At 31.4% G+C, this 115,343-nt stretch carries 102 protein-coding genes and 1 riboswitch (2 of these 103 cut by a window edge); of the genes, 39 read left to right on the top strand and 63 right to left on the bottom strand.

What is annotated here, in order from left to right; translation table 11 throughout:
• Positions 1-1,176, top strand: partial view of a helix-turn-helix domain-containing protein gene (locus ABHQ57_RS08775; RefSeq protein WP_047789559.1) — the 3' portion only. The gene continues 528 nt to the left of window position 1, outside the view; 1,176 of the gene's 1,704 nt are visible here — the last part of the coding sequence; its start codon lies beyond the left edge, outside the window; its stop codon occupies positions 1,174-1,176.
• Between the two features lie 17 nt (positions 1,177-1,193).
• Here the strand turns inward: ABHQ57_RS08775 and ABHQ57_RS08770 are convergent, their stop codons facing one another.
• Positions 1,194-1,403 (bottom strand): hypothetical protein, encoded by a 210-nt coding sequence (locus ABHQ57_RS08770; protein ID WP_073182855.1) that lies wholly within the window; start codon positions 1,401-1,403, stop codon positions 1,194-1,196.
• A gap of 486 nt (positions 1,404-1,889) precedes the next feature.
• Here ABHQ57_RS08770 and ABHQ57_RS08765 point away from each other — a divergent pair, with 486 nt between their 5' ends.
• From ABHQ57_RS08765 to ABHQ57_RS08755, 3 genes are read left to right on the top strand one after another with little or no spacing between them, the layout of a single operon-like run.
• Positions 1,890-2,069, top strand: a complete 180-nt coding sequence (locus ABHQ57_RS08765) for a hypothetical protein (RefSeq protein ID WP_389863340.1) — start codon at positions 1,890-1,892, stop codon at positions 2,067-2,069.
• A 13-nt stretch (positions 2,070-2,082) separates the two neighbouring features.
• A complete protein-coding gene (locus ABHQ57_RS08760) occupies positions 2,083-2,262 on the top strand; it encodes a hypothetical protein (protein ID WP_073182860.1) in 180 nt (59 codons plus the stop codon).
• Between the two features lie 21 nt (positions 2,263-2,283).
• Entirely contained in the window at positions 2,284-2,463 is a 180-nt protein-coding gene (locus ABHQ57_RS08755; protein WP_389863336.1) for a hypothetical protein, read from the top strand.
• A 99-nt stretch (positions 2,464-2,562) separates the two neighbouring features.
• On the opposite strand, the gene lon is transcribed toward ABHQ57_RS08755, so the two are convergent.
• A complete protein-coding gene (lon, locus tag ABHQ57_RS08750) occupies positions 2,563-5,019 on the bottom strand; it encodes an endopeptidase La (RefSeq protein ID WP_047789554.1) in 2,457 nt (818 codons plus the stop codon).
• Between the two features lie 230 nt (positions 5,020-5,249).
• Here lon and ABHQ57_RS08745 point away from each other — a divergent pair, with 230 nt between their 5' ends.
• Positions 5,250-5,936, top strand: coding sequence for a M48 family metallopeptidase (locus ABHQ57_RS08745; protein ID WP_167713916.1), 687 nt, complete (start codon positions 5,250-5,252; stop codon positions 5,934-5,936).
• Positions 5,937-5,953: 17 nt separating this feature from the next.
• On the opposite strand, the gene ABHQ57_RS08740 is transcribed toward ABHQ57_RS08745, so the two are convergent.
• The 4 genes from ABHQ57_RS08740 to pheT form a co-directional block, all read right to left on the bottom strand.
• Complete coding sequence (locus ABHQ57_RS08740; RefSeq protein ID WP_159616714.1) at positions 5,954-6,568, bottom strand: LysE family translocator; 615 nt, start codon at positions 6,566-6,568, stop codon at positions 5,954-5,956.
• 9 nt (positions 6,569-6,577) lie between these two features.
• Positions 6,578-6,883, bottom strand: a complete 306-nt coding sequence (locus tag ABHQ57_RS08735; protein ID WP_167713918.1) for a DUF6984 family protein — start codon at positions 6,881-6,883, stop codon at positions 6,578-6,580.
• A gap of 2 nt (positions 6,884-6,885) precedes the next feature.
• Positions 6,886-7,920 carry a quinone-dependent dihydroorotate dehydrogenase gene (locus tag ABHQ57_RS08730; protein WP_167713919.1) on the bottom strand — a complete coding sequence of 345 codons (1,035 nt, stop codon included), beginning with the start codon at positions 7,918-7,920 and terminating at the stop codon, positions 6,886-6,888.
• A 63-nt stretch (positions 7,921-7,983) separates the two neighbouring features.
• Positions 7,984-10,410 carry a phenylalanine--tRNA ligase subunit beta gene (gene pheT / locus ABHQ57_RS08725; protein ID WP_167713920.1) on the bottom strand — a complete coding sequence of 809 codons (2,427 nt, stop codon included), beginning with the start codon at positions 10,408-10,410 and terminating at the stop codon, positions 7,984-7,986.
• A gap of 174 nt (positions 10,411-10,584) precedes the next feature.
• On the opposite strand from pheT, the gene ABHQ57_RS08720 reads away from it, so the two are divergent.
• Positions 10,585-13,155, top strand: a complete 2,571-nt coding sequence (locus ABHQ57_RS08720; protein ID WP_389863330.1) for an endonuclease — start codon at positions 10,585-10,587, stop codon at positions 13,153-13,155.
• A gap of 72 nt (positions 13,156-13,227) precedes the next feature.
• Here the strand turns inward: ABHQ57_RS08720 and ABHQ57_RS08715 are convergent, their stop codons facing one another.
• A complete protein-coding gene (locus tag ABHQ57_RS08715; RefSeq protein WP_073182871.1) occupies positions 13,228-13,521 on the bottom strand; it encodes a hypothetical protein in 294 nt (97 codons plus the stop codon).
• A gap of 103 nt (positions 13,522-13,624) precedes the next feature.
• Here ABHQ57_RS08715 and ABHQ57_RS08710 point away from each other — a divergent pair, with 103 nt between their 5' ends.
• The 5 genes from ABHQ57_RS08710 to ABHQ57_RS08690 all read left to right on the top strand — a co-directional run bounded on the left by ABHQ57_RS08710 (position 13,625) and on the right by ABHQ57_RS08690 (position 18,545).
• Positions 13,625-14,251, top strand: a complete 627-nt coding sequence (locus ABHQ57_RS08710) for a CoA pyrophosphatase (protein ID WP_167713922.1) — start codon at positions 13,625-13,627, stop codon at positions 14,249-14,251.
• A 60-nt stretch (positions 14,252-14,311) separates the two neighbouring features.
• The gene (locus ABHQ57_RS08705; protein WP_047789545.1) at positions 14,312-15,148 is read left to right on the top strand and encodes a 1-acyl-sn-glycerol-3-phosphate acyltransferase; all 837 of its coding nucleotides are present in this window, start codon (positions 14,312-14,314) and stop codon (positions 15,146-15,148) included.
• Between the two features lie 25 nt (positions 15,149-15,173).
• Complete coding sequence (locus ABHQ57_RS08700; protein ID WP_047789544.1) at positions 15,174-16,262, top strand: M42 family metallopeptidase; 1,089 nt, start codon at positions 15,174-15,176, stop codon at positions 16,260-16,262.
• Positions 16,263-16,319: 57 nt separating this feature from the next.
• Entirely contained in the window at positions 16,320-16,862 is a 543-nt protein-coding gene (locus ABHQ57_RS08695) for an NUDIX domain-containing protein (protein ID WP_073182877.1), read from the top strand.
• Positions 16,863-16,934: 72 nt separating this feature from the next.
• Positions 16,935-18,545 (top strand): class I SAM-dependent methyltransferase, encoded by a 1,611-nt coding sequence (locus ABHQ57_RS08690; protein WP_167713923.1) that lies wholly within the window; start codon positions 16,935-16,937, stop codon positions 18,543-18,545.
• 55 nt (positions 18,546-18,600) lie between these two features.
• On the opposite strand, the gene ABHQ57_RS08685 is transcribed toward ABHQ57_RS08690, so the two are convergent.
• The 5 genes from ABHQ57_RS08685 to ABHQ57_RS08665 form a co-directional block, all read right to left on the bottom strand.
• Positions 18,601-19,278 carry a fibronectin type III domain-containing protein gene (locus ABHQ57_RS08685; RefSeq protein ID WP_073182882.1) on the bottom strand — a complete coding sequence of 226 codons (678 nt, stop codon included), beginning with the start codon at positions 19,276-19,278 and terminating at the stop codon, positions 18,601-18,603.
• Positions 19,275-23,813, bottom strand: coding sequence for an immunoglobulin domain-containing protein (locus ABHQ57_RS08680; protein WP_167713924.1), 4,539 nt, complete (start codon positions 23,811-23,813; stop codon positions 19,275-19,277). Before ABHQ57_RS08680 ends, ABHQ57_RS08685 begins: the two co-directional genes overlap by 4 nt.
• Before the next feature lie 172 nt (positions 23,814-23,985).
• Entirely contained in the window at positions 23,986-26,487 is a 2,502-nt protein-coding gene (locus ABHQ57_RS08675; protein WP_389863322.1) for a PIG-L family deacetylase, read from the bottom strand.
• A gap of 163 nt (positions 26,488-26,650) precedes the next feature.
• Positions 26,651-27,364, bottom strand: a complete 714-nt coding sequence (locus tag ABHQ57_RS08670) for a hypothetical protein (protein WP_073182890.1) — start codon at positions 27,362-27,364, stop codon at positions 26,651-26,653.
• Between the two features lie 35 nt (positions 27,365-27,399).
• Entirely contained in the window at positions 27,400-28,827 is a 1,428-nt protein-coding gene (locus ABHQ57_RS08665) for an ATP-dependent RecD-like DNA helicase (RefSeq protein WP_159495262.1), read from the bottom strand.
• 102 nt (positions 28,828-28,929) lie between these two features.
• On the opposite strand from ABHQ57_RS08665, the gene ABHQ57_RS08660 reads away from it, so the two are divergent.
• From ABHQ57_RS08660 to ABHQ57_RS08645, 4 genes are all read left to right on the top strand, one after another.
• Complete coding sequence (locus tag ABHQ57_RS08660) at positions 28,930-29,664, top strand: hypothetical protein (protein ID WP_073182894.1); 735 nt, start codon at positions 28,930-28,932, stop codon at positions 29,662-29,664.
• Positions 29,639-30,469 (top strand): DUF3822 family protein, encoded by an 831-nt coding sequence (locus ABHQ57_RS08655; protein ID WP_389863318.1) that lies wholly within the window; start codon positions 29,639-29,641, stop codon positions 30,467-30,469. Before ABHQ57_RS08660 ends, ABHQ57_RS08655 begins: the two co-directional genes overlap by 26 nt.
• Positions 30,469-31,023 carry an RsmD family RNA methyltransferase gene (locus ABHQ57_RS08650; RefSeq protein ID WP_073182896.1) on the top strand — a complete coding sequence of 185 codons (555 nt, stop codon included), beginning with the start codon at positions 30,469-30,471 and terminating at the stop codon, positions 31,021-31,023. Before ABHQ57_RS08655 ends, ABHQ57_RS08650 begins: the two co-directional genes overlap by 1 nt.
• 125 nt (positions 31,024-31,148) lie before the next feature.
• Positions 31,149-31,427, top strand: a complete 279-nt coding sequence (locus ABHQ57_RS08645) for an STAS domain-containing protein (protein WP_047789535.1) — start codon at positions 31,149-31,151, stop codon at positions 31,425-31,427.
• A gap of 52 nt (positions 31,428-31,479) precedes the next feature.
• Here ABHQ57_RS08645 and ABHQ57_RS08640 read toward each other — a convergent pair whose 3' ends face one another.
• Complete coding sequence (locus tag ABHQ57_RS08640; protein ID WP_167713928.1) at positions 31,480-33,102, bottom strand: ABC-F family ATP-binding cassette domain-containing protein; 1,623 nt, start codon at positions 33,100-33,102, stop codon at positions 31,480-31,482.
• A 178-nt stretch (positions 33,103-33,280) separates the two neighbouring features.
• Here ABHQ57_RS08640 and ABHQ57_RS08635 point away from each other — a divergent pair, with 178 nt between their 5' ends.
• From ABHQ57_RS08635 to ABHQ57_RS08625, 3 genes are all read left to right on the top strand, one after another.
• Complete coding sequence (locus tag ABHQ57_RS08635) at positions 33,281-34,633, top strand: hypothetical protein (protein WP_167713929.1); 1,353 nt, start codon at positions 33,281-33,283, stop codon at positions 34,631-34,633.
• A 125-nt stretch (positions 34,634-34,758) separates the two neighbouring features.
• Positions 34,759-36,552 (top strand): DEAD/DEAH box helicase, encoded by a 1,794-nt coding sequence (locus ABHQ57_RS08630; RefSeq protein WP_167713930.1) that lies wholly within the window; start codon positions 34,759-34,761, stop codon positions 36,550-36,552.
• Positions 36,553-36,907: 355 nt separating this feature from the next.
• A complete protein-coding gene (locus tag ABHQ57_RS08625; RefSeq protein WP_047789531.1) occupies positions 36,908-37,894 on the top strand; it encodes a hypothetical protein in 987 nt (328 codons plus the stop codon).
• 119 nt (positions 37,895-38,013) lie between these two features.
• Here the strand turns inward: ABHQ57_RS08625 and cysM are convergent, their stop codons facing one another.
• The 20 genes from cysM to guaB form a co-directional block, all read right to left on the bottom strand.
• Positions 38,014-38,901 (bottom strand): cysteine synthase CysM, encoded by an 888-nt coding sequence (gene cysM, locus ABHQ57_RS08620; RefSeq protein WP_047789530.1) that lies wholly within the window; start codon positions 38,899-38,901, stop codon positions 38,014-38,016.
• Between the two features lie 20 nt (positions 38,902-38,921).
• Positions 38,922-39,665, bottom strand: a complete 744-nt coding sequence (gene epsC, locus ABHQ57_RS08615; protein WP_167713931.1) for a serine O-acetyltransferase EpsC — start codon at positions 39,663-39,665, stop codon at positions 38,922-38,924.
• Between the two features lie 23 nt (positions 39,666-39,688).
• Positions 39,689-40,024, bottom strand: a complete 336-nt coding sequence (locus ABHQ57_RS08610; protein WP_073182911.1) for a 2Fe-2S iron-sulfur cluster-binding protein — start codon at positions 40,022-40,024, stop codon at positions 39,689-39,691.
• A gap of 134 nt (positions 40,025-40,158) precedes the next feature.
• Positions 40,159-41,214 carry an NAD(P)/FAD-dependent oxidoreductase gene (locus ABHQ57_RS08605; RefSeq protein ID WP_167713932.1) on the bottom strand — a complete coding sequence of 352 codons (1,056 nt, stop codon included), beginning with the start codon at positions 41,212-41,214 and terminating at the stop codon, positions 40,159-40,161.
• 126 nt (positions 41,215-41,340) lie between these two features.
• On the bottom strand, positions 41,341-41,916 hold the full coding sequence (locus ABHQ57_RS08600) for a bifunctional precorrin-2 dehydrogenase/sirohydrochlorin ferrochelatase (protein WP_159495368.1): 576 nt from the start codon (positions 41,914-41,916) through the stop codon (positions 41,341-41,343).
• Positions 41,916-42,683, bottom strand: coding sequence for a uroporphyrinogen-III C-methyltransferase (gene cobA, locus ABHQ57_RS08595; RefSeq protein ID WP_159495367.1), 768 nt, complete (start codon positions 42,681-42,683; stop codon positions 41,916-41,918). Before cobA ends, ABHQ57_RS08600 begins: the two co-directional genes overlap by 1 nt.
• A gap of 15 nt (positions 42,684-42,698) precedes the next feature.
• Complete coding sequence (locus tag ABHQ57_RS08590) at positions 42,699-44,801, bottom strand: HEPN domain-containing protein (RefSeq protein WP_167713933.1); 2,103 nt, start codon at positions 44,799-44,801, stop codon at positions 42,699-42,701.
• Positions 44,802-44,838: 37 nt separating this feature from the next.
• The gene (locus tag ABHQ57_RS08585; RefSeq protein WP_167713934.1) at positions 44,839-45,189 is read right to left on the bottom strand and encodes a 4Fe-4S dicluster domain-containing protein; all 351 of its coding nucleotides are present in this window, start codon (positions 45,187-45,189) and stop codon (positions 44,839-44,841) included.
• Positions 45,190-45,204: 15 nt separating this feature from the next.
• On the bottom strand, positions 45,205-46,452 hold the full coding sequence (locus ABHQ57_RS08580) for a sulfate adenylyltransferase subunit 1 (protein ID WP_167713935.1): 1,248 nt from the start codon (positions 46,450-46,452) through the stop codon (positions 45,205-45,207).
• Between the two features lie 108 nt (positions 46,453-46,560).
• On the bottom strand, positions 46,561-47,466 hold the full coding sequence (cysD, locus tag ABHQ57_RS08575; RefSeq protein ID WP_196781629.1) for a sulfate adenylyltransferase subunit CysD: 906 nt from the start codon (positions 47,464-47,466) through the stop codon (positions 46,561-46,563).
• An 11-nt stretch (positions 47,467-47,477) separates the two neighbouring features.
• Positions 47,478-48,086 (bottom strand): phosphoadenosine phosphosulfate reductase family protein, encoded by a 609-nt coding sequence (locus ABHQ57_RS08570; RefSeq protein WP_159495372.1) that lies wholly within the window; start codon positions 48,084-48,086, stop codon positions 47,478-47,480.
• Positions 48,087-48,097: 11 nt separating this feature from the next.
• On the bottom strand, positions 48,098-48,352 hold the full coding sequence (locus ABHQ57_RS08565; RefSeq protein WP_073182924.1) for a DUF2061 domain-containing protein: 255 nt from the start codon (positions 48,350-48,352) through the stop codon (positions 48,098-48,100).
• A gap of 117 nt (positions 48,353-48,469) precedes the next feature.
• Positions 48,470-48,877 carry an Rrf2 family transcriptional regulator gene (locus tag ABHQ57_RS08560; RefSeq protein ID WP_047789518.1) on the bottom strand — a complete coding sequence of 136 codons (408 nt, stop codon included), beginning with the start codon at positions 48,875-48,877 and terminating at the stop codon, positions 48,470-48,472.
• 23 nt (positions 48,878-48,900) lie between these two features.
• A complete protein-coding gene (locus ABHQ57_RS08555; RefSeq protein WP_167713937.1) occupies positions 48,901-50,067 on the bottom strand; it encodes an O-succinylhomoserine sulfhydrylase in 1,167 nt (388 codons plus the stop codon).
• 299 nt (positions 50,068-50,366) lie between these two features.
• On the bottom strand, positions 50,367-53,765 hold the full coding sequence (thrA, locus tag ABHQ57_RS08550) for a bifunctional aspartate kinase/homoserine dehydrogenase I (RefSeq protein ID WP_389863302.1): 3,399 nt from the start codon (positions 53,763-53,765) through the stop codon (positions 50,367-50,369).
• 183 nt (positions 53,766-53,948) lie between these two features.
• A complete protein-coding gene (locus ABHQ57_RS08545) occupies positions 53,949-55,241 on the bottom strand; it encodes an O-acetylhomoserine aminocarboxypropyltransferase/cysteine synthase family protein (protein ID WP_389863299.1) in 1,293 nt (430 codons plus the stop codon).
• Between the two features lie 131 nt (positions 55,242-55,372).
• Positions 55,373-55,486: riboswitch (SAM riboswitch) on the bottom strand.
• Positions 55,487-55,670: 184 nt separating this feature from the next.
• Positions 55,671-57,236 (bottom strand): YdiU family protein, encoded by a 1,566-nt coding sequence (locus ABHQ57_RS08540; protein ID WP_389863587.1) that lies wholly within the window; start codon positions 57,234-57,236, stop codon positions 55,671-55,673.
• Between the two features lie 6 nt (positions 57,237-57,242).
• A complete protein-coding gene (msrA, locus tag ABHQ57_RS08535; RefSeq protein WP_167713940.1) occupies positions 57,243-57,788 on the bottom strand; it encodes a peptide-methionine (S)-S-oxide reductase MsrA in 546 nt (181 codons plus the stop codon).
• Positions 57,789-57,802: 14 nt separating this feature from the next.
• The gene (msrB, locus tag ABHQ57_RS08530) at positions 57,803-58,249 is read right to left on the bottom strand and encodes a peptide-methionine (R)-S-oxide reductase MsrB (protein ID WP_349264929.1); all 447 of its coding nucleotides are present in this window, start codon (positions 58,247-58,249) and stop codon (positions 57,803-57,805) included.
• Positions 58,250-58,502: 253 nt separating this feature from the next.
• The gene (gene guaB, locus ABHQ57_RS08525) at positions 58,503-59,978 is read right to left on the bottom strand and encodes an IMP dehydrogenase (protein ID WP_073182936.1); all 1,476 of its coding nucleotides are present in this window, start codon (positions 59,976-59,978) and stop codon (positions 58,503-58,505) included.
• Positions 59,979-60,225: 247 nt separating this feature from the next.
• Here guaB and ABHQ57_RS08520 point away from each other — a divergent pair, with 247 nt between their 5' ends.
• The 3 genes from ABHQ57_RS08520 (at position 60,226) to ABHQ57_RS08510 (ending at position 61,964) form a co-directional block, all read left to right on the top strand.
• On the top strand, positions 60,226-60,981 hold the full coding sequence (locus ABHQ57_RS08520) for a hypothetical protein (protein ID WP_389863295.1): 756 nt from the start codon (positions 60,226-60,228) through the stop codon (positions 60,979-60,981).
• 120 nt (positions 60,982-61,101) lie between these two features.
• The gene (locus ABHQ57_RS08515; protein WP_389863293.1) at positions 61,102-61,689 is read left to right on the top strand and encodes a hypothetical protein; all 588 of its coding nucleotides are present in this window, start codon (positions 61,102-61,104) and stop codon (positions 61,687-61,689) included.
• Between the two features lie 5 nt (positions 61,690-61,694).
• Entirely contained in the window at positions 61,695-61,964 is a 270-nt protein-coding gene (locus ABHQ57_RS08510; RefSeq protein WP_047789511.1) for a hypothetical protein, read from the top strand.
• Here ABHQ57_RS08510 and ABHQ57_RS08505 read toward each other — a convergent pair whose 3' ends face one another.
• From ABHQ57_RS08505 to ABHQ57_RS08460, 10 genes are all read right to left on the bottom strand, one after another.
• Positions 61,965-62,708 carry a LytTR family DNA-binding domain-containing protein gene (locus ABHQ57_RS08505; protein WP_047789510.1) on the bottom strand — a complete coding sequence of 248 codons (744 nt, stop codon included), beginning with the start codon at positions 62,706-62,708 and terminating at the stop codon, positions 61,965-61,967.
• Positions 62,709-62,711: 3 nt separating this feature from the next.
• Entirely contained in the window at positions 62,712-64,217 is a 1,506-nt protein-coding gene (locus ABHQ57_RS08500; RefSeq protein ID WP_125064373.1) for an ATP-binding protein, read from the bottom strand.
• 209 nt (positions 64,218-64,426) lie between these two features.
• Positions 64,427-64,954 carry a hypothetical protein gene (locus tag ABHQ57_RS08495; RefSeq protein WP_073182948.1) on the bottom strand — a complete coding sequence of 176 codons (528 nt, stop codon included), beginning with the start codon at positions 64,952-64,954 and terminating at the stop codon, positions 64,427-64,429.
• A gap of 242 nt (positions 64,955-65,196) precedes the next feature.
• Positions 65,197-67,689, bottom strand: coding sequence for a TonB-dependent receptor domain-containing protein (locus ABHQ57_RS08490; RefSeq protein ID WP_389863288.1), 2,493 nt, complete (start codon positions 67,687-67,689; stop codon positions 65,197-65,199).
• Positions 67,664-69,031 (bottom strand): HTTM domain-containing protein, encoded by a 1,368-nt coding sequence (locus ABHQ57_RS08485; RefSeq protein ID WP_073182952.1) that lies wholly within the window; start codon positions 69,029-69,031, stop codon positions 67,664-67,666. The genes ABHQ57_RS08490 and ABHQ57_RS08485 overlap by 26 nt, the downstream gene beginning before the upstream one ends.
• Entirely contained in the window at positions 69,024-70,124 is a 1,101-nt protein-coding gene (locus ABHQ57_RS08480) for an imelysin family protein (protein WP_073182954.1), read from the bottom strand. Before ABHQ57_RS08480 ends, ABHQ57_RS08485 begins: the two co-directional genes overlap by 8 nt.
• 105 nt (positions 70,125-70,229) lie before the next feature.
• Positions 70,230-71,435 (bottom strand): DUF4856 domain-containing protein, encoded by a 1,206-nt coding sequence (locus ABHQ57_RS08475; RefSeq protein WP_167713945.1) that lies wholly within the window; start codon positions 71,433-71,435, stop codon positions 70,230-70,232.
• 133 nt (positions 71,436-71,568) lie between these two features.
• On the bottom strand, positions 71,569-73,128 hold the full coding sequence (locus ABHQ57_RS08470) for a bifunctional UDP-sugar hydrolase/5'-nucleotidase (RefSeq protein ID WP_167713946.1): 1,560 nt from the start codon (positions 73,126-73,128) through the stop codon (positions 71,569-71,571).
• Positions 73,129-73,165: 37 nt separating this feature from the next.
• On the bottom strand, positions 73,166-73,972 hold the full coding sequence (locus ABHQ57_RS08465; protein WP_047789503.1) for a hypothetical protein: 807 nt from the start codon (positions 73,970-73,972) through the stop codon (positions 73,166-73,168).
• Positions 73,973-73,976: 4 nt separating this feature from the next.
• Positions 73,977-74,834, bottom strand: coding sequence for a hydroxymethylglutaryl-CoA lyase (locus ABHQ57_RS08460; protein WP_047789502.1), 858 nt, complete (start codon positions 74,832-74,834; stop codon positions 73,977-73,979).
• 199 nt (positions 74,835-75,033) lie between these two features.
• Between ABHQ57_RS08460 and ABHQ57_RS08455 the strand changes: the two genes are divergently transcribed.
• From ABHQ57_RS08455 to ABHQ57_RS08440, 4 genes are read left to right on the top strand one after another with little or no spacing between them, the layout of a single operon-like run.
• Entirely contained in the window at positions 75,034-75,600 is a 567-nt protein-coding gene (locus ABHQ57_RS08455) for an RNA polymerase sigma factor (protein WP_231128417.1), read from the top strand.
• Complete coding sequence (locus tag ABHQ57_RS08450; RefSeq protein ID WP_047789500.1) at positions 75,590-76,120, top strand: hypothetical protein; 531 nt, start codon at positions 75,590-75,592, stop codon at positions 76,118-76,120. The genes ABHQ57_RS08455 and ABHQ57_RS08450 overlap by 11 nt, the downstream gene beginning before the upstream one ends.
• Positions 76,107-77,177: a hypothetical protein gene (locus tag ABHQ57_RS08445; RefSeq protein ID WP_167713947.1), complete on the top strand. Its 1,071-nt coding sequence runs from the start codon at positions 76,107-76,109 to the stop codon at positions 77,175-77,177. The genes ABHQ57_RS08450 and ABHQ57_RS08445 overlap by 14 nt, the downstream gene beginning before the upstream one ends.
• Positions 77,178-77,199: 22 nt before the next feature.
• Positions 77,200-77,928, top strand: coding sequence for a head GIN domain-containing protein (locus ABHQ57_RS08440; protein WP_167713948.1), 729 nt, complete (start codon positions 77,200-77,202; stop codon positions 77,926-77,928).
• 75 nt (positions 77,929-78,003) lie between these two features.
• Here the strand turns inward: ABHQ57_RS08440 and ABHQ57_RS08435 are convergent, their stop codons facing one another.
• Together ABHQ57_RS08435 and ABHQ57_RS08430 are read right to left on the bottom strand one after the other, a co-directional pair.
• A complete protein-coding gene (locus ABHQ57_RS08435) occupies positions 78,004-81,768 on the bottom strand; it encodes a transglutaminase domain-containing protein (RefSeq protein WP_167713949.1) in 3,765 nt (1,254 codons plus the stop codon).
• A gap of 161 nt (positions 81,769-81,929) precedes the next feature.
• A complete protein-coding gene (locus ABHQ57_RS08430) occupies positions 81,930-84,569 on the bottom strand; it encodes a valine--tRNA ligase (protein WP_167713950.1) in 2,640 nt (879 codons plus the stop codon).
• Positions 84,570-84,756: 187 nt separating this feature from the next.
• On the opposite strand from ABHQ57_RS08430, the gene ABHQ57_RS08425 reads away from it, so the two are divergent.
• Entirely contained in the window at positions 84,757-85,161 is a 405-nt protein-coding gene (locus tag ABHQ57_RS08425; RefSeq protein ID WP_047789497.1) for a DUF1573 domain-containing protein, read from the top strand.
• Between the two features lie 46 nt (positions 85,162-85,207).
• On the opposite strand, the gene ABHQ57_RS08420 is transcribed toward ABHQ57_RS08425, so the two are convergent.
• On the bottom strand, positions 85,208-86,548 hold the full coding sequence (locus ABHQ57_RS08420) for an aspartyl protease family protein (protein WP_047789496.1): 1,341 nt from the start codon (positions 86,546-86,548) through the stop codon (positions 85,208-85,210).
• 158 nt (positions 86,549-86,706) lie between these two features.
• Between ABHQ57_RS08420 and ABHQ57_RS08415 the strand changes: the two genes are divergently transcribed.
• The 6 genes from ABHQ57_RS08415 to lipA all read left to right on the top strand — a co-directional run bounded on the left by ABHQ57_RS08415 (position 86,707) and on the right by lipA (position 92,335).
• Positions 86,707-87,897, top strand: a complete 1,191-nt coding sequence (locus ABHQ57_RS08415; RefSeq protein WP_167713951.1) for a pyridoxal phosphate-dependent aminotransferase — start codon at positions 86,707-86,709, stop codon at positions 87,895-87,897.
• Entirely contained in the window at positions 87,898-88,908 is a 1,011-nt protein-coding gene (gene murB, locus ABHQ57_RS08410) for a UDP-N-acetylmuramate dehydrogenase (RefSeq protein ID WP_073182968.1), read from the top strand.
• A gap of 114 nt (positions 88,909-89,022) precedes the next feature.
• The gene (locus ABHQ57_RS08405) at positions 89,023-89,229 is read left to right on the top strand and encodes a hypothetical protein (RefSeq protein WP_047789493.1); all 207 of its coding nucleotides are present in this window, start codon (positions 89,023-89,025) and stop codon (positions 89,227-89,229) included.
• Between the two features lie 235 nt (positions 89,230-89,464).
• A complete protein-coding gene (locus ABHQ57_RS08400) occupies positions 89,465-90,028 on the top strand; it encodes an RNA polymerase sigma factor (RefSeq protein ID WP_082118657.1) in 564 nt (187 codons plus the stop codon).
• 169 nt (positions 90,029-90,197) lie between these two features.
• Positions 90,198-91,427 carry an Nramp family divalent metal transporter gene (locus ABHQ57_RS08395; RefSeq protein WP_073182973.1) on the top strand — a complete coding sequence of 410 codons (1,230 nt, stop codon included), beginning with the start codon at positions 90,198-90,200 and terminating at the stop codon, positions 91,425-91,427.
• A gap of 38 nt (positions 91,428-91,465) precedes the next feature.
• On the top strand, positions 91,466-92,335 hold the full coding sequence (gene lipA / locus ABHQ57_RS08390) for a lipoyl synthase (RefSeq protein ID WP_047789490.1): 870 nt from the start codon (positions 91,466-91,468) through the stop codon (positions 92,333-92,335).
• A gap of 240 nt (positions 92,336-92,575) precedes the next feature.
• On the opposite strand, the gene ABHQ57_RS08385 is transcribed toward lipA, so the two are convergent.
• Positions 92,576-93,934 carry a pyridoxal-phosphate dependent enzyme gene (locus ABHQ57_RS08385; protein ID WP_159490913.1) on the bottom strand — a complete coding sequence of 453 codons (1,359 nt, stop codon included), beginning with the start codon at positions 93,932-93,934 and terminating at the stop codon, positions 92,576-92,578.
• Positions 93,935-93,956: 22 nt separating this feature from the next.
• Positions 93,957-95,192, bottom strand: a complete 1,236-nt coding sequence (locus ABHQ57_RS08380) for an FtsX-like permease family protein (RefSeq protein ID WP_159490911.1) — start codon at positions 95,190-95,192, stop codon at positions 93,957-93,959.
• 135 nt (positions 95,193-95,327) lie between these two features.
• On the opposite strand from ABHQ57_RS08380, the gene ABHQ57_RS08375 reads away from it, so the two are divergent.
• Positions 95,328-96,584, top strand: a complete 1,257-nt coding sequence (locus ABHQ57_RS08375) for an exo-beta-N-acetylmuramidase NamZ domain-containing protein (protein WP_167713952.1) — start codon at positions 95,328-95,330, stop codon at positions 96,582-96,584.
• A gap of 83 nt (positions 96,585-96,667) precedes the next feature.
• Positions 96,668-97,399, top strand: coding sequence for a hypothetical protein (locus tag ABHQ57_RS08370; protein WP_253680375.1), 732 nt, complete (start codon positions 96,668-96,670; stop codon positions 97,397-97,399).
• A 10-nt stretch (positions 97,400-97,409) separates the two neighbouring features.
• Here ABHQ57_RS08370 and ABHQ57_RS08365 read toward each other — a convergent pair whose 3' ends face one another.
• Both ABHQ57_RS08365 and ABHQ57_RS08360 read right to left on the bottom strand, forming a co-directional pair.
• On the bottom strand, positions 97,410-98,405 hold the full coding sequence (locus ABHQ57_RS08365; protein WP_047789484.1) for a PLP-dependent cysteine synthase family protein: 996 nt from the start codon (positions 98,403-98,405) through the stop codon (positions 97,410-97,412).
• A 114-nt stretch (positions 98,406-98,519) separates the two neighbouring features.
• The gene (locus tag ABHQ57_RS08360) at positions 98,520-100,616 is read right to left on the bottom strand and encodes a S9 family peptidase (RefSeq protein ID WP_389863271.1); all 2,097 of its coding nucleotides are present in this window, start codon (positions 100,614-100,616) and stop codon (positions 98,520-98,522) included.
• Between the two features lie 138 nt (positions 100,617-100,754).
• On the opposite strand from ABHQ57_RS08360, the gene ABHQ57_RS08355 reads away from it, so the two are divergent.
• Genes ABHQ57_RS08355 through ABHQ57_RS08345 form a run of 3 tightly spaced genes read left to right on the top strand, consistent with a single transcriptional unit; the run spans position 100,755 to position 101,709 of the window.
• Positions 100,755-101,078 (top strand): YbaB/EbfC family nucleoid-associated protein, encoded by a 324-nt coding sequence (locus ABHQ57_RS08355; protein ID WP_047789483.1) that lies wholly within the window; start codon positions 100,755-100,757, stop codon positions 101,076-101,078.
• Between the two features lie 6 nt (positions 101,079-101,084).
• Entirely contained in the window at positions 101,085-101,378 is a 294-nt protein-coding gene (locus ABHQ57_RS08350; protein WP_231128418.1) for a DUF2752 domain-containing protein, read from the top strand.
• Between the two features lie 13 nt (positions 101,379-101,391).
• Positions 101,392-101,709, top strand: coding sequence for a CCC motif membrane protein (locus tag ABHQ57_RS08345; RefSeq protein ID WP_167713954.1), 318 nt, complete (start codon positions 101,392-101,394; stop codon positions 101,707-101,709).
• Between the two features lie 36 nt (positions 101,710-101,745).
• On the opposite strand, the gene ABHQ57_RS08340 is transcribed toward ABHQ57_RS08345, so the two are convergent.
• From ABHQ57_RS08340 to ABHQ57_RS08300, 9 genes are all read right to left on the bottom strand, one after another.
• On the bottom strand, positions 101,746-101,874 hold the full coding sequence (locus ABHQ57_RS08340) for a hypothetical protein (RefSeq protein ID WP_262886544.1): 129 nt from the start codon (positions 101,872-101,874) through the stop codon (positions 101,746-101,748).
• A 17-nt stretch (positions 101,875-101,891) separates the two neighbouring features.
• Positions 101,892-102,065 (bottom strand): hypothetical protein, encoded by a 174-nt coding sequence (locus ABHQ57_RS08335; RefSeq protein WP_167713955.1) that lies wholly within the window; start codon positions 102,063-102,065, stop codon positions 101,892-101,894.
• Positions 102,066-102,075: 10 nt separating this feature from the next.
• Positions 102,076-102,243 (bottom strand): bacteriocin, encoded by a 168-nt coding sequence (locus tag ABHQ57_RS08330; protein WP_167713956.1) that lies wholly within the window; start codon positions 102,241-102,243, stop codon positions 102,076-102,078.
• A gap of 110 nt (positions 102,244-102,353) precedes the next feature.
• Positions 102,354-103,685, bottom strand: a complete 1,332-nt coding sequence (locus ABHQ57_RS08325; RefSeq protein ID WP_159490947.1) for a DUF58 domain-containing protein — start codon at positions 103,683-103,685, stop codon at positions 102,354-102,356.
• Between the two features lie 2 nt (positions 103,686-103,687).
• Positions 103,688-104,692: an AAA family ATPase gene (locus tag ABHQ57_RS08320; protein WP_389863264.1), complete on the bottom strand. Its 1,005-nt coding sequence runs from the start codon at positions 104,690-104,692 to the stop codon at positions 103,688-103,690.
• A gap of 1 nt (position 104,693) precedes the next feature.
• Complete coding sequence (locus tag ABHQ57_RS08315) at positions 104,694-105,929, bottom strand: DUF4350 domain-containing protein (protein ID WP_167713958.1); 1,236 nt, start codon at positions 105,927-105,929, stop codon at positions 104,694-104,696.
• A 1-nt stretch (position 105,930) separates the two neighbouring features.
• The gene (locus ABHQ57_RS08310) at positions 105,931-106,665 is read right to left on the bottom strand and encodes a DUF4129 domain-containing protein (protein WP_167713959.1); all 735 of its coding nucleotides are present in this window, start codon (positions 106,663-106,665) and stop codon (positions 105,931-105,933) included.
• A 4-nt stretch (positions 106,666-106,669) separates the two neighbouring features.
• Positions 106,670-107,521 carry a hypothetical protein gene (locus ABHQ57_RS08305; RefSeq protein WP_167713960.1) on the bottom strand — a complete coding sequence of 284 codons (852 nt, stop codon included), beginning with the start codon at positions 107,519-107,521 and terminating at the stop codon, positions 106,670-106,672.
• A complete protein-coding gene (locus ABHQ57_RS08300) occupies positions 107,514-108,479 on the bottom strand; it encodes a stage II sporulation protein M (protein ID WP_167713961.1) in 966 nt (321 codons plus the stop codon). Before ABHQ57_RS08300 ends, ABHQ57_RS08305 begins: the two co-directional genes overlap by 8 nt.
• Before the next feature lie 118 nt (positions 108,480-108,597).
• Here ABHQ57_RS08300 and ABHQ57_RS08295 point away from each other — a divergent pair, with 118 nt between their 5' ends.
• Positions 108,598-109,314 carry an RDD family protein gene (locus ABHQ57_RS08295; protein ID WP_167713962.1) on the top strand — a complete coding sequence of 239 codons (717 nt, stop codon included), beginning with the start codon at positions 108,598-108,600 and terminating at the stop codon, positions 109,312-109,314.
• 141 nt (positions 109,315-109,455) lie between these two features.
• Here ABHQ57_RS08295 and ABHQ57_RS08290 read toward each other — a convergent pair whose 3' ends face one another.
• On the bottom strand, positions 109,456-111,822 hold the full coding sequence (locus ABHQ57_RS08290; RefSeq protein WP_167713963.1) for an outer membrane beta-barrel protein: 2,367 nt from the start codon (positions 111,820-111,822) through the stop codon (positions 109,456-109,458).
• Between the two features lie 379 nt (positions 111,823-112,201).
• Positions 112,202-112,510: a hypothetical protein gene (locus ABHQ57_RS08285; protein ID WP_156167049.1), complete on the bottom strand. Its 309-nt coding sequence runs from the start codon at positions 112,508-112,510 to the stop codon at positions 112,202-112,204.
• Between the two features lie 207 nt (positions 112,511-112,717).
• On the opposite strand from ABHQ57_RS08285, the gene ABHQ57_RS08280 reads away from it, so the two are divergent.
• Positions 112,718-113,326, top strand: coding sequence for a methyltransferase domain-containing protein (locus ABHQ57_RS08280; protein WP_389863257.1), 609 nt, complete (start codon positions 112,718-112,720; stop codon positions 113,324-113,326).
• Positions 113,327-113,345: 19 nt separating this feature from the next.
• Here the strand turns inward: ABHQ57_RS08280 and ABHQ57_RS08275 are convergent, their stop codons facing one another.
• A complete protein-coding gene (locus ABHQ57_RS08275; protein ID WP_389863255.1) occupies positions 113,346-114,719 on the bottom strand; it encodes an MATE family efflux transporter in 1,374 nt (457 codons plus the stop codon).
• Between the two features lie 15 nt (positions 114,720-114,734).
• A protein-coding gene (locus ABHQ57_RS08270) for a DUF3526 domain-containing protein (protein WP_167713966.1) crosses the window boundary here: on the bottom strand, positions 114,735-115,343 show its end. The gene runs 813 nt beyond the window's last position; only the last 609 of its 1,422 coding nucleotides appear in the window; its start codon lies beyond the right edge, outside the window — the gene reads right to left on this strand; the stop codon is at positions 114,735-114,737.

Raw genomic sequence — 115,343 nt, 5'->3', positions numbered from 1 at the left:
GACCTTATAGAAGCTAATAAAGAATCCCTTTCAAACAAGTATTATAGTAGCAAATATAAAAGAATGTTTAATGTTGCTGCTATTTACGCTACTTTATATAAAAAAAATAGAGAAAAACAGCAGTATGCAGACTCTTCTTTACATTACTATAATTTGATACTAAAAACAAAAGAGTTTAATCTTAATAGCTATTATACCGGCAAAGTTTATTATGGAAAAGGGACTATTTATACTTTAAAAAAAGAATACTCTAAAGCTAGTTCTTTTCTTGAAAAAAGTTTAGCGTTATTCGAAAAAAGCAAGTCACAGTCTTATTTATACAAAGGATACTACAACAATGGTCTAAACTATTATAATTTAAATAAATTCGAAAAGGCTAAACATAACTTTTTAACTGCTCTTAAAATAAAAAAAGACACCATTTTAGATGATAATTATATAAAAATGAATGGATACCTTTCACAAATTTATACTTATCAAAATAAAGTAGACTCTGCCAATTATTATTTAAACACATATGTAAATAATCATTCAAAAGTTTCATTAAGAGATAAAAAACAGTTTAAAGAAGCAATTAAAGTTGATTTTGATAAAAAAATTAAAAAGTTAAAAGAGGATAGTAACAAAAAGAATTTTTATTATGAAATTATAGTTATAGGATTAATATCTACAGTAATAGTTATCTCTTTTTTAGTATTTAAAAACGCTAAAGAAAAAAAGAAAGCAAAGAAAAAGTTAAGTGAACTATTAAATAAAATTTCAAAAAAAGAAGACCTAACTGAAAAACCCTTTTCTTTACCTAATCCATTAAAAATAAAAGACGAACAACATCAACAAATTATTAGTGGCTTATTAAAAATAGAGGAAAAAAAGTACTTTTTAAAAGAAGAGTATAGTTTATATAATGCAGCTAAAAAAATAGGAACCAATACTACTTACCTATCAAAAATCATTAAAGATTATAAAAAAATGAGCTTTAATGATTATACGAATGAGTTACGTATTAATTACATTATTGGAATATTGAGTAATGATAAGAAAGTGAGGTCTTATACAACACAAGCTATTGGAGAAATTGCTGGATATAAAAATGCGAAGTCTTTTACTCGAATTTTTAAAAAATATATAGGTATAACTCCTTATCAATTTATAGAGAAAATTAATAAGGAGTTATAATGTTTTTTGTAATTATTTTAAACCTTAAAATTATTTTTACGATCGTAGCATTTATCTTTTTCTGCACTTGGTGGTAAAACAAAACAGTCTTCTTCTCCATCTGTATCTGGTCCGCCAAAATCTATTTTTTCATAATTCGCCTTAACTGGATCTCCTGCTAATATCTTTGTTTTTTCCTCTAATGTTAATTTATACTTTGCTAACATCTCAATAGATAAACATTTCATAAGTTTTAATTTTTAAGTTATATGTAAAGTTAATTTTTTAATCTATTGTTTTTGTTTTTATCAAACTCACCAAAAAACAAAACACACAAAACACTACAAAACAACAACTTAAATCCAAAATAATAATGTCATTATTTTTAAATAGTACCTCCTGTTTTCATAAATAGTACCTGTTTTTACTTCTTTTGTAACTAACAATGTTTAATATTTGTTATAAATCAAGCTTGTTTTAATGCGTCCCCCGAAAAGCATTTAATAGAGTAGGGATAACTCGAATTAATTAATCATGTTAAAATCAATTTCTAAATTAGGAAACGTTCTGAATAAATCAGAACAAAGAACTATTAATGGTGGACAAATTGTTTGCCCTAGAGGAACTTATTTAAAATGTAATTGGATAAGATGTTGGTGTGAACCAGAATATGTTGAAGAATTACCTGTAGACTTTGACCACTAAAAATTATCAATAACCAAAACTAATTAATTATGAAAACAAAAGCTTTAAACTTAGGTACTGTTATTAATAAAACAGCACAAAAACAAATTTTAGGAGGTGAATCTCCTATGAGGTGCCCAGGAGATGGAGTATTAGTATGCAAAGGTGAAAAACCTCACACCAATTGTTGGTGTTATTATAAAGCATACGAAGTACTTAGACCTGAGTAACAAATTAATAATTATGAAAACAAAAATTTTAAATTTAGGTACTATTATTAATAAAGCAGCGCAAAAACAAATTTTAGGAGGTACACCTGCAAAATGTCCTGGAGATGGAGTATTGAAATGTAGAGGAAAAGAGCCTTATATTATGTGTTGGTGTGAATATGATAAGAAGAATTTTTTTGAACCTAACTATTAGTAATTAATTTAAAATATAATTATGAAAACAAAAATTTCAAACTTAGGTACTGTTATCAATAAAACAGCGCAAAAACAAATTTTAGGAGGTACACCTATAAAATGTCCTGGAGATGGAGTATGGACATGTAGAGGAAAAGAGCCTTATATTATATTTTGGTGTGTATATGATAAACACTATGACCGTGAACCTAACTTTTAAGTAACAAAGCAATGTATATTCATGAAGTTTCTTAAGTAAAACTCTACTTAAAAAACAGCCAATAGAACTATATTGGCTGTTTGTTTAGTTTTTCTAATATTATAAAAGTTTCTTAGCTTTTTTAACTTTTTGCTTGGTAAGTGCTATATCAATTACCTCACTCATGTCGGTTACATAATGAAATGTTAACCCTTTTAAGTAGCTCTCTTTTATTTCTTCTATATCCTTTTTATTATCAGCACACAAAATAATTTCTTTAATATTTGCTCGTTTTGCTGCTAATATTTTTTCTTTAATTCCACCAACTGGAAGTACCTTTCCGCGTAGCGTAATCTCTCCAGTCATGGCTAATTTATTTTTCACCTTACGCTGTGTAAATACAGAAACTAAAGAAGTTAACATCGTAATACCTGCACTTGGACCATCTTTAGGGGTAGCTCCTTCAGGCACGTGAATGTGTACATCATATTTATCTAATACTTCAGGATTAATTCCAAATTCTTCAGCATTAGATTTTATATATTTCATTGCTATTGTTGAAGACTCTTTCATTACAGTACCTAAATTACCGGTAATTGAAAGATTTCCTTTTCCTTTAGAAATAATAGATTCTATAAATAAAATATCTCCTCCAACGCTTGTCCAAGCTAACCCAGTAACAACACCTGCAACATCGTTATTCTCGTACTTATCACGTTCTAAACGTGCAGGTCCTAAAATAGTTTCTATATCTTCATTTGTCAAAACAACATTGTACTCCTCTTCCATCGCAATAGACTTTGCGGCAAAGCGAACTACTTTTGCTACTTGTTTTTCTAAACCACGGACTCCAGACTCTCTAGTATATCCTTCAACTATTTTCTCTATCTGCTTTTTACCTACTGTTAAATGTTCTTTTGATAATCCGTGCTCTTTTAATTGCTTTGGGAACAAGTATTTTTTAGCTATTTCTACCTTCTCTTCAATAGTATACCCTGTTACGTTAATAATTTCCATACGATCACGTAATGCCCATGGAATTTGATTAATGTTATTAGCTGTTGCTATAAATAATACTTTAGAAAGATCATATCCTACTTCTAAATAATTATCATAAAAAGCTGTGTTTTGTTCTGGGTCTAATACTTCTAACATTGCTGAAGAAGGATCTCCTTGATGACTTTGACTTAACTTATCTATTTCATCTAACACAAATACAGGATTTGAAGTTCCTGCCTTTTTAATATTTTGGATTAAACGACCAGGCATTGCTCCAATATAGGTTTTACGGTGTCCTCTAATTTCAGCTTCATCACGTAAACCTCCTAAAGACATACGTACGTACTTGCGTCCTAATGCTTCAGCTACCGATTTACCTAACGATGTTTTACCTACTCCTGGAGGTCCGTATAAACAAATAATTGGCGATTTCATATCACCACGTAATTTTAAAACCGCTAAATGCTCTAAAATACGCTCTTTAACTTTCTCTAACCCAAAATGATCTCTATCTAAAATTTTTTGAGCTCTTTTTAAATCAAATTTATCTTTTGAATACTCGCCCCAAGGTAACTCTAACATTAACTCTAAGTAGTTACGCTGTACACCATATTCTGCCATTTGAGGGTTCATACGTCTTAAACGCCCTAACTCTTTCTCAAAAGTTTCTCCAACCTCTTTATTCCATTTTTTAGACTTAGCCTTAGTACGCATTTCATCTAGCTCTTGCTCGTGAGAAACACCTCCTAATTCATCTTGAATGGTTTTTAATTGTTGATTTAAATAGTATTCACGTTGTTGTTTATCTAAGTCAGAACGTGTTTTAGATTGAATATCGTTACGTAATTGTAACTTTTGAAGCTCTTTATCTAAATTCTTTAACGTTAATAATGCACGTTCTTTTAAATTGTCTTTCTCAAGTAATACCTGCTTTTGCGATACACTTAATTCCATGTTTGACGAAATAAAATTCACCAAAAATGAATTGGATTGAATATTTTTTATCGCAAAAGATGCTTCTGAAGGTAGCATAGGGTTTTCTTTAATTACCTCTAATGCTAAGTCTTTAATCGAATCGATAATTGCATCAAACTCTTTTTGATCATCAATTTCTCGCTCATCTACAGCTTCTTTTACTCTTGCTTTTAAGTAAGGGGCTTCTTGCGTAATTTCCTCTATTTCAAAACGCTTTTTACCTTGGATAATTACAGTTGTATTACCATCAGGCATTTTTAATACACGTAAAATTTGTGCCACTACACCTGTTTGATAAATATCATCAATTCCTGGATCTTCAACTTCACTATCTTTTTGTGCTACAACACCTACAACTTTATCTCCCTTGTTGGCATCTTTAATTAACTGAATAGACTTATCTCTACCTGCCGTAATTGGAATTACAACTCCTGGAAATAACACTGTATTACGTAGAGGAAGAATTGGTAATTCTTCAGGAATACTTTCTTGATTTATTAACTCTTCATCTTCTGGTGTTAATAATGGAATTAACTCTGAATCCTCATTAAAAACATCTTGAAGCGACAAATTGTCTAAATGTAATATTTTTGATTTACTCATATCTTATTTATTCTGTCATAGTGGCACTTATCACTCTTTTATTGAAAAAAAACCACTTTTTAAAAACCTTAACCTACTGATAAACAAAAGAATAAACTAAAACTCTTATCTATCTCGTTATCTATATTTCAATTCTTATGCCAACGAAAGCTATAAATAATTTAATTTGTAACTTATTTGGTTCTAAATCGTCTTACTAACATCTTATTTCAACATAAAACTAACCAAAAATGAAATTTAACATTTTAACTCTATCATTACTTTTATTACTAATTAACTGTACCTCAAAAACAAACTCTTCTGAGTTTATTGAAAAAGCAGCAGGACGCTATTATTTTAATGCTGATGAAATTATAGAAGTTACTTTTAATAATGACAATAAATTACTTATAAAATGGCGTAATCAAAACTTAGAACCTTTAAAAGTGAATGATTCTTCTTTTTACGTTGGAGAGTTAAATGAAAAACTAATTTTTAATACTTCTAAGAATATGATAGGGTTAGCTGAAAAGCGTGAGCATGAAGGTGAAAAGTATGTCTTTAAAAAACTAAAAAAAGGAGAAAAAACTCCCAGCGAACATTTAGCAGAAGGTAACTTTGAAGCTGCTTTAAAAGGTTACAAAGCTATAAAAGAAAAAGACAGTTTAAATCCTGTAATCAGAGAACGAAATATAAATAGGTTAGGATATCAATATCTTAGAAAAGATGAGTTTGAAAATGCCCTTAATGTTTTTAAAATTAATATTGAATTGTATCCTAACAGCTCAAATACTTATGATAGTACCGCTGATGCTTATACCAGAATGAAAGATACAGCGAACGCTATTGAATACTATAAAAAAGCTTTAACCATTAACCCTGAAAATAGAAGTTCTAAACGTGCTTTAGAAAAACTTACTTTAAAGAAAGAGGAATAAATAATCTTGAAAGTTTTTTAAAGTAAAATTAACATCGCTATACCTATAAAAACTACAATTTGCGCCCATTTTAAATATATCCCCACCTTTTTGTGCTGTTTAATGTAATTAGAAATTTTTCCTGCCAAAATAGCAATGGAAGAAAATATTAAAAACGAGGTTAGTATAAACAAACCTCCTAACACATAAAACTGAAGTACGTTTGACAAGCTGTCAGAAAACAAAAACTGCGGGAAGAATGCCAAAAAGAAAATTGTAACCTTCGGGTTTAATACATTCATCCAAAAACCTGTTTTGAATAACTGCATTGTTGATTTTTTCTGAACATTCTCAGTAGAAAAGGCAATTTTAGCATCACTTTTATATACTTGAAATGCTAAATACAGTAAATATCCTGCTCCAAATAGCTTGATGATAAAAAACAAATTCGGATTCTGTTTGATGATTTCAGATACGCCAAAAGCTACCAAAGTTGTATGAATGATACATCCTGTCATTAAACCAGCAACTGTAGCCAATCCATATTTTTTACCATTGACAATACTTTGTGTTAAGACAAAAACATTATCAGGTCCTGGTGAAATCGCTAAAGTAGCCGTGGCTAATACAAAAGATATGAGGGTTTCTAGCATTTAAATAAGTTATTTGATCTTTAATTCATCAAATGTTGGATAAGTAATTAGTTTACCAAAATTAATCTTAAAAAAATCTAATTCATACAGTCTTCCTCTTTTATCCACGGACAATTCAATATCAACTAACACATTATCACTGTCGAGATACTCAGCTTTAAAAATACTTTCAAATCTTTTAGATTCATTTTTTAAATCAAAAGAAATACTTCCCATTTCTCCGTCATTTAAATCTTTTACTAAATTTGGCACTTCTTTTTTATCGTTAATTATTGATATAATCAACTCTTTTTCTTTGTTCTCAATTTTTCTCATAATTAACTTTCAGCTAAAATAGCCTTATTGATTCTTTTTACCAAACTAGGTCCTTCGTAAATAAATCCTGTATAAATTTGTACCAAATCTGCACCTGCTTTTAGCTTTTCTAAAGCATCTTTTTCAGAATGGATACCTCCTACTCCTATAATTGGAAACGCTCTATTAGAGTTATCCGTTAAGTATTGAATTACTTTGGTACTTCTATCTTTAACCGGTTGTCCGCTTACACCCCCATTACCTATTTCTTGTAAACGTTCTTTAGAAGCTTTTAAATTATCTCTATTTACTGAGGTATTTGATGCTATTACTCCATCAATTTTAGTTTCAGCAACTAACTCAATAATTTCATCTAATTGTTGGTTGTTTAAGTCTGGAGCTATTTTTAATAAGATTGGTTTTTGTTGTGCTTCTGCATTATTCAATTTTTGAACTTCAGTAATCAATTCTTTTAAATAATCAGCATCTTCTAATTTTGCATGGCTAGATACATTCGGGCAGCTTACATTCAATACAAAATAATCTACATACGGGTGTAACCCTTTAAAACACGCTACATAGTCTTCCGTATAATTTTCAGGGGCTGTATTCGTGTTCTTACCAATGTTTCCTCCAATAATTATTTTTCCTTTGTTCTTTTTTAATTGCTCAATTGCTGCTTCTAAACCTTCATTATTAAAACCCATTCGGTTGATAATTCCTTTATCATCTTTTAAACGGAATAAACGTTTTTTCGGGTTTCCTTCTTGACCTTTTGGTGTAACCGTACCAATTTCAACAAAACCAAAACCAAAATTAGCCAACTCATTATACAGTACTGCATTTTTATCAAATCCTGCTGCTAACCCTACAGGATTTTTAAACGTTAATCCGAATAAATTACGTTCTAACTTTTTATCGTTTACTTGATACATTCCTCTAAAAATAGAAGACATTCCTGGTATTTTAGATAGAAACTTTACGAGTGAAAATGTAAAGTGGTGAATCTTTTCAGGATCAAAAAGGAAAAAAATTGGGCGAATCAGTAATTTATACATTAGTTTATTTTAAGTATTGTTCTTTATTAAATATAAAAAAAGCTCCAAAATGGAGCTTCTGAATTATCGTAATACAGCATCTAAATTCTTTTCGAATGTTTGCTGTAGTTTCTGCATTATTTTGTCTATTTGCTTATCTGCTAATGTTTTGTTTTCATCTTGTAATACAAAGCTTACTGCATACGACTTTTTACCTTCTGGTAATTTGTCTCCTTCATACACATCAAACAAATCCACTTCTTTTAAAAGCTTTCTTTCTGATTGAAATGCTAAGTTATAAATTTCTTTGAATTCAACTTTATTATCCAATAACAATGCTAAATCACGCTTTACAGCTGGAAACTTAGGTAAATCGGCTACTTTTATTTTTTTCTTGCCTACTAAATCTAAAATATTCTGCCAGTTAAAGTCTGCAAATAAAACCTCTTGCTTTATTGAAAACTCTTTTAAAATCGCTCTTTTAACAACTCCTAACTCTACTAACTTAGTTTTTCCTAAACTTAACGTAATTCCTTCAGAAAACACATCTGATTTTGTTGGAGTGGTTTTTAATTTATCAATTCCTAAACGACTTAATAAAGCTGTTACAATCCCTTTAACATAAAAGAAATCTGATGTCTGTGTAGCTATCTTCCAGCTATCTTGTGTTCTATTACCAGTAACAAATAATGTTAAATGCTTGTCTTCTTGGTATCCGCTTTCATATTTATGATACGTCTTACCAAACTCGTAAAACTTTAATGAATTGTTCTTTCTGTTAATATTGTACGCTACAGATTCTAAACCACTAAATAGTAACGATTGACGCATTACTTTTAAGTCGTTACTTAACGGATTCAACATTTCAACGTTAAAACCAGCGTTTAAGTTCTCAGATAACTCAATATAATCTGCCTTTGTTAACGAATTTGCCATGGTTTCATTAAACCCTAACGATGTTAACTGGTCAGCAACAATATTCTCTATTTTAACTTCTTTATCACTATCAAAAGAAATAGACGTATTTAATTTATGAGAAAATTCTACATTATTATATCCATAAACACGTAAGATTTCCTCTATAATATCTGCTTCCCGTTGTACATCTACACGATACGATGGTACTACCAATCCTAAACCAGCTTCAGTAACACTATTAATTTTAATATCTAATGAAGCTAAAATCTTTTTAATCGTTTCCTTAGGTATTTCTTGACCTATTAATTTATACGCATTTTCAAACGATAAAAACACTTCAAAATCTTCCACCTTTACAGGATAAAAATCTAAAATATCAGAAGACATTTTTCCTCCTGCATATTCTTCAATTAATAAAGCAGCACGTTTTAAAGCATATTTTGTTGTGTTGATGTCAATACCTCTTTCAAAACGGAAAGAAGCGTCTGTATTTAACCCGTGACGTTTTGCAGTTTTACGAACAGACACAGGGTTAAAATAAGCACTTTCTAAGAAAATAGAAGTTGTATGCTCTGTAACTCCTGATTGTGCTCCTCCAAATACACCTCCAATACATAATGGATTATCATCTGCATCACAAATCATAATATCCTCAGATGACAACTCTCTTTCTACATCATCTAACGTAGTAAACTTAGTACCTTCTTCTAAAGTTTTCACTACTACTTTGCCTCCTCTAATTTTAGAGGCATCAAAAGCGTGTAGTGGTTGTCCTAACTCATGCAATACATAGTTAGTAATATCTACAATATTATTTTTTGGAGTTAACCCAATTGCTTTTAATCTGTTTTGAATCCATTCTGGTGATTCTTTTACTTCAACATCAGTAATGGTTATACCACAATAGCGAGGTGCTAAATCTTTATCTTCAATTTCAATATCAATTTTATGAGTACGCTCATCAACATGAAAATCAGAAACAGAAGGAGATATTAACTCAATATTAGTTCCTTGCTGAATTAATCCAGCTCTTAAATCGCGTGCAACACCGTAATGACTCATGGCATCTGCTCGGTTTGGTGTTAACCCAATTTCAAAAACATAGTCTGTCTCAATGTTAAAGACCTCCGAACAAGGAGTACCTGGAGCTAAATTCTCGTCTAACACCATAATACCATCATGACTTTGTCCTAAACCTAATTCGTCTTCGGCACAAATCATTCCGTGACTCTCTTCTCCTCTTATCTTTCCTTTTTTAATTTTAAAGCCTTCTCCTTTTTCATCATACAACATGGTACCAACAGTAGCCACAGGAACTTTTTGTCCTGCCGCGACATTTGGTGCTCCACATACAATTTGTACAGGGGTACCATTTCCTAAATCAACAGTAGTAACCTTTAACTTATCTGCATTAGCGTGCTTTTCACAAGTTAAAACTTCTCCTACAACTACCCCTTTTAGGCTTCCTTTAATACTCTCTACAGTTTCTATTCCTTCAACTTCAAGACCTAAATCAGTTAATAACTCACCTGTTTTCTCTGCCTCCCAGTCTGTCTGTAAAAATTGTTGTAACCAATTGTATGATATCTTCATAATCAATCTCTAATTTTAGCGTGCAAATTTACGCAAAATAAAGGAAAAACTATAAACTAGTTATCTACAAAAGATATACTATTGATTATTAACCTTTTGATAACATCAAAAAATTATATTTTTTATTGATTTGCAAGAGGTTAACAAAAATTTAACTTTTTTCAATAAAATATTATGAAACACAAACTACTCTTCTTCTTTTTAATAGCTTCATTAGCTGTTTTTTCACAAATCCCTTCATATTACAACGATGTTAATTTGAATTTATCTGGTTCAGCATTAAAAAATGAGCTCGCTACTAAAATTATTAATACACATACAACAAACCTGTCATACACACCTGGTGTGTGGAATGCACTTAAACAAACTGATTTAGATCCTAACGACGCTAGTAAGGTTTTATTAATTTATGGGTATAGTGATACTGACGGTAATTATGTAACCGATAGAACTAGAAGTAAAGATGCTAATGGTGGTAGTGCTGGTACACAATGGAACAGAGAACATGTATACCCTAAATCATTAGGAAGTCCTAATTTAGGAACTTCTGGTCCTGGTGCAGATGCACATCATTTAAGACCTTCAGATATTTCTTTCAACTCTCAAAGAGGTAGTAAAAAGTTTGTAAATGGTTCTGGTAATGCTGGTAGTGTCTCTGGAGGTTGGTATCCAGGAGACGAATGGAAAGGTGATGTTGCTCGTATGATGATGTATATGTATTTACGCTACGGAAACCAATGTTTACCAACTGGTGTTGGAACAGGATCAACTATGGCTTCAGACTCTAACATGCTTGCTTTATTTATTCAATGGAATGTAGACGATCCAGTATCAGACTTTGAAAAGCAACGTAACCCTATTTTAGAAGGAATTCAAGGAAATCGTAATCCGTTTATTGACAACCCTGCATTTGCTACTAAAATTTGGGGAGGACCTCAAGCTGAAGATTTATTTGGAGGTGGTAGTGTATCAGACACACAAGCTCCTACTACTCCATCTAATTTAGCTGCTTCAAATATTACAGAAACTACAGTTGATTTAACTTGGTCAGCTTCTACTGATAATGTTGGTGTTTCAGGATATGATGTATACAATGGAACTACGAAAATTGCTACCGTTACAACAACTTCGTATAGCGTTACAGGTTTAACAGCAGCAACTAATTATACTTTTTCTGTAAAAGCTAAAGATGCTGCAGGTAATCAATCTACTTCTAGTAATTCTGTTTCTGTTACAACTAACACAAGTTCAGGTGGAGGAAATGGAACAGCTACAGATTTATTTATTTCTGAATATGTAGAAGGTTCTTCAAATAATAAAGCTATTGAAATTGCTAATTTCACTGGAGCCAGTGTAAACTTATCAGGGTATTCATTAAAGAAAGCTGCCAACGGTGGTGGATGGACCAATACATTAACTTTAAGTGGTCAATTAACAAATGGTAATGTTTATGTTATAGCTAATAGCAGTGCTTCTAGCACAATATTAAATAAAGCTGACAGAACAGATACTGGTGTAATTTCTTTTAACGGAAACGATGCTGTTGGTTTATTCAAAGGAAGTACTCTTATCGATTTGATTGGAGATCCTAATAGCTCTTCAACTTTTGCACAAGACAAAACAATGCAAAAAAAATCTTCTGTTACATCTCCTAACAGTGCATATACAACTTCTGAATGGAATATATTAGCAAAAGATACATTTAGCGGCTTGGGAAACCACAACATTGATGGAGGAACTTCTACCCCAGACACAACTGCTCCATCTGCGCCAACCAATGTTGCTGCTTCAAATATTACACAAACTTCTGTTAATTTAAGCTGGACTGCTTCAACTGACAATATTGGTGTTACAGGATATGACATATATCGAGGAAGTTCAAAAATAGCCACTGTTACTACTACAAGTTATTCTGTAAGTAAATTAACAGCCTCTACAAGCTATACTTTTTCTGTAAAAGCCAAAGATGCTGCAAACAATATTTCTTCTTCAAGTAATACGGTAAACATAACAACTCTAGCAAACACAATTTCTTATTGTAGTACTAAAGGGAATAATGTAAATTATGAATGGATTGACAATGTTGTTATTGGTGGAATTTCAAACGCTACTGGTGCCAATGGTGGATATGCTGACTTTACTTCTTTAACTGGAAACTTACCTTACGGAAGTAATACTATTGTAGTAAGCGCTGGATTTGCTAGTTCTTCATACACAGAATACTGGAAAGTTTGGATTGATTTTAATAAAAATGGAACTTTTGAATCTTCTGAAGAAGTTGTTAGTGGTTCTTCATCTAGCTCTGGTAATTTATCCTATAATTTTTCTGTCCCTACCTCTGCTTTAGCAGGTACCACAAGAATGCGTGTATCAATGAAATGGAATGCAGCTCCATCTGCTTGTGAGACTTTTTCTTATGGTGAAGTTGAAGATTATACTGTTAACATAGGTAGTAGCTCTAAAGGTTTAGGATACAACAACATCACTATCGATGGAAAGTTGGGCAATGAAGCTTCTATTTTTGATGCTAGTGTTTCACCAAACCCTAGTGTAGACTTTGTAAAAATTAAATTAGCTGATGACAGAAATGCTACTTTTAAAGTTACAACCTTAACAGGACAACAAGTTTTAACAGGAAAAGTTACTCATAATAATCTTGATGTTTCAAACTTACATAACGGCATATATATTCTTGAAGTAAACGACGGTCAAAAATCATTTACAAAAAAAATCATCAAGAAATAGTTTATAGTTATAGAATACTAAAAAGAGCTTCCAAAATTGGAAGCTCTTTATTTTTTTATTCGACTTAAAAGACTAAACTTCAATCGTAGTTTTTGTTTCCTTTGAAGAAAAAACATAAGTATATAACCACATAAGAGTAAATGTTGGCACAACATCTAACCCAGGCATCGCTTCTTCAATAAAAGCAATGGCTCCTGCTACTTTACCTTTATTTCCTTTATACATTTTTGTCATTATATACGCTGATGCTGGCGCCCAAACAATATCTGACAACTCTCCAAGCCCAGGTATTAAATAAGATACATACCCTATAGCGTCAAACAACAAACTTAATGCTAGTTTTTGGTACTTTTTTTCTTTATTCATTTAATATTAAATTAATTCTACACTAAACAAATCAAAATTCAAGCCAAAATTTATAACTTTTATCTTGTAAATTGATAAGTTTGTTCTAAAATACTAAAAACGAATGACTTTTTCTGATTTTATCAATCAAATAGAAAGATTGCAGCAAAAGCAACTAGGTGGTTTAACTTCTCAATTTAAGTTAGCTCCAAAATTAAGAACACGGTTTTCAGAAGAATTAATACTAAGCAAAAATCCAAGAAAAGCAGCTGTTTTAGCGTTATTTTACCCTGACAATGATAACCAAACACGCTTTTTACTTACTGAAAGAGCGAGTTATAATGGAGCGCATTCATCTCAAATTAGCTTTCCTGGTGGGAAATTTGACAAAGAGGATAGTAGCCTACAAACAACTGCTTTACGGGAAACTTTTGAAGAAGTTGGTATACACTATAAATCTATTGAAATAATACGACAAACTTCAGACGCATATATTCCTCCTAGTAACTTTTTAGTAGCTCCATTTATAGGTGTTTCAGAAAAAACACCTCATTTCACTCCAAACGAAGAAGTTGCAGAAATTATTGAAGTTTTATTAGCTGATTTATTAGACGATTCAAACTTGACTTCAGTAGAAATGGAAACCTCATACATGAAAAATATTGAGGTACCATGCTTTAAATTAAACGATTACATTGTATGGGGTGCAACTGCCATGATGCTTTCAGAAATTAAAGATTTATTTAAATAGTTTTTTTTATGGTTTTCTTTTGTAATTTAGCATTTACACTAATAAAACCAGATTATAAAAATGCCTTTATTTAAAAGGAATCCTTTTGGACATATATTGTTCATTAAAAGATTTTTAATACAAGTTCTCGGAGTTATTTCTCACGGACGTTACCGTAAGTTTAATGACCTGCAAATAGAGGGAATGGATGTTTTAAGAAGTCTCCCCGACCAAAAAGTACTATTTATCTCCAATCACCAAACCTATTTTGCCGATGTAGCAGCCATGTTTCACGTATTTAATGCCGCTTTAAAAGGTAGAGATGACAATATTAGAAACGTAGGGTATTTATGGAAACCTAAACTAAATATTTATTATGTTGCTGCAGGTGAAACCATGCGTTCTGGTTTGCTTCCTAAAATTTTTGCTTATGTAGGTTCTGTCTCTGTTGAAAGAACTTGGAGAAGCGCAGGAAAAGATGTAAACAGACAAGTAAAAATGTCTGACATTTCTAATATAGGAAAAGCTTTAGACGATGGCTGGGTAATTACCTTTCCACAAGGTACAACTACCCCTTTTAAGCCTATTCGTCGTGGTACAGCCCATATCATTAAAACCTACAAGCCTATTGTAGTTCCTATAGTAATTGACGGATTTAGACGTTCTTTTGACAAAAAAGGATTGATGATAAAAAAACGTAACGTGCTACAATCTATGGTTATTAAAGAACCTTTAGAAATTGATTACGAAAATGAAGATGTGGCTAGCATTGTTGAAAAAATTGAGTATGCAATAGAGCAACACCCATCTTTTTTAAAGGTGTTAACACCTAAACAACTTCAGGAACAAGAAGAGTTTATTGAAAAGAGACGTTTTTGGGGAGCTGATAAACCTAAAGAAAAAGAAAAGAAAGATTAATAACATTAAAATTAACGTTTAAGTTATGGCTGATAAATCTATTTTAAATGAAAAGTCTATTGACTTTTTAGAAAAATACTTGAATAATGCTGCTCCTACAGGATACGAGTGGGAAGGGCAAAAAATATGGATGGACTATTTAAAACCTTATGTTGACGAGTTTATTACCGACACTTATGGTTCTGCTGTAGGAATTATAAACCCTGATGCTAAATATAAAGTAGTTATTGAAGGACATGCTGATGAAATTTCTTGGTATGTAAACTATATTTCTGATGACGGATTAATTTATGTAATCCGTAACGGAGGTAGCGACCACCAAATTGCTCCTAGTAAAATTGTAAACATTCACACTAAAAACGGAATTGTAAAAGGTGTTTTCGGATGGCCAGCAATTCATACACGTAATAAAGCGAAAGAAGAGGCTCCAAAACCAGACAATATTTTTATTGATTGTGGTTGCAGCACTAAAGAAGAAGTTGAAAAATTAGGTGTGCATGTTGGTTGTGTTATTACCTACCCAGATGAGTTTCACATTCTAAACGAGAACAAGTTTGTATGTCGTGCTTTAGATAACCGTATGGGAGGTTTTATGATTGCTGAAGTAGCACGTTTATTACACGAAAACAAGAAAAAATTACCTTTCGGTTTATATATTACAAACTCTGTTCAAGAAGAAATTGGTTTGCGTGGTGCGGAAATGATTACCGAAACCATTAAGCCTAACGTAGCTATTGTTACTGATGTAACACATGACACTACCACACCAATGATTGATAAGAAAAAAGAAGGTCATTTAGAGTTAGGTAAAGGTCCTGTAGTAGCTTATGCTCCTGCGGTACAACAAAAATTACGAGATTTAATTATTGATACTGCCGAAGCTAACAAAATTCCTTTCCAACGCTCTGCCCTATCAAGAGCTACAGGAACTGACACTGATGCATTTGCATACAGCAATGGTGGAGTTGCTTCTGCTTTAATCTCTTTACCATTACGTTACATGCACACTACCGTTGAAATGGTACACCGTGAAGATGTTGAAAATGTAATTAAAATGATTTACGAAAGTTTATTAAAAATTGAAGACGGAGAAGATTTCTCTTACTTTAAATAATATAAATAATCAAACGTCATTACTTATTTGTAATGACGTTTTTTTTACCAGCTTTTTATGGATGAACTTATAGATATTGTCGATGAAAATGGAAACTATACAGGAAAAACTTGTTTAAAATCTGAGGCTCATAAACATGGTTACTTTCACCCTACTATCCATGTTTGGTTATACACTTCTAATAAACAAATACTTCTTCAAAAAAGAGCACTGACTAAAAAAGTATTTCCTGGTTTATGGGATATTTCGGTTGCAGGTCACATAGCTGCCGGTGAAAACATTAAAATTGCTGCTGTTAGAGAGGTTAAAGAAGAAATAGGTTTTGATATTCTTCCTGAAAACTTACATAAAATAGGTACTCGAAAACACATGGTAAATCACTCGAATGGAATTATTGATAATGAGTTTCATCATGTATTTATTGCTGAATTAACAGTTTCTGTCCAAGAATTAAAACTTCAAGAAGAGGAAGTAGCAGACTTAAAGCTATTTAGCTTAGAAACAATACTGCATACAAAAAACTACGAAAACTTATTACTTCCTCAATATCAAGACTATTATTCTTTTGTTCACAAACATATTTTAAATATTTTAACTTAATTTTTTAGCTTTAATAATTTAGTTTTAATTTTAAAATCAATTAGTTATATTTAGAATGAAAACTATCAAACTATGCTATCAAAACAAGAAAAGTCTGCGTTAAGGAGTAGGTTGTTTCGTCACTTAGACGGAATTGTTACTTGTCCAGCAGCTTACACTTTACATGAAAAAGGAATTACTAACTACTTATTAAAGAAGAAATCTGTTAGTTTAAATGAAATTACTTCCGAATTTAACGCTAATGACGGTTATTTAAATGTGGCTTTAAGAACATTGTGTTCTCAAGGCTGGTTAACACAACATGTAGATAATACACATAACACTGTTCAGTTCGAAATCAATGAAGCTTCAGCTATAGCTTTTTCTTATTTTCACTTATATAAAGAAGCTTTTTTATTGTTGAAATTTTCAGAAAATTATAGCGCTCGAAAATTTGAAATTGAACCTTATGAGAAGCTTGAAAAGCTTTATAAAAACTTTACAAACAACTTTGGAATTAAAACTCCATCAACTTCTGAAGAAAAAGAAATTGTAGCTCAGATCCTTACACATATCGAAGGTATTATTGTTGGTCCAACAACAGTTTTATTAGGTATGAGCGGTATGTTTCATAAATACTTTATGCAAACAAAATTCAGTGCTGATGAGTTTCATAAAGACGCTGATAATTTTAGTCGGCTACTTGATTTATTAACCAATCTAGGTTGGTTTTTCAAGACTAAAGACTCTTATGAGTTTACTGATGAAGGCTTGTTTTTTGCTCGAAGAGCAAGTGCTTACGGAGTTACAGTTTCCTACATCCCTACTCTTAGAAAATTAGACAAACTTATATTTGGAGACCCAGACATTTTTAGAACTTCAGAAATTGGAAATGACGAAATTCATGTAGATAGAGAAATGAATGTTTGGGGAAGCGGTGGCGCGCATTCTACCTACTTTAAAGTAATCGATGAGATTATTATTTACCTATTTAATAAACCTATCAACGAACAACCTAAAGGTATTTTAGATGTTGGCTGTGGTAATGGTGCATTTTTAAAACATTTATTTAATGTAATTGAACATCAGACTAAAAGAGGTACTATGCTAGAAGATTATCCTCTTTTACTTATTGGTGTCGATTATAACGAAGCTGCCTTAAAAATAACTCGTAAAAACCTAGTGCAAGCAGATATTTGGGCTAAAGTGATTTGGGGAGATATTGGAAATCCGAAAGCTCTCTCGGAAGATTTACAAGATAAATATGGTATTAATCTTTCTGACTTATTGAATGTTCGTACCTTTTTAGATCACAACAGAATTTGGCAAGAGCCTGCTCCTAATGATAATTCAACTATTACCAATTCAACTGGAGCTTATGCTTACAGAGGAAAACGTTTGAATAACAACTTGGTAGTAGAGTCTTTAAAACAACATTTTACCAAGTGGAAACCGTATATCTGTAAGTTTGGTTTGTTACTTATTGAATTACACACATCAAAACCTGAGTTGGTTGCTAAAAACTTAGGAAAAACAGCGGCTACCGCCTATGATGCTACGCATGGTTATTCTGATCAGTACATTATTGAGCTTGATGAATACATGAATGCTATGGAAGCTATTGGGTTGACTCATGATAAAAACACGTTTAGAAAATTTCCAAACTCGGAATTAGCTACAGTTTCTATAAATCTTTTTAAGTAAAAAAGCTAGAGTAGTTAAACTACTCTAGCTTTTATAAAAGATAAGTTCAATTTATCTAAATGTTAAACTGGAATTCCTTATAAATAGACGATGAGTTTCCATTTTTATCTAAGACCACAACCATTAAAAAATAAGTCGTGTTATAATCAATACTTTGTTTTTCAATAAAAGTACTTTCTGTTTCTTTTATCAATTCAACTGTATCTTTTGACTCCCCTAAATATACTTTGTATTTTAAAATGTCATTATCAAGATCAGATGCTTCCCAACTGATATTAATCGTACCATCTTTATTATCTTCTAATGTTATACTCGCAGGAAATGGAGCATGATTAGAAACAGAAACTCCTTCTGTATAAAAATTCCAAGCACTATTACTCTGTTTTCCTTTATTTTGTATAATAGCAGTTACATTCCAAGAAAATTTTGTTGCTTTTGGCAAAATAACACTCATAGAATTAGTGTTAGTCATCTTTTCAATTCTATTTCCACTTTCAGTGTTAGTAAGTACCACTTCATAAGATATAGCATTTGTAGAATTACTCCATTTTAAAGGAATAGAAACTTCGGTATCAGATACTTCAGTTCCTTCTGTACAAAGCGTATTATTTTCAGGAAAAACTAACTCAAAAGCCCCTAATTCTGGTTCTGATGGTACTGGATCTTCACTTCCCCCTCCTCCACAAGAAATTAAAATTAATTGTATAAATAGTATAAATATTAGTTTTCTCATTTTTTGAATATTTTTGTGTTAACGGTTTGTGTTGAAGTAGTAACTGTTACAAGATACATTCCTGTAGCTAGAGTATCCATTGGTAATCTAGCTCCTCCATTATAAACATCAAGCTTAGCTGATAACACAGTAGCTCCCTCAAGGCTTCTTACGGCTACTATGGCAGAATTACCTGTAACACCAGAAATGTTTAGGTAATTTGTAACTGGAATAGGGTACAATGTAATACTTTTAACTGTAACGCTCTTGTTATAAACACCTTGACATGGTTTATTTGTTGTTATCTCTACAGAATTATTTCCATTATTTAGATTAACTGTTATTTCTCGTTCACCAGTATCTTTAAAAGTATACAAATACTCTTTATTATTAATTGTTACTTTATAGTTTTCACTACCTGATACTTGATAAGTAAGTGAAGTGCCTTTTAAACTCGCTTGAGAAACTTTTAAGGCTACTGGAGCACTAACCATTACATTATAACATTGGCTGAAACTAGGTAACTCTGACGCGGTAACACATATTTCATAACTTCCTACAGGTAACTCTGTAATTTCTAATCCAGAAGTATAGTTTACATTTTCAAAAGTTTTATTTATTACACCTTGTCCTACCAAAATTACTTTATAAATATAATTCTTTTTAAATGAAAGGTTTACAATACCGTTACTTTTATCTGGACAAGTGGTACTGCTTACCATGACCTGAATATCACTAGGCACTATATCAATTAATTGGTATTGAGCACAACCATTAACATCAACAATGCTTCCTTCACTTGTATTAGGACATTGATCAACATTATTGAATACACCATCATTATCATCATCTAATTGACTCTCCGAACATCCGTCTACATTTACCGGTTCTCCTGTTGGAGTATTAGGGCATAAATCTTTGTCATTATTTATTCCATCATTATCATCATCTAACTGACTTTCGGAACATCCATTAGAGTTTACCGACTCTCCTGCTGGGGTATTTAGACATAAATCATCTACATCCTTTATTCCATCACCATCTAAATCTGATGGATCCACATTTAATATTATTCTGTTTTTCGTCAATTTTAAGTCAGTAATAAGACTATTACTAATAACACAATCATAAACACCCTTATCAGTTAATTTTAAACTCTCAATAACATACTCTCTGCTTTTAGCACCATTAATATCTACCCCATCTTTACGCCATTGATAAGTATTGTTAGTACTTTTAGTAGCTTCAACAGTTAATCTAACTTCATCTTCTTCTATTACTGTAATTATTTCTTCCGTATCAATATTCGACTGAGGTTGGTAAAAGAAACCAAATAATGTTTTATAAGTATTAAATTCATTTTCAAAATCTTCAAAAACGAATTGATTATCTTGAATATCCAAAATTTGTAATTTAGTCAAACTCGTAAGATCTGGAATAACTCCTGATAATTTGTTTCCTCCTAATTCTAGTAATTGTAAATTACTAAAAGTATTAATAAATTGAGGTATTTGACCAGTAAGCTTATTTCTAGAAAAATCTAGAGAATAAAGAGCTGTTAATTTAGAAAAAGAAGCAGGTATTTCTCCTTCTATATTCCCATATATTCTTAAACTTTTTAGTTTGATTAAATCCCCTATTGAAGCAGGCATTAATCCAGTCAAAGGTATATTAAATGAGAGGCTTTCTAGATTAACAAGCGCTCCAATTTCATCTGGTATACTACCTGACATTTTATAAGCTCTAATACTTAATTCTTTTAGTTTAGTCAAATTACTTATTGTCGTAGGTATACTTCCTGTTAATTCATTATTAAATAAAGTCAACCTTTCTAAATTGGTTAAATCTAATATATTTTCTGGAAAATCACCTTCAGAAGAAAGATCCACATTACTTAAATATAGAGATGTAAGATTTATAAGCTCCGATAAATCATCAGGAAAATCCAATGTAAGCATGTTTCCATGACCATCAATTTTAACATTTTTTAATGATATTATATTAAAAAGACAACTTGGTATAACACCAGTTAAGTTAAGTTGATCTATATTTATCTCTTCAATCTTCGTAAGATTACATAAACTAGAAGGAATGCTTCCTGTGAGCCCATTACTAGTAGAACCTAACCCTAAAAGCGTTAATTTTCTAAGTTCTGTTAGATTTCCAAGATCATCTGGTAAAGTCCCATTAAGCTTTCTATACCTAATATCTAATTCTGTAACTCTACCAACTGTATTTACTGTAACTCCTTCCCAAGTACTTATATCTGCATTGAGATCCCAAGGATTTGTCCAATTTGCCCCATCAGTAGCATTATAAAATGCTATAAGGGCATTTTTATCATGTATTACACCTTTAGATTTAACTTTTAATGTTATTTCATTTTTCAATAATATTAAGTCGGTAATAATACTATTTTTTATAACACAATCATATACTCCATTATCATTAAAACCTAAATTATTTATTGTATAAGAACGATTCGTTGCTCCATTAATTTCAACACCATCTTTACGCCATTGATATGAATTATTAGTACTATTGGTTGCTTCTGCAATTAAAGTAATAGATTCTTCTTCTATTACCGTAATATTTTGCTCTTCATCTATTTTAAGTTGTGGTTGGTAAGAAAAAATATATGGTATTTGATTTTTGTAGTTTGTATATTCATTTTCAAAATCTTTGAAAACAAATTTATTATTATCAAACTCTAAGTTCTGTAAATTTGTTAATGTTGTAAAATCAGGAATAGTTCCTGACAAGTTATTATGACTGAAATCTAAACTTGTTAAAGTATTAAAAGTATTAATATAAGAAGGGATATGACCCGTTAGTTTATTTCTAGAAAGATCCAGAGCACGAAGAGATGTTAATTTTGAAAAAGAAGATGGTATTTCACCTTCAATATTTGTTGATACTATTGTTAAACTATTCAACTTAGTTAAATCACCTATTGAAGAAGGTATCACTCCAGTTAACGCCCCACTATGTCTAAGTGAAAGCTCTGTTAAATTACTAAGTAGCCCTATCTGTTCAGGTATGTTTCCAGTTAATCTAGTAATATAAAGAGATAATTTTTCTAAATTGGTTAAATCTAAAATACTCATTGGAAATCCTCCATTAGATGAAAGATCTATTCGACTCAAACTTAGAGTTGTAAGATTTGTAAGGTTTGATAAATCATCAGGAAAATCTAGAGTTAATAAAGGACTATTACCTATTAAATATACACTTCTCAATGATGCTATAGTAAAAAGACAACTCGGTACTGCTCCTGTCAATCCTGGCATATCTATTATAACATCTTCAACTTTTACAAGGTTACAAATACTATCAGGAATACTACCTCTCACACTACTAGAAGAACCTTCATTAAGATGTAATTTGATCAATTCTGTTAGGTTTCCTAATTCATTTGGTAATTCTCCATTAAGTTTTCTATAATTAAGTGATAAACTTGTTACTCTTCCTAAGGAATTTACCGTTACTCCTTCCCAAGAATTCATAGCTTCATTAAGATTCCATGAGTCTGTCCAATTTGCGCCATCAGTAGCATCATATAACGATATAAGAGCATTTCTATCGTTTATAGCTCCAATTGTATTGTAATTAATAATGTTTCTCTTTAAAGTAAGGTTTGGTACATTGGCATTCTTTACTTCACAGTAATACACACCTGCATCAGTTAAAGTTGATCCTGTAATTTGATAGGTAGGATTAGTAGCTCCTCCAATTGGAACATCATTTTTATACCACTGATAGGTATTATTAGCGCTTGTTAACCCTGTAATTGAAAAACTAATATTTTCTCCTACATTTAATTCAATTGTTTCTATTTCACCAACTCTATTTTGAGGACTATAGGTAAGTGTAGCAACATTATCTTCTAAAACTTTAGCTATATTGTCAAAAGATGGAACTCTTTCAAACACAGAAAAATTAATATTGTTATTACTGATATCTAAAGTGTTTATTCTGAATAAAGAAACATTAGTATAATCTGGTAAATCTGTTAATAGGTTATTAGATACAAAAACTTCACCTACGTTTGCAATTGATTCTCCAATCTCCACTGGTAACTTACCTGTCAATTTATTATGGCTTAAATTGATTTCAACAAAATGTCTCTCATTAAGCGTAAAAAGCTCTACAGGTATATTCCCTGTTAATTGGTTATTTTGAAGGTATAAGTAATTAAGATCTTTTGCATTCCCCAAAGCACTAGGAATAGCACTAGTCAAGTTATTATTTGAAAGATTTAGTGTATTTAAGCTTTTTAAGTTACCTAAATCAGCAGGTATAGATCCACTTAAATTATTATTTAAAAGATTTATCTCATCCACATGTCTTTCGGCTCCTGAAGCACCAAAAACAACACTGGTAACCACTCCATACCAATTCTGTGGAGAGTCATTCAAATCCCATTTGTTTGTCCAATTTGCTCCATCTGTAGCATTATAAAGCGCTATTAAAGCATCTTTATCACTTTGAGAAATTTCTTGAGCATTTACATATACGCCAAAAAGGACTAGCGTAAAAAGTAGTAGTCTTTTCATATAATTTTTTTAATATTCAGCGTCAAAAGTAATTAAAGTTACCTCAATCACAAAAAATTACTTTCCATTTAGTTTGTACTTACTTAGAAATCTATTTTTATCAGTCTTTTTAAATAGAAAAGCGGGGTTTAAACCTCGCTTTTCTATAATTTATATGACTCTTTTCAATATTCTATTTCTCCACGGTATTTTCTTTTACCGATAATAAGTTTGCAAATAACTTATAAGCTCCTGAAACTCCTGCTGGAAGCTCTCTAAAGAAGCTTAACCCTGTATAGATATAGTTTCCTTTACCATATTTAGCAACTAACAAACTTCCTTTTTTTACTGACTCCCCTTTATCATACATAGATAATATCGAAGTGTATTCTTTACTCCATTTGTTAGGAAAATATAAGCCTCGTTCTTGTACCCAACCATCAAAATCAGCTTCAGTAATTTTGTTTGGGTAATTTAAAATAGAATGTTCTTTAGCTAACAAGGTTACTTTAGAATGTTCGTCTGTTACTCTATCACGTGATAATTGTAATTCATACGGCGCTTGTACATCTACTCCTCTATTCGTGTTGTATTGCACTATTAAATTTCCACCATTTTTTACATATTCTAACAAGTATTTTTGCTTAAACTGCAATTCTTTTATAGTGTTATATGCCCTAATACCAACAACAACTGCGTCAAATTGCTCTAAATTTCCATTAATCTCATTTACATTCAACTCTGTTACCTCATAGCCAATTTGTTGTAAACTTTCTGGAATAGCATCTCCTGAACCTTGTATATACCCTATTCTTGTACCGTTCTTTTTTATATCCATACGTACAACTTTTGCTTGTGATGGTAATAATACTGACTGTTTAGGAATATGACTATAATTAATTTCTATCAATTCTTTATCATAACTTTTACCTTCAACTTTTGCTATAGCTTTTAAAACTCCTTCTGATTCATTTTGTGTTGGAGTAACCATAAAGTCAATCAACTGAATATCTCCCTTTTGGTCTATAGAAAATTTTGCTTCGTTTGGAGTAACTTTCCACCCTTTTGGTGCTTTTAGAGTAACTATTCCATTTGTATTTTTCGCTCCAGAACGAATTTCTACAGTTACTTTTTGAGATTTTTCTGAAGAAAAAACAAGTACCTTATTCAATAGCTTTGTTGTTACTTTCGGTAACACCTCAAAAGGTTCATAAATTTCTCCTTTATCTCTTTTAGCGTATCTATGTACCACTGGAATTGTAAATGCAATTGGTTGGTCTTCAATTATAATATTGTATTGAATTTGAATTGGCCTTAAAGACTCTGGATTACCTATTAATTTTTGATCGTTTACTTTGTACATTCCCAAATCCCACTGAGTAGCTAACCAATATGGCGAAGAGTAAGAAACATCTTTAGTGATATTGATTTTACTTTTAAAGTTTTGTTTACTATTGGGTGCTAAATCCAATTCTTTTTTGATGTTTTTCCCTTCAGGAAGAATGGTAATTGACGACAACTCCATAGAAATAAAGCTTCTATTTAGTGCTTCAAAATTTACATTAATTGTACTACTTGGAATTGAACTAGAACTTTCTGCCGATGCTTCTAAATATAAACCTGCACAAGCTTTGATAATTTCATTCAATTCTTTTGTCTTAATAGTTCTCCAATGCGTATTTTTTAATTGCCTAACTTTTTTGTATGCCTTTAACAAGTCTGGCAGGTGCTTTGATGGATTTACAAAATCAAAATTTTGTTCAACATCATATAAAATATCTCCTATTTCTCCTCCACCATCTACTCTATTCCATGTTGTATTTATTCCTGAAAAAATATCTTTTTTGTCTTTAGGAAATTCTCCTTTTAAAAACTCTACATATTCTGTTTGACTTCCTCTAGTGGTTAACCTTCCAAACCCTTGGCATAAATGTTGACTGCTTGCTATTGCTGCTACTTCATTATTAGACAATCCTTTTAAAGGGTAGTACGTTCCTATATCAAAGCTTAACATATTACTTTTGTCTGCTTTTTCAAAAGCTTCTTCACTTCCGTAAAACCACCAAGAAGTATTAAAAAACAACCTATTAGGCCTCCATGTATCTGTATACTTTAATTGCTCAGGGTATTTTGATTTATCATTAGCTAAATCAAAAGCTTCAACACTTAACATCGCTGATGAAGTATGGTGACCATGCGTTGTTCCTGGTGTTCTATGATTAAAACGATTGATAATCACATCGGGTTTGAAAGTACGAATTGCCCAAACTACATCGGCTAAAACTTTATCTTTATCCCAAATTTTTAACGTTTCATCAGGGTGTTTTGAATATCCAAAATCATTAGCTCTAGAAAAACGTTGTTCTCCTCCATCTACATTTCTTGCAGCTAACAGCTCTTGAGTACGAATAACTCCCAAAAGTTCACGCATTTCAGGACCTATTAAATTTTGCCCTCCATCTCCACGGGTTAACGACAAATATCCTGTTCTTGCCTTTTCATGATTAGATAAATATGCGATCAAACGAGTATTTTCATCATCAGGATGCGCAGCGATGTATAATGCAGAGCCTAAAAAGTTTAATTTTTGAACTTTCTCGTAAATCTGATTTGAAGTAAGTTTTTGCGGTTTTTGTGCGCTTATTGTTAGTGAAATCAATAAAAAAGATAGTAATAAAAGTACTTTTTTGTGCATTTTTAATAGTTTGAATACTACACAAATGTAACTTTTTTAACTAAAGTATAAAGCACATTAACAAAATGCTAACATATTGGAAAGTAACATCTATATGTTAAGCAATAAAAAAACTCAAACTTCACTTGAAGTTTGAGTTTTTTTTGCCTTTTAAAAATATGTTTTATTGTATATAGTAATATTTTCTGTCATATCTATTTCCGATAACTTCAAATTCTATGGATTCACCCTTATACCCAAAATTCATATCTACTAAGTAAAAATTTTTATCAAAAATAAACTTATACTTATTAACCCCTACTCTTTCCCATTGAAATTCTTCTAACTCTTCTATACATTCGCCTGTTGAACTATTAGAACTAAACCAGTCTCTTTTAACCTTGTTATTACTGAAAAATTCAATAGTACTTAATTTTTCGCAACTTGTAAGAGTCATCGGAATATCTGTCTCCTCTAACTTATCAAATACTTCTGCTTCTCTTAAAAATCTTTTTCCTAAAATAGGATCCTCAATAACAACTTCATTACTTTTAGTTTTGCTTCCTCCACCTTTAACAACTAGATATATAGTAACAGGAAAACTCACAGTATTATCTAAGTATAAACTTCCATTATAGTTATTTCCTCCTTCATATCCCGTAGTTATTGTCTCTGAGTCTTTTAATTGCCCATTCATGTATAACTCAAAAGTTAATTTCCCTCCTTCTTCAAACTCATCTGACCGAATACTTAACGAGCTTCCTACATTACTCCAGTTTATTTCTATAAACGGATTACTAGACGCTAAATCATCACTATTACTGCATGAAGAAAATGACAATAGTAGTACTAAGGAAAAAATTAATGCAATTTTTGTTTTTGTAAAATACATTTTCATAGTTTTAAATTTTAATTTGACGCGAAGATAGTTTTTTAATCTAAAAAATACTCATCTTTAAAACCTATTAAATACAATTTTTCTTGTGCACGGGTAACAGCCGTATATAACCAACGTAAATATTCAACCGAAGCTCCATCTGGCAAGTATGGTTGTTCTATAAAAACTGTTTTCCATTGACCTCCTTGAGATTTATGACAGGTCATTGCGTAAGAGAACTTTACCTGAAGCGCATTGAAATACTTATTTTTCTTAACACCCATAAATTGCTTGTACTTTGATTTTTCATGTGCAAAATCTTCTTTTACAGCTTCATATAATCGGTTAGATTCTTCATACGTTAATGACGGACTTTCACTTGTAAGAGTATCTAACAACAACACTGTTTCAAAAGGTTTCATATCAGGATAATCAATCATGCGAACTTCAACTTCTGCAAACTTAAAGCCGTATAATTCTTTAATTGAATTGATACGCATAACTTCACAAATATCTCCATTTGCTATAAATCCTGCCGAAGAAGAGTCTTTTAACCAGTAGTAATTATTTTTCACTACCATCACGTAATCTCCTGTAGAAATTTCATTTTCTTGTCCACGAATTTTAGTTCTAATCTGTTGATTGTATTGATTAGCTCTCTTATTTGAACGTACAATAATAGCAGTATCTTCCACTCCTATATCTCCATCATAAGCCATTGTTATAGCATCTTGAATATCATAACCATCTTGTAGACGAATAATGTCGGGATAATTTAAATCAAATTGAAAATGTATTGAATCATTCTGAATTAACAAACGTAAATCGGTTGCATTAGCCAAAATCCCTGAGCCTTCTTCTTGTCTAACCACTTCGTCTAACTCAATTTCTGTAACTTCTTTATTAAACTCAAACGAAAGTTTGTCAGCTTCTAAAGCTGGACTCATAGTTAACTTTACAGGTGGTAACTGTGCCGTATCTCCAATAAAAATAATTTTACAATTTTTTCCTGAGTATACATATGAGATTAAATCATCCAATAAAGAACCATTTTCAAATAATTTCGCGTTCTGCTTTTCATCAGAAATCATAGAAGCTTCATCTACAATGAAAAGAGTATCAGTATGCTTATTAGGTTGCATTACAAAATTTACAGCGCCACTACTTTGCTTTTTAGGAAAGTATATTTTTTTATGAATCGTAAATGCCTGTCGGTTAGAATATCCTGAAATTACTTTCGCTGCACGACCTGTTGGCGCTAGTAAAACTGCTTTTTGTCCTATTTTCCATAAATTATGTACAACGGTACTTATTATTGTTGTTTTACCTGTTCCTGCATACCCTTTTAATAAAAATAAAGCGCGATTATCTTCTGAAAAAATAAAGTCTGTTAAGACATCTAGTAACTCATTTTGTTTTTCTGTAGGCGAATACGGGAATTTTTGTAGTATTTCTTTATAAAATTTCGGAGCAGTTTGTATCATATATCAAATAATATTCAAAGATAAGTCTATTTCTAAATAATTATTTTCATCATTGAAAAAAAATTGTAGATTTGCGAATATCATACATTAAAAATTAAAAAAATGAATTTATTATTAATGATTTTAGCAGCTGTTGTAGTTGCAGTTCTTTTAGCATTACTTGTTGTTAAGTTTGTTCCTCTAAAAATGAGATGGTTAGTCTCTATATTATTATTAGGAGCAACTGTCTTTTTAGTATATAAAATTTATAATGGTGTTATGGAACCTATTAATTTTAACAAAGACAAGAGAGTACGTTATGCTAAGGTTATTAAGAATTTAAAGTTGATTCGAGACGCTGAAGTAAAATATAAAGAAGTTTACGGAACATATACTAATAATAAAGATACTTTGCTTGCCTTTATTAAAAATGGTCAATTAGCTATTACAGAAACTAAAAACGTTGAAAAAACTGTTGAGTTAGGTGGTGGTATTACTAAAGATATATCTGTTAAAGTTATTGATACTGTAGGGTACGAGCCTGTTTTAAAATACTTTGAAGGTAAAGAGTATGCTACTATGTTTGATGTTCCTGGTACAGAAGAAAAATTTGAATTAGCTACAGGTAGAGTTGAAAAAGTTGCTGGCTTAGAAGTTCCAGTTTTTGAGGCGAAGGTTTCTAAGAAACCTATCTTAAAAGGAATGAATCCTTCTTTAATAAAGCAAGAATTAGAAGCCATTGAGACAGATCAAATTAAAGGTGAGTTTGTTTCTGTTGGTTCTTTAACTGAAGTAACTGTAGGTGGTAACTGGCCTCCTTATTACGATAAAGGTGACGCAATTGCAAAAAAAGAGTAAAAAAATTAGCGCTAATGCGCAGTATAAAAGTTTATCCATCCAATTTAGTTTGGATGGATTTTCTTTTTGTATATCAAACTCAGAAACAAAAGAAACTCTTCTTTTTACCAAGTATACATTTTCTGACTCTATTGCTTCTCCAGAACTATTACTAGATAAAATCATCCGTGTTTTTGATACTGACAAAGATTTACAACAAGACTTTACATCTGTTTTTGCCATTCATCAAAACAATTTAGCTACGTTGGTTCCTAACAAGCTCTTTGACAGAAATAATTTAGTTCCATATTTAAATTATAACGTAAAAACATTAAAAACAGATTTTATAACCTACGATTTACATACTGTAATAGCTGCTAATACAGTTTATATACCTTATGTAAATATCAACAACTACCTTTTTCAAAATTTTGGGGAATTTGAATACAAACATCATTCAACGGTTTTAATAGATAAACTACTAAACTATTCTGAGAATGATTCTGAAGATCAATTCTTTGTATATGTTTCTTCTTCTTATTTAGATATCGTTGTTTGTAAAGAAGGCAAACTGTTATTTTATAATTCATTTTTATACAATACAAAAGAAGATTTTATATATTACATTCTTTTCACTGCTGAACAATTACAAATGGATCCAAATTCTTTCCAATTGACATTTATCGGTGATATTGAGAAAGAATCAGATATATATTCTATTACTTATTCATACATTCGAAATATTCACTTTATTAATCCAATTAATAGTTTTTTTGCCGATAGTAAAGACTTTTCGAATCACTCTAATTTTATACTCATAGCCTAATGCGAATTATTTCTGGAAAATATAAAAGTAAAAGAATTACAGCTCCTAAAAACCTGCCTGTAAGACCCACAACAGATATGGCAAAAGAGTCTTTATTTAATATTTTAAATAACTTCTATTATTTTGAAAACATTTCTGTACTAGATTTATTTGCTGGAACAGGAAACATAAGTTACGAATTTGCTTCTCGAGGTACTGAAACCATTAATGCTGTTGACGCTCATTATGCTTGTATAAAATTCATTAATCAGACAGCTAAGGATTTAAACATGTCTATTAACAGCTATAAAAGTGATGTATATAAGTTTTTAGAAAAAACGCCCCTTAAAGTAGATGTAATTTTTGCTGACCCTCCATATGACTTTGAAGAAAAACAATTTTTAAAAATAGCTGACATAGTTTTTGATCGCAACTTGTTAAATAATGATGGGCTTTTGATAATTGAACACTCAAAACATACAGATTTATCTCAACATCCCTATTATAACTATGAAAAACGCTATGGTGGTAACGTTTTTAGCTTCTTTGAAATAGTTAATGATAACCAAGAGTAATACTTATAACTAATTTATCTATTAAAACAACCTAATCAACTATAGAAAACTGAATTCCAACGAAATAAGCTATTTATTTTAAAAGCAAGTTATAATTTTATAATATAAATTTAAAACTATGTATTATGGAATTTAAAATTAAAAGCTCTAAAAATTATTTAAAGATATCAGGTGACTTAACTCTTACCAACGTTCAGCTTTTTGAAGTAATGATTTATTCTTTTATAAAAAAATATAAAGACATTAGCATAGATATTAGTAATGTTACTAATATTGATACTCTAGGGGTTAACTCAATTGTAGAAGCTTATCAGTTTTCTTTAAAAAATAAAAAGAATTTGCTTTTTTGTGGCAAAGGCTCAAAAGATATTATGGATGAATTATATTACAGAAATGTGGCATAAAAAAACAGCCATAATTTTATATGATATTATGGCTGTTTTTTTAATTAATAATTTAAGAATACATTTTCTCTCTTAATTCTTTTACTTTAGAGTCCTCTAAATATTCATCGAAAGTAGCATACTTATCAATAATCCCTTTAGGTGTAATCTCTATTATTCTATTAGCTACTGTTTGTGCAAACTCATGGTCATGTGTAGTAAACAATATAGTTCCCTTGAAGTTTATTAATGAATTATTCAACGCTTGAATAGACTCTAAATCTAGGTGATTTGTTGGTTCATCTAGCATTAAAATATTAGCTCTTGTCATCATCATACGAGATAGCATACAACGTACTTTCTCTCCTCCAGATAATACATTACTTTTCTTTAAAGCCTCTTCTCCTGAAAAAATCATTTTTCCTAAGAAACCTCTTAAAAATACTTCCTCTCTCTCCTCTTCAGTTTGTGCGTATTGACGTAACCAATCTACTAAATTTAACTCTCCATTTTGAAAATAAGCAGAATTATCTGCTGGTAAATACGATTGAGTAGTTGTTACACCCCAACTATATTTACCTGAATCTGCTTCTTCATTACCTGAAATTACTTGATAAAAAGCTGTAGTTGCTTTAGAGTTTTTAGAAATAACGGCAACTTTATCTCCTCTATTCAAATTAATATCAACATTTGAAAACAATAACTCTCCTTCTGCATCCTTTTTTGATAAACCTTCAATATTTAAAATCTGGTCTCCCGCTTCTCTATCTCTTTCAAAAATAATTGCAGGATAACGACGTGAAGAAGGTTTAATTTCATCAACATTTAGTTTCTCAATCATTTTCTTACGTGAAGTTGCTTGTTTAGATTTAGCCACGTTTGCAGAAAAACGACGAATAAACTCTTCTAATTCTTTCTTTTTATCTTCTGCCTTTTTATTTTGTTGAGCTCTTTGTTTAGCTGCTAATTGAGAAGACTCGTACCAGAAAGTATAATTTCCTGAATAATGATTAATTTTTCCAAAGTCTATATCAGAAATATGCGTACAAACAGCATCTAAAAAGTGACGGTCATGAGATACTACAATTACTGTGTTATCATAATTTGCTAAGAAATTTTCTAACCAAGAAATAGTTTCAAAATCCAAATCGTTTGTAGGCTCGTCCATGATTAATACATCAGGATTCCCAAATAAAGCTTGTGCCAATAATACACGTACTTTTTTCTTAGAGTCTAATTCTGATAATAATGTGTAATGATCTTCTTCTTTAATACCCAAATTTGACAGTAAACTTGCAGCAGAAGCATCGGCATTCCAACCGTCCATTTCTTCAAAACGAACTTGTAACTCACCAATTTTTTCTGCATTTTCGTCAGAATAATCAGCATATAATGCATCTATTTCTGATTTTATTTTGTGCAGTTCTTTGTTTCCCATTAACACAGCTTCTAAGGCAGTATACTCATCAAAAGCATAATGATCTTGTGTTAATACAGACATTCTCTTTCCTGGTTCTAAATGAACTTGCCCTGAAGTTGGTTCTTGTTTTCCTGATAAAATCTTTAAAAATGTAGATTTTCCCGCTCCATTTGCTCCGATAATTCCGTAGCAATTTCCTTGAGTAAACTTTGTGTTTACTTCATCAAACAAAACACGTTTTCCAAACTGAACTGATAAATTAGAAACTGATAACATGTATATTTTTTTAAATTCCGTGCAAAAATATAAAAACTAAAGACTATAAAAGAATTTGCATTAAAGTTTTTAACATCTTACTTTTGGCTCGTTTTAATTCGTTTTTAACAACGAATTAACAGCCTAATATTAAAGAGTTATCTATTTTTGAACTTTAATATTTAGGATAATTTGAATTATGATTAAGTATTTTATACCTCTCATATTAATTGTGTTTATTGGATGTAATAAGTCTGATAAGGATAAGCCTACCTATTTTGGAGGTAAAATTATCAATCCTAAATGTGATTTTGTTGTATTATCAGACAATTACGATTTTAACGACACTATACCTCTTAGCAAAAATAATACGTTCCTAGGTAGCTATAAGAAATTTAAAGAAGGTTTATACATCTTTCATCATGGTAATGAGCTTCAATATGTATACATGCAACCTTCTGATAGTTTGTTAATTAGACTGAACACATGGGACTTTGATGAATCATTAGTTTTTAGCGGTATAAATGCTGAACGTAATAATCTCTTGTTAGAGTCCTTTTTACAATATGAGCAAGATTTTAAAAATACCTTCGCATATCTTTCTTTACCTAAAAATGAATTTTTGGCTAAGATAGATTCAATGAAATCAGATAAAAAGATTATTCTTGAAAACTATAAAACTAACAGTAATGATGTTTCTGGTTTTTTAGATGTTTTTGATATATCTTTAAACTTCCCTTTATATACTAGATTAGAACAATATGCTATTAAAAATTTAAATAATAACATTCAAAATTTTAGTAGTTCTTATTACAGTTACCGCGAAAAGGCTCCTAATAAAGACTCTTTGATGTTTTATGGACCTTACTACAGATTCGTGATGGAAAAAATTAATAATGATGCTTATCAGAAAAGTAACGGAGTGAAAACTGATAAATTCACACAAAATCTTTTGCATGCCATTAACGAAAATGTAACTCTCGAGACTGTTAAAAATAAAATGTTGTACAATGCTGTTATTCGTAATTTTTACGAAGAGCCTAGTAGCGAAGTTAAAAGTGAAGCATTTTTTACTTTTTTTAAGTTAAACACCAACAACGAGCATAAAAAAAATGTTCAGCGTTTGATTAATGATTTAAAAGTTCTAAATAAAGGAGAGAAATTACCTCCTTTCAAACTAATTGCAGCAGACGGAGAGTTAAAAGAGTTTTCTAACATTTCTAAAAATAAAAACACTGTTGTTTTATTAAAAAACTACGAGTATGCATCAGATGATTGGGTTTCTTCTCGTTTCAATTATTTAGTTAAAAAAAATCCTGATATTAATTTTGTTCTTGTTAATTTGTGCGACTCTTCTAAAAGATTTACAAAAAACGTAGATGTAAAATATCAATACACCATACCTAGCGAAAGTGCCGTATGTGATTTTACCACCAGTAAATTTCCTCGTATGATTTTAGTTGATAAAAACGGAATTATTCAAAATGGTTATACTAGCTTATCTGCTAAAGATATAAATATAGAAATAAGCAACTTACAAAAAACAAAATAGTTAGCCTCTATTCATTTTATTTAGTGTACTTTTGCACCGTCCAAAAAAATCGTGCTAAAACGATTTAATTAATATTAATTATAGAATTCGCGGAGGGGCATCTGTGGGTTCTCTAAAAACACAGTATGTCAACATTTTTAGATTTAGGTTTGCAAGAACCTATCAATAAGGCATTAACCGATTTAGGTTATGAAAAGCCAACAGTAATTCAAGAAAAAGCAATTCCACAAATAATTTCTTCTACAGAAGATTTAAAAGCATTTGCACAAACAGGTACAGGTAAAACTGCTGCCTTTAGTTTACCTATTATTGAACTTGCTGATCAAACAAGCACACACACACAAGCAATCATCTTATCTCCTACTCGTGAACTAGCAGTACAAATAGGAAAAAACATTGAAGACTTTTCAAAGTATTTACCTAACTTGAAAGTAGCTACTGTTTATGGTGGAGCTAACATTGAAGAGCAAATAAGAAAACTTAAAAAAGGGGTACAAATAGTTGTAGGTACTCCTGGTAGAACTGTAGACTTAATTAAAAGAAGAGCTTTAAAACTTGGTAATGTACAATGGTTAGTACTTGACGAAGCTGATGAAATGCTTAACATGGGCTTTAAAGATGAACTAGACCAAGTTTTAGAAGCTACACCAAACACCAAACAAACATTATTGTTTTCTGCAACTTTTCCTAGAGAAGTAGAAGATATTGCAAAAAACTACATGACTAACCCTGTAGAAGTTACATCTGGACAAAAAAACCAAGGCTCAGATAATGTAAGTCATGAGTATTACTTAGTAAACGAAAAAACTCGTTATCCTGCTTTAAAAAGAGTAGCTGATTTAAACCCTGATATTTACGGAATTGTTTTCTGTAGAACACGTAGAGAAACACAAGAAGTAGCTAATAACCTTATTAGAGATGGCTATAATGCTGATTCTTTACATGGTGATTTATCACAAGCTCAACGTGACTCTGTAATGGAGAAGTTTCGTAAAAAGAACATTCAAATATTAGTAGCTACTGATGTTGCTGCTCGTGGATTGGATGTTAACAACTTAACACACGTTATTAATCATAAATTACCAGATCAAATTGAAAACTACAATCACCGTAGTGGTAGAACTGGTAGAGCCGGTAACAAGGGAGTTTCTATTGCTTTAGTAAGCAAAAAAGAACAAGGCAGGTTACGTCCTATTGAACGTATTATAAAAAAACAATTTGTTCACACTCCTATTCCATCTGGCAAGGAAATATGTCAAAACCAATTATTTCATTTAATTGATAAAGTTCATAATACTGAGGTAAACACAGAACAAATTGAAGGTTTTTTACCAAGTATTTACGAAAAATTAGAAGATTTAAGTCGTGAAGAGTTAATTCAAAAGTTTGTTTCTTTAGAGTTTAACACCTTCTTATCTTACTACGAAAATGCTCCTGATTTAAACAACTTATCTTCAAGGGAAAATTCAAGAGGACGCTCTTCTAGTGAAAACATGACCCGTTTCTTCATCAATTTAGGAAGAAAAGATCGTTTAAACCCAGCCAAGTTAATTGGTTTAATCAACGATCAGAACATAGGTGATAAAATTGAAATTGGAGCTATAGATATATTAGATACTTTTTCTTTCTTTGAAGTCGATAAAAACTTCGAAAAAGAAACTTTAGATGCCTTTGCAGCAAATGATCCAGATTTTAATGGACGATCAGTGAATATCGAAATTACTAAAAACGATCGTAGTGGTGGTGGAAGAAAATCACGTAGAAGTGGTGGTAGCGGATTCAATGGTAAAAAACGTAGAAGTGATAAGCCTACTGATAGCAGAAAAAATTTTGGTAGAAGACGTAACGAAAACAGTTCTTCAAGAAGAAGTGATAACAAACCTGCTGCAGGTTTTGGTAGAAAACGTAGAAGAGATTAACAGTAGTGGTAGTGCTTCTGCTTCATTTCAATATTAATTATGCTAGGGAATAATAGTTTTATCTCTTTTAATTTAACATTACTATAAGGCAGTATTAAAATTAATGTAAAACTACATGATTAACGTAAGTTAACTGATAATATAACCGTACATTTTTTGTACGGTTTTTTATTTTGTTTTATATTGGCTAACGCTTACTTAAAAAGATTAAAATTGCTAAAAACTACGCTTATCACATTTAAACACACGGATAAAAGAAGTTTTTATTCTTTTATCCCAAATTGAATCAACCACAACTTTTACTATAGTTCAACAACTTAAATAATAAATCTAAATTCATAATTTAAAAAATAGAATGAAGTATATATATTTATTAGCCCTTTTTATTTCTATCAACTCATGTTCTCAAAATGAAAAATTAAATTTTGAAAACAATGGCGGTATGATATTGAAACTAAACTTTGATAAAACAAATATTGAATTCAAAGAAAAGATTATTCAAAGGGTTAAATTTTTCTGTGAATTAAATGATAAATATCAACGAGAATATGATTTTTCATCACTTGTAAATGAATCTAAAAATGAACTTATTTTTAAATTCCCCTTCCTTTTGACACAAAAGGACTTAGATAAACTTATATTATCTAAAGGAGAAATGTTAATCTCTAAAAATAATAATTACTTAAAAAAGGATAAGATAAAGAAACTCGAAACATCCTTTAATCAGTTATTACGTCGTAATATTGATGTTATTTTTAACAATAAAGAAATGTTATTAAGTTATTTAAATAATAGTCTTAATGAAGAAATTGTTATGACAGTAGATAAAGACACTGTATCTTCTTCAATCATTAGACAAATACCCAATAAAATTGAAAAATTGCCCTTTAGCATATCTTTAAACTACAATTCTGAAATAATATATACAATAGTTAGTCACCTTTATGAAAGGAATCTTAAAATAGACTTAGTACACAAAAATATTTATTTAAACTCAGCAAAAGGTATAATTAAAATGAAACCAGAAATGTTTTCTTTTTATAAAAAACTTAGGTCTTTATTTAAAGAAAACTACAGTTTAATGTATAATATATTAAATGAAATTCCTCCTACTGATAAATCTTTAAGTAAAATCCTACTAAATAGAGATCTAGAATTCATAATAAAACACAATTTTGATGATTTTTTAGTAGCCTCTAATTTTAACAATATTGATTCTTTAAAAGATTTTTTCAAGCAATTTAAATTTATTAACAGTTATAAAAATAAATTCGGTAATGAAGCTCAAGAAGAAATCTTAAAAATTATTAATATTATTAATAAAATTGAAAATTATAAGTAAACTACACATAACAATGACTAAAAGTAATTTCTTGTTCTTGTCTACTTTTTTATAAAGTATAAATTTAAAAATCCCCGCTTAGACGGGAATTTTTGTATTATAAAATAAGTAAAGACAGTCTATTGAAACAAATCAGAAGATAAATAGCGGTCTCCTCTGTCGCAAATAACTGCAACGATCACACCCTTATCAATCGTTTTAGCTATTTCTAAAGCTGCATGTACTGCTCCTCCACTACTCATTCCTGCAAAAACACCTTCTTCTTGCGCTAATTTTCTAGTCATGTTTTTAGCATCATTTTCATCTAGCTCCACTACTTGGTCTACCTTACTTTTATTAAAGAATTTTGGTTGGTATTCTGGCGACCACTTACGAATTCCTGGTATTCTAGCTCCGTCTTTAGGTTGTGCTCCTACAATTTGTACCTCTGGATTTTGTTCTTTTAAATAGGTAGAAACTCCCATAATGGTTCCTGTAGTTCCCATCGCTGAAACAAAATGAGTTACTTCTCCTTCGGTGTCGTTCCAAATTTCTGGACCTGTAGTTTTATAGTGTGCTTTCCAGTTATCGGTGTTTTCAAACTGATTCAGCATAAAATAGCCTTTTTTATAGCGTAACTCTAGCGCGACATCTCTAGAACCTTCAATACCTTTTTCTGCATCCGTTAAAATAACCTCAGCTCCGTAAGCACGCATGGTTTTTACACGTTCTTCTGTAGAGTTTTCTGGCATTACCAATACCATATTTACTCCTAAAACTTTTGCCATGAGTGCTAACGCAATTCCTGTGTTTCCACTAGTTGCTTCTACTAAATAATCTCCTGGACGGATATTTTTCCTTTTAATAGCTTCAGCAATCATATTAAAGGCTGCTCTATCTTTTACACTTCCGCCAGGGTTATTTCCTTCTAGTTTTAATAATAGCTTTACGCCTTCCTTTTGAAGAATGTTTGAAACTTCTATGAGTGGCGTATTCCCTATACTATCTATAATTGTTTTAGTTTTCATGGTTGATTTTCGTACCTACATCATTTAACATAGGATTTTCTAGTGGTTATTTTATTTTCTGACTCATAGGTTACAATAGATCCTTCGGGTACAGAGGTGGTTACGCAAACATTAGCACCAATTATACTATCTCTTCCTATCACTACATCGCCTCCTAAGATAGTTGCGTTGGCATAAATGGTTACATTATTTTCAATGGTTGGGTGCCTTTTTGTGGATGCTAATTCTTTCTTTACTTGAATTCCTCCTAGGGTAACTCCTTGATATATTTTTACGTTTTCTTTAATAATGGTAGTTTCTCCAATTACAATTCCTGTTGCATGATCTATAAAAAACGAATCGCCAATCGTTGCTCCTGGGTGGATATCTGTTCCTGTTAATCCATGCGCATATTCACTCATCATTCTTGGTAAAATCGGTATTTTCATTTTGTACAATTCATGACTCAAACGATATACAGCAATCGCATGAAACCCTGGATAGGCTAGATACACTTCACCTAAGCTTTTACAGGCTGGGTCAGTCTTTTCAAATGCCTTGGCATCTAAATCTAACTTTTCTCGTATTCCACAAAATGTTTGTTGGTATGCAGCCCATGTTACCGAAGCATTTTTGATAGCCAACCCGTTTAAAATTTTTTTAAACTTTTCTTTTAAATGATTTGCTTTTTCTTGACATACATCATTAAACAATGCGTAAAATAATTGTTTTGTAAAATTTGCTACATCATCTTTTAATGATAAATCGTATTGTTTAAATTGCATTTATTCTTTTTTTACAAAAATAACTAACTTTCAGGAGCTAACTCAACCTCTAATCCTTCTAATTCAAGTGTTATTTGAATCTGACATCCTAATCGGCTATTTTCTTCTACATGAAATGCTTCTGCTAACATTGCATCTTCATCATCATTCATTTCTGGCAATTCATGATTTGATTTTACATAACATTGACAAGAGGCACACATCGCCATTCCTCCACAGATTCCAATAGTTCCTTCTGGAGCAAGCTCATAAGAACGAACTACCTCCATTAAATTCATTGCCATATCTGTCGGAGCAACTACCTCGTGCATTACACCTTCTCGATCTGTTATTTTTATATTAATATCTTGATTATCCATCAGTAACAATTTATTATAGGAATCAGTAGTTAGGTAGGCTATTTTAGTTTTGCTGGTGAAGGGGCTTACTAAAAATTTGTAATTACAACAAACTTATTCGCTAAACTCCTAACTACTTTCATCCTAATCCCCAATTATTCAATTGCTTTTACTACCGCTTTTGGCGCTTCTTTTCTTGTTCCATCAAAACCGTCTACACCACCAACAGTGGTATATTTCATCACATATTTTTTATCTGGATATATACGTTTATAAGCACTTTGACACATTAACGTTGCTTCGTGGAATCCACATAAAATCAATTTTAATTTTCCTGGATAAGTATTCACATCACCAATGGCATAAATACCTTCAACATTCGTTTGATAATCTAACGCATTGTTTACTTTAATCGCGTTTTTCTCAATTTCTAATCCCCAATTGGCAATAGGACCTAACTTTGGCGCCAATCCAAATAGCGGAATAAAATGATCAGTATCTATCATGTAAGGTTCTTTCCCTTTTTCTTCTACTACAACACCTGTTACATAATTTTCTCCTAATACTGCTTTTACCTCAGCAGGTGTAATTAAGTTTATCTTTCCTAAATTCTTTAACTCTTGAACTTTTTCTACAGAATCTAATGCTCCTCTAAACTCATTTCTTCTGTGAATTAAGGTTACCGATTTTGCTACATCTGTTAAGAAAATAGACCAATCTAACGCAGAATCTCCACCTCCAGCAATTACCACATCTTTATCACGATACAGTTCTGGTTCTTTAATCATGTACTCCACTCCTTTGTCTTCAAAATCAGCAATATTTGGAATAGGTGGTTTACGAGGTTCAAAACTTCCCAGTCCTCCTGCAATAGCTACAACAGGTGCTTGGTGTTTTGTTCCTTTATTGGTAGTTACGATAAATGTTCCATCGTCTTGCTTTTCAATAGTATCTGCACGCTCACCTAAGGTAAACCCTGGTTCAAATTGCTTGATTTGTTCCTTCAGATTCTTCGTTAAATCTCCTGCTAAGATCTCTGGATATGCTGGAATATCGTAAATAGGTTTCTTTGGATAAATTTCTGAACACTGCCCACCTGGTTGTGGTAAGGCATCAATTAAATGACAACGTAATTTTAATAACCCTGCTTCAAAAACGGTGAATAGCCCTGTTGGACCCGCTCCAATAATTAATATATCTGTTTGTATCATGTCCTCTTTATTTTGTCACTTCCACTACGCTCAGTGACCTCTCTCTATTTTATAAATTTATAGATTTCTTCATTTTAGCCTGTCTTGAGCTTTTCGACTTCCCTCAAGATAAACTTGGGCGAAAGATTACTTTACTAAACTCTCAGTTAGCTTATTTAATGTTTCTACTTTTTGTTCAAAGTTTCCTTTGATGGTTTTTCTATAACTATTTAAGTTTTGTACTAATTGATTGATGTCTTCTGGAATTACTTCTTCAAAAAACTGACGCAATCTTTTAGCAGTTGTTGGCGATTTTCCATTGGTTGAAATAGCTACTTTTACATTTCCTTTGGTTACAATTCCGCCCATATAAAAATCACAATACGGTGGATTGTCTGCTACATTCACCAATTTATTTTGGCTCCTACAATCTTTATACACTTGTATATTTACTTCAGGAACATCAGTAGTTGCAATCACCAAATGTTTTCCTTGTAAATACGTGTCGTTATAGCTATCTATTATCATATTCACCTCACCTTTTTGAGCTACTTCAACAGTTTCTTCTCTAAAAAAAGAAGCTACCATAGTTACCTTAGCATCTGGACTCGATTTTAATAAAAATCGTAGTTTTTCCTCTGCTACGAACCCTCCACCTATAATTAGCACTTCCAATTCTTTAGTCTTTAAAAAGATTGGATATAAATTATTTCTTTCTTCCATTATACCACTTCTTTTAAAGCTACTTCTTGTTGCACTTGTAGTAATTGCTGTCTGTGATTTACCACATCTCCTAACAGAATAATAGCAGGATTACTCAAGTTATTTTTAGCTACGACTTCTTCTATCGTATCTACAGTACCGATTCCTATTTTTTCTTCGGGAGTTGTTCCGTTTTGAATAATGGCTACTGGTAATTCGTTCTTTCCTTCTTGCTTAAAAAGCTGAATGATTTCAGAGAGTTTGCCCATTCCCATTAAAATAACAACCGTTGCATTGGATTTTGCTGCCAAAGCAACATCATTTGATAATTGGTGCTGTTTGGTGGTTCCTGTAATGACCCAAAAACTTTCTGAGCTTCCTCTTTTTGTCAACGGAATGTTCTGATACGCTGGTACTGCTAAGGATGAAGAAATTCCTGGTACTACAGCAACCTCTAATCCGTGTTTGGCTGCATATTCCATTTCTTCTGCTCCTCTACCAAAAATAAAAGGGTCACCTCCTTTTAAACGTACTACATGTCCGTGAGAAAATCCTCTCGCGACAATCAATTCATTGATTTGTTCTTGTTGATAACGGTAGCACCCTCTTCGTTTTCCCACAAAAATTAATTCTGCATTCGGATTCACATATCCTAACAGTTCGTTATTCACCAATGCATCATACAATACTACATCAGCTTGTTCTAATACTTTGATGGCTTTTAAGGTGATTAAATCAGCATCTCCTGGTCCTGCACCTACTACGGTTAATTTCGGTTGATTTTTCATTGGACTCTCCTTTTTTTAACTTTCTACGGCTGCCTTTCTATAAACATCTACTGTTTTATAAAATGCTGTTGCACTTTCTAAATATCCTTTTGCAAAAGCTTCCGTAGGTTCATTCTTATTAATTTGATAAATCAATTCTGAGAATGAACTTGATACTTCTATTTTATTTGTTGCTACAAACAATTCATCAAAATTGGTAATGATTCCTGCTTGTGTATTCGTTTTTGCTCCTTCTGCGGTTAACAGGGCTTTGGCAGTGTTAACCATAGCCGCATAAGCGTGGTAAATACTATCTGACCATTGCTGATTATTCAAGGCTTGTGAAGCATTTTCTAGCTTTTCTTCACTTTCAAAAAGTAAGGTTGCTACTAAATCAATTACAACTCCTGCACATTCCCCTACCCCTATGGCTTTTACATAATTTTTATCGTGACCCCAATCAATAAAATCATCTTCCGTTAAATTGGTGGTGTCTGATAACTCTTTTAAAAGCTCATAGAAATATGTTTTTCCTTGTCTATCGTAATAGCTTAAGAAGTCTTCATTGGGTTGTTTATGGCTTTCAAAGTTGTTTAATAAGATTCGTAAAGATTCTGGTCCTCTTTTACTTGGTATTTTTATCAACTTATCAGCAAAACGACCATTTCCTTCTCCTAAAACTCCTCCTCCAACTAATACTTGTAAAGCTGGTGCTAATAACTTTCCTACTTTTATAGACATTCCTTGAAAACCAATGTGCGCCATGTTGTGTTGTCCACAAGCATTCATACACCCACTAATTTTAATGGTAATATCTTTGTTATTTACATACTGTGGATATTCAGCTTTTAACACACGTTCTAACTCTGCTGCAATTCCTGTACTACTTGCAATACCTAAATTACATGTGTCGGTTCCCGGACATGCAGTAATATCATTCAAACTATTATATCCTGCGTCTGCAAAACCTAACTTTTGTAGTTCCGCATAGAAAAATGGTAAAAACTCCTCTCTTACGTGACGAATCAAAATATTTTGACGTAACGTAAAACGCAACTCATTTGCCCCATATTTCTTGATTAAATCAGCTAGCAAGCGTGCTTTATCGGTATAAAAATCTCCTAAATGTACTTTAATACCTATCGCGTATAACCCCTCTTGCTTTTGCTTGAAAACATTCGTTGTTTTCCAGTTTTGATACGCTTCTTTATCTTCTATTACTACAGATGGAACTTTGTTCGTTTCAAAAACAATGTCTTGTTCAAAATCAGCTGTGTCAATTGGATAAGTTTTATACGCTAATGCATTTCTTTCAGCTGCTACTAATTCTAAGAAAGTATCAACACCTAAATCTTTTACCAAGAATTTTAAACGAGCTTTGGCTCTTTTTGCACGTTCTCCATAACGGTCGAACACACGTAATACTCCTTCAATAGTTGGTATCAATAAATCTGCTTCTAAAAACTCATAAATTACATCGGCATGACGTGGTTGTGACCCTAATCCTCCTGCCAATAATACCTTGAATCCTTTTACTTCTTTACCGTCAACTGTTTTCTTTTTTGCAATGAATCCTAAATCGTGAATAAAACTCAACGCGGTATCTTCTTCTGTTGCAGAGAAAGACATTTTGAATTTTCTTCCCATTTCTTGACAGATTGGATTACGTAAGAAAAATTGAAAGGTTGCATGTGCATACGGTGTTACATCAAACGGTTCTTTCGGATCGATTCCCGCAGTTTCTGAAGCTGTAACATTACGTACTGCATTACCACATGCTTCACGTAACGTAATATCGTCTTTCTCTAACTGTGCCCATAATTCAGGGGTTCTGTCTAAACTTACGTGGTGAATTTGAATATCTTGACGTGTCGTAATGTGTAAACGACCACGAGAATATTCGTCAGAAACATCCGCTATTCTATACAACTGTTCACTCGTAACTTTACCATACGGTAATTTTATACGAATCATTTGTACCCCAAACTGACGTTGCCCGTAAATTCCTCTGGCTAGACGTAAGCTTCTAAAACGTTCTTCATCTATTTTTCCTTCGTTAAACAAACGTATTTTACGTTCTAACTCTAGGATATCCTTTTCTACTAAAGGGTTTTCTATTTCTGATCTAAAACTTTGCATGTGGTTTTTTAATAGTTGTTTGCTTATAAAAGCGTTGTTATTCGTTATGTAAGAACTTTTGCTTTGCTAACAATTGTTCTTCTGTTTCTACATGTGCATCATCTGGCACACAACAATCTACCGGACATACTGCCGCACATTGTGGTTCTTCATGAAACCCTTTACACTCAGTACATTTATCAGGTACTATAAAATAGTATTCATCAGATACTGGTTCATTCTCCTCATCTGCATTTACCGAAGTTCCATCCAATAAGGTTACATTTCCTTGTAATGAAGTTCCTTCACTATATTTCCAGTCACTTGCTCCTTCATAAATGGCTGTATTTGGGCATTCTGGTTCACAAGCCCCACAGTTGATGCATTCATCTGTAATGATTATTGCCATAACTTTTAAATTTTATTACTTGATAAAACCAACTCCTGACGTATTGTTCGTTTTGGGGTTGATAATGATAAATGCTCCGTTTGCCTTATTTTCTTCATATGAATCAACAAATAAAGGCTTGCTTACTTTTAAACTTACTTCGCCTATTTCGTTTAATGATAATTTGGCAGGCGCTTCTTCTACTCCAGAAAAATCAGTACGAACAATTGTTTTTAACTCCGTTATTTTCGCTTGTACATCATTTACTCCATGTTTAATGTAATACTTTTCTGAAGCTTGTAATGGCGCTTTATCCATCCAACAAATAGTAGCTTCTAACTGTTTTACCACAGAAGGTTCTTCTCCTGTTTTAACCAACATATCACCTCTACTTACATTTACATCATCTTCTAAAGTGATGTTTACAGAGCTTCCTCTTTTTGCTCTTACATATTCTTTATCAAAAAATCGAATGCTTTTTATGGTAGATTTTGTTGCTGATGGTAATACCGTTACACTATCTCCTACTGCTAAATCACCTCCATACAATTTCCCAGCATATCCTCTAAAATCATGATACTTATCCGTTTTAGGTCGAATAACTGTTTGCACTGGGAAACGTGCTTTTGATACTTCTTGCGTATCTTCAGATCCCAAGTTTTCAAGGTAATTCAGTAATGTTTCTCCTTTATACCAAGGGGTGTTTTCTGAAGACTTCACAACATTATCTCCTTTCAAAGCTGAAAGAGGTATGAATGTGATATTTTGATTTTGATAGTCGCTCTTCTTAGCTAGATATTCTATCTCACCTTTAATCTGATTGAATTTTTCTTCTGAAAAGTCTACCAAATCCATTTTGTTTACAGCTACTATCACGTCTTTTACTCTCAATAAATTATTGATAAAGAAATGACGATAGGTTTGTTCTACCACTCCATTTCTGGCATCTACCAAAATGATAGAGGCTTGAGAATTTGAAGCTCCAGTAACCATGTTTCTGGTATACTCAATATGACCTGGAGTGTCGGCTATAATAAAGCTTGTTTTTGGTGTTGAGAAATATATGTGAGCTACATCAATAGTAATTCCTTGTTCACGTTCTGCTACCAACCCATCTGTGGCTAAAGAAAAGTCTAAGTAATCAAATCCGCGTTGTTTACTTTTTTCTTCTATCGCTTCTAATTTATCTTGGGTTAATGATTGTGTATCGTATAAAATTCGCCCGATTAGTGTACTCTTTCCGTCATCTACACTTCCTGCTGTTGCTATTTTTACTACGTTCATATTTTATGTTGTTGGCGATTGGCTATTAGCCTTTAGCACTTGCCTAGTTTTATTTTGTTATTAATTTTCATATTGCTAACAGCCAAGAGCTAATAGCAAAAACCTTTTTTAAAAATATCCTTGTTGTTTACGTTTTTCCATTGCTGCTTCAGATCGTTTATCGTCTATCCTTGCTCCTCTTTCTGATATGGAAGATTCTCTAATTTCGTCTACTACTGTATCAATATCTATTGCATCTGATAAAACTGCTGCCGTACAACTCATATCTCCTACTGTTCTAAAACGAACCATACGCTCTTGTACTTCTTCTTCCTCTTCTCTATACACAACTTCATCGTTTGCAGACCAGATTAACCCGTCTCTAATAAAAGTGGCTCTTTTATGAGCGAAATAGATGGATGGAATTTCAATTTTCTCTTGTTGTATATACGACCAAACATCTAACTCTGTCCAGTTAGAAATTGGAAAAACACGTACATTCTGACCTAAATCAATTCTTCCATTTAGCATATCAAACAACTCTGGACGTTGATTCTTTTCATCCCATTGTCCAAAATCATCTCGTACTGAAAAAATACGCTCTTTAGCTCTCGCTTTTTCTTCATCTCTACGCGCTCCACCGATACATGCGTCGAAACCAAATTCTTCAATGGCATCTAATAACGTTTCGGTTTGTAACATGTTTCGGCTAGCGTACTTTCCTGTTTCTTCTTTTACTTTACCAGCATCAATATTGTCTTGTACTTGACGAACAATTAACTCAACACCTAATTCTTCTACCAAACGGTCTCTAAATTCAATCGTTTCAGGAAAATTATGTCCTGTATCGATATGTAATAAAGGGAATGGAATTTTTGCTGGATAAAATGCTTTTTGAGCAAGTCGCACCAGTGTTATGCTATCTTTGCCCCCCGAAAACAATAACACCGGTTTTTCAAATTGCGCGACTACTTCTCTTAATATATATATGGCTTCACTTTCTAAAGCTCCTACTTGTATCGTTTCTGTATTCATAATCATGTTCTTTAAATATGTAAACCACATTCTCTGTTACTTTCTACTTTTGTGGGATCGAAGTACTTAAACTCGTTAGGTAATTGATGCTCTTCTAAATAAGCATCTAACTTCTCATCTGACCAATGGTAAAACGGACTCACTTTTAATATTCCATCTTTACTTCTTGAAACAATATCAATACTATCTCTAAAAGCTGTTTGTCCTTTTCTTAAGTTCGTAAACCAAACATCTGGCTTATGTTCTTCCATCGCTCTTTTAAAAGGCTCTAACTTCACTTGCTCAGTAAATACCGCATGTTTTGGGTCATCAACTGTTGGTAATCCTAAAGTGATGTTTCTGTGTGCTACCGTTTGTTTAGGTACATACAACTGAATGTTTAATTGTAATTTTTCAATTAACTCTTCAGCATGTTTATAGGTTTGTGGAGTATTATATCCTGTATCACACCAAATAACATCTATACTGTTTTTTACTGATGCTACTGCGTGTAAAATGGCTCCTTCATAGGGACGAAAGTTTGTAGTTACTACGGCTTTATTTGCTTGTAGTAATGCCCAAACAATAATCTCTTTTGGAGATTTGTTTTTTAACTCTGCGTTTACTGCTTCTAAATTCATTGTTTCTATACTCATTTTTTGCCCCATTTAATACTGTTCCAAACTCTTTCGTGAAAAAAATACAATAGCATTTTTGTTACTAATTCTACAGCTCCAATTGAAAAAGCTGTTTTTACTTGTCCTGTAATTACCCATGATATTAATATTGTATCTATGGTACCAACAACTCTCCAACTTATTGATTTTATAATGCTTCTTAGTGGCTTTTCAGAAAGCTTATCTTCTTTATAATTAGCTTTATTTTCTACTACTTGTTCTACAATCATTTTTAAAATACCATTACCCTATCGGAATACTAGGTTTTAAGTCGACAAATATACAGATGCTTTTTAATTTTCCAAGGGGAAATCAAAAAAATATTTGAATTTTACAATTTGTTAATGCTACACTAAATCTGCAAGTGTGTTATTACGAAGTACTTGTAGCGTATTATCTCTTACTTGAATCATTAGTTTGTGTACTGAGCATGCTTCTTCATCTGGACAGTCATCACATTTTTCATAATAATTCAAACTAACACATGGTACCATAGCAATAGGTCCTTCTAGTGTTCTAATAACATCAGTCATTTTAATTTCGCTCGCAGGCTTTAGCAAATAATAGCCTCCACCCTTTCCTTTTTTTGCTCCTAAAATCCCTGATTTTCGTAAGGTAAGTAATATGCTTTCTAAAAACTTGTGTGAAATGTTTTCGTTTTCTGAAATGGTAGCTATTTGTACCATAGTGCCCTTTTCTTGTTTTGCAATAAAAGTAAGCGCCTTAATTCCGTATTTTGTTTTCTTAGAAAGCATATCACAAATATATGCTTTACTTCTTAATTATTTAATGCTTGATTTAAATCGTTAATTATATCCTCTACATTTTCTAGTCCTACCGAGCATCGTACCAATCCATCTGTTATTCCTACTTCTAATCGATCCTCTTCACTTAACTTACTGTGAGTGGTTGATGCCGGATGTGTTACAATCGTTCGTGTGTCTCCTAAATTTGCTGATAATGAGCATACTTTTATACTATTTAAAAAGTTGCGTCCAGCTTCAATACCTCCTTTTACTTCAAAAGCGACAATGTTTCCTCCCAATCGCATTTGCTTTTTTGCAATTTCATACTGTGGATGCGACTTTAAAAATGGATACTTTACCAAGTTGACCTTCGGGTGCTCTTCTAAAAACTGCGCCACCTTCAACGCATTCTCGCAATGTTTTTCCACTCGTATCGATAAAGTTTCTAAGCTCTTAGACAGCACCCAAGCATTGAATGGCGACATTGCAGGTCCAGTGTTTCTTGAAAACATATAAATTTCTCTTATCAGTTCCTCTTTTCCTACTACAACACCTCCTAAAACACGTCCTTGACCATCTATTAACTTTGTTGCTGAGTGAATTACCAAATCTGCTCCAAATTTGATAGGATTCTGTAAGTACGGAGTTGCAAAACAATTATCTATCACTAACAATAAATTGTGCTTCTTTGCAATGCTTCCTAACAACTCTAAATCTAAAATATCAACTGCTGGATTTGTTGGAGTTTCAGCATACAATATTTTTGTATTCGGCTGAATTAAACTTTCAATCCTATCTACCTCATTAATTTTAAAATAACTCGTTTCTATATTCCATTTAGGTAAATACTTTGTAAACAAGCTATGAGTTGACCCAAAAACAGAGCGACACGACACAATATGATCTCCCGCATTTAACAGAGCTCCAAACGTTGAAAATACTGCAGCCATACCCGTTGCAAAAGCATACCCTACTTCTGCACCTTCCATAGTTACTATTTTATTGACAAATTCTGTGGTATTCGGATTTGAGAATCTACTGTATAAATTCTTCTCCTTTTCTTCTGAAAAAGATGCTCGCATATCTTCAGCATCATCAAACACAAAACTTGAGGTTAGGTATAAGGGTGTTGAATGTTCTGAAAATTGAGAACGCTCTATTTGCGTTCGTATAGCTTGTGTTTCAAAATTTTTGCTCATGTTGTTTTTTTAGATGTTTGACCGCTTCATTGTCAGATAAAAGAATCAAGATTTGTGGGTCTTAGCTCTTATATCTTTTCTCTCTGCTCTATTTTCTTGGTTCTTGTTTTTAAGTTTTCTATTCCTTTTTTCTGATGTCACTTCGAGTAAAATTATTGAAATGAAATAAAAATAATTTTGTACCGAGAAGTATTCTAATAGTTCTCGATACAATTTTTACTTCGTTAACACTCCATAAAAATCACTCGAACTGACAAAGGCTTTAGTAAATCTTATCTCTATTTTCTTTGTTCTCTTTTCTAGTTATTATTCTTGGCTAATCGTAAAATGTCTCCAAACACTCCTCTGGCTGTAACTTTTGATCCTGCTCCTGCTCCTTGTATTACTATGGGTTGTTCTCCATATGATTCTGTGTAGATTTCAAATATGGCATCTGAACCTTTTAGACTTCCTAAAGGTGAATTTTCTGGTACAGATACTAATTTTACATCTAACTCTCCTTTTGTTTGTTGTAAGTCTCCATGTAAATCTCCGATATATCTCAGTACGTGTTTCTCTTCTTGTGCTTCTTTTTGCTGTTGAAATGTAGCATCTAGTTTTTCTAAGTTTCCTAAAAACTCATCAGAAGATATTTCTCTAAACTCTTCTGGAATCAAGTTTTCTATCTGAATATCCTCAAACTCGTTTTCTAAATCTAATTCACGTGCCAAAATCAATAGTTTTCTGGCAACATCATTTCCACATAAATCTTCACGAGGATCCGGTTCTGTAAACCCTTTATCAATGGCTTCTTGTAACACCGTTGAAAATGTTACGTCTTCCGAAGAAAATTTATTGAATAAATAACTTAATGATCCTGAGAACACTCCTCGAATTCTGGTTATATTCTCTCCTGAATCGTGCAATAATTTAATCGTATCAATCAATGGTAAACCTGCGCCAACATTGGTTTCATACAGGTAACTCTTCTTATTTTTATCTAAGGTTTTTCGTAACTCTTTATAAAAATCGTACGAAACAGTATTCGCTATTTTGTTAGAAGAAACCAAGTCGAATCCAGCATTGACTAAAGGAATGTAATTTTCTATAAAATCTACACTTGCTGTATTGTCTACTGCTATTAAATTTTCTAAATGATGTTCTTTTGCATAGTCAATTACACTATCAACTGTATGCTTATCTTCTACTGCTTTTTCAAGCTCATTCAACCAATTAGTTCCAACTCCATTTTTTGCTAACAACACTTTTTTAGAGTTCGCAATCGCAAAAATGTTCAGATAAATTTTACGTCTTTCTAAAATCGATTTTGAATTTTCTAAAATTTGTTCAATCAAGGTTCCTCCAACTAATCCTTTACCAAAAACAGCTATGTTTATCTTTTTAGCAACCCCAAATACTTGACCGTGAATCACATTCAACGCCTTGTGTAATTGCTCTTTTTTAACTACCAAACTTACATTCTTACCTGTAATGGTATTGTTGAATAACAAGGGAACTATTTGGTTCTTAATTAAAGCGTTGTATGGCTGATGAAACTCACTTAAATCTTGCCCAATAATTGAAATTACAGATACTTCTTCCTGTATCGAAATCTGGTTTACATCTTTTGTTTGTATGTCATTTTCAAACTCTTGCTCTAAAGCTTTTACAGCAGCAGTTGCATTCGATTTGTCGACCACTAAACCAATTCCTCTTTCTGAAGAACCTTGCGAAATAATGCTCACGCTAATTCCATGATTACTCAATGCTTTAAAAATACGTGCATCTACCCCTACTTTACCTAACAAACCTCTTCCTTCAAAATTGATTAAAGCAACCTTGTCTAAAACCGATAAGGATTTGATTCCTTTTAAGGTTGACTTTGCTGTAATAAGCGTTCCATTATCGTTAGGATTGAAAGTATTTAAAATTCGAAGATTGATGTTCTTCTCTAACAACGGAATAATTGTTTTAGCGTGTAAGATGTTCGCCCCAAAGTTTGCCAATTCATTTGCTTCGGAAAATGACAATACCTCTATTTTCTTAGCATCTGCCACCAAATCAGGATTTGCCGTGAAGATTCCATCAACATGCGTGTAGTTTTGCAACTCTTCAGCATCTAGATAGTTCGCTAACAACGAGGCTGTGTAATTACTTCCGTTTCTACCCAACGTAGTAGTTTCGTTTTTTAGGTTTGAAGCTATAAACCCCGCTACCACATTCACAGTTGTTCCGTTGTACTGCTTAAAATGATTTAATACATTTTCTTTAGAAATTTCAACAATCGATTGTCCTTTTCCTACTATTTCATCCGTTTTTAACAACGCTCTTGAATCTGTAGCTAGTGCATTGATTCCTTTTTGTTGTAATAAATCTGTTACCGTTTTTATCGATAATAACTCACCTTGAGCTAACACTTCATCTTTTATCTTTTGGCTATAATCTCCTAACAAACTAACTCCCTCAAACAACTTTTCTAAGCGATTAAATTCCGTAGAAAAATCTACTAACGGAGTTAATTTCGTTTGCTCATATCGAAATGCTTCTAATTGTTCTTTAAAAGTTTCATTTTTAGCAGCTCTTTCTAAGAGTTCTTCCAGTTCATCTGTAGCATTTCCTCTTGCTGATACTACCACTGCTATCTTCTCTCCATTATTAATTTTCTGTTCTATGATAGATACTACATTTTGTATCCCTTCATTCGACAAAGATTTTCCGCCAAACTTTAAAATTTTCATTCTCTTACTTGTTGATTTTTGATTGAATATAGGTTCAATAATTTTTTCTAATTGCTTGTATTCTATTAAGAAAGCATCATGCCCATGATCTGAATTAATTTCATTATAGGTTACATTCGCATGGGCTGATGCCAGTTGTTTGTGTGTTTCTCTGTTTTCTTCCGCAGTAAAAAACAAATCAGAATCTACGCCAACAATATGGATGTCTGCCTCGATTCTCTCTAATACATCTAGCTCTTCTCTTCCTTTTGTAACATCAATGGTTTTTAATAACTGATTCATCAATTTGTAAGAAGCTAACTGATAGCGTTCTTGTAATTTTTTTCCGTGATGTAGCAGCCAGCTTTCTACATTAAAAATCTGTAACTCTTCATTTTTTGAGCGTTGAAAACGTTTTTTAAACGACTCTGGCGTTCTGTAACACAACATTGCATGCATACGTGCATCGTGCACAGGATTACTAGAATTGATTAAAAATTGCTCTTGTATTTGACAATTTGCTATCAACCAATCGGTCGATTTCCAATCGGTTGCTACAGGAATTAAATGCTCGGTAATTTTCGGATTCAACACAGCCATTTCCCATGCTATTCCACCTCCTAAAGATCCTCCTATCAACGCAAATAATTGTGTTATGTTGAGTTGTTCTAGCCCTTGTAGAAAAATGTTTGCAATATCACGTGCTACGAAACTTTTGTAATCATCTATTAAGAAATTATCATAACCATTTCCTGGAATGTTAAAGCACAAAATGGTATATTCATTAGTATCTATAACCTTGGCTTCTCCTATTAAATCTTGCCACCAACCTTGGCTTCCAGCAACATTGCTATTTCCTGTGAGTGCGTGGTTAATAAGTACCACAGGAGCGGTACTCAATGCTTTTCCAAAAACTTGATAGCTTAACGGAATTGTATCGAATTGTGTACCGCTTAATGTGGTATAACTAAGAATATTAATATGCTGCAAATCACTTTTCATTATTGATGTCTTTATGGGCGTTCCCCTAAAGGGTCGGGCTTTCCGTTATATCTTTTGTTGGTTCTCGATACTTGCTTCGCAAACTCGAACTGACAACAAAAGGATGCCACCGCAAATGCGAAGCATTCAACGAAACCAATAAGTAAATAACCTATTATGAGTTAATCCCTAACGCAAGTTGTTTTAAACCAATACTTCTTTAGGAATTTGAGCAAATGCTTCTTGTAAATCGGTTTTTAAATCTTCAATATTTTCCAAACCAACTGATAAACGGATTAAGTCTTTGGTAACTCCTGTGCTTTCTTGAGCTTCATCACTCAATTGTTGGTGTGTGGTACTTGCTGGATGAATAATTAAAGATTTAGTATCTCCAATATTGGCTAGTAATGAAAAGAGTTTGGTATTGTCAGCAATGGTTTTAGCAGCTTCGTAACCTCCTTTTACTCCAAAAGTTACCAATCCACTTTGACCTTTTGGTAAGTATTCATCAGCTAAAGCTTTATATTTATTTCCTTCTAATCCTGGATAATTCACCCAAGCAACTTCTTCTTGTTCTTGCAACCATTTTGCTAGTTTCAATGCATTTTCACTATGCTTTTGAATTCGTACTTCTAAGGTTTCTAATCCTTGAATAATGTTGAATGCGTTTGTCGGACTTAATGCCCCTCCAAAATCACGCAATCCTTCTAAAATCAGTTTAAACGTGTACGATGCAGCTCCTAAAGTTTCATGGTATACCAATCCGTGATACCCTGCTGAAGGCTCTGTAAACTCAGGAAACTTTCCATTTGCCCAGTTAAAAGTTCCTGCATCAATGATTGCTCCACCTAACGAATTTCCTTGTCCGCCAATGTACTTTGTTAACGAGTGAATTACAATATTGGCTCCATGTTCAATCGGGTTTAACAAAGCTGGAGTTGCTATGGTATTATCCACAATGAAAGGAACTTCTGCTTCTTTCGCATGCGCTGATATAGCTTTTAAATCCAATACATCTAACTTCGGATTCCCTAGAGATTCAACAAAAAAGGCTCTAGTATTCTCTTGTACTGCTGCCGAAAAATTATCAGGGTTTGAAGCATCTACAAACGTAGTAGTAATACCCAATCTTGGTAAAGTGACATTTAATAAATTGTAGGTTCCTCCGTACAAACTACTCGAAGCTACGATATGGTCTCCTGCTTTTAATAAAGTTAACAATCCAGTCGAAATAGCTGCTGTTCCCGAAGCAAAAACTACAGCTCCTATACCACCTTCTAAAGCAGCTAAACGATCTTGCAAAATTTGATTAGTGGGATTATTTAATCGGGTGTAAATAAATCCCAACTCTTTTAACGAAAACAGGTTTGCTGCATGTTCTGCATCATTAAAAACATACGACGTAGTTTGATAAATAGGAACTGCTCTTGTTCCTCCGTTTTGTGTTACATCGTGACCTGCGTGCAACGCGTTTGTTGCGAATTTTTGTGTACTCATTTTTCTTGTTTTTGAGTTAATAAAAAATTAAACCAAAAGCCAAAACACATCTATTTTTAGATGTTGCTTACTAGAAAAATGTTATTAAGAAATTATAAGAAGATTCTTGTAGATATTAAAGAAACTTCTTTGGGTTATCTATCCACGAGTTTTTACACTCTGGTAGAATTTAGCACCTTCTTTGTTTGCACAAAGGGTTGCTAAGGTTTCATAGGGTCTAATCCCTCCACCTTTCTTGATAACATCGTCAATAAGTGTTTGAACTTTTACGAGCACAAATATTCAATTATAAAAATGGATTTTCCAAATTTATTTTGATTTTTATTTAAGAAAGTATTTTGAATTATTTTTAATTATAAAATATAAACAACTGCAAATCAATACGTAAAAATATTTTGTTTAAACTAAAAATTTACACCTTTTTTTATCTTAAGAACTACAAGATAACATAGAGCATCCTACTTTATTTCGAGCCCATTCTGGTCGTTTTGCGAACCATTTTTCATATTTTGGTTGCTCATCGTAAGGATTTTTGAGCAGTAAATATAACTCATTTAACAATACAAAGTCATTTTTATTTGCATCATCAATGGCTAATTGTGCCATATAATTTCTGAGTACATATTTCGGGTTTATAGCATTCATTTTTTCTTTTCTGTCTTCATCTGAAGCAGTTTCGTTTTGTAATCTATCTATGTAACTTTGGAACCAGTTTTCCCAAGATTTTTTTATTTCGTCTACAACTTCTGAAGGCGTATAAAATGCTTTTTCTATTTTTTTGATTGCCTCCTCTATGCTATCATCTTTTGAAATGCTTGACAACAATCGAAAAAAAATAGTCATGTCTGTTTCTATTTTTTGAAGTACTTCTTCAAGGTTTGAAACTAACGTTCCATCTGATTCTTGCGAAGAAAAAAGTCCTAATTTTTCTCGTATCATTTGCATATACTTTTCAGGAAACTGCTCTTGGTAATTTTCCAAAACTGCTTCTAAAGGTTCTGCTTCTTCAATTAAAGGATATAGAGCATTTGCCAACTGATATAAATTCCATAAAACCACCTCTGGTTGCGAACCATATCTGTAACGTTTATGTGTATTATCCGTTGTATTTGGTGTCCATCCGTGGTCATAACCTTCTAACCATCCATAAGGTCCATAATCAATAGTTAAACCTAAAATCGACATATTATCGGTATTCATTACTCCATGTACAAAACCTACACGTTGCCAGTGAATTACCATTTCTAAACTACGCTCTGCTACCTCTTTAAAAAAGGAAACATACGTTTCTTTTGAAGATTCACCTAAATGAGAATAATGATGTTTGATTGTATAATCAACTAATGTTTTTAATGTTTTTACATCTCCTCTGGCAGGAAATATTTGGTAACTACCAAAACGTAAAAAAGACTCAGCTGTTCTACATACAATGGCTCCTTTTTCATACGCAGTGTTTCCGTCGTACATTACATCTCTTAATACTTCATCTCCAGACAAAGCTAAGGAGAGAACTCTTGTTGTAGGAACTCCTAAATGATACATGGCTTCACTACACAAATACTCACGAATAGAGGAACGTAACACTGCTAGTCCATCCGCAGTACGTGAATACGGTGTTTCTCCAGCTCCTTTTAACTGCAAAGCCCATTTTTTATTATCATAGACTGTTTCAAACAAATTAATTGCTCTGCCGTCTCCTAATTGTCCTGCCCAATGTCCAAATTGATGTCCGCCGTAGCACATCGCATACGGTTGTGTGTTTTTATATACATCATTCCCTGTAAAAACATTCTTAAATTCTTCTGAAGCTATTGCTATTTCTGAAAGTCCTAACTCATTTGCCATTTCATCCGAAACATGAATTATTTTTGGATTGGATGTTTTTTTAGGTGTTACATACGAAAAACAAGCTTCTGTAACCTGTCTTCGAGTATTTTCTTGAATTGGGTCTGCTGGTAATTCTTTAGTAAAGGTATTTTGTATATTGAATTTCAACACGTTCTATTGTTCTTTTAGTTTGTTTGCGTACATTTTTCTAAGTTTAGATAGCTTGGGTGAAATTACTGCAGCACAATACATTTGTTCTTTGTTGTTTTCATAATAATTTTGATGATACTCTTCCGCAGCATGAAATGTAGTTAATGGAGTTATTTCTGTTACAATTTCATCTTCATAATGCGGAGATAATTTTTCTACTACTTTTTCAGCAGTTTGTTGTTGCTCTTCATTCTGATAAAAAATTACTGAACGGTATTGTGTTCCTACATCAGCTCCTTGCCTATTTAAAGTTGTTGGGTCATGACTTGTCATAAACATTACCAACAACTCTTCATAACTTATAATTTCAGGATTAAATGTTGCTTGTACTACTTCTGCGTGTCCTGTTAAACCTGAACAAATTTCTCTATAAGTTGGTGTTCCTGGTACGGTTCCTCCCATATAACCAGATACCACTTCTTCTACTCCTTTTATTTGATTTAAAATAGCTTCTACGCACCAAAAGCAACCGCCACCAACGGTAATTAGTTCTAATTTATTATTTGTCATTTATATACTTTCTTTTATTCAGTATCTAAAATCATTGATACTGAGTTAATGCAATAACGTAATCCGCTAGGTTCTGGTCCGTCAGGGAATACATGCCCCAAATGCGCATCACAAGTATTACACATCACTTCTACGCGAACCATACCAAAGGTAGTATCTTTTTCATATTGAATAGCATTCTCTTTGATAGGTTGTGTAAAACTGGGCCAACCGGTACCTGAACTAAATTTAATCGTTGAATCGAACAAAGGTGTACCACAACATACACATTTATACTTACCAGCATCATAAACACTACACAATGCTCCTGAATTTGGTCTTTCTGTTCCTTTTTGTCTGGTAACTCTAAACTGTTCAGTAGTTAAAAGTTCTTGCCATTCTGTTGCTGTTTTTTCCACTCTTTTATCAGGTGTTGGATTACCATTAACTGCAAAATTAATTACGTCTTTCCAAGTTAAAATTTTGTCGCTCATCCTGCTCTTTCGTTTTATTTAACTTATTAGTAGTTTCTTTTCTTTGTTACTTACAAAGCTATGATTCATTATTTATTATATTGATTTTAATTCTCATTATTTATAAAAAGTGCTTTTACATTTGTTAGGAGTTTAAAAGTGCCCTTTTTACATTAGTTAATAAAGAAGAAAAAATGTTGTAAACAAAAACGCTGTTAGTTTAATTACTAACAGCGTTTTTGTTTTATAGTTTCTTTATAGTTTATCGTCTACTATAGTTAGGTGCTTCTTTAGTAATAGCAACATCGTGTGGGTGGCTTTCATTAATCCCACTTGCAGTAATACGGATAAATTTTCCTGTGTTTTTTAGTGTTTCAATGTCTTTTGCTCCACAGTATCCCATACCTGCGCGTAACCCACCTACAAACTGGTGAATGCTTTCTTGTAATTCACCTTTGTAAGCAACACGTCCTACAATTCCTTCTGGAACTAACTTTTTAATATCATCCTCTACATCTTGGAAGTAACGGTCTTTTGATCCTTGTTTCATTGCTTCAACAGATCCCATTCCACGATACGATTTGAATTTTCTTCCTTCGTAAATAATAGTTTCTCCCGGAGATTCTTTGGTTCCTGCTAACAATGATCCTAACATTACACAGTCTGCTCCAGCCGCAACAGCTTTTGGAATATCACCTGTATAACGAATACCTCCATCAGCAATTACAGGAACTCCACTTCCTTTAATAGCAGCTGCTACTTCTAATACTGCTGAAAATTGTGGGAATCCTACACCTGCAACTACACGAGTTGTACAAATAGATCCTGGTCCTATTCCTACTTTTACTGCATCTGCTCCAGCTTCTACTAAATATTTAGCTGCTTCTGGTGTTGCAATGTTCCCTACAACAACATCTAATTCAGGGAATTTAGCTTTTACTTCTTTTAATACAGAAACCACTCCTTTGGTATGTCCGTGAGCTGTATCAATAATCACAGCATCTACCCCTGCATTTACTAAGGCTTCTGCTCTATCAACTGCATCATGCGTTACACCTAATGCTGCAGCTACACGTAAACGTCCATATGAGTCTTTATTAGCTATTGGTTTTTGTGTAAGCTTTGTAATATCTCTAAAAGTAATTAATCCTACTAGCTTATCATCGTCATTAACAACAGGTAACTTTTCTATTTTGTTTTCTTGTAAGATAACTTCAGCATCTTTTAAAGAAGTTCCTTCTGCAACAGTTACTAAGTTTTCAGAGGTCATAACTTCAACAATAGGACGCTCGTTATTTTTTTCGAAACGCAAATCACGATTCGTTACAATTCCTACTAATTTTCCTGCTTCATCAACAATTGGAATACCTCCAATTTTATGCTCACGCATTGCTTGTTTAGCATCTAAAACGATTGCACTTAACGACAAAGTAATCGGATCGATTATCATTCCGCTTTCTGCGCGTTTTACTTTACGAACTTCTTGAGCTTGTTGCTCAATTGTCATATTTTTATGTAACACTCCTATTCCTCCTTCTCTTGCAATAGCAATTGCCATAGCAGATTCGGTTACCGTATCCATAGCTGCTGATACTATTGGAACATTGATTGTTATGTTTCTTGTAAATTTTGTTTGGATTGAAACTTCCCTTGGAAGTACTTCTGAGTAGGCAGGAACTAATAAAACGTCGTCGTACGTTAATCCTTCTCCTAATATTTTAGCTTGATGAGCTTGCATATGCAATCAATTTAGTGTGTTGTTAATTAATTGCATGCAAATATACTACAAATAATGCAAAAACTACCTTTAATTTTAAGTTAAGTAAATCGCTTTATATTTTATCTTTTGTTTATTGCTTTACCCTTCTATCAATAACGCTAATAATCAACTTTTATACGCTCAAGGTTTCTCTGCTCATTCTTTTCTATATCATTCTTAATTTTAGTATGTGTTTACCCTATTCCTATTCATAAACCTACAACTAATGGAGAACAGTACCCTCATAAAAGATACCAAGAAAGTAGTTAACACTACCGATGTTTATCCTAAGGTATTTAAAGAATTAATTACTGAAATTAACAACATGCTATCGTATGCTATTTACAATGGGATTACTATTAATACAGAAGTCAATTCTCTCATTGAAAGTAAGGGTTTAAACGACTTGATAAATGCGCATAATATTCTTGTTAAAAACATTGCTCCTGCAACGCCAAAATCGATAGAATACACTAAAGCACTGTGTGAAGAAGGACAAAACAAATCGATTTTTAGCAAGCTTCCTGTGGTAAGGAACCTTATTTTTTTAGCTCTTTTCTTTTTGGTTTTATTTATTATTACTGCACTTTCTCCTGATGTAAATAATAACTCATTAAATAAAGGTTTAATGAATAACTCTGGATTACCACTCCTTTTAAACCTCTCCTACTTAGCATCTGTTGCTGGTTTAGGAGTTATTTTTTATTTATTGAAAAGAGTTAGCGATTCTATTAGAGAATCAACCATGGTTTCTGAAGAGTCTATTTCTTATTTAGCACAGATAGTACTTGGTATTATTGCTGGACTAATTATGTCGGAAATTATTTCATTTTACACTAAAAGCCCTGAAGACATCAACCTTTTTAATAAAGGTGTTTTAGCACTGATTGGTGGGTTTTCTTCAGAAGCTATTTTTAGCATATTACAAGGCATTATAGATAGGGTTAAATCTATTTTTATTGTACCTAAACCCAATAAATAACTATTACTAAAAATAAAAGAGGTTGCACTGTTAAGTGATTATAATAGAGCTTACAACATACTAACCAAACTTAGCTCAATACTGTAGTAACCTCTTTTTTATTATAAACTAACTATACTTATGAAATACTTTTATGCATCTGTTTTTTCTTTTTTTCTTTTTTCCTGCGCCAGTATTCCAAGCTCTACTGTAACACTTACTAAAGAAGTTATTAAAGAAGCTGATAATATGCATCAACTAAATGTAGCTTTAGTCAATAAACTTTTTGATGAGCGAAAAGAAAAAATCAATTTATTTATTGAAAATAAGTACACCCCTACGCTATTAAAAAAGTTTGAGGGTTTATTACCAGATTCTTTAGATTATAAAAAAGAATTACCTAATATTCTAAATAGTATTGTTCCTATTATTAATCATAAAAAAGATTCGCTTCAAAGTGTATTAGATTTACAAAGACAAGATATTTTAAACCAACTAAACTCTAATTATAGCGATTATAGTAAAGCTACTACTTCGCTTCAAAACTTAATTAACTCTGCTGTAAACATAAAAACTACAGAAAGTGACGCTTTGTCGGCAATAGATCAACTTACAGGTGATAAAATTAATATAAAAAAGGTTGAAAACACCATTAATCAGAGTATTGATAAAACTGGAAGTGCCCTAAATAAATTGATAACCATTGAAAAAGTAATTTCTGAAAAATAACGATTATGAACTCTATAGACTGGAACAATATAGCTAAAGAAGCTGCTTCACAAACTGATGCTGAGTTTAACAAACAATTGGCTAGTTTAACAAACCTAAAGCTTAGCGAAGTGGATGCTTTTATTAAGGAAAGTAAAATTACCAATGCAAACGCCATAAAAACACTTAAACTTATTGATGATGCTACTATTAGTAATAATGAAAAAGCCAAAGCTATTTCTAATATTGAAAATGGCTTTGGCTTTGTTATAAGTTTAGTTTCTAAAGTGGTATAACTACCTAAAAATTGTATTGTCTTTTATAAATGCTGTTTTGTAACGCTCACTAAAGAGTATTTTTTCATCATTATCTAAGACAATAAGATTATCTTCAAAGTAAATTTCTTTGATTTTCTTTACGTTAACTAAGTAATTTCTATGTACTTGTCTAAAATCTGGATTAGATAGCATGTCTTTTAGCTTGGTTAGCGATAACTTTATTAGATAATTTCCTGAGTCGCAAATTATACTACAGTATTTTTCCTTTACTTCTACATAATTAATAGCAGCTACATCTACTTTAACCACGCTTCTTTTCTTCTTTATAAATAAAAAAGACGGACTTATTACACCATTGTTTGATGCTAAACTAATACTGTTGTTTTGTTGATAACACGACTCAATTGCCAATTCTAAAGAAAATAACAATTCTAGTTTGTTATATGGTTTTAGAAGATACACTAACGGATTGGTTAGTTTTGCTTCATCAAAAATTTCTCTTCCTTGCATACTTGTTAGGAATAAAAAAGGCACATTAATTCCTTCTTTATTCAAACGGTGTGCTAACGAAATTCCGTCTGGTCTTCCGTTTATCATGATGTCTAAAATAATAACATCAAAAAAGCGATTTCTAATTAGCTTTTCTGCTTCTACCGCATTTTTTGCTAATGATACTTCGTAGTCATTATCTTCTAAAAAAGAAGAAAGTTCTAAAGCTTCTTCTTCTAAGTCTTCTAGCAATAGTAATTGTAGTTTTTTCATAATTTATGCGCTTGCGTTGGGTAACAAAATTCGTATAGTTGTCCCCACTTCCAACTCACTATCTATGAGTAATTTTCCATTATTCTTTTTAATAAGTGTTTGACATAGTAACATACCTAGCCCTACGCCCTCAGATCTGTTAATTTTGTCAATACTTAAGTCTTCTAATCCTTTTATTTTTGCTAGTTTTTCTTCTGAAATTCCAAAACCTGTGTCTTTAATCTTAATTACACTAAATTCTTCAGAGTCGTTATAGGTTTTTACTTCAATCTTGCCGTTTTCTCCTGTGTATTTTAGTGCATTATCTAACAAATTTCTCAATACTATTTTTAAGGACTCTTTGTCTGCTTTTACCAAAATAGTAGCTTCTAACTTTGTCGTTAGTGCAATGTTTTTAGCTTCTGCAATTTCTTCAAAGTTATAAACAGCCTGTTCTACCAACGGTTTTAAAGGATATTCTTCTGCTTTAAACGATAACTGATTGTTTTGCTCTAACGACCAATGCAATACGTTGTTTAATAAATGACTCGTGCTTTCAGTTAACGCAATAGCGTTGTTGGTCGTTTCACTTACCGCATCGTATTCTTTGTTTTTTAACTGTCGTTTTAACTTTTCGTGTTGTCGTTTAATTGTATTTATTGGTGAACGTAAATCGTGAGATACTACAGAAAACAAATAGTCTTTCGTTTTGTTAGCTACGTTTAACTCTTCCTTTTGTTGGGTAATAAACCTATTTTTACTTTTTAACTCTCTATAAAAATAGCCTAAAAACCCGAGAAAAACTAATAATCCTGAAGCTCCAATTACTAAACTCTTTTGCACTACCGCTTGACGTTTTAGCTGTTCTTCTTGTAAAACGATTTCTTGTTGCTTTTGAGCTACGGCTAATTGTTTGTCTTTTTCTGTAAGCTCCCAAATTTTATCGCGGTTCCAAATAGAGTCTTTCCAATTACCATATTCCATATAATACTCTATACTTTTTTGGTAGTTTTTTCTATTCTTCTCCACAACCGCCATGTTTCTCACGGATATTTGTTTAAGATTAAAATCTGAATACAATTTGGACAAATCATAAGCCTCTTGAAATAAAGGAATTGCCTTATCATCTAAATATTGATTATAGTATAGGTTTGCTAAATCTATTTTGGCTCTAATTATTGCCGCAGTATCTTTCTTCTTTATTAGAGAAACTTCTTTCAAAAAATATTCGTTAGCTTTTCCAAAAGCTCTTTTTTGTAAGAAATTAACTCCTAAATTATGGTAAATGTTCTTTTTCCTAAAAGGCTCTGGTTTTTTCTCTAAAGCTTTTTGATAGTGAACTATTGATTTATTATACTCTTTTAAACTTAAGTATACACTTCCTAATAAGACTTGTTTTTCTAAAATATTCTCCTCTTCATTTGTTATTGAATGTAAACTTTGTAATGCTTTTTTATAAAAACCTTTTTTATAAGCACTATAGGCTTGCATAAAATTAATATAAGCAATCTCTTCGGCTTTATTTGTCAATAACAAAGCTTTACTACTATAAGCATAACAGGAATCATATTGTTTTTCTTTATAAAAACTTAAGGCCTTGCAAAAAGTTTCATTCTTATATTTTTGGCATATAGTATGACCTCTCTCAATAAAAACCTTGTTTTTCTTTTTAGGCCCTTCATTAACCTGAAAGAAAAACAGAGTTATTATTCCTATGACAGAACTTAATTTGCTCAAAATTAAAATTCTGTTGGTGGTTCTGTTTCTGCTGGTGCTGTAACTGTTCCTCTATCTGTGATAGGTCCCTCATTCACATCTTTCAAAACTGGATTAGTATTGTTATTCCTAACAAGAATCATGTCCGCTAATTCAGTTCCTTCTCCCAATTCATAAGTATATTCTATATAATATAAATCATATTGACTGGCCACTTGATCACAATTAAAATCTACTCTAAAATCTCTACAACTTACCATATTATACCCTCCTTCTTTATTTGGGATTTGAACTGGAATAATTCCATAATAGTTTAAATAGATTTCATTTCCTTGTAGTTGTAAACCAGTGGTATTTTCAATTGGCTTCAAAGGGTTATCTGGTAAGTATGCTAAAACCGTTACAGTAAAAGGGTTACTTGTACTACCTTCAAGACCTGACATGTTAACTAAAGGTCCTTTTGGTACATTATCAACACTAATATTAGTGTCAAATTTTCTAAAGTCTTTTAATGTTAATGTAACTCCGTTAACGTTTACTGGGTTTCCCATGTTTTTATAATTTTAATTTGGTTATTGGCTAAATTTACAATTATAAAAAGAAAAGAAAAAATAGTTTGTTAATAATTTATAGAGGAGTATCTAGATAAATACTCCTCTATAAAACTCCTAGTTCTTCCGCTAGCAAAGCAAATATTATTAATAGTTTTCGAAAGCCTTTATTAACACGATAAAGCCGTTATATTAATACCATGTAACTAAAAAAGGGAGAAACCGAAGCTTCTCCCTTTATTTTAAATCTTGAACTGTAATGTTACATACCAGTTTCTAGGAGATGATGGTATAATACCTGGTCCAGGATATCCTGTTGCCCTACGTGTAAAGTATTTTTCGTCTAACAGGTTGTTAACTCCTGTTTCTAGCTTCCATTTTTTATACGAATATGAAAAAGAAGCATCTACAATTGTATATGCTGGTATAGGACCTATTGTTCCGTAACTAGGATGTGTGCTATCTACTGTTGCATGTGTAGCATCTGTTTGTTGCTCAGACAAATGCGTTAACTGTAAGCTACTTAAAAAGTTTTTATATCCAAACTTCACTCCTGTTTTTAAGTTTAGGTTCGGTATAAACTCTACTTGATTTCCTATTACTGATTTTTCTAATGAATCTGTATATTCTGATTGTGTTAACGCTAGGTTTACATAGGTATTTAGCACGTAGTTTGATGGCAACTTAAATACATTTGCCAAACTAACATCTGTAAAACCTTCAAAACCATAAATAAAAGCGTCTCCTACATTAGTTCTTAACCTGTCTCCTGCATCGGGTCCGCTACTTACCCAAAAAATTCCGATTCTTTTGTTGTAAAATAGTCCAAATCCGCTTAGGTCGTAGGTTACTATGTTTTTAATTTTTCCTCTTATTCCAATATCTGCTGTGCCTCCTTCTTCATCATCTATGTTTTCATCTACTTTAAAAGTAGGACTTACCGTACGGATGTCATTAAAGGTTACTGAACGGTAGTTTTGAGAAGCATTTGCATAAATTTCTAACTTTGTCGAGGGTTTATAACTTGCACCAATACCCAATAAAGCAAAGCTTCTTTCTTTTGTTCTATCGTCTCTAAACGTATTAATTCCGTTAGGTAACGGCACTCCGTTTTGTAGATCTTCATTATTCCACAATACTGTTTTATAATCTCCGTTACTTCCTGTTTTTATGTATTCTAATCTAAATCCAGGAGTTATTGAAAATTTATCTGATAGTTTAAAAATATGTTCTCCAAATAATGCTACGTTCGTATTGGGAAATTTAAAATTAGATGAGGCATAGGCATCTACATCTGCAAATGTAAAGTTTGCATCTACACCATTAGATCCTGCTCCTTGTTCTTCTGAATTATTTGCTTTGTAATATTTTACACCTAGTAAATAAGTATTCTTTTGCCCTCTAAAGTCATAGTTTGATAAAAAGCGAATTTCTGTTCCCCAGTTTTTATATTGCCCGTTAATTAAATCTCTCGTAGCATAATTTCCATCTGCAAAAGGTTCATCTACATATGTTATAGGGCTTACATTACTTGATTTATAATTTCCTCTAAACCCTATGGTTTTTCTCGAAGCATTTAACCCAAATAAGTTAACACTTAGGCGCGTGTCTTCTGTAAAATTATGGTCTAGTTTTACCGTCCACAAATTCCAGTTTACACGAAACCAATTTCTTGATCTGTTACTTTGAAAAGGATCTTCATTAAACATTCTATCATTTAACCCTCCAGCTTGTTTAGCTAAATAATTTAAATATGTTGCCTCTACTGTTAAAGTTGTTTTTTCTGATAGTTTATGATTTACATGACCATAAATATTTATTGAATTAAATTCTGAATTTGGTCTAAAACCATCTCCTCGTTTATAATTTATGTAACCGTAATAACCTGTTTTATCAACTGCACCTCCAACACTGTTAAAAGAATTGAAAAGACCGAAAGATCCTGTAGATTGTCTTGTTATGAACTCAAATTCTTTACTCTTATTAGGTTCATTAAATTTAAAATTTAATAAGCCTCCAAATTGTGTTCCGTATTGTAATGATGCAGCTCCTCTAACAATTTGTATTTCTTGCAAGGCCTCTGCTGGAGGTGTATAATAGCTTTCTGGATATCCTAATACATCTGCACTAATGTCGTAACCATTTTGTCGTGTATTAAAGTTTGATGTTCTGTTAGGATCCAAACCTCTACCTCCAATATTTAACTGTAATCCTGCATCATCATTTTCGTAAATATTGAGTCCTACTACTTGACTATATATTTGGCGTGCGTTATTCGCTGCTTTGTTTCCTACTGTTTGGTCTAATAAAACTACCTCTGTTTTTTTTCCTTCGTAAATGGCAGTTCCTTCTACTGCTTTTAATCTTTTTAAACTAAATACTTTTCTTAGTCTTTGATTGATAATTACTTCTGATAATTCTTCATCTAACTTTAAAAGTGTTATGTTTTCTACAATATTTTTATTTGTAATAGTTAGTGCATGTTCTTTTATTTCGAAATTGTAAGAAAAGAATACCAATGAATAGTTTCCTGATTGCAATGGTTGGGTTTTATAATTTCCTTGAGCATCTGATATTGCTAACTTTCCGCCTGAAGCATCAAAAACTTCAACATTATTAATAGGGTTTCCTTTTTCATCAATTATTTTTCCTGAAATGGTATATTGTGCTACTACTGTTTGCACAGCTAAAAATAAGGTAAAAATAATGCTACAGGCCTTTAATTTTGATTTCATGATTAAATGGTATAATCCAATTTTTATGTTTAAAACTTTCTTTTTGTTGATATAAATCTACTTTTGGATCTATAAATTGTGTGCTAAGTCGACCGTTTAATGTTACATAACTATCTACATACACTTTAGGGTTTTTCATTCCTTTTTTCTTGTAGGTGTCTCCTAAAAAATGAGCAAATTCAAGTATAAAATCTGATTGAAAACTCATTTGTTTTTCTTGTAATGTTGTTAAATAATCGCTATTATCAATATATACTTGCTTTTTTGTTTCTTCATCAATTATTTTAAACTCTGCATAGCCTGCTTTTTCTGTTAACATGACACGCCAAGAAAAACGGTATCCTTCTTCAGTCCAAAATAACTCTCCGGGGTACAACAAATACCTAAAAGGAATAATTATTTGCAGTACAAAAAATAGTATTAAAAATTTTCTTGTTAATGTTAGTTTTTGAGTAGTTACTAAGGTTTTTCCTTGATCGAAATAATCCTTAGAAATTCTAAATATGGCTGCTATGGTATTTAGTATTTTATGATGTAGCTTTGGATTGAAAAATATAATGGTTGAGACAATCATTATATAAGGAAACATTCCTATTGAAAATAATATTCTTGTAAATACATGAAATATAATTACTGCAATAAACGCTATTGTGCGTGTTCGTTTATTTAATAATAAGAAAGGTATTGTTAAATCGTATATAGCTCCTGCCCAACTCATAGCAAAGTGAAACCATGTTTTAACCATTAAAAAACCTACTAACGGTAAATTGTTTTGTACAGGTAACCATATATTTAATGGTGATGCTCTAAACAACCAATCAGAATTTAGTTTTGCTAATCCTGCATAAAAATATACAATACCTAATAGTAACTTTATAGCATCTATAGTCCAATTAGGTATTTTTTGATAGGCTATTTTCTCGTTTTGTTTTGCATCTACAGAAAAATAAGCATTTGCTGGTAAAAAAATTAGAATAAATGCTACTAAACTTACAAAGTAATAATGGTTTAAATAATAGCTTTTATCCATTAATTCTATGTAGGTAAAGCTTAAAAAAAAAGTAATTGCTGCTGCTCTATACTTATAACCTAACATTATAAATAGTGCAGCTATTGCACAAATTAAAAATAATAAATAAGTGTAGTTACCAAATGGTTTTATATACTCGAATCCGTAGTATGAAAAGAAAAATTTTGGTTTTATATACTGTTCTTCTATCCATCCGTTTAACCAAAAACGTAGTATGCTACAAAACATCATAAAACCAAAAAAAATACGAAATACTGCAAGTGGAGCAGCTTCCGTATTTTTTTTGAAATATTTTTGTAATGTATTAATCATTATCAGCGTCGCTCGAAGTATTTTTAATACTCATAGCACTCATCATATCTGGTTTAAAGTTTTTTAATACTGTTTGCATAGCCTCATAAGTATTTAAAAACACGTTTTTGTCATTTTGAATTTGATCTGTAAAATCATCTTTTAATAAACTTGCCTTATCTTCTAAATTTGTAAAGTTTGTGTTTATTAAATCTGCTAAATCTTTTCTTTTTAGAAATTCAAGATATTGCTGTAAACTTTTACCGTTATTTCCATTATAACCTATTCCTTTATAAAAGTTTTTTGTAGCTGTTAATGCGGTTATAAATAATTCTTTAGAAATGTCTTTTTTATAAAATCCTTCAACCAAGGTTACATCTGGTATACCTGTTCTTGCTCCTGATGGATTAGCTATTTTAGGGTCTCTTAATTGTTTTTCAAAAAAAGCTACAACATAAAAGTTTACTAATTTATCTACACTACTTGATATTGAATATCCATCATTTTCAATAAAAGTTTGCTTGTAACCTCCGTTCCAATCATCCTTAACTTCTTTGGATAAATTATAAACTCTGTTGCTTACATCTTTTAAGTATTGTTTATACTTAGCTGCATTTTCTGCTGTTGTGTAAAAAGTTACAGTTTCCTCATCAGTCCCTTTCCCGTTAAGTAAATAGTCTAAAGCTGGAAAACCTTGTACACTTATTAAATTAGGTGACTCTAGGTTATAAGTCCCTGACTTAGCATAATCATCTAATTGAGTAGCGTTAGTTGGTATTGTGTTCATATAACCAACCATGTTTATCTCTTGAGCCTTACCTACTTGATATAAAGAAACTTTTTGCCAAGTTACGTAAGCATTTTTCCAAGCAGTTCTTGCTTCAACTAAATTAGCTGTGCTTACTGTTGTTGTAAATTTATTTATTGCTTCGTTTAATAATTGTGTTTTCTCTACAAAATCATTGTATCCTGGAATAATCATTTGATCAGCCCAAAAAGTCAACATCTCTTTTCTATTAAAATCATCTGGGTTTGATGTACTAGGATTATCGCTACTACTTGAGCTACATGCAACGATTAAAGAAAGTACACATATGTATACGATTTTTTTCATTTTGTCTTAATTAATTTTTTATTAATCTAAATAAACACGCAAAAATAAAAAAAAATAGCCATGTAACTATACATGGCTATTTTAATTTATCTTAATTTAATGGTTTTAATCATTTAAACTAACTACATCTTCTGTTGTGAATCCAAAATAGGTTCCTAATCTAGATGCAATTTGGTCCAATTGATCGTCTGTAATAGACCATAAACCATTATCAGCTTCTAACATTGCGATAGTTCCTGCTATTTGGTTTTTTTCAACTTGTTGTCCATTAATTTCAACAAATCTTAAAGATTGTAAAAAACCGTATGCTTCTGATAATGCATGTAAACTATTTGCATCTTTAGCTCCTTTTCCTTTTAATAGGTAATGTGCAGCCATAACCCCTATTACTTTAGATACTGATGCTCTAATAGTTTCAGCTTGCTTGCTTGCTAATTCATAATCATTAGCATCTACTGCTGCTCTTCCTAATTTGAATGCATTATAAACATCATCAAAAATTCCTTTAAACTTACTATCATTATCAACACTTTTAATATATGAGTTTAGGAAGCCTTTTCTGTCGTCTAAAGAATTAACTGGTTTTGCAGGATCTTCTTCTAAACCAAATAAATACCCATAAGCTTCATCCCAACCATGTTGTAAAGCTGTATAATTTTTGGTATCATCTCCTTTGTATGGTTTTCCTGCTTCATGATCTGCTTTATTATCATCAATAAATTTTTGAGAAACATACTTGTTTATCATTTGATCTGCAATCACAGAACCTATTAATGTTTTAGCTACTGCTTGATTATACTCAACTCCTTTAGCACTCACATAAACTGTTCTACTACCTGTAGTTAATTTTCCTGCTGTACCAGCAGCAGCATCTGTATTCCAATTAGCATATACCTCTGTTGCATGATCTTTAATCCATCCATCCATTTTTAGCCTTAACTCATCTGTTTCAACAGCATCTACGTTAGAGTTTGTTGCAGATGCAACTGTTCCTCTTAATTTTTTACCACTCTCATTTACAGATTTATTATTAGATGGTACAGTACCTGCAAATCCTTTTCCATCTTTAAACATTTCTATTAATTGAGCTTCTGTTTTTGTATTGGTTCCTAAAGCGGACTTTAATTCTGACGCCATTACTAAACGTGCTTCTTGCCCAGTAAAACTTACATTTGACTTACCGTCTTTACCAGTAAACGCATAAGTAGCTGGAGCTTCCACTGGTGGTTTTACATCATTATCATTATCGTCTGAACAAGATGTAAATACTAGAGCTGATATAGCTAACATTGAAAGAAATACTCTTTTCATTTTATTTAGATTAAGTTTTAATTAAATTTACTGGCAAATTTATGTAAGAAATTTATTTCACCAAATCTTATTAAGACTTATTTTAAATAATTTTTAACATATTTTACTTAGTTACACATGAAGTAAAATCAATCTATTTATTTTTTTCAAAAAGGTTTACAACTGCTTTACGAATATCATAAGCCATTTCATCTTTTTTTGGTTTATAAATATGCATTACATCTTTACTTTTATTTGAAAGTATAGGTATATCAAGACCTCTTAATAAATAATCTGAAAAAGCAACTGTATAGTTTTTATCTTCTTGAAGTTTTCCTTTTTTAAGAATCCATTTTCCGTTTTCTTTCTTAGCATTAAATCGTTGTAAGTAGGCACCTGTTCCTGAAGCAGCTTCTCCAAAGTCCAACACTTCTTTTAATAGACTTCCTTTGATTTCTACTTTTAAAACTTCACCTCCATAAGGCAAAACTCTGAAAATATCAACGGCATTTATATCTCCTGCTAGTACATCATCTATCCTAACAGAACCTCCGTTTACTAATGCACAGTCAACTTCGTTATTGTATGCTAAACTCATAGACTCAGCTATAATCTTACCCATATTTGTTTGAACACTTCTAATAGTACTTTCTCTTGCATCAAGAGGTTCTTTAGCTGTATATATAACTTCATAAGGGTTAGAAACTACTTCTTGAATTTTACTTTGTAAAACAACCTGCCATTTATCAACTACAGCTTTTACTTTTTTATTTGAAATTATCGAATCGTTAATCTCTTTTAACTCTGACTTAAATTGAGTTTTCTTAGTTGCTGGGTCATATTCAAATCTATGAATATAGACCGTTTTAGCATTTGCATCTGCTTTGGTAATTACTACCTCTCCTACTTTATCGTAACTATTGGTATGCTCATGTCCACCCATTATTAAAGGCACATTAGGTAATATTTTTGCTATTTCTTTGTCTTGAGTTAGCGAAGCATGGGTTAACCCAATAACTATATCAACATTATCTTTAATCTCATTATATGCCCGCTTTATTTCTTCGTACATATCTCCATAATATACATAACTCTTAGGGTTGGAAGGTATACAAACACTTATAAAACCTACCTTTAATTTTGTACCATCTGGATTTACAAATTCTTTTATATAAGAATCTTTTAAACTATGTTTTTTTCCATCAATTATTTTATGAAAATACGAGTGTTTACCATCTATGTTATGCAAAACATTAGCAGAAATCCATTCAAATTTACTCTCGTTTAATCTCGCTTGTAAGTGTGTGTAACTTAAATCGAATTCATGATTACCAAAAGCAACTAAATCAAAATTCATAGCATTCATAACTTCTACCATTTGTTTTCCTCTTACTCGTTCTCCATTATACTTCATTGTTCCAAGCAAAGAAGGTGATAAAAAATCTCCTGCCAACACTAACATTGTTTGTTCATTTTCTTTAAGTAAGTCTTGGTGTACGGTTTCCACCCGTGCCATTCCGCCATATTTATCTCCTTGTATTGGCGCTATTTCATAAACATCATTTAACTGAAGTATTGTAAAGTACGTTTTATCGGCATCTTTTGTAAACTGATATTTGTTTGTAGAAGCATTAGCTGTTTTTTTATTTAAATTACAACTAACTATAAACAATAAGATTATGGGAAATACTATAAGAATTCTAACTTGTTTCATTTGATTTTACTTTGATAAAGAAATCAAATTTACAAATTTAGTGAAGATATTGACGTGTGTTTTGCCTAATCATTTTTCTGTATTCTACCAATTCAGGGAATTGATAAAAGAAATTTATTTTTTTATGTGCTATAGTTCTAGGCTTCTTTATTTTAGGCCTTAACACAAAAGCTGTCCAGCTTTCTACGATGTCTTCTTCTGGACTTTCTGCTGCATAGTCTGTAAGAAATTCTGTTCTGTTATTTAAATATAAATCATATAGTTTTTCTACACAATTTGCCTCTGTATAACAGTATTTTCGTTGAATAACATCCCAACGGTTTAAAAGGGCTCCTTTCCAAAAAATATTAACAAACCTGTTAATATAACTATCTTTATAAGCCTCTCCCTCATGAGTTAAATATAACTCTCCTTCTTCTTGCTTTCTTTTATTCGTTGGCCTTATTTGAGTTCTATTAAGTGTTAACAAATGTCCAAACTCATGAACTAAGGTATAAACAGACTCGTGTAATCTTCTTTTATCTTTAGTTTCAAAGTTTACATCTCTAATATCAATTTCTAATTGCCATTTATCATTTTTTGAACTCAAAGCTACTAAAGCACCTGTTTTTTCATCAACCCCATCTGTCATTAAAACAATACGCTTTATATATTTTTGAGTGAGCTCTTTTGGAAAAATTCTATTAAACTCACTCCAATAATAAGAAGCTAATTCATCACTTACAGAATGATTTTTAATTATTTTATTGCCTTTCACGTCCCATACTCCTATTCTTTCACTATCAACAGATTGAGAAAAAGCTGAAATAAAGAAAAAAAGAAAAACAATATTTAATTTCATCATTTTTTTAAAAAACTTCTAGGGCTTTATTATATGCACTTTCAAAACTCATTGGTTTTATATTAGTTATTACTTTATTTGATGTAAAGTAAGATAACAATTTCTCCGTAGGCATATTACCTGTTAAATCATCTTTAGCCATTGGACACCCCCCATACCCTTTAATAGCTCCATCAAAACGTCGACAACCTGCCTTAAATGCACTATCAACTTTTTCGTGCCACTTAATTGGTGTAGTATGTAAATGAGCTCCAAATTCTATTTGAGGGTAACTTGGTATTAGATTTGAGAATAAATAATCTATATCTTCAGGTGTTGAGCTTCCAATTGTATCTGACAAAGATAATATTTTAACACCAAACGACGAAAGTTTTTCGGTCCATTCTCCAACTATCTCAACACTCCAAGGATCTCCATACGGATTTCCAAATCCCATTGACAAATAAGCTACGACCTCTTTATTTGTTCGATTAGCAATGGCTAATACCTCTTTTAGGGTATCTATAGATTGATCAATTGTTTTGTGCGTGTTCCGCATTTGAAAGTTTTCTGATATTGAAAAAGGGTATCCTAAATAATCTATTTCTTCAAATTGTGAAGCATCATTTGCTCCTCGAACATTTGCTACAATTGCTAAAAGTTTACTTGTAGTAGTAGATAAATCTAACATCGATAAAACTTCAGCTGTATCTCTCATTTGCGGAATTGCCTTTGGTGATACAAAACTTCCAAAATCAATAGTGTCAAACCCTACTTTTAACAGTGAATTAATATACTTAGCCTTTGCCTCTGTAGGAATAAAATGACTTTTAATTCCTTGCATTGCGTCCCTTGGACATTCAATAATTTTAACACTATTCACCATTGTGTCAAATATACATATTTTGATTCATTTTTTCACTTGTCTTAATCTTCCGATCCCTAACAAAAAACAAAACACACAACACTTTAATTATCAACAAAATATCAATATAAAATTTAAAACTATAAAAAATATTTTACTTTTATTGATATAAACTGTCACAATTTTAAAGTTAAATTGTCTCTAGTGTAGAATGATTTTATTGGAGTCTCAACATACACATATTAACCAACTAATCGAACGCTGTAAAAAGAACGATAATGCTGCTCAGATGCAGGTTTATCAAAACTATTACAAAGCTATGTATAATACGTCATATCGTATCTTAAAAGACGAGTTTGAGGCAGAAGATTTAATCCAAGAAGCATTTTTAACTGCTTTCATGAAGTTAGATAGCTTTAAAGGTGAGGTTACTTTTGGTGCATGGTTAAAAAGAATTGTGATTAATAAAAGTTTAACCCAATTAAAGAAAGTTACTCGATATGATGAAGTACGAATGGATGTGATTCCTAGCTACGAAGTAGAAGATATTGAGATAGACTATAGTTCTTTAGAAGTTAAAAGAGTTATAAGCTGTTTGCAAAGTTTAAAGGATAATTACAGAATTGTATTGACCTTGAACCTTGTTGAAGGTTATGATTATGATGAAATCGCTCAGATATTAAATTACACCAATGAAAATGTGCGAACAACAGTATCTAGAGCAAAAAAGAAATTAAAACAAGTATTAGCAGCTAATACTAATAAAACACAAGTATATGGAGGATAAACTACATCAGTTTTTTAAAGAAAATGATTTTGATGTTTTCGAGCCTCATCAAGGACATTTAAATCGATTTCAACGAAAACTAGAATCGCCAAAACGAGCTAAAAGACCATCTTATTTTTGGATGAGCATAGCAGCTTCAATCGTATTATTTTTAGGATTTTATCTTGGTAGTTATCAACAAAAAAACACCTATGACTTAGCTGATATTTCGCCCAAAATGGCAGAGGCTCAAAACTTTTTTGTTACAACTATAAATCAAGAATTAAAGGAAGTTGAACAATATAGGAATTTAGAAACCGAAATAGTTATTGAAGATTCTTTAAATGAAATTGAAGAGCTAGAAGACCAATACAAAACGCTCGTAAAAGAACTATCTAAAAGAGATAATAAACATCAAATCATCAGAGAAATGATACAAAATTATCAACAACGATTAGATGTATTAGAAAAACTTCTTTTACGATTAGAATTACAACAAAACCCCGCAAAATTAGAAATATTAGAAGATGAAATTATATAAAATACTTTTCCTACTGTTATTCATTCCTACTCTTTTAGTAGCTAATGATAAAAATCACGAAAAAAGCAAAAACATACGTAAAACATTTTCGGTTAACAAAAACGCAACCTTATACATTAACAATAAATATGGTAATATAAATGTAGCTACTTGGAACGAAAACAGGATAGAAATTAATGTCAAAATAACCGTTAAGGGCAATGACTTATCTAACGTTGAACGTAAGTTAAAAGCAATTGATGTTCAATTTGAAGCTACACCTAGTTTAGTAGAAGCCAGAACCATTATTGAAAAAACAAAATCAAGCTGGTCTTGGTGGGGTAATAATAACACCAACTACAAAATTAACTACTTTGTTAAAATGCCAATCACCAACAATGCTGATTTAAATAATAAATACGGAAACATTGAGCTAGATAAATTAGAAGGTAAGTCTAATATTAATTGTGATTATGGTAAAATACAAATTGATCAATTATTAAATGGAACTAATAACATTAATTTAGATTATTGTGGTACTTCTGAAATTAACTTTATGAAATCAGGAAACTTAAGTGTTGACTACTCTAAGTTAGCTATTATAAAATCAGAGAACTTAAAAGTAAGTGCCGATTATTCTACCATGAAAATAGGTACTGTAACCGATATTGATTTTAATAGTGATTATGGAAGTATTTCTATAGATGATGCCTCAAACGTTAATGGTAATTCTGATTATGCTAGCATAAAAATAGGTACTATTAGAAAAAACTTAAAAATTAATACTGATTACGGTAGTGTTAGAGTTAGAAATATTAAAAAAGGCTTTGAAAGTATTGTTATTGATGGAAGTTATGCTGGAATTAAACTTGGCACGAATAGTAATAACAACTTTACTTTTACTGTTGATTTAGGTTATGCTGGATTTGGATATCCTGAAAACTATGTAAACATGTTTAAAAGCATTAATAAATCATCTAAAAAATACTACGAGGGAACTTTTGGTAAAGGAAATTCTAATTCTACCATTACCATAAAATCTAAATACGGAGGTGTTTCTTTAAAATTAAATGATTAACCAACTTACAAATTATATTACAATGAAGAAATTAGCAATCTTATTATTATCTCTTTTTTTTAGCTTTCAAACACAAGCACAAAGCTGGTGGAATTCAAAAAAAATTAAAGGAAACGGAAACGTTACTACAGAAATTAGAAAAATCGGTTCTTTTGACAAAGTAAACATTGGAGGCTCATTTGATGTTTATTTAATTAACGGAACCGAAGGTAAAGTAACCTTAGAAGGAGAGGAAAATATTTTAAAGTATATTGAAACTGAAGTTAAAAACGGAAAATTAAATGTACACTTTAAACAAAACACCAATATTAAAGCTACAAAAAAGCTAACAGTAACTATTCCTTTTGAAAAAATTGAAGCCGTAGCTTTAGGAGGATCAGGAAATATAATTGCAAAAAAACGTATTAAGGCTGATGTAATTTCTTTTGGTTTAGGAGGTTCCGGAAATATTATAGCCAGTGTAGACGCTAATACTGTTAAAACTTCTATTGGCGGTTCTGGAAACATTAAACTAAAAGGAAAAAGTGACTACTTAAAATGTTCTATTGGTGGGTCAGGAAATATAAAAGCATACGATTTAAAAACAAGTTCTTTAAAAGCTAGTATTGCTGGCTCTGGTGATGTATCAGTAACCGTTAACAATAAGATTAAAGCTACAATAGTAGGGTCTGGAAGTATATATTATAAAGGAAACCCTTCAGACATAGATAAGACTTCTTTAGGCTCTGGAAATGTTATTGATAGAAATTAAAGTATCTTACTATATAAAAAGTCCGCTGTAAGTTTACAGCGGACTTTTTTATTCTTTTTTAAAAGGTACTAACCCTTAATCTATCTGGTTTATACTTTTAAAAGCAATTAGAACCTCTCTTGTATCTAGAACTTTTTCTACATAATTCTTAAACTGAATATAATCTTTAGGAGTAATCAAATCAGAAGATACATTAGACTCAATATCTATTTCTAAAAGATTTTTATTAATTAGCTTGTAAGAAATTGAATAACTATGATTTTTAAAACTATAAGTATTTTTTTCTGGTAAGCCTACAAACTCTTCATTCTCTTTAAGCCTTACAATTATTTTTTCTTTATAATAATCAGAATTTTCATATTTTCTATAATCTATTGGATACAATCGTTTATCTAATTGAATAACTAAATTATTATACGGATTTAAAAAAAACGGCACCTTAAACGTCTGTAAATCTGCTACTTTGTTTATTTTTATGTCTGAAGTTAATTTCATTTTATATAAAGCTGTTCCTTTGTTTTTATTTACCTTTATTTTTTCAATATCATTAAATTTAACAGGTTCACTTGTTCTATTAGAAATCTCTTGATGAAGTTCATCTTTTAATAATTCACCTTCTTTATTTGTTAAAACATCAATATAATAAGATGCTAAATGACCAGTGACTTGTGTCTCTAACTCAATTTCTGACTCTTCTTTATGTAAATTTAAGTCGGTAATACTTATAAATTTTGCTTTTTCTCTAAGTACATTGTTTAGTTTAAATAAACCTTCAACAACTTTGGTTGAGTTATCATAAGGTATTTCTAAAGCAGTTGCTTCACGAAGAGACATTGGCAATGATTTAAATGGTAAATGCTTATCTGTAAGCTCTAAAAATTGAGCTTCTCCATTTATTTTTACCTTAACAATACAATGATTAAAATCGGTACTTGGAAGCAATAGCTGGCTCTTAGCATAATCTGCAGTAAGGATTAAAACCATATTTACATCTAACTCGGCTTTTTTTGCTAAAACTAAAAATAAAGATGAAAAATCTTTACAGTCTCCTAGTTTAGTTTTTATTGTTTTTGATGGTTTTTGTGGTACATACCCTCCTTGTCTAAAGCTTACGTGACTATAATTTAAATTGTCCGTTATATAATAATAAATCTTTTTTGCTCTTTGATTTTCTGATAATTGCTTGTATCCATCTATAAATATTTCATTGAATACTTCTTCTACCTTTTTATCTACTTTTAACTGCTTTCTAACAATATCAGAATACCAAGAAGCTATATCATTCCAAGAATTAATAGAGCTAACACTTAATCTCGTTACTACATCGTTAAAAGCTGGCATATAGTCTTCTGTTATTGGAATACCAGGCACATTATTTAGTTCCCATTCATGAACATAATAATCTCCTTTTTTATATGTGTGATACTTAAGATCTCCATTCTTTACTACTTGATTTACTTCTTTATCTAAAGTTAAGAGCCTATAAATATTTTTGGAAATAGGATGATACCCTTTAAACCCATGACTTAAAATATAATCTTTATAAAACCTACCGTAAGTTGAGTAAGTTGTTACGTAATCTACATAAACAACATCCCCTATTTCTAACCCAGAAAAAACAAGGTTAGCTCCATTACGATCAGCAGGAATAGATTCTCCGTTAGGTTTTATTATTTCTGCTTTCTTTATTAGATAATCTCCCGACAAGCCTAAATCATATTCTTTAAAAATATCTACACCATTTAAAGAAGTTATTTCCTGAATAAAAGTTTCTTGAAATTCTCCTCCTCCTCTATTATGACTTAAGACCGTTACTTGATTTAATAATGTATTTATACCATAATTATTTGTGGTATTCTTATTTCTATTCTGATTAATATATCCATAAGCATCTTTTAAACTAAATTCATCAAGTACATTCTTCTTATTTTCTAAATCATTAATTTTTTTTCTCAATTTATGATCTGATGGACTTCTATCTAGAGCTATCTTATATAGATTTATGGCTTCTTTTTTCTTTCCTAATTGAACATAAGCATCTCCTTTTGCCTTTATAAAAGCATATGAATTTGGATAGTTTTCAATCCCTTGTTCTATAAAAGGTAAGGACCTTTTATATTGATTTGTATCATGAAATAATTTAATTAATCTATATAAAAAATCATTATCATAACTAAACCTGTTTATAACCTCAGTATACAAATCAACTACTTCTTCAACTCTATTTTGTTTTTTATAATAGTAACCTAAATACTTTATAACTTCTGAGTTAAACTCTAATTTATTATATTTTTCTAAAGTGTTTATTGTGGCTTTGTCATCATTAAAAAGTTTAGTATAAAATTCAGAAAAAACAGATTTCATACTTGATGGCAATGTTTTATCTTCTAGCAACTCCTTTAATTTCTCTTTCATTTCTAACTTATTTTCTCGACGTAAGAAAATCATGAAATCAGACACTTTTTCAATAAATGGGTAATTAATTGAGTTTTTAATTTTTTTCATTTTCTTTTCATATGCCTCAATATCCAACCTCATTAAGTCGTCAAATCCCTGATACTCTAAAAAAGAAGACATGTAGTAATTTGGGTCTTCTCTTTTTAAATTATCCTGTATTCTTTTTAAAGCACTATCATCCCCTTTTGCACTATAACATTCCGCTAAACAAGTTCGTATCAATGAACTCTTAGGATGTTTCTCATACCAATCTTCTAAAAGGTTCATTGCTTTATTTATTCTTCCATTTCTATAATAAGTAAGAAATAAATTAAATTTTATCAAATTAGTGTCGTAATCTGGATTTTTAAGTTTTTCCTCAAAATACTTTTCTATACTATGAGGAACTAGTTTAGGGTCTACTTCTTTTACACTACTTTTTTTATAATTTCTATTAACAAACGATGTCTTATAACTCTTTAAAGGCTTTCCTTCTAAGTCTTCCATTCTTAAAATAAAATATGGATTACTTCCATTTGTTGCCAACTTAATTAAAAACCTATTAACTCCTTTTTGAAGATTTACCTCATAAGTATAAGCGTCTAATTCTGTATTATACTGATCATCGTCTTCTAAAACCAATACATCGTTAATCCAAAAACGAATTAACCCTCCTTTACCTAACTTTACTAAAACTCTTTGATCTTTTGAAGACTCAATAAATGTTTGAGCATAATGAACTCCTGCCCCATATTCAGAGTGGTTAGTAAACAAATTATATACTTCAGAATTGTTCGATGATTTATACCATTGTGCATCTCCGTTACTTTGAGCATCAAAAACCACTTTATTCGACGATTCCTCTTCTGGAGGATAAGGCATATCTATACCGCTAGAATTTAAATTTTCAAAAACACCGCAATGCTCCCAATCTCTTACAGCATTTATATTATTCATTAACATAGTATAAGAATCCCAATCTTTAAGGTTTCTTTTAGTTATCGATTGTAAATAAAAAAGCCCATTCTTAACCGTTGTATTCTTTACTTGAGAAGCATCTATAAACTGAGGTGACTTATATGTTTCAGAATTAAACCCCATATCGAAATAATCACTAAAAAAGTAATTCATTGTCCAATTAGAAAACATATAGTTTTCATAGTTCTCATAATTAGAAATTTTCTTCAATAGTTCATGGTCACTACGCATATTACCATTCTCCATTTCTACTAGCTTCTTCAGAATTAGATTCTCAACATCATCTTCATAATTTAGTTTATCTACTAAACTAAGTGCTTTATCCCGGTTATTATCTAACAAAGCACTCCATATTTCGAGGTTTTTTTGCGCATTTATAGTTAAAGAAAAAAATAGAAAAATCATACAAGTAAATATGTTTTTCATTCTTGGGTAGGTAAAATAATAAATCATAGTAAGTTTTTAAATATAGCATTTTTTGATACTAATCCAAACCTAAGTAAATAGAACATAATATCCTAAAAAATCATAAAAAAAGTCCGCTGTAGGTTTACAGCGGACTTTTTTATTTATTTAAAACAATTAACTTACTGTAGAGAAGCTAAACTAGCTTTAATTGTTTCAATTTTAGCTAAGGTGTCTGACTCTTTTTTACGTTCTAACGTAATCACTTGCTCTGGTGCATTACTTACAAAACGTTCATTAGACAACTTCTTTTGAATTCCTGTTAAGAAACCTTCAGCTCTTTTTAACTCTGCATTTAGCTTAGTTATTTCTGCTTCTACATCAATGGTATCTAACGAAATCGGAACAAAATATTCATTTGATTTTACACGGAAAGACGCTGCACCTTCTACCTTTTCGGTAACATAGTTAATTTCTGAAGCATTCGTTAACTTTTGAATTACTACATCAAACTCTTTTGTAAACTTTTCGTTATTTACAACAGACAGTTCAATTGCGTCTTTAAACGAAATATTTTTATTTTTTCTAATTGTTCTAATTCCTGAAACAACCCCTGTAGCAAATTCAAAATTCGTTATCAATTCTTCATTTGTTTCTCCTACTGTTGGATATTTAGCTATAATTAATGCATCTTCAGGAGTTCTTTCTGTAATGTGTTGCCAAATTTCCTCTGTTAAGAAAGGCATAAATGGATGTAATACTTTTAAATTATTCTCTAATACTTCTATTACAGCTTTGTATGTTTTTGCATCGATTGGTTGTTGGTATCCTGGCTTTACAATTTCTAATAACCATGATGAAAAATCATCAGTAATTAACTTGTAAATTGCCATTAAAGCATCTGATAAACGATACTTACTAAAGTGATCTTCTATTTCTAACAACACTTTATTAAACTTAGCCTCATACCAAGCTAATCCTATTTTAGCCGTTTCTGGTTGCGCTAAACTTTCGTCTATTTCCCACCCTTTAATTAAACGGAAGGTATTCCAAATTTTATTAGCAAATCCTTTTCCTTGTTGGCATAAATCTTCATCAAATAATAAATCGTTTCCAGCCGCTGCACTTAATAATAACCCTACACGAACTCCGTCAGCTCCAAAATCTTCAATTAACTTTAAAGCATCTGGTGAGTTCCCTAAAGATTTACTCATTTTTCTACGTTGCTTATCACGTACTAAGCCTGTTAGGTATACGTTTTCAAACGGACGTTCATCTTTGTATTCATATCCAGCAATAATCATACGTGCCACCCAGAAAAATAAAATATCTGGTCCGGTAACTAAATCATTGGTTGGGTAATAATACTTGATTTCTTCGTTCTCAGGATTACGTATTCCATCGAAAACTGACATTGGCCATAACCAAGAAGAAAACCAAGTATCTAATGCATCTGGATCTTGTTTTAAGTCAGAAGCTATTAATGATGTATTTCCTGTTTTTTCTTGAGCTAATTTAACTGCATCTTCTATGCTTTCTGCAACAACAAAATCTTCTTTCCCGTCTCCAAAATAGAAAGCAGGAATTTGTTGTCCCCACCATAACTGACGTGAGATATTCCAGTCACGAATGTTTTCCATCCAGTGACGATATGTATTTTCAAATTTTCTTGGGAACAACTTCACCTCTCTATCTTCACCTAGTACAGCTTCTATAGCTGGCTTTACCAACTCTTCCATTTTTAAGAACCATTGATCTGATAACCTTGGTTCTATTACTGCTTTCGTTCTTTCAGATGTCCCTACTTTATTGGTATGAACTTCTGTTTTTACTAAAAAGCCTTTCTCTTCCAATTCTTTGGTAATTTCTTTACGAACTACGAAACGGTCTTTTCCTTCATAATGTAACCCGAATGAATTTAAGGTAGCATCTTCATTAAAGATATCTATTACCTCTAGGTTGTGCTTATCTCCTAAAGCTTTATCATTTTCATCGTGAGCAGGTGTCACTTTTAAACAACCTGTTCCAAATTCAACATCTACATATTCATCTTCAATAATTGGGATTTCTCTATTACAAAGAGGAACAATAGCTTTCTTACCTTTTAAATGAGTAAAACGTTCATCGTTTGGGTTGATACAAATAGCTGTATCTCCTAGAATAGTTTCAGGACGTGTTGTTGCTATAGTTACTTTCTCTTCAGAGTCAACAATATCATACTGTAAATAGTATAAATTTCCTTGGCGTTCTTCATAAATAACCTCTTCATCAGAAAGTGTAGTTTTAGCCTCAGGATCCCAATTTACCATACGGTATCCACGGTAAATTAATCCCTTATTATATAGGTCCACAAATACCTTAATTACTGATTCTGACAATGCAGGATCCATGGTAAATGCAGTACGTTCCCAATCACAAGAAGCTCCTAACTTTTTTAATTGATCTAAAATAATCCCTCCATACTCATTTTTCCATTCCCAAGCATGTGCTAAAAATTCTTCACGAGTTAAATCATTTTTATCAATACCTTGTTCTTTTAATTTCGCTACTACTTTTGCTTCAGTAGCAATTGAGGCGTGGTCAGTACCTGGAACCCAACACGCATTTTTTCCTTGTAAACGAGCACGACGAATTAACACATCTTGAATTGTATTGTTTAACATATGCCCCATATGTAATACTCCTGTAACGTTTGGTGGCGGTATAACAATTGTATAGGGTTCGCGTTCATCTACTTCTGAATGAAAGTAATTGTGTTTCATCCAGTAATCGTACCATTTTCCTTCTACTTCTTTGGAATTATATTTTGATGGAATATTCATATGTTATGTGTATCTTTATGGTTAATAATTTAACATTTTTTAACCTTTGGCATTGTTTTTGAAATTCGATTAGCAAAAATACAACTATCTATGAGGTACAGAAAATTAGAGGTTGTTTTTTTAGAACTTAAAGAAATAATACTAAATTTGTAGCGGTTAATACCCTAAAAAATTAATTTTTAACATTATGAGAACAATTTTATCATTTATCGCTGTTTGCTTTATTACCTTAACAGTAAGCGCTCAAGAATTTAAATTTGAAACTGAAACTATTGACTATGGAAAAATAGCTTATGGGTCTGAAGGAAAACGCGTATTTGAATTTACAAACGTAGGTGAAGCTCCTATTATAATTAAGGATATCGTATCTCCTTGTGGATGTACAGTACCTACTAAACCTGAAGAACCAATTATGCCTGGTAAAAAAGGACAAATTGAAGTTTCTTATGACACAAAAAGATTAGGTGGTTTTTCTAAAACTTTAACTGTTATTTCAAATGCTAAAAACAAAAGAAAAAGAGTTAAAATTAAAGGATTCATTGTAAAGGATGCAACTCCTGCCAAAGAGAAAAGTACGGTAAGCGATAGCTAAAAACTTATTATACATAAAAAAAAGCTCAACAAATGTTGAGCTTTTTTTATATTCTTTGTTCTAGCTTAAACATAAACCTTAGCCTAACACCTGCTCTTTCTGCTTCTATCTTTATTTTCTTACCTGGTTTTGTATGAAACATATCTATAATCTCATTTAAATGATATTCATGTGCTGCCTTTCCATTAATTCTCTTTATTACATCTCCAATTTGAAGACCTGCTTTAAAAGCTGGTGAATTTTCTACTACTTTATCTATTTTATACTTAGGCTTAAAACGATAAAAATATGTACTTACTAAAGAAATTACATTACTTTTTTGTGTTTGATTATTTGAACCATAAGCATCTTCAAACTTAGTCGCTCCTTTTTCTTTTATTAACTCTTGCCCATCATATATTATATGTAGACCACTCATATTATAATAAAAGCCTCTATTTAATGAAGCGTTCTTTTTCAGTATTACTCTTTTATTCGGGTAATCAAGCCATACCTTAAAACGTTTTAAAATTCCTCCGCCAATACTACCATTCCTTTCTTTAAATTGTCTGGCATTAAAGGTTGATGAAGAATCTAAAAAAGATACTGTTGGTTCACTTATTTTAAACTTTCCTATAGAAATTTTCTGAAGCCTACTTCTATTTCCATAGATAGTACCACTAAACCCCTCTCCTATTATATCTTTAAAAAACTTCTTAGGTGTTTTCAACTCTTTTTTTGTTCCCTCAAACAACCAAACTGCGTCACTACCTCCTGTATCAATTAATAATTTTACTGGTAACATTGTTGTTTTCAAAGTATCAACTTGCACATTTACATCTATGTAAGGTTTATTTCTATAAAATTGTAAAGGAAAACTTTCACATCTATTACATACATTCAGTTTATAAGTTTTAGGGTTGTAAAAATCAATCCTCTTGCTAGCATAATTAATTTTGACTATAACATCTTTTAATAAATCATACCCTATAATACCGTGAATGGTTGTTCCCATTTTAGCAGAAATATCAAAAGCATCTTTCAAAATAACATATAACCCTTGATTAGAACTAGCTATGTTTTTAATTCTAAAATTATTACCTCTAGAAAATAATGCTTCTACTGGAGCTCCACTCCCTAACCCCCTTATAAACACTTTTTTTACATTATTTAAACCAATACTATCTTTAGAAGTTAGATTAAATAAAATTGTCTTATTTACCCCTGTATCCAAAATAAATGATAGTTTGTGTCCATTAATTTCCAATGGAATAACGACTAAATTGTTAATTAACTGAAACTTTATCGATTGTTTATCAATCTCTTTACCTAAAAACTGAAAGTTTTGTTGAGTAAAAGCTGAAGTACTTAAAAAAAGTATAAAAAAGTATAGTAATAATCTATTCAAAAGAACTTATTTTATAGTTATATACTTAAATATACAACCTTCATTTTAGAAATTCTGGTTTTTATGATTTTTTTAACCGATTTTTTCATCGTAAACATTCTAATACTCTCAAATATATTTTGCAAATTTGCCTTTCAAACAACTAATTTAATTTAAAAATGCCATCAATTTCTAGTAAAGGAAACGCAATGCCTCAATCACCAATTCGTAAATTGGTTCCTTTTGCTGAGGCTGCTAAAAAAAATGGAACAAAAGTTTATCATTTAAATATTGGTCAACCTGATATTAAAACACCACAAGTTGCTTTAGACGCAGTAAAAAACAATAGTATTGAAGTATTATCATATGCTAGATCTGAAGGTTCAGAAGAATACAGAACCAAACTAGCTAACTATTATGCTAAAAATGATATTCATGTAATGGCTAATAATATTATTGCTACTACAGGAGGTTCAGAGGCTTTATTATTTACTATTGGTAGTATTACCGATCCAGGAGATGAAATTATTATCCCTGAACCTTTTTATGCTAACTATAATGGTTTTTCTACTGCTTCAGGAGTAAAAGTAGTTCCTGTTATTTCTAAAATTGAAAATAACTTTGCTTTACCTGCTATTGAAGATTTTGAGAAGTTAATTACTCCAAAAACTAAAGCAATTTTAATTTGTAACCCTGGGAATCCAACTGGATATTTATACAGCAAAGAAGAAATTGAAAAGCTAAAACAAATTGTGTTAAAACATGATTTATTTTTAATTGCTGATGAAGTATATCGTGAATTTACATACGATGGTGAAAAGCATAATTCAGTAATGGCTTTAGAAGGATTAGAACAAAATGCTATTATGATTGACTCTGTATCAAAACGTTACAGTATGTGTGGTGCAAGAATTGGTTGTATTGTTTCTAAAAACGAAGATTTTATTGGAACAGCTATTAAATTTGCTCAAGCACGTCTAAGCCCACCAACCTATGCCTTAATTGCCAGTGAAGCTGCTTTAGATACTCCTCAAAGTTACTTTGATGAAGTTATTGAAGAGTATGAGGATCGTAGAAATACCTTAATTTCTGAGTTACAAAAAATTGAAGGAGTAAAAGTTGCCAATCCTAAAGGTGCTTTTTACTGTGTTGCTGAATTACCAGTAAAAGATACTGATGACTTTGCTCAATGGATTTTAGAAAAATTCAGCGATAATAATGAAACGGTAATGGTAGCTCCTGCAAGTGGATTCTATTCTACCGAAGGTGAAGGAAAAAATCAGGTGCGTATTGCCTATGTTTTAAACAAAGCCGATTTAAAACGTTCAGTTGAGATATTAAAAATCGCCTTAGAAAAATATAATAGTTAATTGAATATTCAAGAAAACATATCTTTAAAAGAGTACAACACGTTTGGTATTGATGTAAATGCCAAACGTTTTGTTTCTATTACTTCTGTATACCAACTACAACAGCTTTTAAAAGAGGAAAAAAATCTTTTTTTAATTTCTGGTGGTAGTAACATGTTACTTACCAAAGATATTGAAAACCTAGTTGTACATATTGATATTAAAGGAATTTCTATTGATAGAGAAAATAATAATGACATCTACATAACTGTAAATGCTGGTGAAAACTGGCATGAATTTGTGTTGTGGTGCGTTTCTCAAAACTATGGTGGACTGGAAAACTTATCTCTAATCCCTGGAAATGTAGGTACTTGTCCTATCCAAAACATTGGAGCCTATGGAGTTGAAGTAAAAGATACTATCACAAAAGTAGAAGCTGTTGAAATAAAAACAGGAAAATTAGTTTCTTTTTCTGCGGAAGAATGTCAGTTTGGATACCGTAATTCCATATTTAAAAACGAAGCCAAAGGGAAATATGTGTTAACTTCAGTAAGTTTTCAACTCACTAAAAACAATCACAAACTTAATACTTCCTACGGAGCTATTGAGTCTGAGTTAGCTTCAAAAGATATTACAAATCCAACTATAAAAGATATTTCTGATGCTGTAATCGCCATACGTCAATCAAAATTACCAGACCCAAAAGAAATAGGAAACAGTGGTAGTTTCTTTAAAAATCCAGTAATTTCAAGAGAACATTTTGAAAAACTTCAGAAAAAGTATCCTAATACTCCTAGTTATGTTATTTCTGATACTGAAATTAAAGTACCAGCTGGTTGGTTAATTGAACAAAGTGGATTTAAAGGAAAGCGTTTTGGCGACTATGGAGTCCACGAAAAGCAAGCCTTAGTCTTAGTGAATTACGGAAATGCAAAGGGAAATGAAATTTATGAATTGGCACAAAATATTCAACACACTATCAAAGAAAAGTTTAATATTAACCTAGAAATAGAGGTAAACATTATTTTATAAAATTACAATTAATTCTAACATTTTAGCCATACTTCAATTTCATTAGTATAAATTTATTTAATTTTATACAAAAAAATATGAAGTTCGTATCTTTGCAGTACAAAACAATACATCATGAAATTAATTTTTGTTACCATAGGATTATTAGCGTTAGCATTTGCTGGAATTGCCATTAAAATTTGGGCAAAAAAAGACGGAGAGTTTGCTGGTACTTGTGCTAGCCAAAACCCGATGTTAAATGAGAGTGGTGAAGCTTGTGGATTTTGTGGTAAAACTCCAGACCAGTTTGATACTTGTAGTGAACCTCAACATAATAATTAAACAAGTACCAATTAACTAATCTTTTTTAGAATTTATCACTTTACCCTTCTCTCTTACAGCAGCTACTATTTTGCAAAAGGAAGTAAAAAAATCTATGTTTAGATGTTATATCGTTCAAGATATTACTCTTCCATAACTAGAGTTACTTAGTTTTTTATAGCTGTATACTTGGTATTTACCGAATATCGCTATAAATTAGTATATTTATATCAAATCAAATTTTGAAACCCAAGCATTGGACATAAATCAGGAAAAAGTATTTCACCACATTCAACAAGCTAAAAAAGGAAATCAAATATCTTTTAATTATTTATTAGATACTTTCTGGGGGAGCGTGTATGCTTTTCAGCTGAAAAAAACCAAAAATGATAATGATGCTGAAGATATTACTATTCAGACTTTTTCTAAGGCCTTTGATAGAATTGAAACTTTTGATGAAAACTATCAATTCAAAACTTGGTTAATTACAATTTCAAAAAACGTATACATCGATTCTCTTCGAAAGAAAAAATCTACCATATATACACAAACAACTGAAGAACAAGAAAAAGAAGTGTATGCTGTTGTTGATGACGCTCCGTCTCCTGAAGACAAAATTATTACTGAACAAAACTTAGCGAAACTTCTAAAAGACATTAAAAAATTAAAACCAAAATATCAAGATGTCATCAACCTTCGGTATTTTCAAGAATTAAGTTATAAAGAAATTTCTGAGCAAATTGGGGAACCGATAAATAATGTAAAAGTAAAATTATTACGTGCAAAAAAATTATTAGCTGAAATAATAAAGAAATCATAAATTGCAAAACCATAAAAATCAAAACTTTATGATTTTACAGTTTAATGCAATAAGAAAATATCTACATAAAAAAGAATTTCAACCAAAAAGAGAAGAAAAAAAGCATCTGAAAACTTTGTTTGAAAAGTTAAAAGATGGTGACTATTTAAACTTTTAAGCTCTCTTTTTCATGAAAAAATCTCTCTTAAACCTATTAGGCCCTGGACTATTATTTGCTGGTGCTGCCATAGGTGTTTCCCATTTAGTACAATCAACTAGAGCTGGTGCCGATTTTGGCTTTGGTTTACTATGGGCTTTACTCCTAGTACACATTATCAAATATCCTTTTTTTCAATTTGGCCCTCGATATGCTACAGCAACAGGCGAAACGCTTTTAGATGGTTATAAAAAACTTGGTAAAGGAGTTTTAATCAGCTATTTCATATTAAATATTGCAACTATGTTTACCATTCAAGCTGCAGTAACTATTGTTACAGCCAGTTTAGCTTCTAATATTTTTGGTATTTCACTTGATTTAGTAGCGTGGTCTGTATTAATTATGTTCATCAGTATTGTTTTACTAGGCATAGGGAAATACAAGTTTTTAGATAACTTAATGAAGTATATTATTGCTATTTTAACCATTAGCACTATAATAGCCGTAAACATTGCCCTATTTAAAACTGACAAGGGTTTTAGCTTTCAACAAATAATACCTAGCGGAACAGCTCAAGTAACCTTTTTAATTGCTTTCTTAGGATGGATGCCCGCTCCGTTGGATATTTCTATTTGGCATTCTTTATGGTCGGTAGAAAAAGACAAAACTACTTTTGTAAAAATAAAGCCTAAACAAGCCATTTTTGATTTTAATGTTGGCTATATTGGAGCCTTATTTTTAGGAGTTTGTTTTGTTATGTTAGGTGCTTTAGTTATGCATCAATCAGGAGAATCATTCTCTAGTAAAGGAACTATTTTTGCTTCTCAACTAATCAATTTATACACAAAAAACTTAGGAGAATTTTCTTCTGTATTTATTGGTATTGCAGCTTTTACAACTATGTTTAGTACTACCATTACAACATTAGATGCTTCACCAAGAGCTATGGAAAAATCTTCTTTTTTACTTTTTCCGAGAACAACAAGAACAATAAAATTAGGCTACTGGTTTTGGTTACTACTGTTAACGCTTGGAACCTCTGTTATTTTATATTGTTTTTTAAGTGATATGGTATTTCTTGTACGAATAGCCACAGTTTTATCTTTTTTAACAGCTCCGTTTTATGCTATTCTTAACTATATCTTAATTACTGGTAAGCATACGCCAAAAAAGTACAGACCAAATATTGGTTTACGCATTTTGAGTCTTATAGGTATTGTTTTTTTGTTCGGATTTAGTATTTGGTTTTTACTTAGTTTATAAATCTTTTCTTCGTAAATTTGCAGTTCAATTTTTATGGAATGGCAAACGAAACTGTAGCAACACCAGAAAGAACGAAAAAACCAAAATGGTTACGTGTAAAATTACCTGTAGGAAAAAAATACACGGAACTAAGAGGACTTGTTGATAAATATAAATTAAACACTATTTGTACCAGCGGAAGCTGTCCAAACATGGGTGAATGTTGGGGAGAAGGTACTGCTACCTTTATGATTTTAGGTAACATCTGTACACGTTCATGTGGGTTTTGTGGTGTTAAAACTGGACGTCCAGACACCGTTGAATGGGATGAACCTGAAAAAGTAGCTCGTTCTATTAAATTAATGAATATTAAACATGCGGTAATTACCTCTGTTGACCGTGATGATTTAAAAGATGGAGGTTCTATTATTTGGTCTGAAACAGTACAGGCTATTCGTAGAGCTAATCCGAATACTACTTTAGAAACTCTTATTCCTGATTTTCAAGGAAACGAAAAATTAATAGACCGTATTATTGAAGTAGCTCCTGAAGTTGTTTCTCACAATATGGAAACGGTACGTCGCTTAACTCGTGAAGTTCGTATTCAAGCAAAATATGATCGTAGCTTGGGGGTTTTAAAATACCTAAAAGAAAACGGAATGCGTACTAAATCTGGAATTATGCTTGGTTTAGGCGAAACAGAAGATGAAGTAATACAAACCATGAAAGACTTACGTAATGTTGGATTGGATGTTATTACTATCGGTCAATATTTACAACCTAGTAAAAAACACTTACCTGTTAAGGAATTTATAACACCAGAACAATTCAAAAAATACGAAACATTAGGGTTAGAAATGGGCTTTATGTATGTAGAAAGTGGTGCCTTAGTACGTTCATCGTATAAAGCACACAAACACGCTAGCTAACCTTAAATTAAAATATCCTTAACTTTTTAACGGTTTAACGTTAAAAAAATGTCAAATAATTAAAAATTAAATAAAGTACCGCTTTTTATTTATAATTTTGGCACAGATATTGGAAACAACAATACCGTAAGCAAGTAACATTGTTTTCATTGTGTAAATTATTTGAATTAGTTGATTAACAAAGAAGCCCGCTCAAATTGAGCGGGCTTCCTGTTTTTATTCTCTTTAGAGATGCTAATTTTAAATAGCTCTAATTATATCATATTTTGTAATGATGTGGTGTTTTCCATTTTCTAAATCAACTAAAACTGCTTGATTTTCTTTGTTAATTAACTTAGATACCTCATCAATAGAAGCTGATTTTTTAACTGTAGGATATGCTCTTCCCATTACATCTTTAATAGGCTTTTCTGCTATATTTTTATCTTCTAAATAACTATATAATAATGCTGATTCATCTACTGAACCTACAAACCCATTTACATCTCTTACAGGAATCTGTGATATTTTAAATGCACGCATTCTTTCGATAGCATGCGATACTAATTCTTCTGTTTGAACAGTTACTAATGGTTTATCTATATGATCTTTAATTAAATCTTCAGCTGTAGTAATTTCTTCATCTAAGAATCCTCTATCACGCATCCAATCGTCATTAAACATTTTTCCTACATAACGGCTTCCATGATCGTGAAATAACACTACCACTACATCATCAGGTTTAAACTCGTCTTTTAACTGTAATAATCCTTTAATAGCTGAACCTGCTGAATTCCCTACAAAAATCCCTTCTTCCTTAGCTATTTTGCGTGTGTAAATAGCAGCATCTTTGTCAGTTACTTTTGTAAATCCATCAATTAAAGAAAAATCAACATTTTTAGGTAAAATATCTTCCCCAATTCCTTCCGTAATATATGGATAGATTTCATTTTCATCAAAGATACCAGTTTCGTGATATTTTTTAAATACGGAACCGTATGTATCTACTCCCCAAATTTTAATATTTGGATTCTTTTCTTTTAAAAACTTAGCAGTCCCTGAAACCGTTCCTCCTGTTCCTACTCCAACAACAAAATGTGTGATTTTACCATCGGTCTGTTCCCAAATTTCTGGTCCTGTTTGTTCATAATGTGCTTGTGCGTTTGACGGATTATCATATTGATTCACATACCAAGAGTTTGGAGTTTCCTCCCCTAAACGCTTAGATACAGAATAATATGAACGAGGGTCATCTGGTTCTACATTCGTAGGGCAAACAACTACCTCTGCTCCTACAGCACGCAGAATATCCATTTTTTCTTTTGATTGCTTATCTGAAATTACAAAAATACATTTGTACCCTTTTACAATAGCTGCTAATGCTAATCCCATTCCTGTATTTCCTGAAGTACCTTCTATAATGGTACCTCCTGGCTTTAAACGACCATCTGCTTCAGCATCTTCTATCATTTTAAGTGCCATACGGTCTTTTACAGAGTTTCCTGGATTAAACGTTTCTACTTTAGCTAATACTAAAGCATCTACTTCTTTTGTTACTGAGTTTAATTGAACTAAAGGTGTGTTACCAATAGTTTCTAATATATTTTTTGCGTACTTCATATCTTATTAATGTTATGCAAAACTAAGCAAATCGAATGGATTTTGAAGGGCGAATTTTTGTAATGATATATGAAGGTACTATCAACATTAAAAAGCAAAGTATTAGCGTACCTATGTTTAACAATAAAATTGCCAAGAAATTAATATCTACAGGCATTGTTGATACATAATAAGTTTCAGGATCTAGACTTATTAACTTCGTATATTTTTGAATTAAAAGTATACTAAGCCCAATAAGGTTTCCCCAGAACAATCCTTTTAAAATTAAGTAAGAAGCATTGTATAAAAATATTTTTCGGATACTCCAATTTACACTTCCCAATGCTTTTAAAATTCCAACCATTTGTACACGTTCTAGAATAAGAACCAACAATGCTGTTACCATGTTTATTCCAGCAACCAACACCATGATTCCAATAATAAACCATACGTTATTATCTAATAGTTTTAACCACTCAAAAATAGCAGGATAATTATTTACAATGGTAATACTATTTAAGGTTGCTCCAATACTTGTATACACTTCATCTCCTTTTTCTTTAAGCATATCATAATCATCAATCAACACTTCAAAGCCTCCTATTTCATTGTCTTTCCAACGATTAATTTTTTGAACCTCTCTTAAGTCTCCCAACAACATAATCTTATCAAACTGTTCAAAACCTGTATTGTATATTCCCACAATAATTGGCTTTCTTGATTTAAATTTCAAACTACTGTTTTCTGCTCCAAACCATGTTTGAATGGTATCGTTTAGTTTAAAATGCAATCGGTTTGCAATAGATTGAGAAATTAGAATTTCTCGGTTTCTATCTTGGGTAAAATCTGGTAAACGACCCTCAACTAAACACTCATTAAAAAAAGTAAAATCGTAATCAGCCGAAACTCCTTTAAAAATAATTCCTTCAAAATCAGTAGGAGTTCTAATTATCCCTCCAACATTAGCAAAAGGTTGTACTTTTTTTATGCCGTCAATGTTTTTAAACTCTGGATAAAACTCTTGGTTAATATCAATCGGTACTGTTGAAACATCTGAATTGTTATTATCGTAATTTACAATTTGAATATGCCCTTTAAAGCCTGTCATTTTATCGCGCACCTTATTCTGAAACCCAGAGGTAATCGACACTGCAATTAACATAATAGCTACACCAAGAGCAATGGCAATGGTTGCAATGGTAATAATTGGTGATGAAATACTGCTTTTATACTGTTTTCCAGCAATGATTCGTTTTGCTATAAATAATTCGAAGTTCAAATGTTTTCTTTTTTACAAACCAAAAGTAACTAATTCTTATGTAAAGAAAGAGAAGAATACCTAGGTTTTAATTCTTTAACTTTTATTATTCTTAAAAAATAGAAATCTGTACCTTTATGTTTTAATTTTTTATAGATGAAGCTTACTTTTAATTACGTTTTTTTACTTTTTTTAGTATTCAGTTTTCAATTTTCTTCTTGTGCACAACAACAAAAAAAATCAACTACTAAAGAAGAGCCAATACAAGAACAGCCAAAAACAATTAAAACGGGTGCTGATAGAACTACAGCTTACCTTCCTCTTTTAAGGAATAAAAATATTGCCATAGTTGCAAATCAAACTTCCGTATTGCAAGTGTTACAACGAGCTGAAGTTGCCCCCAACATTATGGGGTCTGAAATGGTACAACATCACTTAGTAGATTATTTACATAATTACGATAGAATTAACGTTCAAAAAGTATTTGCTCCTGAGCATGGTTTTAGAGGAAAAGCTGATGCTGGTGAAGCCATAGCTGATGGAAAAGATGTAAAAACAGGGATTCCAATTATTTCGTTGTACGGAAAAAACAAAAAACCTTCACCTGAACAATTAAATGGAATTGATGCTGTTGTTTTTGACATTCAAGATGTAGGCGCACGTTTTTACACCTATATCTCTACGTTACATTATGTGATGGAAGCTTGTGCCGAGGCAAATATTCCTGTAATTTTATTAGATAGACCAAACCCAAACGGACATTATATTGACGGACTTATTTTAGAACCTGAACACAAAAGTTTTGTAGGCATGCACCCTGTTCCTGTAGTTTACGGAATGACAATTGGTGAATACGGTAAAATGATTAATGGTGAAAAGTGGTTAGCAAATGGTATTCAGTGTAACTTAACCGTAATTCCGCTAGAAAATTACACACATCAATCAACATATAGTTTACCGATAAAACCATCGCCTAATTTACCGAACGATGTTTCAATAAACTTATACCCTAGTTTATGTTTTTTTGAAGGAACCAATGTATCTGCTGGAAGAGGAACAGATAAACAATTTCAAATTTATGGTTCACCACATTTAGAAAAAACTGATTTTAGTTTTACACCACAACCCAATGAAGGTGCAAAACATCCAAAACATAAAGAAAAAATGTGTTTTGGGGAAGATTTAAGCACTTCTGAACGTTTAGTTAACCTAAACCTTAGTTGGTTAGTAAAAGCATATCAACAGTCTCCTAAAAAAGAGTTTTTCAATGCTTTTTTCACCAAACTAGCTGGCACTAAGAAACTACAAGAACAAATTGAACAAGGACTTTCTGAAGAAGAAATCAAAGCAAGTTGGCAACAAGGTTTAAATGACTTTAAAAAGATACGTGAACAGTATTTGTTGTATGAGTAACAAAGAAAATTCACTTTTATAAATTTTACGATTTTTCACTTTACACTTATATAGATTATATTCTAGAGTTAGTTTTACAAGCTATGAAAAAAGATATTTTACATAATTTAGAAAACCTTTTAAAAAGGTCCCTTATCCAGTTAAAAGGAGCTACCTTAGAAAAGATAATAACGAGTTATATAAATGAAACAAATCAACATTACTTAAGTATTGGGGTTAACCATTATTTAGAAGATGAAGAATCAATAGAATTAAATAAATTAAAGAAGAATCCTGAACTAAAACAATTCTTTCAAAAAGCAATTGAATTTAAATTTAATGAAAATCAAATAATTGAAAAATTCAAGTTGAATATACAAAATGCTTTTGCTGAAATAAAGGTAAAGGATCAATCTGAACAAAAGGTAATAAGGCTTCAAGCTATATTTTTAGAATATGACCTCTTACCTACAGCGTCAATTTATGGATATGGAAAAGGAGATTATCTATTATTAAAAAAACCTAAGTATTTAGGATTTTATCCAAAAGATGAAATATTTATTAGTATTGAAAAAATAGATTATAGTACTGTTTGGAAAAACCTAATCTCCTTTAATAATACTATTGAACAATATGGAATTGACGATTATATTTTTGAATCGGATATATACCTAGCTCTTAAAGATGCTTATATTTTCAAAACATATATTTTATTACATAAAGCTTTTGATGGACTAGGAAATAAAATATTCGATGGAATTGAAATTGAAAAACCATTAATGATTTATGGAAGCGAACATGATTGTGAAGCCATAAATATTTATATGTTTGAATAAATATAATTGGTTACAAAAACCCCTGCTCTTTCATCCAGTTATTAGAATAAATCTTATTCATATAACGAGAACCGTGATCTGGTAAAATTACGACTACTACACTATTTTCATCAAAAAAACCATTGTCTGCGTATTGTTGTGTAGCTTGTAAGGCTGCTCCTGAAGTATACCCTGCAAAAATACCTTCTGCTTTTACTAATTCTCTAGCTTTTAAAGCCGCCTCTTTATCTGATACTTTTTCGTACACATCTACCACATCAAAATCAGTAGAAGTAGGAATTAAGTTTTTACCTAAACCTTCTATTTTATAGGGACTAATTTCATTTGAATCAAACTCACCTGTTTCATGATACTTTTTAATCACTGAGCCCATCGCATCGACTCCTAAAATTTGAATATCAGGATTTTGTTCTTTTAAATAACGTGCTGTTCCAGAAATCGTTCCTCCTGTCCCGCTTGCTGCAACTACGTGAGTTACTTTTCCGTCGGTTTGTTCCCAAATTTCTGGTCCCGTACTCTTATAATGTGCTTCAATATTTAATTCGTTAAAATACTGATTGATATAAATAGACCCTGGATTTTCTCTATGCAATCTTTTAGCTACTTCGTAATACGAACGAGGATCGTCAGGAGTAACATTTGCAGGACAAACATGTACTTCTGCTCCCATAGACTTTAACATGTCTATTTTGTCTTGAGAAGACTTATCACTCACTGCCAAAATACATCGATATCCTTTTACAATACTAATCATTGCCAATGAAAACCCTGTGTTACCAGATGTTGTTTCAACAATAATATCTCCTTCTTTTACGATTCCTTTTTGTTCTGCTGTTTCTATGATATGCAATGCAATTCTATCTTTAGCAGAGTGACCTGGGTTAAAAGCTTCAACTTTTGCATAATACGTACCCGGTAAGTCTTGGGTAATTCGATGCAGTTGAATCATGGGGGTTTGACCTACTAAATCTATTATTGAATTGGTAATACCTTGATGTCTTTTCATTATGTTTTATAAATAAGAAAAAGTGTCATTACGAAAATTAGACACGAAAAATCTGTTGAGATTGTTCGTTGCTTTCGCAATGACACTTACACTCAATCGAGCGCAAAAATATAATTATTTTTTTAACTTACCTTCTAACATTAAAAAGAACGTATATTCTTCTGCTGTTTCTTTTAAAGCATCGAACCTTCCTGAGGCTCCTCCATGACCTGCTTCCATATTAGTATGTAAGAATAACATGTTGTTATCTGTTTTTAATTCACGTAGTTTCGCTACCCATTTTGCTGGCTCCCAGTACTGTACTTGGCTATCATGTAAACCTGTAGTTACTAACATATTTGGATATGCTTTTGCTTCAACTTGATCGTATGGAGAATACGACTTAATATAATCGTAATATTCTTTATTATTCGGGTTCCCCCATTCGTCATATTCACCTGTAGTTAATGGAATACTATCATCTAGCATGGTAGAAATTACATCAACAAAAGGCACCGCAGCTATGATTCCGTTATATAGCTCAGGATTCATATTTACAATAGCCCCCATTAATAAACCTCCTGCAGAACCTCCCATAGCATATAAATGCTCTGGAGATGTATAACCGTTATCAATTAAATATTTAGAACAATCAATAAAATCGGTAAATGTATTTTTCTTGTTCAACATTTTACCATCTTCATACCACTCACGTCCTAAATACTGACTTCCTCTAATATGCGCTAAAGCATATACAAATCCACGATCTAATAAACTTAAACGTGTTGTTGAAAACCCATCATTAATTGTATATCCGTAAGAACCGTACGCATATTGTAAGATTGGTGTATTTTTATCAAGCTTCGTATCTTTATGGTGTACAATTGATAACGCTACTTTTTTACCATCTCGTGCAGGTACCCATATACGCTTGCTTACATAATTATTTTTATCAAACTTTCCTCCTAAAACTTCTTGCTCCTTTTTAACTTCTTTTGACCTGTCTTTCATATTGAAATCAATCACAGAGCTTGGAGTTGTCATTGAATTATATGAGTAACGAATTACCTCTGTATCGAATTCAGGGTTACCATATACTCCTGCTGAATAGGTTTCTTCTTCAAAAGGTAAGTAGTAGTCTTCAGTTCCATCCCATCGTTTAATACGGATTTTATTCAATCCTTCGTTTCTTTCTTCTAAAACTAAATAGTCTTTAAAAATTGAAAAATCTTCAAATAAGGTATCTTCTCTATGTGGAATTACATCTACCCAGTTTTCTTTCCCAGGCTTATCTACAGGAGTTTTCATCAACTTAAAATTGGTTGCTCCGTCCTTATTGGTTTTAATATAAAAATGATCTCCGTAGTGTGCTACTTCATATTCTAAATCACGCTCACGTGGTTGAATTATTTGTAATTCTCCATCAGGATTATTAGCATCTAATACATGGTATTCTGTTGAAACTGTACTATACGAACCTATTATGATATAATCCTTAGATTTTGATTTGGTGACAAAAGCTCCGAACGTATCGTCTTTTTCTTCATACACTAATTCATCTAAAGATGCATCAGAACCCAACGTATGTTTGTAAATCTTTGAAGAACGTAACGTTACAGGATCTTTTTTAGCATAAAACAACGTTTTATTATCATTTGCCCATACAGAACCTCCAGTGGTATTTTCAATAATATCTTTATAGATTTTACCAGTTTCTAAATTTTTAATTCTAATAAAATATTGACGACGACTAACTGTGTCTGTAGCAAAAGCTGTCATTTTATTATCTGGTGACACATTTAACCCTCCTAACTGAAAATAATCATATCCTTTTGCTTCATTATTCACATTGAACATGATTTCTTCTTCTGCTTCTAAAGTTTCTTTTTTACGGCTATAAATAGGATATTGCTGTCCTTTTTCATAACGAGTTATGTAAAAGTATCCATCTTTTTTGTATGGTACTGACTCATCATCTTCTTTTATGCGCCCTTTCATTTCTTGAAATAACTCTTCTTGAAACTCTTTAGTTTCTTTTGTCATTTCTTCATAATAAGCGTTCTCTGCATTTAAGTAATCGTATACTTTTTGAGTTTGTTCGTCTTTAACTTCTGTATTTTTTTGAGCATCAGTTAAACGCATCCAAAAATAATCATCAGTACGTATATCTCCGTGTTTCTCTAACTTAGTTGGTTGCTTTTCAGCAACTGGGGCTTTGATATCTTTATTCATTTCTTGTTTTTTGCAAGAACCAAAAATAAGACTAAAAAACAAAGCCGGTAGCATTATTTTTTTCATTTTTTAAGTTGGTTTATATTTCTTGTGAAAATACTATTTTTGTTGGAAAATAAATCATAAAAACTGTACAATATGTTCGGAGATATTTCTGGAATGATGGGTAAACTAAAAGAAGCTCAACAAAAAGTAGAAGAAACAAAAAAACGATTAGATACCGTTTTAATTGATGAAGCAATTGCTGGAGGAAATGTAAAAGTTACCGTAACCGCTAATCGTGAAGTTAAAGCTATTACAGTAGATGAGTCTTTGTTAGATGATAAAGAAGAATTGGAAGACTATTTAATCTTAGCGCTAAACAAAGCATTAAAACGTGCTGGTGAAATTAACGAACAGGAATTAGCTGTTGCTGCTAAAAGCGGAATGCCTAATATTCCTGGAATGGATATGTTCAAATAATAAGTTATGCCTGTACAATTAGAAGATTATATGTTGCCTTGCTTAAACAAAAAATTCTTTGGAGTTGACTGTTTAGGTTGTGGTATACAGCGTGCTTTGAGCTTAATTTCACAAGGAGAGTTCGTTGCTGCTTTTAAAATGTACCCTGCAATATATACTTTATTGCTTTTAGCTTTTGTTGTAGGCATTAACTTCTTCTATAAAGTAAAATATGCTCAAAAAATAATCAGTATATTGGCTATTATTAACATAATTATTATAGTGAGTAGTTATGTTATAAAAATGAATCAATTAATTTAAACTTTAGAAAACTATGGAAAAACAATTCAACCCAACGGCTATTTATGTACTATCTATAATTAGCTTCCTATGTTGTTGTTTTGCTGGATTAGGTATTGTATTGGCTGCACCTGCTTTTATAATGGCTAATAATAAGCTAAAAGAAGCTGAGGCTAACCCTGAGGAATATAATGCTGCTACAATCAAATCTATAAAAACAGCTAAAATGGTTGCTATGATTGCTTTAATATTAAATGCCATTTATTTATCAATGACTATTTATAGAGTTGCAACAACAGATTGGGATGTTCTTATGGAACAATATAACAGACAGTTAGAACAATATCAATAATAACTCATAAAAAAGCGACCAAATGGTCGCTTTTTTTTATTTAAACCAACTTATTATTGTTTCTATACCTTGTCTTATATGTGAACCTATAGCATACCCTAATTCATAATCTTTATCTGTTCCTCCGTTAATTTCGATTTGTTCTTTAATTGATAATTCTTTCATTTTTTAATGTTTTTTTATTAATGTTTATCTACTCCTGCAAGTCCGTCATACAAACCATGGATATTATCAAGCACCCTTCCAGTTACATATCCATTAAGTATAACTAACGACTCAACATAGTCAAAAAAACCACCTCCGTTTACCTCTAGTAACTCCTCTTTACTTAAACTAATTAATTTTGAATCTTCCATTTTATGTTTTTTAAACTTCTCTTGAACCTAATTTAAATCCTTCTATCCAATCTTCTGCCAAAACACCTAAAATTACTGCTCCAGCTTCCACTAATTCCCATGGGTAAACAATACGTCCTCCATTTATATTATTTAACTCTTCTTTTGATAGATTTTTTACTTTAAAATCATTATTCATAATTTCAATTTTTTATTAATACTATATTTTTGTTGCAACGATACAAACATAAGTTTGTTCACTGCAAAAACATTGCAGGATATAAAAAAAGCGACCGATGGTCGCTTTTTTTATATCATTCCTTTTGCTTTAAACTCTAGGTATTTATTTATTACATTAACAGACAAATGTTGTGGTTTTGTTAAAATAGCATGCACAGCGTTTTTCTCTAGCTCTTTTATCATCAAACGTTTTTCGTAAGCATATTTCTCGGCAATTGTTTTATGATACACACTTTGTAAATCTTCTGCATTTTCAGTAATTAACGTATCTAACTCCGTATTTTCAAAGAAAACAGTTACAAGTAAGTGTTTTTTAGCTATCGCTTTTAAATACGGTAATTGCCTTTTTAACGCCGATATATGCTCAAAATTGGTATATAAAATCAACAAACTACGTTGATTTATTTTTCTTTTAATATTCGCATACAATAGCGCAAAATTAGCATCTGAAAAGTCGGTTGTAATATTATACAACTCTTCGTTAATAACCGATAAGTTTGTTTTTTTGTTACTAGCAGCTACTATCTTTTCAACCTTTTTGGAAAAGGTAAGCATCCCTGCTTTATCGTTTTTTAATAAGGCTATGTTTGAAAAAGCTAAGGTTGAATTAATTGCATAGTCTAATAACTTCAACCCTTCAAAAGGCATTTTCATGACACGACCTAAATCGATAATAGAATATATGGGTTGCGATTTTTCATCTTGATATTGATTCACCATCAACTCTGCTCTTTTAGCTGTTGCTTTCCAGTTTATGGTACGTACATCATCACCAGGAATATAGTTTTTTATCTGCTCAAACTCCATGGTATGCCCTATTCGTCGGATTTTCTTCATACCAAACTCCGTTAAGTTATTGTGCATCGCCAGAAACTCGTACTTTTTCATTTGTATATATGACGGATATACTTTCACACTTTCTTCCGCAGCAAAGGAATAACGTTTAGAAAACATTTGTAAAAAAGAAGACACGAATATATTTACTTTCCCAAATTTGTATTCCCCTCTTTCAACTGGTCTAACACTATAGGTATAGGTTGATTTCTCACCAGGCTTCAAAGACATTGCATGTTCGAAATCTCTTTTTTGAAATTGTACTGGTAATTCATCAATCAATGAAATAAAAACTTGAAACGGATAATTATTTTCAAGCGTAATGGCTATTTCATTAGCATCTGAATTTGATAGTTTTTCTGATGTAATTCTTTTCGCTAAAAATCCATTTTTAAATCGGTATAAGATAAACACATCAACACATATCGTTATTACAAATAACCACACAAGCATCCATGTTACTGAATAAAGCGCAGGAATCCAAAACGACACTAAAAATAATGCCGAAATAACGCTTATATAGATAAAAAAGCGATTGTGTACGTATAACGATTTAAAGAATTGAATCACTATCTTGGAACTTCTACAGATTGTACAATCATTTCAATCACCTTATCGGCTGTCATTCCTTCCATTTCACGTTCAGGAGTTAACATAATTCTATGGCGTAATACAGGGTAAATGCTCTTCTTTACATCTTCAGGAATCACAAAATCACGTCCATTGATTGCTGCAAATGCTTTAGACGCCATTAATACTGCAATACTTGCTCTTGGTGAACCTCCTAAATACAAATGTGCATTGTTACGTGTATTGGAAATAAGTTTTGCTATGTATTTAATTATTTTTTCCTCTACCAATACTTCAAAAACCTTGCTTCTGTATTCTAATAACTCAGCTTCTGTTAACACAGCTTCCACTTTCGTTTGCGGTAACGCTCCTTTGCGATCGTTATGAGCAGTGATTATCTGTATTTCTTCCTCTAAATTCGGATACCCAACATTTATTTTGAATAAGAAACGGTCTAATTGAGCCTCTGGTAAGGCATACGTTCCCTCCTGCTCTATTGGGTTTTGAGTTGCTAATACCATAAAGGGTGGATTCATTTCATAACGCTCACCATCCATTGTAATTTGCTTTTCCTCCATCACCTCAAACAATGCTGCTTGCGTTTTAGCTGGTGCTCTGTTAATTTCATCAATCAACACAATGTTAGAGAAAATCGGACCTTTTTTAAACTCGAAATCAGATGTTTTCATGTTTAAAACCGAAGTTCCTAATACATCCGAAGGCATTAAATCAGGCGTAAACTGAATTCGGCTAAAATCAGTAGCTATGGTTTTTGCTAACAATTTTGCTGTTACCGTTTTGGCTACTCCAGGAACACCTTCAATCAATACGTGTCCGTCAGCCAGTAAAGAAACCAACAGTAACTCCATAAACTCCTCTTGACCTACAATTACTTTCCCTAGTTGCTCTTTTATTTTTACAACCGCTTCTTTTAACTTTGACAAATCTATTCTGCTTGAAAATAACTCATTCGTATTTTCTATTGAATTGTTTTCTGTATCCATCCTATTCTTTTTTATATGCTTTAAAAGCTTCAATAGCTTTATTTAAGGCTATTAAATCTTCTTCGGTTATACTTGATTTTGACTGTATTTGCTCTATCTTTTTAAATAAAGCAACTACTTTTTCTTCTGAATTACCACTTCTATTAGCAAGGTTTTTATAAAAACGTTCGTCTATGTTTAAAGTTGATAATCGGTATTTTATTCTGATATATTCTAAAAAATAGTTGATTTTATGTTCAGCTATATTTTTATGATCTGATTTTTCGTAATACATATTGGCTATAGTACGTGTAAAAGCCAGTGTTTGATTTTTTAACGGTGTAATAACAGGAATTAATCGCTGATTACGCTTTCCTTTAAAAATAATAAAGAACAACACCCCTATCAATCCTATATAATATGCCCATTTTAACGATTGGGTTGATAAAATATAATGCATGGGAGAGGTTATTCTACTTTTTCCTGTCTTATAATAGGTATCCCATAAAATGGTATTGTTACTATTAGAACCCACCTCTGCTTCTTTATTACCCGGGTTATTTAGATATGATAACACATTCGCTACGTACTCATAATTATTATCTAATAGCATGTTATAATTCGTAAATGCCTGCGGGAACGTATGCAAATAAAAATTACCTTCTCCGTGTTTAACTTTGATAAAATTCGGCTTTTTACTGATGATGGAATCGTTTTCATTTCGTATTACCAACTCGCCTAAAATAGTTGTATTGAGCGTATCAACTTCAGAAAAATACAGCTTTGAAAAATCTCTATCAAAATAATACTCTTTTCCACCAAAAATAGGGTTACTCATTTTTTGATAAGCCTTTTCCTCAAACGCTGAAGTAGTTAAATAACTTGTCTTTGTTTGCAACGTATCTAAATATATTCCATTGCTTGCTATGAACACATCATTTCCTCTATCTGCAAACTCTAAAAGCTCATTCAACTCATCTTTGTCAAAATTCACTTTATTATCAAGAAAAAAATAGGTTCCGTTATTCTTATCGTCTTTTAAGTACACATACGGATTTTGGTAGATATCTTTTACTTCACTTTTTGGAAATAAACTTGGCATTTCTTTATGCAATACATATGTACCATATGGAATTTTATGTTTTGCAGCATAACTTGGATACCAATTGATTTCTTTAGGCTTTACAGACTCAACATAAAAAATACCGAGTACTATAAGCACCAACAGACCAATATATATTTTAAGTTTTTTATCCAAATTAGTAAATTTTAGCTAGTGTGTTTTTAAAGTTGTTCTCCGCTTGTGTAAATTTTTCTTTATCTATAGAAAACTCACCATACCACACATAATCGTACAAATAAGTTAACTCTTTAAAGTCTGTATACAGTTGTTTTTTAGATGATAACTCTTTTATATAATCTTCGTTTGTTTTTTCTTGTTGCCAAGAAATAAACTCTTTATCTGACAGTTTTTTTAACAGCAACAAATAATAATAACGTACTGCTAGTTGATAATTTCCTTCTGAAATTGCTTCTTGAATTAACTTTGGTAAGTCTTTATCTTTTATCAATTCTTCTTCTTCCGATAAGTGCACAATAGGTTTAGCCTTTTTACCATCAATAATATTGCGTGCATTTACTTTTAAAAAGAATTTAATAATGAAGAAGAGTACGAGTCCTGCTATTACGTAAGGTAAAATTTTTAAAACAACACGTAAAAACCCAACTGCTGGAGTAATATCATCAAAAATATAAGAGAGAATTTTTATGACGGTTCGTTTTAACCAATCCCATATTTTTTCTAAAATAGTAGGTTCTCTTTTTTCTACAATGTATATAAATTCATCTTTTTGTTTGTACTCCTCTATTTTTTGAGTATCAAACTTTTTTTGTTCTATAATAGTATCATCATACTGCACCTCTATTTTTTCTTCTTGAGAAAAAACAGTGATTGAACAAATAAAAAACGCTATGTAAAAAAGAAACTGCTTCAAAAGATTACTGTCCTATACTATCAATTCTTTCAATAGTTCCTGTAAGATTTTTTCTTTCATTAATATCGAAATATAAAAGCACATTCGTTATCAAGGTAATTGAATAAAATAGTAGCTGGCCTGCTATTGATATAACATTTAAAATCAAATAAATAGGATCACCAAAAAATCCAAAAACTTGCGCTGGGTCATCACTTCCTGAACCTATCCCCATGCTTATTAATTGATATATAGTTGCTGGTATTTGAAAAACATATCCTAAAATACTTACTAAAATAGACACAACGAAAATCACCCCAAAAGTTTCCCAAAAATATCCGCTTATAAAATTAAAACATTTTCCTACTGCTCCAGAAGCTGTTTCATTCTCAAATACTAAAATTGAAGCTCCTAAAGATAATGCTGGCCAAGTATAAAACACAGGTAATACACATAGCATTGCACTTGCAAATAATAGTAACCCTGCCAAAATACCAAATCCTGTAAACGACCAAAACTTAGCTTTTGTATTATTTATAACATCTTCTTGCCTAACTACTCCTTTGTTATCTATATATGATTTAATATAATACATACCTGCCAAGTTTATAAAAACAATGGCTACTAAATAAGCAATCATCATAATAAACACCGACCCCACCATTCCTGCAACTGCACTTGTATCTTGGCTCATTATTGAAGAAATAGACATCATGTAGTAAATCATAGAAGCAACCGCTATAACAATAGGTATTGCTGCTACTTTTAAAATAGTTAAAAAGAACTGTTTCCCTTCTAATCGTATAAACTTAAAGGCATCTGAAATAATACTTCCTAAATCTCTTTCTTTTTTAAACTCTACGTATTCTTTATGCATGGGTTTGTTGATTTTTATAAACTTTAATTGGGTATATGACGTAATAAAATATAATGAGTGCTAATGAGGTAGCAATTATTAAGATTGCTAACCAATCGGGCATTTCTGTATGACGGGTTACAAAACCTTCTAAAAATCCTGCAACTATAAAAAACGGAATGGTACTTACCATTATTTTTAATCCATCTTTCATGCTTCTTTTAAATGATTCTAGTCGTGAATAGGTTTTTGGAAATAGTAATCCGTTACCTAATACCAATCCGGCACATCCTGCAATAACAATTACTGATATTTCTATGGTTCCGTGAATCCAAATGGTTCTTGACGATTCCCAAAACAACCCTTTATCGTAAAAAAAATATAAGAACGAACCTAACATTATTCCGTTTTGCATCATAATGTATAAGGTCCCTACCGAAAATAACATTCCTAACACAAAGGCATACATAGCTACTTTTATATTATTTACAGTAATTCCAATAAACATGTCTACTTCATTAGCTTTTTTATATACAGCCATTGGATCTCCGTTTTCAATATTCTCCAGAGTCATATTTACATAACCATCTCCTAAAATCAAACGGACAAAATCAATATCGGTTGCGGCTGAAAAAGCACCACAAATAGAAAAAAAAGCAAATACTAAAAACGCAATAAGTAATTGTTTTTGATGACTATAAAACATTAAAGGAAATTCCGTTTTAAAAAAGCTAACAAACCTGTTTTTACTTTCTTTTTTAGTTTTATAAATTTTTTGATGTGCTGCAGATGCTATCGAGTTTAAGTATATTAACGTATTTCCGTTAGGATAAAACGTTTTGGCATAACTCAAATCGTCAGTTAACTCCACATATAAGTCAGATAGTTTATCTGGTGAAATAACTGTTTTGTTGTACAACGCATCTTCAAAAAGCTGCCACTTTTCTTTATTTTTATTTACAAAGGCAGCTTCTCTCATGAGTTTAAAAAATTAAAGCATGTTTGTTGAGAAGTTTCTCTAATCATAGAATATTTTTATCTTCGCTAAACTAAAAAAAGTTGCATAAATATCAACAAAAAAAGTGAAAAACTAATTAATGGATAATTTTCAAATAGAAACAGCTCAAAACATTGCTATTAGTCAAAATGTAGCTCATGTTACCACTCGCATTGGTTCATATTTAATTGATGCGTTATTTATTGTTGGGTACTACATTATCATTGCTATTATAATAGGAATGTTAGACATTCCCATGAGTATGGAATACATGAGTCTCTTTGTTTTACTAGGGCTTCCTGTATTCTTCTACAGCTTACTTTTTGAGGTTTTAATGAACGGACAAACGCCTGGTAAATACTTCAACCAAATAAGAGTGGTTAAATTAGATGGTTCAAAACCTACTTTTGGAAGTTATTTAATTAGATGGTTATTACGTTTTGTTGATTTCACTTTAGCTAGTGGTTCTGTTGCTGTACTTACCATTTTATTAAACGGAAAAGGGCAACGTTTAGGAGATATTGCTGCAGGAACTACTGTAATATCTGAAAAGAAAAGAATTACGTTAAAAGATACTATTGCAAGCGATGTAGTTGATAACTATACACCAACCTATTCACAGGTAACGTTATTGAATGATAATGATATTCACACTATCACAAGAGTATATAGAGATGCCATAAAGAAAAGAAATCATAAAGTAATTTTGAAACTATACACAAAAGTTATTGAGTTAACAGGAATTACCACCGAGCAAAAACCTGCTCAATTTATAGATACTGTGATTAAAGATTATCATTATTACGCAAGGCAGTAATATTTGTTTTACACAAGTTTAAATAAACATTACTTACTTAAGTAAAAGCAACCTAATCAAAACAAAGAATACCGCCTTTTAGAACGTCATTCTTTGTTTTATTTATGGAATTTTATCTCGTAATTTAATTCTTGAAAAAAATCATAACCTTTTCTGTTCTTCTGTTTTTTTTCTATTTTCTTTCACTAAGTTTCCTCCTAAGTGATAAAGCAAGGTCACCCCAAACCTTCTTGAATCTGGTTTATTGTTATAGTAATAATCTATAATATCACTTTGAGAATAGGCTTCATAATGATTGGTGTTAAATACATCACTTATAGTCAATTGCGCCACTAATTTTTTATTTAGGAATGTTTTTTTTATTCCAAAATCTACATAACCTGTTGCTTTTGTACTGTACAAACCAAGCAACTCCGATGAAAACCAATGTGCTGAAAGATTCATTTTATAATCTTTTGGCAAGGAAATATCTTGTTGTAATGTAAATGTTGTAGCCCACTTTGATAGTTGTTTTTCTCCCGAAACTTGTGAAATAGGATACGTAGTATAACTTATATCTGAAAAGAAAAGCAAATTCCAAAACGAATATAATTTAAATGGGGTAGATACTGTAAAATCAAAACGTTCTCTATTACCAAAATTATCACTTTGACTTTTTATAGTAGTACCGTTGTCATCTACTAAAAGCCTTCGATTTATAAAGTTATCACTTTGGTTATACGTTGCAGAAAAAACATATTTATTTTTTAAGCTATATGTAAACGAATATACCCAAGCTAATTCAGGTGTTAAATTAGGGTTTCCTGAATAATAGAAATACTGATCTCTATACCATCGTACTGGATTTAAGTCGGTGTAAGATGGACGATTAATACGTCTGTTTAACGAAAAGTCAATTTTATTGTCTTTATCTAAAATTTGTCCAATTGAAAAAGAGGGAAATAGCTTAGTGTATTTCCATTGATTTGTTTCATTTTCTTTTACTGTATATCCTTCTGCTCTGGTATATTCTACACGAAGTCCAGCATCTATTGTTGTTTTATTTATTTCTTTTGATCCTGTTATATATGCTGCTGCAATCTGTTCATTATATTTATAATGATTACTTAATGCCGGTACTTTTACATAAGTATCTTCTTCTAACGATTCAAATTCGTATTGATTATCATTTTTTACCTTAGCATATTTAACCCCTGTTTTAATAGCATACTTCTTAAAAGGCAAATTAGCATCAATTTGTGCTGAAAAAATATCTACACTTCCTGGTTGGTGTGACTTGAGTACGTTAGTATCTAATTTATTTTGATTTGCATCATAATTGTCTGTTATCAGTATTCCATCTGAATAATTTCGATAGGATGTATAATTGGCATCTGCTGTTAACTTTTTTCCAAGAGAATCTATAAAAAACACATAATGCACACTCCCCGCATCGTAATGATAAGGTTCAATTATTTTATTATCTGTTAATGTGTAAGATTGTAATTCTTTGAGATTATTAAATTTATCAACTGTAGAATAATTTTGTTTTTTAAAATCATCAAAGTAGCCATGATAGTTAATACTTAAGCTATGTTTAGGTAAAAACTGCCATTCAGCTCCAAATCGCCAAGTATAATATTTTATTTTATAATTACTTTCGTTTTTGCGACTAAGCCACAGAGATTCTCCATTTTCATTGATGGTATTTCCACTCTTGTTTTTGGTAAATCTATGAGGCGTATTATAATCAAAAGAACCATATAAATTCACTTTTTTTGTACGTAAACTTGCCGAAATATTTTCATTTGTCATCCAGTATTTCCCTTTTGAAATGGTAGTTCGTAAATTGACTGCATAACCTTTTTTGAGTTTTTTTTCGAGAACAATATTAATTATACCTGTATTACCTGCTGCATCAAACTCGGCTGTTGGTGATGTTATCAATTCTATCTTTTTAAGGTCTTCAGCACTCATTCCTTTTAATAAATTTGACAATTGACCTCCAGATAAATAGGTCATTTTACCATCTATCATAATATTTACCCCAGACGCCCCTCTAAATAAAATAGCATCGTTTTGCGCTACATTTATCCCTGGTAATTTTTTTAACATATCAAGAGCGGATTGCCCTGTTGTAAGAGTAGATTTTTTTAGGTTAAATGTTAATTTTCCTTTACTAGCCTCAATAAGCGGTTTTTTAAAATTAACCACTACTTCGTCTAACGCATTAGTATCTTCTTTTAAGGTTATGTTTATCTTTTCTTCATCAGTTACTTTTTTTTCTCTCGTAATCATTCCTACAAAAGAAAATACCAAAACAGCTCCTCTAGTAGTTTTTATTGAATATTTCCCATCTAAATTGGTTACTGTTCCTTTATTACTTCCTTTTATAAAAACAGTTGTACCTGGTAATACTTGATTTGTAACATCACTAACGGTTCCTTTTACTTCAACCTCCTGTGAAAAAACAAGCCATGGGAAAAGAATTAAAAAGTAACGTATAAGTATTTTGATATAATTTTTCATTATTTAATTTATTTTTTAGTTAGATAGATTTATCTACCTGTAATCATTCTGCTTATTTAATTTCTGTTTTTACACAGATACCTAAATATTAAGTATTACTTAAGAATGAATTATTTTGGTTTTATAAGTTCTAGAAGTTTTTCATTACAATTAGTTGCATAAAATGTTCTTCAACTCCTTTTTAAAAAAGTTGTAATTATTTTCAAAAAATTGAATGTGAAAATGTTTTTTCTTTACACATAGCTTTTTATATGCTCTAAATATTTAGATGCATTTTATAATCCAAAGTTTTTAACTTTTGATTACACTATCATTAAAAGAAACTAGAATAACTTATAAAAAACCAAGATGATATTTTACTTTGTTTTTCTCTAAAAAATTATAATAAGAAAGGAGGAGGTCTGGAGAAAAGTTGATACAAAGCAAAGTTACTTGTGGTAGTAAACTTGTAATTTTTAATAATTGATTTTTGAACTATTATTTCAAACTTATCAATAATTAAATTTTGAAAATTAGGAGTAAGTGCAGGAGTTAAATCATGTGTTATGCTATGGTCACACATGGTACAATGTACTGCATGATCCATATCATCTGTATGCATCAATACATGAATTCCTGTCATTTTCACTGATAGAAAAAGCACAAGGAATAAATAGGTTACGCTATTCTTTAACCATCCTTTTTTCATTACTTGTAAACTTACTAAAATTAACTTGAAAAAATGTTAATTTCACACTTGCTTTCGCTAAAAAAAACATATAACTTCTTCTAGTTAAAAACATATGAATAAGCCTTTTACTTGTATAAAAGTTAAAATATAATAGAATGTTTTATTTTTTTAATTTAAACAGTGTAATACTTCATTATATTTGTTTATCTCACAAAAAAATATAGAATGTGGAAAGAGCATTATAGTAAAATAAAAAAAGAAAAACATCCCCCAGCTTATACATTACGCAAAGCTTTAGAGTTTATAACTAACCAAGATAATATAACAGAAAAAACTGCTGTTGACTTGGGTTGTGGTAATGGTGTAGATACATTTGCTTTGCTAGAAAATGGTTTTTCTGTAGTTGCCATAGACAGCAACCCTAACTCATTGCTTTACCTACAACAAAATTTAGCTCCTGAACATTCAAAACTATTAAAATTTAATAACGTTTCTTTTGAGAATATAAAAGAGTTTCCTTTAGCTTATTTGGTTAATGCTTCTTTTTCACTTCCTTTTTGTCATCCTAATCAATTTGACAATCTATGGTCGAATATCATTAAATGTATATCTCCTGAAGGAATTTTTTGCGGACATTTTTTTGGACCACAAGATTCCTGGAGCTCTAACTCTGATATGACTTTTCACAATATACAAGATGTAAAAAACTTATTTGATAAGTTTGAGATTCTTTATTTTAATGAAATCTCTAAAAAAGGAAAAACATTATCTGGAAAAGAAAAATTTTGGCATGTTTTTCATATTGTGGCAAAAAAGAAACATCCTCAAAAATAATAAGCTACCACATTTATACTTACTCCTGTATTATTCCCTTGGATATTTGCTTAAGTGTTTTTCTAGATACAATATATAAAACCAAAGCATATAATATATTTTCTAAAGCTAAACTGTAATATATCCCCTCTATTCCAAAGTATTTAGTTAAAAGTAATACTACCGGAACAAACAATAATAATTGTCTTCCAATAGGTAACAACGTTGCTAATTTTGCTTCTCCTATAGCTTGAAAAAGAACTATGCTACTAGAAGATATTGGAATAACTAATAAAATACTCAATAGCATTCGTACATTAAAAATTTCTGTATCATTAAGTTTTACATCAGGTAATATAACATTAACCATTGCCTCAGGAAAAATCAGTATCGGAATTAACAGTCCAGCACCAAGAACAATTCCTGTTAACCTGTATATTTTTACTCCTTTTAAACACCTAGACGGCTTGTTGGCTCCGTAATTAATTCCAATAATTGGCTGCATAGATTGGTAAAGTCCTAAAAGCGGAATAGCTAAAAAAGTAAACAACCTAAAAACAGCATTAAAAAACGCCATAGCTTCTACTGTTCCATAGAAAACCACTAATCTGAAAAGTAAAAACTGTCTAAACAAATTAGATAATTGCATTGTAAATGCTGAAAAACCAATACTTAAAACATTTTTGAGGATCTTATACTCCAACCTTATTCGAAAAGCCCCTGTTTTAAATGTTGCTTTTCCACGGATAAAATATAGAGATGTTAACAAACTATAAATAAACATTGCTATAATACTACTCCATGCAGCACCTGCTACTCCCATATGTAAAACACCAATAAAGATGGGAGTTAGTAAAATATTTAAAATTACTGAAGCTATTGTGAATTGCATTGCTACTTTTATATTTCCTTCTGCCCGTATTAAGCTATTAGCTGACAGACCATAAATACTGAATAATGCTCCCAAAACGTATACTTTAAAATATTCTAAAGCATAGGTAAATAGTTCTCCTGAAATTCCTATTACTGAAACTATTTCATGAGAAAAAACAATTCCAAAAACAGTTACTAAAGTTGCCCCTATGAGAGATAAGGCTATCATGTTTGGAATTATTTTCTTTTGAACTTCAATTTGTTTGGCGCCTATAGCTCTACTAAGAACAGATGCAGAGCCTGCAGCTATAAAAACAGTAATACTTGTAACAACTAGCATTAAAGGAAACAACATTGAAATTCCTGTAAAAGCTTTTATTCCTATAAAATAGCTTGTATAAAATATATCTACAAGCCCGTTTATAGATATAACCATCATACCCAAAATACTGGGAACAGATAGTTTTAACATAAGCCCCCAAAGGCTATCATTAATAAAATCAAGCTTTTGTTTTGTGTTATTTTTTATTTTGGAACTCATATTTGCACCACTCTTTTAAAAAGTTATTTTTTTAAAAAAGACCAGTGATGTACCAAAAATTATAAAGGTTATAAGTATTACTTCTAATAAACTTTTTCCTATTCTTTGACTTTTAGTATAATCAGCATTCAACTTAAACTTAGGCAACCTTTCATAATCTCTTATTGTTATTTGCTTACCTAAAAACAATTTATTAAAATAAAAATTGGTAATATCTCTATGAAAAAGTTCAATTGATTGATAAAAAGATTGAAAAATTTCAGAATCCGTTTCAACTATTTCATTAAACATTCCTTGAGCATTTACTGCTGGATTTGCCCATCGAAATTTAGAAACCCATTCTTGTCTTAACTCAATTTGTTTAAAATACTCCTGTACTTCTTCTCTGTGATGATTATCATTAAGCGCAGTAAAAGATGCATAAGCCTTGGCCATTGTATTTACATCTATTAAAGATTTTGCTCCTTTTAAATCATCTCGGTAATCTAAATACTCAACAACTACAGCTTTAGCTTCTTCTATGTTCTCTTCATTTTCAAGACTTCTTCTTCTAGTTATATCTGCTAATGAAGTATTGTCTATCGGATGTACAATATTTGCATATACATTTAATACTGCTGGGAA

Origin of the sequence: Tenacibaculum sp. ZH5_bin.1, assembly GCF_042865525.1 — a bacterium.
GTDB classification, from domain to species: domain Bacteria; phylum Bacteroidota; class Bacteroidia; order Flavobacteriales; family Flavobacteriaceae; genus Polaribacter; species Polaribacter mesophilus.
This window is presented reverse-complemented; position numbering and strand designations above follow the sequence as displayed.

What these genes read in the sequence shown, in the direction of transcription:
- ABHQ57_RS08360 (WP_389863271.1), bottom strand. Translation starts at nt 100,616, where the DNA reads ATGAATAAAGATATCAAAGCCCCAGTTGCTGAAAAGCAACCAACTAAG.
- cysM (WP_047789530.1), bottom strand. Translation starts at nt 38,901, where the DNA reads ATGAAAACTAAAACAATTATAGATAGTATAGGGAATACGCCACTCATA.
- ABHQ57_RS08760 (WP_073182860.1), top strand. Translation starts at nt 2,083, where the DNA reads ATGAAAACAAAAATTTTAAATTTAGGTACTATTATTAATAAAGCAGCG.
- ABHQ57_RS08630 (WP_167713930.1), top strand. Translation starts at nt 34,759, where the DNA reads ATGTCAACATTTTTAGATTTAGGTTTGCAAGAACCTATCAATAAGGCA.
- ABHQ57_RS08415 (WP_167713951.1), top strand. Translation starts at nt 86,707, where the DNA reads ATGCCATCAATTTCTAGTAAAGGAAACGCAATGCCTCAATCACCAATT.
- lipA (WP_047789490.1), top strand. Translation starts at nt 91,466, where the DNA reads ATGGCAAACGAAACTGTAGCAACACCAGAAAGAACGAAAAAACCAAAA.
- ABHQ57_RS08555 (WP_167713937.1), bottom strand. Translation starts at nt 50,067, where the DNA reads ATGAGCAAAAATTTTGAAACACAAGCTATACGAACGCAAATAGAGCGT.
- cysD (WP_196781629.1), bottom strand. Translation starts at nt 47,466, where the DNA reads ATGAATACAGAAACGATACAAGTAGGAGCTTTAGAAAGTGAAGCCATA.
- ABHQ57_RS08545 (WP_389863299.1), bottom strand. Translation starts at nt 55,241, where the DNA reads ATGAGTACACAAAAATTCGCAACAAACGCGTTGCACGCAGGTCACGAT.
- ABHQ57_RS08470 (WP_167713946.1), bottom strand. Translation starts at nt 73,128, where the DNA reads ATGAAACAAGTTAGAATTCTTATAGTATTTCCCATAATCTTATTGTTT.
- ABHQ57_RS08450 (WP_047789500.1), top strand. Translation starts at nt 75,590, where the DNA reads ATGGAGGATAAACTACATCAGTTTTTTAAAGAAAATGATTTTGATGTT.
- ABHQ57_RS08385 (WP_159490913.1), bottom strand. Translation starts at nt 93,934, where the DNA reads ATGAAGTACGCAAAAAATATATTAGAAACTATTGGTAACACACCTTTA.
- msrA (WP_167713940.1), bottom strand. Translation starts at nt 57,788, where the DNA reads ATGACAAATAATAAATTAGAACTAATTACCGTTGGTGGCGGTTGCTTT.
- pheT (WP_167713920.1), bottom strand. Translation starts at nt 10,410, where the DNA reads ATGAAGATATCATACAATTGGTTACAACAATTTTTACAGACAGACTGG.
- epsC (WP_167713931.1), bottom strand. Translation starts at nt 39,665, where the DNA reads ATGCAATTTAAACAATACGATTTATCATTAAAAGATGATGTAGCAAAT.
- ABHQ57_RS08295 (WP_167713962.1), top strand. Translation starts at nt 108,598, where the DNA reads ATGGATAATTTTCAAATAGAAACAGCTCAAAACATTGCTATTAGTCAA.
- ABHQ57_RS08745 (WP_167713916.1), top strand. Translation starts at nt 5,250, where the DNA reads ATGAAATTTAACATTTTAACTCTATCATTACTTTTATTACTAATTAAC.
- ABHQ57_RS08305 (WP_167713960.1), bottom strand. Translation starts at nt 107,521, where the DNA reads ATGCATAAAGAATACGTAGAGTTTAAAAAAGAAAGAGATTTAGGAAGT.
- ABHQ57_RS08365 (WP_047789484.1), bottom strand. Translation starts at nt 98,405, where the DNA reads ATGAAAAGACATCAAGGTATTACCAATTCAATAATAGATTTAGTAGGT.
- ABHQ57_RS08515 (WP_389863293.1), top strand. Translation starts at nt 61,102, where the DNA reads ATGAAATACTTTTATGCATCTGTTTTTTCTTTTTTTCTTTTTTCCTGC.
- ABHQ57_RS08560 (WP_047789518.1), bottom strand. Translation starts at nt 48,877, where the DNA reads ATGCTTTCTAAGAAAACAAAATACGGAATTAAGGCGCTTACTTTTATT.
- ABHQ57_RS08300 (WP_167713961.1), bottom strand. Translation starts at nt 108,479, where the DNA reads ATGAGAGAAGCTGCCTTTGTAAATAAAAATAAAGAAAAGTGGCAGCTT.
- ABHQ57_RS08475 (WP_167713945.1), bottom strand. Translation starts at nt 71,435, where the DNA reads ATGAAAAGAGTATTTCTTTCAATGTTAGCTATATCAGCTCTAGTATTT.
- ABHQ57_RS08460 (WP_047789502.1), bottom strand. Translation starts at nt 74,834, where the DNA reads ATGGTGAATAGTGTTAAAATTATTGAATGTCCAAGGGACGCAATGCAA.
- ABHQ57_RS08375 (WP_167713952.1), top strand. Translation starts at nt 95,328, where the DNA reads ATGAAGCTTACTTTTAATTACGTTTTTTTACTTTTTTTAGTATTCAGT.
- ABHQ57_RS08720 (WP_389863330.1), top strand. Translation starts at nt 10,585, where the DNA reads ATGAAACACAAACTACTCTTCTTCTTTTTAATAGCTTCATTAGCTGTT.
- ABHQ57_RS08290 (WP_167713963.1), bottom strand. Translation starts at nt 111,822, where the DNA reads ATGAAAAATTATATCAAAATACTTATACGTTACTTTTTAATTCTTTTC.
- ABHQ57_RS08690 (WP_167713923.1), top strand. Translation starts at nt 16,935, where the DNA reads ATGCTATCAAAACAAGAAAAGTCTGCGTTAAGGAGTAGGTTGTTTCGT.
- ABHQ57_RS08695 (WP_073182877.1), top strand. Translation starts at nt 16,320, where the DNA reads ATGGATGAACTTATAGATATTGTCGATGAAAATGGAAACTATACAGGA.
- ABHQ57_RS08640 (WP_167713928.1), bottom strand. Translation starts at nt 33,102, where the DNA reads ATGTTATCAGTTTCTAATTTATCAGTTCAGTTTGGAAAACGTGTTTTG.
- ABHQ57_RS08370 (WP_253680375.1), top strand. Translation starts at nt 96,668, where the DNA reads ATGAAAAAAGATATTTTACATAATTTAGAAAACCTTTTAAAAAGGTCC.
- ABHQ57_RS08345 (WP_167713954.1), top strand. Translation starts at nt 101,392, where the DNA reads ATGGAAAAACAATTCAACCCAACGGCTATTTATGTACTATCTATAATT.
- cobA (WP_159495367.1), bottom strand. Translation starts at nt 42,683, where the DNA reads ATGAAAAATCAACCGAAATTAACCGTAGTAGGTGCAGGACCAGGAGAT.
- ABHQ57_RS08445 (WP_167713947.1), top strand. Translation starts at nt 76,107, where the DNA reads ATGAAATTATATAAAATACTTTTCCTACTGTTATTCATTCCTACTCTT.
- ABHQ57_RS08505 (WP_047789510.1), bottom strand. Translation starts at nt 62,708, where the DNA reads ATGAAAAAACTACAATTACTATTGCTAGAAGACTTAGAAGAAGAAGCT.
- ABHQ57_RS08495 (WP_073182948.1), bottom strand. Translation starts at nt 64,954, where the DNA reads ATGGGAAACCCAGTAAACGTTAACGGAGTTACATTAACATTAAAAGAC.
- ABHQ57_RS08465 (WP_047789503.1), bottom strand. Translation starts at nt 73,972, where the DNA reads ATGATGAAATTAAATATTGTTTTTCTTTTTTTCTTTATTTCAGCTTTT.
- ABHQ57_RS08660 (WP_073182894.1), top strand. Translation starts at nt 28,930, where the DNA reads ATGAATTTATTATTAATGATTTTAGCAGCTGTTGTAGTTGCAGTTCTT.
- ABHQ57_RS08425 (WP_047789497.1), top strand. Translation starts at nt 84,757, where the DNA reads ATGAGAACAATTTTATCATTTATCGCTGTTTGCTTTATTACCTTAACA.
- ABHQ57_RS08715 (WP_073182871.1), bottom strand. Translation starts at nt 13,521, where the DNA reads ATGAATAAAGAAAAAAAGTACCAAAAACTAGCATTAAGTTTGTTGTTT.
- ABHQ57_RS08600 (WP_159495368.1), bottom strand. Translation starts at nt 41,916, where the DNA reads ATGGAAGAAAGAAATAATTTATATCCAATCTTTTTAAAGACTAAAGAA.
- ABHQ57_RS08740 (WP_159616714.1), bottom strand. Translation starts at nt 6,568, where the DNA reads ATGCTAGAAACCCTCATATCTTTTGTATTAGCCACGGCTACTTTAGCG.
- ABHQ57_RS08570 (WP_159495372.1), bottom strand. Translation starts at nt 48,086, where the DNA reads ATGAATTTAGAAGCAGTAAACGCAGAGTTAAAAAACAAATCTCCAAAA.
- ABHQ57_RS08685 (WP_073182882.1), bottom strand. Translation starts at nt 19,278, where the DNA reads ATGAGAAAACTAATATTTATACTATTTATACAATTAATTTTAATTTCT.
- lon (WP_047789554.1), bottom strand. Translation starts at nt 5,019, where the DNA reads ATGAGTAAATCAAAAATATTACATTTAGACAATTTGTCGCTTCAAGAT.
- ABHQ57_RS08320 (WP_389863264.1), bottom strand. Translation starts at nt 104,692, where the DNA reads ATGGATACAGAAAACAATTCAATAGAAAATACGAATGAGTTATTTTCA.
- ABHQ57_RS08355 (WP_047789483.1), top strand. Translation starts at nt 100,755, where the DNA reads ATGTTCGGAGATATTTCTGGAATGATGGGTAAACTAAAAGAAGCTCAA.
- ABHQ57_RS08625 (WP_047789531.1), top strand. Translation starts at nt 36,908, where the DNA reads ATGAAGTATATATATTTATTAGCCCTTTTTATTTCTATCAACTCATGT.
- ABHQ57_RS08650 (WP_073182896.1), top strand. Translation starts at nt 30,469, where the DNA reads ATGCGAATTATTTCTGGAAAATATAAAAGTAAAAGAATTACAGCTCCT.
- ABHQ57_RS08335 (WP_167713955.1), bottom strand. Translation starts at nt 102,065, where the DNA reads ATGGAAGATTCAAAATTAATTAGTTTAAGTAAAGAGGAGTTACTAGAG.
- ABHQ57_RS08395 (WP_073182973.1), top strand. Translation starts at nt 90,198, where the DNA reads ATGAAAAAATCTCTCTTAAACCTATTAGGCCCTGGACTATTATTTGCT.
- ABHQ57_RS08670 (WP_073182890.1), bottom strand. Translation starts at nt 27,364, where the DNA reads ATGAAAATGTATTTTACAAAAACAAAAATTGCATTAATTTTTTCCTTA.
- ABHQ57_RS08635 (WP_167713929.1), top strand. Translation starts at nt 33,281, where the DNA reads ATGATTAAGTATTTTATACCTCTCATATTAATTGTGTTTATTGGATGT.
- ABHQ57_RS08285 (WP_156167049.1), bottom strand. Translation starts at nt 112,510, where the DNA reads ATGAAAAAAGGATGGTTAAAGAATAGCGTAACCTATTTATTCCTTGTG.
- ABHQ57_RS08665 (WP_159495262.1), bottom strand. Translation starts at nt 28,827, where the DNA reads ATGATACAAACTGCTCCGAAATTTTATAAAGAAATACTACAAAAATTC.
- ABHQ57_RS08350 (WP_231128418.1), top strand. Translation starts at nt 101,085, where the DNA reads ATGCCTGTACAATTAGAAGATTATATGTTGCCTTGCTTAAACAAAAAA.
- ABHQ57_RS08280 (WP_389863257.1), top strand. Translation starts at nt 112,718, where the DNA reads ATGTGGAAAGAGCATTATAGTAAAATAAAAAAAGAAAAACATCCCCCA.
- ABHQ57_RS08275 (WP_389863255.1), bottom strand. Translation starts at nt 114,719, where the DNA reads ATGAGTTCCAAAATAAAAAATAACACAAAACAAAAGCTTGATTTTATT.
- ABHQ57_RS08585 (WP_167713934.1), bottom strand. Translation starts at nt 45,189, where the DNA reads ATGGCAATAATCATTACAGATGAATGCATCAACTGTGGGGCTTGTGAA.
- ABHQ57_RS08645 (WP_047789535.1), top strand. Translation starts at nt 31,149, where the DNA reads ATGGAATTTAAAATTAAAAGCTCTAAAAATTATTTAAAGATATCAGGT.
- ABHQ57_RS08490 (WP_389863288.1), bottom strand. Translation starts at nt 67,689, where the DNA reads ATGAAATCAAAATTAAAGGCCTGTAGCATTATTTTTACCTTATTTTTA.
- ABHQ57_RS08605 (WP_167713932.1), bottom strand. Translation starts at nt 41,214, where the DNA reads ATGATACAAACAGATATATTAATTATTGGAGCGGGTCCAACAGGGCTA.
- ABHQ57_RS08485 (WP_073182952.1), bottom strand. Translation starts at nt 69,031, where the DNA reads ATGATTAATACATTACAAAAATATTTCAAAAAAAATACGGAAGCTGCT.
- ABHQ57_RS08680 (WP_167713924.1), bottom strand. Translation starts at nt 23,813, where the DNA reads ATGAAAAGACTACTACTTTTTACGCTAGTCCTTTTTGGCGTATATGTA.
- ABHQ57_RS08520 (WP_389863295.1), top strand. Translation starts at nt 60,226, where the DNA reads ATGGAGAACAGTACCCTCATAAAAGATACCAAGAAAGTAGTTAACACT.
- thrA (WP_389863302.1), bottom strand. Translation starts at nt 53,765, where the DNA reads ATGAAAAGTGATTTGCAGCATATTAATATTCTTAGTTATACCACATTA.
- ABHQ57_RS08340 (WP_262886544.1), bottom strand. Translation starts at nt 101,874, where the DNA reads ATGAAAGAATTATCAATTAAAGAACAAATCGAAATTAACGGAGGAACA.
- ABHQ57_RS08675 (WP_389863322.1), bottom strand. Translation starts at nt 26,487, where the DNA reads ATGCACAAAAAAGTACTTTTATTACTATCTTTTTTATTGATTTCACTA.
- ABHQ57_RS08330 (WP_167713956.1), bottom strand. Translation starts at nt 102,243, where the DNA reads ATGAATAATGATTTTAAAGTAAAAAATCTATCAAAAGAAGAGTTAAAT.
- ABHQ57_RS08440 (WP_167713948.1), top strand. Translation starts at nt 77,200, where the DNA reads ATGAAGAAATTAGCAATCTTATTATTATCTCTTTTTTTTAGCTTTCAA.
- ABHQ57_RS08735 (WP_167713918.1), bottom strand. Translation starts at nt 6,883, where the DNA reads ATGAGAAAAATTGAGAACAAAGAAAAAGAGTTGATTATATCAATAATT.
- ABHQ57_RS08770 (WP_073182855.1), bottom strand. Translation starts at nt 1,403, where the DNA reads ATGAAATGTTTATCTATTGAGATGTTAGCAAAGTATAAATTAACATTA.
- ABHQ57_RS08510 (WP_047789511.1), top strand. Translation starts at nt 61,695, where the DNA reads ATGAACTCTATAGACTGGAACAATATAGCTAAAGAAGCTGCTTCACAA.
- ABHQ57_RS08590 (WP_167713933.1), bottom strand. Translation starts at nt 44,801, where the DNA reads ATGCAAAGTTTTAGATCAGAAATAGAAAACCCTTTAGTAGAAAAGGAT.
- ABHQ57_RS08580 (WP_167713935.1), bottom strand. Translation starts at nt 46,452, where the DNA reads ATGAACGTAGTAAAAATAGCAACAGCAGGAAGTGTAGATGACGGAAAG.
- ABHQ57_RS08700 (WP_047789544.1), top strand. Translation starts at nt 15,174, where the DNA reads ATGGCTGATAAATCTATTTTAAATGAAAAGTCTATTGACTTTTTAGAA.
- ABHQ57_RS08405 (WP_047789493.1), top strand. Translation starts at nt 89,023, where the DNA reads ATGAAATTAATTTTTGTTACCATAGGATTATTAGCGTTAGCATTTGCT.
- ABHQ57_RS08765 (WP_389863340.1), top strand. Translation starts at nt 1,890, where the DNA reads ATGAAAACAAAAGCTTTAAACTTAGGTACTGTTATTAATAAAACAGCA.
- ABHQ57_RS08435 (WP_167713949.1), bottom strand. Translation starts at nt 81,768, where the DNA reads ATGAAAAACATATTTACTTGTATGATTTTTCTATTTTTTTCTTTAACT.
- ABHQ57_RS08730 (WP_167713919.1), bottom strand. Translation starts at nt 7,920, where the DNA reads ATGTATAAATTACTGATTCGCCCAATTTTTTTCCTTTTTGATCCTGAA.
- ABHQ57_RS08430 (WP_167713950.1), bottom strand. Translation starts at nt 84,569, where the DNA reads ATGAATATTCCATCAAAATATAATTCCAAAGAAGTAGAAGGAAAATGG.
- ABHQ57_RS08710 (WP_167713922.1), top strand. Translation starts at nt 13,625, where the DNA reads ATGACTTTTTCTGATTTTATCAATCAAATAGAAAGATTGCAGCAAAAG.
- ABHQ57_RS08755 (WP_389863336.1), top strand. Translation starts at nt 2,284, where the DNA reads ATGAAAACAAAAATTTCAAACTTAGGTACTGTTATCAATAAAACAGCG.
- ABHQ57_RS08480 (WP_073182954.1), bottom strand. Translation starts at nt 70,124, where the DNA reads ATGAAAAAAATCGTATACATATGTGTACTTTCTTTAATCGTTGCATGT.
- guaB (WP_073182936.1), bottom strand. Translation starts at nt 59,978, where the DNA reads ATGCAAGCTCATCAAGCTAAAATATTAGGAGAAGGATTAACGTACGAC.
- ABHQ57_RS08565 (WP_073182924.1), bottom strand. Translation starts at nt 48,352, where the DNA reads ATGATTGTAGAACAAGTAGTAGAAAATAAAGCTAATTATAAAGAAGAT.
- ABHQ57_RS08705 (WP_047789545.1), top strand. Translation starts at nt 14,312, where the DNA reads ATGCCTTTATTTAAAAGGAATCCTTTTGGACATATATTGTTCATTAAA.
- ABHQ57_RS08610 (WP_073182911.1), bottom strand. Translation starts at nt 40,024, where the DNA reads ATGGATAATCAAGATATTAATATAAAAATAACAGATCGAGAAGGTGTA.